104 protein-coding genes and 2 pseudogenes (2 of these 106 running past the window's edge) are annotated in these 112935 nt (G+C 73.2%); 57 read left to right on the forward strand and 49 right to left on the reverse strand.

Going from position 1 to position 112935, the window contains the following annotated elements:
- On the reverse strand, positions 1-131 hold the beginning of the coding sequence (locus ACV7NM_RS27450; RefSeq protein WP_463412771.1) for a helix-turn-helix domain-containing protein. 1153 nt of this gene lie to the left of the window's left edge; the window shows 131 of its 1284 coding nt (coding positions 1-131); its start codon is at positions 129-131; its stop codon lies off the left edge, out of view.
- A gap of 185 nt (positions 132-316) precedes the next feature.
- Here ACV7NM_RS27450 and ACV7NM_RS27455 point away from each other — a divergent pair, with 185 nt between their 5' ends.
- Together ACV7NM_RS27455 and ACV7NM_RS27460 are read left to right on the forward strand one after the other, a co-directional pair.
- A complete protein-coding gene (locus tag ACV7NM_RS27455) occupies positions 317-499 on the forward strand; it encodes a hypothetical protein (RefSeq protein ID WP_463412772.1) in 183 nt (60 codons plus the stop codon).
- Between the two features lie 20 nt (positions 500-519).
- A complete protein-coding gene (locus ACV7NM_RS27460; RefSeq protein ID WP_463412773.1) occupies positions 520-1065 on the forward strand; it encodes an MOSC domain-containing protein in 546 nt (181 codons plus the stop codon).
- 36 nt (positions 1066-1101) lie between these two features.
- Here ACV7NM_RS27460 and ACV7NM_RS27465 read toward each other — a convergent pair whose 3' ends face one another.
- On the reverse strand, positions 1102-1890 hold the full coding sequence (locus ACV7NM_RS27465) for a hypothetical protein (protein WP_463412774.1): 789 nt from the start codon (positions 1888-1890) through the stop codon (positions 1102-1104).
- 367 nt (positions 1891-2257) lie between these two features.
- Entirely contained in the window at positions 2258-2857 is a 600-nt protein-coding gene (locus ACV7NM_RS27470; protein WP_463412775.1) for a class I SAM-dependent methyltransferase, read from the reverse strand.
- A 178-nt stretch (positions 2858-3035) separates the two neighbouring features.
- On the opposite strand from ACV7NM_RS27470, the gene ACV7NM_RS27475 reads away from it, so the two are divergent.
- The 7 genes from ACV7NM_RS27475 (at position 3036) to ACV7NM_RS27505 (ending at position 9749) form a co-directional block, all read left to right on the forward strand.
- Positions 3036-3815: an MHYT domain-containing protein gene (locus ACV7NM_RS27475; RefSeq protein WP_463412776.1), complete on the forward strand. Its 780-nt coding sequence runs from the start codon at positions 3036-3038 to the stop codon at positions 3813-3815.
- An 87-nt stretch (positions 3816-3902) separates the two neighbouring features.
- Positions 3903-6695 (forward strand): sensor histidine kinase, encoded by a 2793-nt coding sequence (locus tag ACV7NM_RS27480; protein ID WP_463412777.1) that lies wholly within the window; start codon positions 3903-3905, stop codon positions 6693-6695.
- Entirely contained in the window at positions 6692-7135 is a 444-nt protein-coding gene (locus tag ACV7NM_RS27485) for a roadblock/LC7 domain-containing protein (RefSeq protein WP_463412778.1), read from the forward strand. The genes ACV7NM_RS27480 and ACV7NM_RS27485 overlap by 4 nt, the downstream gene beginning before the upstream one ends.
- Positions 7136-7152: 17 nt before the next feature.
- Positions 7153-7533 carry a DUF742 domain-containing protein gene (locus tag ACV7NM_RS27490; protein ID WP_463412779.1) on the forward strand — a complete coding sequence of 127 codons (381 nt, stop codon included), beginning with the start codon at positions 7153-7155 and terminating at the stop codon, positions 7531-7533.
- A complete protein-coding gene (locus ACV7NM_RS27495) occupies positions 7533-8171 on the forward strand; it encodes a GTP-binding protein (protein WP_463412780.1) in 639 nt (212 codons plus the stop codon). The genes ACV7NM_RS27490 and ACV7NM_RS27495 overlap by 1 nt, the downstream gene beginning before the upstream one ends.
- A 227-nt stretch (positions 8172-8398) precedes the next feature.
- A complete protein-coding gene (locus ACV7NM_RS27500) occupies positions 8399-8797 on the forward strand; it encodes a roadblock/LC7 domain-containing protein (RefSeq protein WP_136211471.1) in 399 nt (132 codons plus the stop codon).
- 88 nt (positions 8798-8885) lie between these two features.
- Positions 8886-9749 (forward strand): DUF6397 family protein, encoded by an 864-nt coding sequence (locus tag ACV7NM_RS27505; protein WP_463412781.1) that lies wholly within the window; start codon positions 8886-8888, stop codon positions 9747-9749.
- Here the strand turns inward: ACV7NM_RS27505 and ACV7NM_RS27510 are convergent.
- From ACV7NM_RS27510 to ACV7NM_RS27520, 3 genes are all read right to left on the reverse strand, one after another.
- On the reverse strand, positions 9713-10114 hold the full coding sequence (locus tag ACV7NM_RS27510) for a YchJ family protein (protein ID WP_463412782.1): 402 nt from the start codon (positions 10112-10114) through the stop codon (positions 9713-9715). The two genes, ACV7NM_RS27505 and ACV7NM_RS27510, sit on opposite strands and share 37 nt — an antisense overlap.
- An 8-nt stretch (positions 10115-10122) precedes the next feature.
- Positions 10123-11055 (reverse strand): acyl-CoA thioesterase, encoded by a 933-nt coding sequence (locus tag ACV7NM_RS27515; protein WP_463412783.1) that lies wholly within the window; start codon positions 11053-11055, stop codon positions 10123-10125.
- 67 nt (positions 11056-11122) lie between these two features.
- Positions 11123-13645 (reverse strand): DEAD/DEAH box helicase, encoded by a 2523-nt coding sequence (locus ACV7NM_RS27520; protein ID WP_463412784.1) that lies wholly within the window; start codon positions 13643-13645, stop codon positions 11123-11125.
- A gap of 145 nt (positions 13646-13790) precedes the next feature.
- Here ACV7NM_RS27520 and ACV7NM_RS27525 point away from each other — a divergent pair, with 145 nt between their 5' ends.
- From ACV7NM_RS27525 to ACV7NM_RS27550, 6 genes are all read left to right on the forward strand, one after another.
- Complete coding sequence (locus ACV7NM_RS27525) at positions 13791-14582, forward strand: metal-dependent hydrolase (RefSeq protein ID WP_463412785.1); 792 nt, start codon at positions 13791-13793, stop codon at positions 14580-14582.
- Positions 14583-14924: 342 nt separating this feature from the next.
- A complete protein-coding gene (locus tag ACV7NM_RS27530) occupies positions 14925-15788 on the forward strand; it encodes a serine/threonine protein kinase (RefSeq protein ID WP_463412786.1) in 864 nt (287 codons plus the stop codon).
- Complete coding sequence (locus tag ACV7NM_RS27535) at positions 15757-17226, forward strand: serine/threonine-protein kinase (protein WP_463412787.1); 1470 nt, start codon at positions 15757-15759, stop codon at positions 17224-17226. The genes ACV7NM_RS27530 and ACV7NM_RS27535 overlap by 32 nt, the downstream gene beginning before the upstream one ends.
- 202 nt (positions 17227-17428) lie before the next feature.
- Positions 17429-18457: an LGFP repeat-containing protein gene (locus ACV7NM_RS27540; protein ID WP_463412788.1), complete on the forward strand. Its 1029-nt coding sequence runs from the start codon at positions 17429-17431 to the stop codon at positions 18455-18457.
- A gap of 12 nt (positions 18458-18469) precedes the next feature.
- Positions 18470-19477 carry a hypothetical protein gene (locus ACV7NM_RS27545; protein ID WP_463412789.1) on the forward strand — a complete coding sequence of 336 codons (1008 nt, stop codon included), beginning with the start codon at positions 18470-18472 and terminating at the stop codon, positions 19475-19477.
- Between the two features lie 35 nt (positions 19478-19512).
- A complete protein-coding gene (locus ACV7NM_RS27550; RefSeq protein ID WP_463412790.1) occupies positions 19513-20499 on the forward strand; it encodes an alpha/beta hydrolase in 987 nt (328 codons plus the stop codon).
- 130 nt (positions 20500-20629) lie between these two features.
- Here ACV7NM_RS27550 and ACV7NM_RS27555 read toward each other — a convergent pair whose 3' ends face one another.
- From ACV7NM_RS27555 to ACV7NM_RS27565, 3 genes are all read right to left on the reverse strand, one after another.
- Positions 20630-22411 carry an ABC transporter ATP-binding protein gene (locus ACV7NM_RS27555; protein WP_463412791.1) on the reverse strand — a complete coding sequence of 594 codons (1782 nt, stop codon included), beginning with the start codon at positions 22409-22411 and terminating at the stop codon, positions 20630-20632.
- Positions 22408-24312, reverse strand: coding sequence for an ABC transporter transmembrane domain-containing protein (locus ACV7NM_RS27560; RefSeq protein WP_463412792.1), 1905 nt, complete (start codon positions 24310-24312; stop codon positions 22408-22410). The genes ACV7NM_RS27555 and ACV7NM_RS27560 overlap by 4 nt, the downstream gene beginning before the upstream one ends.
- A 160-nt stretch (positions 24313-24472) precedes the next feature.
- Entirely contained in the window at positions 24473-24967 is a 495-nt protein-coding gene (locus ACV7NM_RS27565) for a MarR family winged helix-turn-helix transcriptional regulator (RefSeq protein WP_463412793.1), read from the reverse strand.
- Positions 24968-25065: 98 nt separating this feature from the next.
- Between ACV7NM_RS27565 and ACV7NM_RS27570 the strand changes: the two genes are divergently transcribed.
- Complete coding sequence (locus tag ACV7NM_RS27570) at positions 25066-27006, forward strand: ABC transporter ATP-binding protein (RefSeq protein ID WP_463412794.1); 1941 nt, start codon at positions 25066-25068, stop codon at positions 27004-27006.
- Positions 27007-27103: 97 nt separating this feature from the next.
- On the opposite strand, the gene ACV7NM_RS27575 is transcribed toward ACV7NM_RS27570, so the two are convergent.
- From ACV7NM_RS27575 to ACV7NM_RS27590, 4 genes are all read right to left on the reverse strand, one after another.
- Entirely contained in the window at positions 27104-28207 is a 1104-nt protein-coding gene (locus ACV7NM_RS27575) for an FAD-dependent oxidoreductase (RefSeq protein WP_463412795.1), read from the reverse strand.
- 50 nt (positions 28208-28257) lie between these two features.
- Positions 28258-28935 carry an HAD family hydrolase gene (locus ACV7NM_RS27580; protein ID WP_463412796.1) on the reverse strand — a complete coding sequence of 226 codons (678 nt, stop codon included), beginning with the start codon at positions 28933-28935 and terminating at the stop codon, positions 28258-28260.
- 46 nt (positions 28936-28981) lie between these two features.
- Entirely contained in the window at positions 28982-29461 is a 480-nt protein-coding gene (locus tag ACV7NM_RS27585) for an Lrp/AsnC family transcriptional regulator (RefSeq protein WP_389658157.1), read from the reverse strand.
- Between the two features lie 84 nt (positions 29462-29545).
- Positions 29546-30829, reverse strand: coding sequence for an NAD(P)/FAD-dependent oxidoreductase (locus tag ACV7NM_RS27590; RefSeq protein WP_463412797.1), 1284 nt, complete (start codon positions 30827-30829; stop codon positions 29546-29548).
- 267 nt (positions 30830-31096) lie between these two features.
- On the opposite strand from ACV7NM_RS27590, the gene ACV7NM_RS27595 reads away from it, so the two are divergent.
- From ACV7NM_RS27595 to ACV7NM_RS27605, 3 genes are all read left to right on the forward strand, one after another.
- Positions 31097-32665, forward strand: a complete 1569-nt coding sequence (locus ACV7NM_RS27595) for an SDR family oxidoreductase (protein ID WP_463412798.1) — start codon at positions 31097-31099, stop codon at positions 32663-32665.
- Positions 32666-32681: 16 nt separating this feature from the next.
- Positions 32682-34055, forward strand: a complete 1374-nt coding sequence (locus ACV7NM_RS27600) for a cryptochrome/photolyase family protein (RefSeq protein ID WP_463412799.1) — start codon at positions 32682-32684, stop codon at positions 34053-34055.
- 150 nt (positions 34056-34205) lie between these two features.
- Positions 34206-35192 (forward strand): MerR family transcriptional regulator, encoded by a 987-nt coding sequence (locus ACV7NM_RS27605; protein WP_463414092.1) that lies wholly within the window; start codon positions 34206-34208, stop codon positions 35190-35192.
- Here ACV7NM_RS27605 and ACV7NM_RS27610 read toward each other — a convergent pair.
- The gene (locus tag ACV7NM_RS27610) at positions 35113-35667 is read right to left on the reverse strand and encodes an RNA polymerase sigma factor (protein WP_463414093.1); all 555 of its coding nucleotides are present in this window, start codon (positions 35665-35667) and stop codon (positions 35113-35115) included. The two genes, ACV7NM_RS27605 and ACV7NM_RS27610, sit on opposite strands and share 80 nt — an antisense overlap.
- Positions 35668-35868: 201 nt before the next feature.
- Here ACV7NM_RS27610 and ACV7NM_RS27615 point away from each other — a divergent pair, with 201 nt between their 5' ends.
- From ACV7NM_RS27615 to ACV7NM_RS27625, 3 genes are all read left to right on the forward strand, one after another.
- Positions 35869-36462, forward strand: coding sequence for a histidine phosphatase family protein (locus ACV7NM_RS27615; protein ID WP_463412800.1), 594 nt, complete (start codon positions 35869-35871; stop codon positions 36460-36462).
- Between the two features lie 87 nt (positions 36463-36549).
- Positions 36550-38097: an APC family permease gene (locus ACV7NM_RS27620; RefSeq protein ID WP_463412801.1), complete on the forward strand. Its 1548-nt coding sequence runs from the start codon at positions 36550-36552 to the stop codon at positions 38095-38097.
- A 67-nt stretch (positions 38098-38164) separates the two neighbouring features.
- The gene (locus ACV7NM_RS27625) at positions 38165-38587 is read left to right on the forward strand and encodes a universal stress protein (protein ID WP_463412802.1); all 423 of its coding nucleotides are present in this window, start codon (positions 38165-38167) and stop codon (positions 38585-38587) included.
- A 37-nt stretch (positions 38588-38624) separates the two neighbouring features.
- Here ACV7NM_RS27625 and ACV7NM_RS27630 read toward each other — a convergent pair whose 3' ends face one another.
- Both ACV7NM_RS27630 and ACV7NM_RS27635 read right to left on the reverse strand, forming a co-directional pair.
- A complete protein-coding gene (locus ACV7NM_RS27630; protein ID WP_463412803.1) occupies positions 38625-39254 on the reverse strand; it encodes a pyridoxamine 5'-phosphate oxidase family protein in 630 nt (209 codons plus the stop codon).
- Between the two features lie 137 nt (positions 39255-39391).
- Complete coding sequence (locus ACV7NM_RS27635) at positions 39392-39592, reverse strand: DUF5988 family protein (protein WP_463414094.1); 201 nt, start codon at positions 39590-39592, stop codon at positions 39392-39394.
- A 154-nt stretch (positions 39593-39746) separates the two neighbouring features.
- Between ACV7NM_RS27635 and ACV7NM_RS27640 the strand changes: the two genes are divergently transcribed.
- The 5 genes from ACV7NM_RS27640 (at position 39747) to ACV7NM_RS27660 (ending at position 46883) form a co-directional block, all read left to right on the forward strand.
- Positions 39747-41846, forward strand: coding sequence for a SpoIIE family protein phosphatase (locus ACV7NM_RS27640; protein ID WP_463412804.1), 2100 nt, complete (start codon positions 39747-39749; stop codon positions 41844-41846).
- Positions 41847-41886: 40 nt separating this feature from the next.
- Entirely contained in the window at positions 41887-42630 is a 744-nt protein-coding gene (locus tag ACV7NM_RS27645) for a PP2C family protein-serine/threonine phosphatase (RefSeq protein ID WP_463412805.1), read from the forward strand.
- Between the two features lie 281 nt (positions 42631-42911).
- Positions 42912-44408, forward strand: a complete 1497-nt coding sequence (locus tag ACV7NM_RS27650) for an FUSC family protein (RefSeq protein ID WP_463414095.1) — start codon at positions 42912-42914, stop codon at positions 44406-44408.
- A 211-nt stretch (positions 44409-44619) separates the two neighbouring features.
- Positions 44620-45759 carry a nitric oxide synthase oxygenase gene (locus ACV7NM_RS27655; RefSeq protein WP_463412806.1) on the forward strand — a complete coding sequence of 380 codons (1140 nt, stop codon included), beginning with the start codon at positions 44620-44622 and terminating at the stop codon, positions 45757-45759.
- Between the two features lie 53 nt (positions 45760-45812).
- Entirely contained in the window at positions 45813-46883 is a 1071-nt protein-coding gene (locus ACV7NM_RS27660) for a lactonase family protein (protein WP_463412807.1), read from the forward strand.
- 79 nt (positions 46884-46962) lie between these two features.
- Here the strand turns inward: ACV7NM_RS27660 and ACV7NM_RS27665 are convergent, their stop codons facing one another.
- The 3 genes from ACV7NM_RS27665 to ACV7NM_RS27675 all read right to left on the reverse strand — a co-directional run bounded on the left by ACV7NM_RS27665 (position 46963) and on the right by ACV7NM_RS27675 (position 49823).
- On the reverse strand, positions 46963-47883 hold the full coding sequence (locus tag ACV7NM_RS27665) for a sirohydrochlorin chelatase (RefSeq protein WP_463412808.1): 921 nt from the start codon (positions 47881-47883) through the stop codon (positions 46963-46965).
- 130 nt (positions 47884-48013) lie between these two features.
- The gene (locus ACV7NM_RS27670) at positions 48014-48700 is read right to left on the reverse strand and encodes a uracil-DNA glycosylase (RefSeq protein ID WP_463412809.1); all 687 of its coding nucleotides are present in this window, start codon (positions 48698-48700) and stop codon (positions 48014-48016) included.
- 31 nt (positions 48701-48731) lie between these two features.
- Positions 48732-49823, reverse strand: coding sequence for a WD40/YVTN/BNR-like repeat-containing protein (locus ACV7NM_RS27675; RefSeq protein WP_463412810.1), 1092 nt, complete (start codon positions 49821-49823; stop codon positions 48732-48734).
- Between the two features lie 220 nt (positions 49824-50043).
- On the opposite strand from ACV7NM_RS27675, the gene ACV7NM_RS27680 reads away from it, so the two are divergent.
- Both ACV7NM_RS27680 and ACV7NM_RS27685 read left to right on the forward strand, forming a co-directional pair.
- Positions 50044-51144, forward strand: a complete 1101-nt coding sequence (locus ACV7NM_RS27680) for an NADH:flavin oxidoreductase/NADH oxidase (RefSeq protein ID WP_463412811.1) — start codon at positions 50044-50046, stop codon at positions 51142-51144.
- Positions 51145-51303: 159 nt separating this feature from the next.
- On the forward strand, positions 51304-51669 hold the full coding sequence (locus ACV7NM_RS27685) for an ArsR/SmtB family transcription factor (RefSeq protein WP_463412812.1): 366 nt from the start codon (positions 51304-51306) through the stop codon (positions 51667-51669).
- A gap of 28 nt (positions 51670-51697) precedes the next feature.
- Here the strand turns inward: ACV7NM_RS27685 and ACV7NM_RS27690 are convergent, their stop codons facing one another.
- The 5 genes from ACV7NM_RS27690 to ACV7NM_RS27710 form a co-directional block, all read right to left on the reverse strand.
- Positions 51698-53053, reverse strand: coding sequence for an FAD-dependent oxidoreductase (locus tag ACV7NM_RS27690; RefSeq protein WP_463412813.1), 1356 nt, complete (start codon positions 53051-53053; stop codon positions 51698-51700).
- Positions 53054-53166: 113 nt separating this feature from the next.
- Positions 53167-53790 (reverse strand): TetR/AcrR family transcriptional regulator, encoded by a 624-nt coding sequence (locus ACV7NM_RS27695; RefSeq protein WP_463412814.1) that lies wholly within the window; start codon positions 53788-53790, stop codon positions 53167-53169.
- Positions 53791-53936: 146 nt separating this feature from the next.
- The gene (locus tag ACV7NM_RS27700) at positions 53937-54356 is read right to left on the reverse strand and encodes a hypothetical protein (protein WP_463412815.1); all 420 of its coding nucleotides are present in this window, start codon (positions 54354-54356) and stop codon (positions 53937-53939) included.
- Between the two features lie 139 nt (positions 54357-54495).
- Entirely contained in the window at positions 54496-55434 is a 939-nt protein-coding gene (locus ACV7NM_RS27705; protein WP_463412816.1) for a M56 family metallopeptidase, read from the reverse strand.
- Between the two features lie 79 nt (positions 55435-55513).
- Positions 55514-56104, reverse strand: a complete 591-nt coding sequence (locus tag ACV7NM_RS27710; RefSeq protein ID WP_463412817.1) for a DUF5134 domain-containing protein — start codon at positions 56102-56104, stop codon at positions 55514-55516.
- 131 nt (positions 56105-56235) lie between these two features.
- Between ACV7NM_RS27710 and ACV7NM_RS27715 the strand changes: the two genes are divergently transcribed.
- The gene (locus ACV7NM_RS27715) at positions 56236-56775 is read left to right on the forward strand and encodes a GNAT family N-acetyltransferase (protein ID WP_463412818.1); all 540 of its coding nucleotides are present in this window, start codon (positions 56236-56238) and stop codon (positions 56773-56775) included.
- A 97-nt stretch (positions 56776-56872) separates the two neighbouring features.
- Here the strand turns inward: ACV7NM_RS27715 and ACV7NM_RS27720 are convergent, their stop codons facing one another.
- Positions 56873-57556 (reverse strand): glycerophosphodiester phosphodiesterase, encoded by a 684-nt coding sequence (locus ACV7NM_RS27720; RefSeq protein WP_463412819.1) that lies wholly within the window; start codon positions 57554-57556, stop codon positions 56873-56875.
- A 345-nt stretch (positions 57557-57901) separates the two neighbouring features.
- Here ACV7NM_RS27720 and ACV7NM_RS27725 point away from each other — a divergent pair, with 345 nt between their 5' ends.
- The 5 genes from ACV7NM_RS27725 (at position 57902) to ACV7NM_RS27745 (ending at position 63109) form a co-directional block, all read left to right on the forward strand.
- Positions 57902-59041 carry an LLM class flavin-dependent oxidoreductase gene (locus ACV7NM_RS27725; RefSeq protein ID WP_463412820.1) on the forward strand — a complete coding sequence of 380 codons (1140 nt, stop codon included), beginning with the start codon at positions 57902-57904 and terminating at the stop codon, positions 59039-59041.
- Positions 59042-59195: 154 nt separating this feature from the next.
- The gene (locus ACV7NM_RS27730) at positions 59196-60602 is read left to right on the forward strand and encodes a DUF6421 family protein (protein ID WP_463412821.1); all 1407 of its coding nucleotides are present in this window, start codon (positions 59196-59198) and stop codon (positions 60600-60602) included.
- A gap of 26 nt (positions 60603-60628) precedes the next feature.
- Positions 60629-61390, forward strand: a complete 762-nt coding sequence (locus ACV7NM_RS27735) for an SDR family NAD(P)-dependent oxidoreductase (RefSeq protein ID WP_463412822.1) — start codon at positions 60629-60631, stop codon at positions 61388-61390.
- On the forward strand, positions 61387-62463 hold the full coding sequence (locus tag ACV7NM_RS27740; protein WP_463412823.1) for a threonine aldolase family protein: 1077 nt from the start codon (positions 61387-61389) through the stop codon (positions 62461-62463). Before ACV7NM_RS27735 ends, ACV7NM_RS27740 begins: the two co-directional genes overlap by 4 nt.
- A gap of 43 nt (positions 62464-62506) precedes the next feature.
- The gene (locus tag ACV7NM_RS27745; RefSeq protein ID WP_463412824.1) at positions 62507-63109 is read left to right on the forward strand and encodes a transglutaminase-like domain-containing protein; all 603 of its coding nucleotides are present in this window, start codon (positions 62507-62509) and stop codon (positions 63107-63109) included.
- Positions 63110-63540: 431 nt separating this feature from the next.
- Here the strand turns inward: ACV7NM_RS27745 and ACV7NM_RS27750 are convergent, their stop codons facing one another.
- Positions 63541-64263 carry a lysophospholipid acyltransferase family protein gene (locus tag ACV7NM_RS27750; RefSeq protein ID WP_463412825.1) on the reverse strand — a complete coding sequence of 241 codons (723 nt, stop codon included), beginning with the start codon at positions 64261-64263 and terminating at the stop codon, positions 63541-63543.
- 222 nt (positions 64264-64485) lie between these two features.
- Here ACV7NM_RS27750 and ACV7NM_RS27755 point away from each other — a divergent pair, with 222 nt between their 5' ends.
- The 5 genes from ACV7NM_RS27755 to ACV7NM_RS27775 all read left to right on the forward strand — a co-directional run bounded on the left by ACV7NM_RS27755 (position 64486) and on the right by ACV7NM_RS27775 (position 69145).
- Entirely contained in the window at positions 64486-64812 is a 327-nt protein-coding gene (locus ACV7NM_RS27755) for a TlpA family protein disulfide reductase (protein WP_463412826.1), read from the forward strand.
- 277 nt (positions 64813-65089) lie between these two features.
- Positions 65090-65626 carry a flavin reductase family protein gene (locus tag ACV7NM_RS27760; protein WP_463412827.1) on the forward strand — a complete coding sequence of 179 codons (537 nt, stop codon included), beginning with the start codon at positions 65090-65092 and terminating at the stop codon, positions 65624-65626.
- Between the two features lie 202 nt (positions 65627-65828).
- Positions 65829-66614: an electron transfer flavoprotein subunit beta/FixA family protein gene (locus tag ACV7NM_RS27765; protein WP_136211381.1), complete on the forward strand. Its 786-nt coding sequence runs from the start codon at positions 65829-65831 to the stop codon at positions 66612-66614.
- A 95-nt stretch (positions 66615-66709) separates the two neighbouring features.
- Positions 66710-67672: an electron transfer flavoprotein subunit alpha/FixB family protein gene (locus ACV7NM_RS27770; protein ID WP_463412828.1), complete on the forward strand. Its 963-nt coding sequence runs from the start codon at positions 66710-66712 to the stop codon at positions 67670-67672.
- Positions 67673-67846: 174 nt separating this feature from the next.
- Positions 67847-69145, forward strand: a complete 1299-nt coding sequence (locus tag ACV7NM_RS27775) for a DUF6986 family protein (protein WP_463412829.1) — start codon at positions 67847-67849, stop codon at positions 69143-69145.
- A 32-nt stretch (positions 69146-69177) separates the two neighbouring features.
- On the opposite strand, the gene ACV7NM_RS27780 is transcribed toward ACV7NM_RS27775, so the two are convergent.
- On the reverse strand, positions 69178-70215 hold the full coding sequence (locus tag ACV7NM_RS27780; RefSeq protein ID WP_463412830.1) for a LacI family DNA-binding transcriptional regulator: 1038 nt from the start codon (positions 70213-70215) through the stop codon (positions 69178-69180).
- A gap of 171 nt (positions 70216-70386) precedes the next feature.
- Here ACV7NM_RS27780 and ACV7NM_RS27785 point away from each other — a divergent pair, with 171 nt between their 5' ends.
- Complete coding sequence (locus ACV7NM_RS27785) at positions 70387-71424, forward strand: NUDIX hydrolase (protein WP_463412831.1); 1038 nt, start codon at positions 70387-70389, stop codon at positions 71422-71424.
- Between the two features lie 46 nt (positions 71425-71470).
- Here ACV7NM_RS27785 and ACV7NM_RS27790 read toward each other — a convergent pair whose 3' ends face one another.
- Together ACV7NM_RS27790 and ACV7NM_RS27795 are read right to left on the reverse strand one after the other, a co-directional pair.
- Positions 71471-72169: an MBL fold metallo-hydrolase gene (locus ACV7NM_RS27790; protein WP_463412832.1), complete on the reverse strand. Its 699-nt coding sequence runs from the start codon at positions 72167-72169 to the stop codon at positions 71471-71473.
- Between the two features lie 163 nt (positions 72170-72332).
- Positions 72333-73697 (reverse strand): M20/M25/M40 family metallo-hydrolase, encoded by a 1365-nt coding sequence (locus ACV7NM_RS27795; protein ID WP_463412833.1) that lies wholly within the window; start codon positions 73695-73697, stop codon positions 72333-72335.
- 179 nt (positions 73698-73876) lie between these two features.
- Between ACV7NM_RS27795 and ACV7NM_RS27800 the strand changes: the two genes are divergently transcribed.
- Complete coding sequence (locus ACV7NM_RS27800) at positions 73877-75151, forward strand: geranylgeranyl reductase family protein (protein ID WP_463412834.1); 1275 nt, start codon at positions 73877-73879, stop codon at positions 75149-75151.
- A 342-nt stretch (positions 75152-75493) separates the two neighbouring features.
- Here the strand turns inward: ACV7NM_RS27800 and ACV7NM_RS27805 are convergent, their stop codons facing one another.
- Positions 75494-75733 carry a hypothetical protein gene (locus ACV7NM_RS27805; protein ID WP_463412835.1) on the reverse strand — a complete coding sequence of 80 codons (240 nt, stop codon included), beginning with the start codon at positions 75731-75733 and terminating at the stop codon, positions 75494-75496.
- 428 nt (positions 75734-76161) lie between these two features.
- Complete coding sequence (locus ACV7NM_RS27810; RefSeq protein WP_463412836.1) at positions 76162-76626, reverse strand: nitroreductase/quinone reductase family protein; 465 nt, start codon at positions 76624-76626, stop codon at positions 76162-76164.
- Between the two features lie 166 nt (positions 76627-76792).
- Here ACV7NM_RS27810 and ACV7NM_RS27815 point away from each other — a divergent pair, with 166 nt between their 5' ends.
- Positions 76793-77500 (forward strand): TetR/AcrR family transcriptional regulator, encoded by a 708-nt coding sequence (locus ACV7NM_RS27815; protein WP_463412837.1) that lies wholly within the window; start codon positions 76793-76795, stop codon positions 77498-77500.
- Positions 77501-77671: 171 nt separating this feature from the next.
- Positions 77672-78730, forward strand: a complete 1059-nt coding sequence (locus ACV7NM_RS27820; protein WP_463412838.1) for a spherulation-specific family 4 protein — start codon at positions 77672-77674, stop codon at positions 78728-78730.
- Positions 78731-78795: 65 nt separating this feature from the next.
- On the opposite strand, the gene ACV7NM_RS27825 is transcribed toward ACV7NM_RS27820, so the two are convergent.
- Positions 78796-79539 carry a maleylpyruvate isomerase family mycothiol-dependent enzyme gene (locus ACV7NM_RS27825; RefSeq protein WP_463412839.1) on the reverse strand — a complete coding sequence of 248 codons (744 nt, stop codon included), beginning with the start codon at positions 79537-79539 and terminating at the stop codon, positions 78796-78798.
- A gap of 51 nt (positions 79540-79590) precedes the next feature.
- Here ACV7NM_RS27825 and ACV7NM_RS27830 point away from each other — a divergent pair, with 51 nt between their 5' ends.
- Both ACV7NM_RS27830 and ACV7NM_RS27835 read left to right on the forward strand, forming a co-directional pair.
- The gene (locus ACV7NM_RS27830) at positions 79591-80241 is read left to right on the forward strand and encodes an alpha-ketoglutarate-dependent dioxygenase AlkB family protein (RefSeq protein ID WP_463412840.1); all 651 of its coding nucleotides are present in this window, start codon (positions 79591-79593) and stop codon (positions 80239-80241) included.
- Between the two features lie 40 nt (positions 80242-80281).
- The gene (locus ACV7NM_RS27835) at positions 80282-81583 is read left to right on the forward strand and encodes an ROK family protein (protein WP_463412841.1); all 1302 of its coding nucleotides are present in this window, start codon (positions 80282-80284) and stop codon (positions 81581-81583) included.
- 76 nt (positions 81584-81659) lie between these two features.
- Here the strand turns inward: ACV7NM_RS27835 and ACV7NM_RS27840 are convergent, their stop codons facing one another.
- Positions 81660-82202: an ATP-binding protein gene (locus ACV7NM_RS27840; protein WP_463412842.1), complete on the reverse strand. Its 543-nt coding sequence runs from the start codon at positions 82200-82202 to the stop codon at positions 81660-81662.
- 328 nt (positions 82203-82530) lie between these two features.
- On the opposite strand from ACV7NM_RS27840, the gene cds1 reads away from it, so the two are divergent.
- Positions 82531-83658 carry an L-cysteine desulfhydrase Cds1 gene (gene cds1 / locus ACV7NM_RS27845; RefSeq protein WP_463412843.1) on the forward strand — a complete coding sequence of 376 codons (1128 nt, stop codon included), beginning with the start codon at positions 82531-82533 and terminating at the stop codon, positions 83656-83658.
- Between the two features lie 15 nt (positions 83659-83673).
- Here cds1 and ACV7NM_RS27850 read toward each other — a convergent pair whose 3' ends face one another.
- From ACV7NM_RS27850 to ACV7NM_RS27875, 6 genes are all read right to left on the reverse strand, one after another.
- Positions 83674-84150: an SRPBCC family protein gene (locus ACV7NM_RS27850; RefSeq protein WP_463412844.1), complete on the reverse strand. Its 477-nt coding sequence runs from the start codon at positions 84148-84150 to the stop codon at positions 83674-83676.
- 104 nt (positions 84151-84254) lie between these two features.
- Positions 84255-86708, reverse strand: coding sequence for a right-handed parallel beta-helix repeat-containing protein (locus tag ACV7NM_RS27855; RefSeq protein ID WP_463412845.1), 2454 nt, complete (start codon positions 86706-86708; stop codon positions 84255-84257).
- Positions 86709-86834: 126 nt separating this feature from the next.
- Positions 86835-87449: an Rv1733c family protein gene (locus tag ACV7NM_RS27860; RefSeq protein WP_463412846.1), complete on the reverse strand. Its 615-nt coding sequence runs from the start codon at positions 87447-87449 to the stop codon at positions 86835-86837.
- Positions 87450-87669: 220 nt separating this feature from the next.
- Entirely contained in the window at positions 87670-88494 is an 825-nt protein-coding gene (locus tag ACV7NM_RS27865; RefSeq protein ID WP_463412847.1) for an MOSC domain-containing protein, read from the reverse strand.
- Between the two features lie 58 nt (positions 88495-88552).
- Complete coding sequence (locus ACV7NM_RS27870; RefSeq protein WP_463412848.1) at positions 88553-89083, reverse strand: DUF6643 family protein; 531 nt, start codon at positions 89081-89083, stop codon at positions 88553-88555.
- A 267-nt stretch (positions 89084-89350) separates the two neighbouring features.
- Positions 89351-90523, reverse strand: coding sequence for a glycosyltransferase (locus ACV7NM_RS27875; protein WP_463412849.1), 1173 nt, complete (start codon positions 90521-90523; stop codon positions 89351-89353).
- 156 nt (positions 90524-90679) lie between these two features.
- Between ACV7NM_RS27875 and ACV7NM_RS27880 the strand changes: the two genes are divergently transcribed.
- Both ACV7NM_RS27880 and ACV7NM_RS27885 read left to right on the forward strand, forming a co-directional pair.
- Positions 90680-91471, forward strand: coding sequence for a glutamate racemase (locus ACV7NM_RS27880; RefSeq protein WP_463412850.1), 792 nt, complete (start codon positions 90680-90682; stop codon positions 91469-91471).
- 426 nt (positions 91472-91897) lie between these two features.
- Entirely contained in the window at positions 91898-93673 is a 1776-nt protein-coding gene (locus tag ACV7NM_RS27885; protein ID WP_463412851.1) for an ABC-F family ATP-binding cassette domain-containing protein, read from the forward strand.
- Positions 93674-93705: 32 nt separating this feature from the next.
- On the opposite strand, the pseudogene ACV7NM_RS27890 reads toward ACV7NM_RS27885, so the two are convergent.
- Positions 93706-94464, reverse strand: a pseudogene (locus ACV7NM_RS27890) (ADP-ribosylglycohydrolase family protein); the annotation flags it as partial.
- Entirely contained in the window at positions 94461-95051 is a 591-nt protein-coding gene (locus ACV7NM_RS27895) for a TetR/AcrR family transcriptional regulator (RefSeq protein WP_463412852.1), read from the reverse strand. The gene ACV7NM_RS27895 and the pseudogene ACV7NM_RS27890, both read right to left, overlap by 4 nt.
- Positions 95052-95342: 291 nt before the next feature.
- Between ACV7NM_RS27895 and ACV7NM_RS27900 the strand changes: the two genes are divergently transcribed.
- The 3 genes from ACV7NM_RS27900 to ACV7NM_RS27910 are packed head-to-tail and all read left to right on the forward strand — an operon-like array spanning position 95343 to position 98030.
- Positions 95343-95858 (forward strand): hypothetical protein, encoded by a 516-nt coding sequence (locus ACV7NM_RS27900; RefSeq protein WP_463412853.1) that lies wholly within the window; start codon positions 95343-95345, stop codon positions 95856-95858.
- A gap of 47 nt (positions 95859-95905) precedes the next feature.
- On the forward strand, positions 95906-97507 hold the full coding sequence (lnt, locus tag ACV7NM_RS27905) for an apolipoprotein N-acyltransferase (protein ID WP_463412854.1): 1602 nt from the start codon (positions 95906-95908) through the stop codon (positions 97505-97507).
- A 37-nt stretch (positions 97508-97544) separates the two neighbouring features.
- Entirely contained in the window at positions 97545-98030 is a 486-nt protein-coding gene (locus tag ACV7NM_RS27910; protein WP_463412855.1) for an NUDIX hydrolase, read from the forward strand.
- Positions 98031-98137: 107 nt separating this feature from the next.
- On the opposite strand, the gene ACV7NM_RS27915 is transcribed toward ACV7NM_RS27910, so the two are convergent.
- Positions 98138-98905 carry a trypsin-like serine peptidase gene (locus tag ACV7NM_RS27915; protein ID WP_463412856.1) on the reverse strand — a complete coding sequence of 256 codons (768 nt, stop codon included), beginning with the start codon at positions 98903-98905 and terminating at the stop codon, positions 98138-98140.
- Between the two features lie 263 nt (positions 98906-99168).
- Here ACV7NM_RS27915 and ACV7NM_RS27920 point away from each other — a divergent pair, with 263 nt between their 5' ends.
- A complete protein-coding gene (locus ACV7NM_RS27920; protein WP_463412857.1) occupies positions 99169-100458 on the forward strand; it encodes an ATP-binding protein in 1290 nt (429 codons plus the stop codon).
- Between the two features lie 144 nt (positions 100459-100602).
- On the opposite strand, the gene ACV7NM_RS27925 is transcribed toward ACV7NM_RS27920, so the two are convergent.
- From ACV7NM_RS27925 to ACV7NM_RS27945, 5 genes are all read right to left on the reverse strand, one after another.
- A complete protein-coding gene (locus tag ACV7NM_RS27925) occupies positions 100603-101319 on the reverse strand; it encodes a hypothetical protein (protein ID WP_463412858.1) in 717 nt (238 codons plus the stop codon).
- A complete protein-coding gene (locus ACV7NM_RS27930) occupies positions 101316-102947 on the reverse strand; it encodes a serine/threonine-protein kinase (protein ID WP_463412859.1) in 1632 nt (543 codons plus the stop codon). The genes ACV7NM_RS27925 and ACV7NM_RS27930 overlap by 4 nt, the downstream gene beginning before the upstream one ends.
- A 132-nt stretch (positions 102948-103079) precedes the next feature.
- A complete protein-coding gene (locus ACV7NM_RS27935; protein ID WP_463412860.1) occupies positions 103080-104336 on the reverse strand; it encodes a Tm-1-like ATP-binding domain-containing protein in 1257 nt (418 codons plus the stop codon).
- A gap of 37 nt (positions 104337-104373) precedes the next feature.
- On the reverse strand, positions 104374-104946 hold the full coding sequence (locus tag ACV7NM_RS27940; protein WP_463412861.1) for an NUDIX domain-containing protein: 573 nt from the start codon (positions 104944-104946) through the stop codon (positions 104374-104376).
- Between the two features lie 30 nt (positions 104947-104976).
- Positions 104977-105993 (reverse strand): cation diffusion facilitator family transporter, encoded by a 1017-nt coding sequence (locus ACV7NM_RS27945; protein ID WP_463412862.1) that lies wholly within the window; start codon positions 105991-105993, stop codon positions 104977-104979.
- A gap of 153 nt (positions 105994-106146) precedes the next feature.
- Here ACV7NM_RS27945 and ACV7NM_RS27950 point away from each other — a divergent pair, with 153 nt between their 5' ends.
- From ACV7NM_RS27950 to ACV7NM_RS27960, 3 genes are read left to right on the forward strand one after another with little or no spacing between them, the layout of a single operon-like run.
- Complete coding sequence (locus ACV7NM_RS27950) at positions 106147-108510, forward strand: ABC transporter ATP-binding protein/permease (protein ID WP_463412863.1); 2364 nt, start codon at positions 106147-106149, stop codon at positions 108508-108510.
- A gap of 5 nt (positions 108511-108515) precedes the next feature.
- Positions 108516-109205, forward strand: a complete 690-nt coding sequence (locus ACV7NM_RS27955; RefSeq protein WP_463412864.1) for a hypothetical protein — start codon at positions 108516-108518, stop codon at positions 109203-109205.
- Entirely contained in the window at positions 109205-110230 is a 1026-nt protein-coding gene (locus ACV7NM_RS27960; RefSeq protein ID WP_463412865.1) for a serine/threonine-protein kinase, read from the forward strand. The genes ACV7NM_RS27955 and ACV7NM_RS27960 overlap by 1 nt, the downstream gene beginning before the upstream one ends.
- 60 nt (positions 110231-110290) lie before the next feature.
- Here ACV7NM_RS27960 and ACV7NM_RS27965 read toward each other — a convergent pair whose 3' ends face one another.
- Positions 110291-110659, reverse strand: a complete 369-nt coding sequence (locus ACV7NM_RS27965) for a hypothetical protein (protein WP_463412866.1) — start codon at positions 110657-110659, stop codon at positions 110291-110293.
- 105 nt (positions 110660-110764) lie between these two features.
- Positions 110765-112051, reverse strand: coding sequence for a streptophobe family protein (locus ACV7NM_RS27970; protein WP_463412867.1), 1287 nt, complete (start codon positions 112049-112051; stop codon positions 110765-110767).
- A 52-nt stretch (positions 112052-112103) separates the two neighbouring features.
- On the opposite strand from ACV7NM_RS27970, the pseudogene ACV7NM_RS27975 reads away from it, so the two are divergent.
- Positions 112104-112935: pseudogene (locus ACV7NM_RS27975) on the forward strand (DUF6777 domain-containing protein) (its annotated part continues 512 nt past the right edge of the window); the annotation flags it as partial.

The raw sequence follows: 112935 nt of genomic DNA on the forward strand, positions 1-112935 counted from the left end.
TTCGCGATCACCGCCCGGACGGGAGGCTCGACCCGGCCGTCCCGCGTGAAGGCGTCATGCGCCCGGCTCAGTGCGCGCGTACGCTCCGCGGGGTCGGCCCCGCCCGGCAACGCCACCGACGGATCGCCCATGTCACCCTCCCTGGTGCCGCCACGGCCGGAGCCCGCGTCCACCGTAGTGCGCCCGTCGCCGCGACGGTCCGGCCCCGCCGATCTGTCCGGAAGGCGGCGCGTGGGACGGGCCCCGTGGCCGGGAACGCGTGGCGGGGGTCACGCGTTGAAGGGACAGTGGCCGACGCAGGAGGAGGTGTCCGCAGATGTCCACAGGCGGAAAGGTCGCGGTTGCCGGTGTGGTGGCAGCCATCGTGCTGTTCGCGACGGTCGGATTCTGGGCCGGGCTCCTGGTCCTGATCGGCGTGCCCACCGTGGGGTACTTCATGCTGGACTCCTCGCAGCGGCGTCGGCTTCGGGGCATATCCGGGAAGCAGATCGGCCGCTGACGGCGGCCAGGGGGACGTACATGGACAACGCGCGGGTCACGGCGGTCGCCGGCAGCGGGGTCTACTCGTTCACCAAGCCCCTGCGGGAGAGCATCACGCTCCTCGCCGGGCTCGGCGTCGAGGGGGACGTACACGCCGGGGTCACCGTCAAGCACCGCTCACGAGTGGCACAGGATCCGACCCAGCCGAACCTGCGGCAGGTCCACTTGATCCACCGGGAGCTGTTCGACGAGGTCGCCCGGTCCGGCTTCACCGTCGGACCGGGCCGGCTCGGGGAGAACGTGACCACGGAGGGCATAGACCTCCTCGGCCTGCCCGTCGGGACGCTGCTGCGGCTCGGCGAGGAGGCGGTGGTGGAAGTGACAGGCCTGCGCAACCCGTGCCAACAGATCGACAAGTTTCAAAAAGGGCTGCTCAAGCAGGTCGTCGGACGGGACGAAGAGGGCCGTCCGGTACTCAAGGCCGGCATCATGGGCGTGGTCCGGCACGGCGGTACCGTCCGCCCGGGCGATCCCATCACCGTCACCCTGCCGCCGGTCCCGCGCACCCGCCTCGCACGCGTCTGACGATCGGGCGCGACGGGGCGCGGCCCCGGCTGTCCCTCAGGCCGGTCGCTCCGCGACGCGGTGCAGGGCCGCCAGCAGTTCGGGCAGCTCGGGACGGGCGGGGAAGCCCTCCCGCGGGATGGCCAGCACCTCACCCGGTTCCTCGTCGAGCAGGACGAATGCCGCCTCGCCGGTACGTGCCACCAGCGACCAGCCGGGCCCGTCCGCCCGGAGCGTCCGCGCGCCCTCCTCCGCGAAGGAGGACCGCACCCGGCCCGGCGGCGGCGCGTGCTCCGCGTAGCCCGCGGCCTCCTCCAGCGCCCGGGCGAGACCCGGGTGCGCGGCCGCCGCGGCCCCGCCGTCCGTCGCCACCCGCTCGCGCCAGTCGGCCCACTCCCGCGCGATCTGGTCGGCGCCCAACCGACGCTGCACGGGTCCCCACACCTCCGCCGAGGGCGGGGCCAGCGGGACGCGTCCCGTGCCGTCCGCGCCCTGCTCGGGATCGTGCGGCTCGGGTATGCCGGAGGCGGAGACGGTGAGCTGCAGCGGCCAGCCCGCCAGCGAGACCACGATGGTCCGCTCGTCGGGGGACAGGTCGTACTCCATGCCGCAGTCCCAGGAGGCGATCGCGCTCGCCACCAGCGCGACGTCGTCCACGACGACCGTCCAGCGCGCGCCGTCCTCGTCCTGGCCGAGCACCAGCCCGTACCCGTCCGCGACGGGCGGCACGCCCAGGAGCGCGCACGCCTCGGGAAAGTCGTCGCCCAAGACCGCCGGGAACCGGGTGGGGGTCAGCAACACGGCGGTCAGCACGTACAGCGAACCCCCGTCCTCCGCTTCTGACACGTGGCCTCCTCCCGATCCGCTCGCTCGCTCGTCGGCGCACCTTAACCAGTGGGTAACTCGCCCGTCGAGAGCCTGCGGCCGTCGAATTTCAAGCCGCGCACGCCCGCGACGAGTTGAGGTCCCACCATGGGGAGGACCGGTGTCAGACCGGGCAGGGCGGACTGCCCGGCCCGACCGGACCGAGCCGCGGTACGGATCTCGTCCGTCGCCTCCAGGGGCCCGCCACGCGTGGCTGTGAGAGCGGGAAGGGCCTGCGCGTCCGCCGTCCGTCCGCCGCCCTCTCACGCCGCCCCGTACCACTGCGGCCTCGCGCCCGTCCGCCCGCGCCCCGCCCCCCGCCGATGCCGAGGCCTGGGCCGCGACGGGGTCAGGGGCGGCGCACGGCCACGACCAGGAACCGGTCGTCCTCGTCCACGTACGAGGTCGTCTCCCAGCCCGCCGACGACAGCAGCGGGCGCAGGTTGTGCGCCGCCCGCAGATCGTCCTGGGACAGTTCGCGCCCGTGGCGCGCGGCGAGCGCCGCCCGTCCGATCGGGTGGAACAGCGCCAGGTGCCCGCGCGGGCGTACCACGCGGGCTAGTTCGCGCAGGTTCGACTCCGGGTCGGGCAGGTGCGCGATCAGACCCGCCGCGAACACCGCGTCCAGCACCCCGGCACGCAACGGCAGCCGGGCGACGTCGGCGAGCAGCAGCGCCGCGACCTCGTCCCGGCCGGCCTCCCGCGCGGCGGCCAGCATCTGCGGGGTGAGATCCGCCCCGATCACCGTCCCCGCGGGCCCGACGGCCGAGCGCAGCGCGGGCAGCGCCCGCCCGGTGCCACAGCCCGCGTCGAGCACCCGGTCTCCCGGGCGCAGACCGAAGTCGGCCACGGCGCGTGTGAAGGCCGGGCCGTCCTCGGGGAACTTGCGGTCCCAGTCCGCGGCCCGCGCCCCGAAGAACTCCTGGACATGCGTGTGGTCTTCGCTCATGGGCCCATGATCTCCCACACGTCCTGTCGGCGGTGCGCCGTTCCGCGCGGGGAGCGCGGACAAGGTGACATGCGGCCTGATCGAAGACGAACGTAGCTCTGTCATATTCCAGCAGTTCCAGCGGCTTTCGAAATGCGCCCCTTGTTCGCGCCCTCACCCGCACTAGCGTCCGTTGGCCATGGGACACCTGCACCACGCCGCCTATGGCTGGCTGACACCCGCGCTGTCATACGTGATGGCCTGCATCGGCGCCGCCCTCGGGCTGCGCTGCACCGTCCGCGCCCTCGCCGCGACCGGATCGACCCGCCGCAACTGGCTCCTGACCGCCGCCTCCGCCATCGGCACCGGCATCTGGACCATGCACTTCGTCGCCATGCTCGGGTTCGAGGTCACGGGGACCGACATCCACTACGACGTTCCGCTGACCATCCTCAGCCTCTTCGTCGCCGCACTGGTCGTCGGCGCGGGCGTCTTCGCCGTCGGCTACGGCAGGGGGCGCGGCAGGGCCCTGGTCCTCGGCGGCCTCACCACCGGCCTCGGCGTCGCGAGCATGCACTACCTCGGCATGGCCGCCCTGCGCCTGCACGGCGCGGTCTCCTACCGGCCGCTCACCGTCGGGCTCTCGGTCGCCATCGCCGTCGTCGCCGCGACCGCCGCCCTGTGGGCCGCCCTCCACATCAAGTCGCCGCTGGCCGTCGCCGTCGCCTCGCTCGTCATGGGCGCGGCCGTCAGCAGCATGCACTACACCGGAATGCTGGCCGTCGCGGTCCGCGTCACCCCCTCCGACGCGGCCCTGCCCGGCGCGACCGCCATGCAGTTCATCTTCCCCCTCGCCGTCGGGCTGGGCTCCTACCTCTTCCTCACCTCCGCGTTCGTGGCCCTGTCCCCGACCGCCGACGAACGGGCCGCGTCCACGTCGGCGCGGAACCTCGGGGAGAGCGCCGTTCCGGCCCGCTGAAGGTCCGGCCCTGCGGGCTCCCGCGGCCCGCTCCCTCGAATGCCCGACCGGACCACATCCTCCGCACCACCCCGAACGAGGAGCCCCATGCGCACGACCCGCAGGAGACCGGAAGCCGCGCCGCCGAGGACGCCCGCGCCCCCGGCACGCGGCCGCCGGGCGCACGCAGGGCCTCCCGCCGAGGAGCCGCCGGGCGGCCCGGCCGGGGACGCCTCGCGGGGCGAGGCCCCGGGAGGCACCGTGCCCGGCGTGCGTCTGCGCCCCGGCACCGTGCGCGCCAAGGTCGTCTGCCTGCTGATGGTCCCCGTCGTCTCGCTGCTCGGCCTGTGGGCCTTCGCGACGGTGAGCACCGCCCAGGACATCGCCCGCCTAAGCCGCGCCCGGCGGGTCGACGCGCAGATGCGCACCCCCCTGACGGCCGCCCTCACCGAACTCCAGGCGGAGCGGCGGGCCGCAGTCCGCTTCCTGGCCGATCCCGCGGCCGAACAGGGCTCCGCACTGGATCAGCAGGCGCGGCGGACCGACGCGGCCGTGCGCCGGCTGCGGCTCGGCGACCGGAACACGGTGGCCGACTCCGGTGACCACCCGGCGGAGGTGGTCTCCCGGCTCGGCGCCTTCGTGGCCGCCGCCGAAGCGCTCGGCCCGTTCCGCAGGGAAGTCACCGACCGCCGAGCGAGCCCGGACACCGCCTACGAGACCTACACCCGCGTCGCCGACTCCGCCCTCGCCGCCGCCGGGTCCCTCTCCGGCGGCCGGGACCCCGAACTCGGGGCTGCCGACCGGGTGCTGCTGGAGTTCGACCGGGCCGGGGAACTGCTTGCCCGGGAGGACGCGCTGTTCGCCCTGCCCGGGGCGCGGAACGCGGCGACGCTACGCCGCCTGACCGGCGTCATCGAGACCCGGCGCGCGGTCACCGACGCCGCCGCGCGGGACCTGCCCGGCGCCGGCCGGCGCGCCTGGGAGGCCGTGACGGGGAGCGCCCCCTACACCGCGCTCACCGGTGAAGAAGAACGGACGCTGGGCGCGGCCGCGACGGCGAACGGGACCACGGCGAACGGGACCACGGCGAACGGGACCACGGCGAACGGGACCACGGCGAACGGGACCACGGCGAACGGGACCACGGCGAACGGGACCACGGCGAACGGGACCACGGCGAACGGCGCGACGGCGAACGGGAGCTCCGCGAACGGCGCGACGACGAAGGAGACCCGCGGGGTGCCCGCCGGATGGGACTCCGCGTACACCGGCGTCAGCGCCTCCCTGCGCGATATCGCGGAATCCGCCCACGCCGGGGCCGCCGACCGCGCCGACCCGTTCGCGGAGGGCGCGTCCGGCGCGTCCGGCGCCGCCGTGCTGCTGGGTCTGGCCGCCGTCGCCGCCTCCCTCGTCATCTCCGTACGCATCGGGCGCGGCCTGGTCGTCGAGCTGGTCGCGCTGCGCAACACGGCCCTGGAGATCGCCCACCGCAAGCTCCCGCACGCCATGGAGCGGCTTCGGGCCGGGCAGGAGATCGACATCGACGCCGAAACCGCGCCCGTTCCGGTCGCGGACGACGAGATCACCCAGGTCGGCGATGCGTTGTCCACCGTCCACCGGGCCGCCCTGAGCGCCGCCGTCGAACGAGCCGAACTCGCCGACGGAGTCAGCGGCGTCTTCGTGAACCTCGCCCGCCGCAGCCAGGTCCTGGTGCACAAGCAGCTCACCCTGCTCGACTCGATGGAACGGCGCGCCGACGATCCGAACGAGCTGGGTGACCTCTTCCGGCTCGACCACCTCACCACCCGGATGCGGCGGCACGCCGAGAGCCTGATCATCCTCTCCGGCGCCGCTCCCGGGCGGGCGTGGCGGTTGCCGGTACCGCTGACCGACGTCGTCCGCGCCGCCGTCTCCGAGATCGAGGACTACCAGCGCGTCGAGGTCCGCCGGCTCGCCGAGGCCGCCATCGTGGGCGGCGCCGTCGCAGACCTCACCCACCTGCTCGCCGAACTCATCGAGAACGCGGCCCAGTTCTCGCCGCCGCACACCAAGGTCCGGGTCAGCGGCGAGCCGGTGGGCGCCGGGTACGTCGTCGAGGTCGAGGACCGTGGGCTCGGCATGGGCGGTACGTCGCTCGACGAGGCGAACCGCCGCATCGAGCGGTCCGAGGCCCTCGACCTCTTCGACAGCGACCGCCTCGGACTGTTCGTCGTCAGCCGGCTCGCGGCCCGGCACGGCATCCGCGTGCACCTGCGCACGTCACCGTACGGCGGGACGACGGCGGTGGTCCTGCTGCCCAACGCGTTGATCCAGGGCGTGATCACCCCGGGCGCCCCGCCGCACGGCGCGGAGCAAGCGGCGCCGGTCGGGGTCGCGGCTCCCGGGCGCCGCACCGAGCGGCACCTGCCGGCCGGTGACCTACGGGAACCCGCACGCGCCGTCGCGGAGCCGGAGCCTGGCCCCGACCCGGAGCGGGAGCGGGAGCCGGAGCCGGACCTGGCCGAGGCGCCGGGCCTGGCCGAGGGACCGGGCCTGGCCGAGGGACCGGGCCGGGCCGGGGCGCCGGAGCGCCGACGGAATGCCCCCGTGGCTTCGCTCCGGCCGCGCGCTCCCAGTCGTGTCGACGGCGGCGTCCGGAATCCCGCCACCCCGTCGCCCGTCACCACGCCCGTCACCGCCTCGGTGACCGAACTGCCGCGCAGGGTCCGTCAGGCCAGCCTGGTCCCGCAGCTGCGCCAGCTGCCCGACCCGGTCGCCCCGGTCGCGGCGAGCCGCTTCGAGGACCCACCGGGCCGCAGCCCCGAGCAGGTCCGCGACCGGATGGCGGCGTACCAGGCCGGCTGGGCCCGCGGGGCCCAGGAGAAGTCCCCCCATGACGGCGGCGAAGGAGAATCGCGATGATCGAACAGCGGAGAACCGACCCGGACGGAGTCCACGGGTCCGGCGAGCTGGACTGGCTGCTGGACGACCTGGTGGTGCGGGTCAGGGAGGTTCGCCACGTGGTGGTCCTGTCCGACGACGGTCTGGCGGTGGGTTCGTCCAGCCGCTTGAGCCGTGAGGACGCCGAACACCTGGCCGCCGTGGCTTCGGGGTTCCAGAGCCTCGCCAAGGGCACCGGGCGGCACTTCCGCACCGGTGGCGTGCGCCAGACGATGGTGGAGATGGACGACGGGTTCCTCTTCGTCGCGGCCGCCGGGGAGGGTTCCTGCATGGCCGTGCTCAGCGCCGCGGGCGCCGACATCGGGCTGATCGCCTACGAGATGGCCCGACTGGTGAAGCGGGTCGGCGAACACCTCTACACCCCGCCCCGGTTCACGGCGCGACCGCCGACCGCCGGTTGAGGGCGGCGGCCGCACAGATGGAAGGGCATTGGTACGACGCGGCGGCGGGCCCGCTCGTGCGTCCGTACGCCATGACCGGAGGGCGCACCAAGCCGGGCCCGCACGGGGTCAGGTTCGACCTGATCGCCCTGGTCGTCGTCGACCGGTCGGGCTCCGAGGCGGCGGGCGAGGCGCTGCTCGGCCCCGAACACCGGGCGTTGCTCGGGCTGTGCCGGGCGCAGACACAGTCCGTGGCGGAGCTCGCGGCCGACGCCGACCTGCCGGTGGGCGTCGTGCGGGTCCTGCTGGGGGACCTGCTGGAGGGAGGCCACGTGAAGGTCAGCCGCCCGGTGCCGGCGGCCCAGCTGCCCGACGAGCGGATTCTGCGGGAAGTCATCGAAGGATTGCGAGCACTGTGATGGAACTGCGGGACGACGGGCCGGCCCCGGCCGACGGAGCGGACGACGAGTCGGCGCCGCTCGCCCTGAAGATCCTCGTGGCCGGCGGTTTCGGGGTCGGCAAGACCACCATGGTCGGGTCGGTCAGCGAGATCAGGCCGCTGCGGACCGAGGAACAGCTCAGTCGAGCGGGGGAACTCGTCGACGACACCGAAGGCGTAGGCCGCAAGACGACCACGACGGTGGCCATGGACTTCGGCCGGATCACGATCAGGGCGGGGCTGTCGCTCTACCTCTTCGGCACACCGGGGCAGGACCGGTTCTGGTTCCTCTGGGACGAGTTGTCGCAGGGCGCGCTGGGTGCGGTGGTGCTCGCCGACACCCGCCGTCTGGAGGACTGCTTTCCGGCCGTCGACTACTTCGAGCACCGACGCATCCCGTTCGTGGTGGCGGTCAACTGCTTCACCGAAGCGCGGCGGTACGGGGCGAACGAGGTGGCGCGTGCCTTGGATCTGGAGCAGGGGACACCGGTGGTGCTGTGCGATGCGCGGGACAAGGACTCGGGGAAGGAAGTGCTGGTCAGACTGGTCGAGTACGCGGGGCGGGTGCACACCGCGCGGCTGCTCGACTCCGTGGGTCCCCCTCCGGCGCCCCACTGATCGCAGATCGCGGATCGCAGGGCGTGGCGGATCGCCGACGGGGCGCGCCGGGGCGGGCCGGGTCCGCCCCGGGTCGTCCCGGACGGGCGTCCGCCGCTCCTCTTGAGTCATTTCCGAGCCGGAGGCCCGTCCTCCTTGCCGGGAAGGAGCCGGTGGGGAAGGCTTGCGGACGACCGAGCAGGGTGGGGCGCGCCCGCGCGGGCCGCGCCGACGGGGAGGGGCTCCACATGGCACTGGACAAGCAGCTCGACTGGCTGCTGGACGATCTGACGCGCAGGGTGCCGCAGGTCCGGCACGCGGTGGTGCTGTCCAACGACGGGCTGGTCACCGGGGCGAGCGCGGGGCTGGCGCGGGAGGACGCCGAGCACTTGGCGGCGGTCGCGGCCGGGCTACAGAGCCTCGCGAAGGGGTCGGGGCGGCACTTCCGGGCCGGTGACGTGCGTCAGACGATGGTCGAGTACGACGAGGGGTTCCTGTTCGTCATGGCAGCCGGCGCGGGCAGTTGCCTGTGCGCGCTGAGTGCGGCGGAGGCGGACATCGTGCAGGTCGCCTACGAGATGACCTTGATGGTGAACCGGGTGGGCGAGCACCTGGGCGTCACGGAGCGGCGGATCACGGGCGGCTGAGCGGGTTGTCCACAGCCCCTGCGCGCTGTCGTCGCTCTCGGTTACGGTCTTTACACAGAGTGATCGTCACTCGTGGGGGAGGACCGTGATGATGAAGAGTGATGTGCAGGTCTGCGCCGTGTTGGACGTGCCCGGGAGGGACGTGCCAGAGGCGCGGGCGGAGGCGGAGGCGGTGGCGGACGCACCGCGGGAACCGCTGTTCGGCTCCGTGCGGGCGGCCCGGGAACTGGGGTTGAAGCGGGGCGAGTTCGCCCGCGCCGTCCAACTGGGGCTGGTGCGTGCCGGGCCCCGTGCATCCGGCGGCGCCGCCCGTTTCACCGGGGCGGAAGTCGATAGGGTCCGCGCCGCCGAGGGATTCCCGCAGGCGCTGCGCGCGCGGGTCGAGACCGTGGCCGGCGCGGACGCCGCGTCCGAGGTGCTGGGGATCGGACCGAGCCGGTTGACCCGGCTCGCGCGCTGCGGGCACATCGTCCCGGTCGGTTACCGGATCAACCGGTACCGGGCCGTCGTGTGGCTCTATCTGACGGCGGAATTGCGGGAGTTCGCGGTTCGGGAGGCCGGGATGCTGACGGGGACCGCATCCCCGGCGGATCGGGAGCTGATCGCGGCCAAGACGGACCTGCGGCCGCGGGCGTGGCGCGGGCGGCATGTGGGGCTGCTGCTGAGACGGACCGCCGACCCCTGGGAGCGGGCGGCCGTACTGGCCTCCGTCCTCCCGGAGGAAGAGGTCCGGGCGGTGGTGCCCGACCCGGCGGAGCGGATCGTGCTCGCCGCCCTCGCCCCTGCGCCACCGTACGGGCACCCGCGGCTTCCGGCGGCCGCGGCCGTCGCGTCGAGGCTGTCGCGGGCGCAGGACCGGGATGAGATCCACTGGTACCGCACCAGCCTCGACTTCGCCCTGAGCGGGGCGCGCGGTCAGTCGAAGTCGACGGGGGAGAGGGGGCCGACGTAGACCCAGGCCCCGCCCTCCCGGGAGAAGCCGCTGCGCTCGTGCAGGGACCCGGTGTGCCGGCCCTCGCGGTAGTGCGCCCGGAACTCCACCGACCCTTCCGTCTCGAACATCCCGCCGCGCTCGGTGGCGAGCACCTCCAGCCGCTCCCAGCGCTGCCCGGGGTCGAGTTCGAGCCCGGCCGGGCGGGTCGAGGAGTGCCAGGAGCGCAGCAGGTAGGCGGTGTCGCCGACGGCGAACGCGCTGAACCGGGAGCGCATGAGCAGTTCGGCGGTGGGGGCCTGCTGCTCGCCGGTGTGGAAACGGCCGCAGCACCGCGGGTAGTCGGCGGGCAGCCCGCAAGGACAGGGGAGGGCCGGCGTGGGCATGGTGGGGCTCAGTTCTTCGGGGACGACGGGGCGGGCGACGAGGAGGGCGTCGTGGCGGAGGTCGACGCCGCCGACGGATAGGGGCGGAAGAGGCCTTCCTGGACCACGGATACGAGCAGCCTGCCCTCCAGGTCGTAGATACGACCGCGGGCCAGGCCCCGGCCACCGTGCGAGATGGGCGACTCCTGGTCGTACAGGAACCACTCGTCCGCCCGGAAGGGCCGGTGGAACCACATGGCGTGGTCCAGGGAGGCCATGTCGAAACCGCGCATCCCCCACAGGGGTTCGACGGGGATGCGCACGGCGTCGAGGAGGGTCATGTCACTGGCGTAGGTGAGGGCGCAGGTGTGGACGAGAGGGTCGTCGCCCAGCGGGCCGACGGCGCGCATCCACACCGCGCTGCGCGGGTCGGCGTCCTTGAGCTCCTCCGGAGTCCAGCGGAGCCGGTCCACGTACCGGATGTCGAAAGGCTGTCGGCGGGCCATCCGCTCCAGTGCCTCGGGCAGCGCGCCCAGGTGCTCGCGGATCTCGTCGACCAGCTTCGGGAGCGCGTCCGGGTGCGGGAAGTCGAGGCGAGGAGGCAGTTGGTGCTCGATGCCGCCCTCCTCCGGGTGATGGAAGGAAGCGGTCAGATTGAAGATGGTCTTGCCCTGCTGGACCGCGGTGACGCGGCGCGTGGTGAAGGAACGTCCGTCGCGCACCCGCTCCACCTGGTACACGATCGGCACCCCCGGGATGCCGGGGCGCAGGAAGTACGCGTGCAGCGAGTGGACGGGGCGGTCGCTCTCGGTGGTGCGGCCGGCGGCCACCAGCGCCTGGCCGGCGACCTGCCCGCCGAACACGCGCTGGAGGGACTCCTGGGGGCTGGCGCCCCGGAAGATGTTGACCTCGATCTGCTCCAGGTCGAGCAGATCGACCAGTCTCTCGGCGGGGTTCGTCATCAGGGGATCTCCACTGTCAGGTCCGACGGGTCCGGCGGGTCCGGTGGCGCGGGCTTGCGGGGGCGGGTCAGAGCTCGCCGAGCTCACCGACCGAGGTGACGCGGATGACGGCCCGGCCCTCCTCGTCGGAGGCCGCGAGGTCGACTTCGGCGCTGATGCCCCAGCCATGGTCCCCGTTCGGGTCGGCGAAGGTCTGCCGGACGCGCCACAGGCCGTGCGCCGCGTCCTCCTCGATCTGCAGGAGCTTGGGTCCGCGCGCGTCGGGGCCGGTGCCGAGGTCGTCGTACTCGTCCCAGTAGCGGTCCAGGGCCTCGCCCCAGGCGTCAGCGTCCCAGCCGGAGTCGCCGTCCAGCTCTCCCAGCACGTTGACATGGTCCAGGGCGGCCAGCTCCACCCGGCGGAACATGGCGTTGCGCACGAGGACCCGGAAGGCGCGCGAGTTCGCGGTCACGGGCTTGACCTGGTCGGCCTTCTCCTGGGCCTCCTCCGCCGTCTCCACCTCCGGGTTCGCCAGCTGCTCCCACTCGTCGAGCAGGCTGGAGTCCACCTGGCGCACCAGTTCGCCCAGCCAGGCGATGAGGTCCTGGAGGTCCTCGGACTTCAGGTCGTCGGGGATGGTGTGGTCCAGGGCCTTGTAGGCACCGGCCAGGTAGCGCAGCACGATGCCCTCGGTGCGGGCCAGCTCGTAGTAGGAGGTGAACTCGGTGAAGGTCATCGCCCGCTCGTACATGTCGCGGATGATCGACTTCGGGGAGACCGGGTGGTCACGCACCCAGGGGTGGCTCTTGCTGTACACGTCGTAGGCGTGCAGCAGCAGCTCTTCGAGCGGCTTGGGGTACGTGACGTCCTGGAGCCGCTCCATCCGCTCCTCGTACTCGATCCCGTCGGCCTTCATCGCGCCCACGGCCATGCCGCGTTCCTTGTTCTGCTGCGCGGCCAGGATCTGGCGGGGGTCGTCCAGGGTGGATTCGACGACCGACACCATGTCGAGGGCGTAGGAAGGGGACTCCGGGTCCAGCAGGTCGAAGGCGGCGAGCGCGAAGGTGGACAGCGGCTGGTTCAGCGCGAAGTCCTGCTGGAGGTCGACGGTGAGCCGGATGCTACGGCCCTCCGCGTCCGGTGTGTCGAGCCGCTCGACGACGCCGCCGTCGAGCAGCGAGCGGTAGATGGCGATCGCCCGGCGGATGTGGCGCAGCTGGGCCTTGCGCGGCTCGTGGTTGTCCTCCAGGAGGTGGCGCATCGCCTGGAAGGCGTCGCCCGGACGGGCGATCACCGAGAGCAGCATGATGTTGGTGACCTTGAAACGCGAGGTGAGCGGCTCCGGATCGGCGGCGATCAGCTTCTCGAAGGTGGTGTCCGACCATGCCACGAAGCCCTCGGGAGCCTTCTTCCGGACCACCTTGCGGCGCTTCTTGGGGTCGTCGCCGGCCTTGGCCAAGGCCTTCTCGTTCTCGATGACGTGCTCGGGCGCCTGCGCGACGACATAGCCCGCCGTGTCGAAGCCGGCCCGCCCGGCCCGACCGGCGATCTGGTGGAACTCGCGGGCGCGCAGGGTCCGCACCCGGGTGCCGTCGTACTTGGTGAGCGCGGTGAACAGCACCGTGCGGATCGGGACGTTGACCCCCACGCCGAGGGTGTCGGTACCGCAGATGACCTTCAGCAAACCGGCCTGTGCCAGCTTCTCCACCAGGCGGCGGTACTTGGGCAGCATGCCCGCGTGGTGCACGCCGATGCCGTGGCGGACGTAGCGGGAGAGGTTCTGCCCGAACTTGGTGGTGAAGCGGAAGTTCCCGATCAGCTCCGCGATCTTGTCCTTCTCCTCGCGGGTGCACATGTTGATGCTCATGAGCGACTGCGCCCGCTCGACCGCCTGGGCCTGGGTGAAGTGCACGATGTACACCGGAGCCTGCCGCGTTTCCAGCAGTTCGGTGATGGTGTCGGTGATCGGCGTGGTGACGTACTCGTACGACAGCGGGACGGGCCGGGTCGCGGAGCGGACCACCGTGGTCGGCCGCCCGGTGCGCCGGGTCAGGTCCTCCTCGAACCGCTTCATGTCACCGAGGGTCGCCGACATCAGGACGAACTGGGCCTGCGGCAGCTCCAGCAGCGGGATCTGCCACGCCCAGCCGCGGTCCGGCTCGGCATAGAAGTGGAACTCGTCCATGACGACCTGGCCGATGTCGGCGTACTTGCCGTCGCGCAGGGCGATCGAGGCCAGTACCTCCGCGGTGCAGCAGATCACCGGCGCGTCCGCGTTCACCGAGGCGTCACCCGTCAGCATGCCGACGTTCTCGGTGCCGAAGAGCTTGCAGAGGTCGAAGAACTTCTCCGACACCAGCGCCTTGATCGGAGCGGTGTAGAAGGTGACCTTGTCCTGGGCCAGGGCGGTGAAGTGCGCCCCCGCCGCGACCAGACTCTTACCGGAGCCGGTCGGGGTGGACAGGACCACGTTCGCCCCCGAGACGACCTCGATCAGCGCCTCCTCCTGCGCCGGGTACAGGGTGATGCCCTGCTCCTCCGCCCACGAGGAGAAAGCCTCGAAGAGGGCGTCGGGGTCGGCGTTCGGCGGGAGCTGATCAATGAGGGTCACACCCCCCATCTTGCCTGGCTTCCCACCGGATCAGGCAACCGGCGGCAGGAAGGAAGATCATCGACTGTACGCTGTGCCGTCGACGCGGCCCGAGCGAATCAGTCACCGGGGCCCGATACGACCGAACCGGGGCGGGAAAAGAACCATGATGGGTCCGGCGCACTCTCTGTCCGGCGCGGCGGCCTGGCTGGGGGTGGGGGCGGCCTCCGCGGCCGCCGGACACCCGATGCCGTGGCCCGTCCTCGTCGTCGGCGCGCTCATCTGCGCGGGCGCCGCCCTCGCCCCCGACCTCGACCACAAATCGGCGACGATCTCTCGCGCCTTCGGCCCGCTGTCCCGGGGACTGTGCGAGGTGGTCGACAAGATCTCCTACGCCGTCTACAAGTCGACCCGCGCCCCGCGCGACGCCCGCCGCTCCGGCGGACACCGCACCCTGACCCACACCTGGCTGTGGGCCGTCCTCATCGGCTCCGGGTCCTCCGTCCTCGCGGTCACCACCGACCGCTGGGGCGTCCTCCTCCTGCTCTTCGTCCACCTCGTGCTGGCCGTCGAAGGCCTGCTGTGGCGGGCCGCCAGGATGTCCAGCGACATCCTGGTGTGGCTCCTGGGCGCCACCAGTGCCTGGATCCTGGCCGGAGTCCTCGACCGGCCCGGCAACGGAGCGGGCTGGCTGTTCACCGGGCCCGGCCAGGAGTACCTGTGGCTAGGCCTGCCGATCGTGCTCGGCGCCCTGGTCCACGACATCGGCGACGCGCTCACCGTCTCCGGGTGCCCGATCCTGTGGCCGCTCCCCATCGCCGGCAAGCGCTGGTACCCCATCGGTCCGCCCAAGATGATGCGCTTCCGGGCCGGCAGCTGGGTGGAGCTCAAGGTCCTCATGCCGGTGTTCATGCTGCTGGGCGCGGTCGGCGGCGCGGGAGCCCTGAACTTCATCTAGGCCGTCCCTTCCGGGTCGTGCTCCGGTTTGAGGTGCCCGCGAGGCATCCGGGTGGGTGCCCCGGCCCGCCGGGCGCACGAGCCCGAGAGCCGGCGGGGGGTGCGGTTCGCGCCGTTTCGCCGTGGGTGGGTGAAGGGGCCGGGGCCGCCCACGGGCCCGGGTGAAGACGGCGCGTACGGGTCGGCGGGCGCCCCGTAAGGTGCGCGGCCACCGGGCCGTGCCCGATGACAGCGCGGCGCGTACCGGCTCATTACGGCCACGTGCCCGGCCATGCCCGCTTCCCCGGGATGTATAACGTTCGGCGGGCGTGACAACCGCCCGTACGGGGGCGAGGAGCGGGCTGTGAGCGGGATAGTGATCTATCTGCCGCCGGGGAACGGCGGCGCGGGGGGCGTGGGCGGCGCGGAGTCGGGCACCGACGCGGTGACGTTACGGCTCGGCCCGGGGGAAGTGGCCCGTTTCGGGCGCGGGTCGGCCACGACGCCCGTGGAACTCCGCCTCGTCGACGCCGCCATCTCCCGACTGGCGGGCGAGATCCGGGTCACGGACGACCACTGGCAGCTCAGCAACCTCAGCCCGACACACAGCTATCTGGTGGAGAACCCCGAAGGGGCCGGCGAGTACCTGCGGGTCCCGCCGCGCCGGGCCGGAGCCCCCATCCCCTTCGAGTTCTCCCGGGTCGTGCTGCCCACCCGTCGCGACACCACCGTCTCCTTCCAGGTCTTCGCCCCCGACCACGTCTACCTCGACCCGGACGGCCTGGGCGGCGCGGGCGGCCAGTGGGGCGGACGCACCGTCACCGCCTACTCCCTGGACGAGACGGCCACTTACTTCCTCGTCCTCGTGGCGCTCTGCGAACCGCGGCTGCGCGACGAGTCGCCGGTCGCGGTGCCGACCACACCCCGGATCGTCGACCGGCTCAGGGGCCATCCGGCCTGCGGCAGGCTGACGGCCCGCGCGGTCAGCTCGCACATCGACTACCTCGCCGAGGAGAAGATGCGCGTCGCCCCTCCCGGCGAGCAGGACCCCGACCGCGGCGCCCGCCGCAACGGCAAGCGGGAGTCGATCGTCGGCCTCGCCCTGCGCTTCGGGCTCGTACGGGAGGAGCACCTGGCACTGCTGCCGCCCCGGAGCGGGACGATCCCGCGCGACGAGCCGACCGGAGGAGGGGAAGGTGCACGGCCCGGCCGACACCTCGGGAAGTGACTGTACGGAACTGCTTCCGCGCGGCTATCGCGTCGGGACCTGGGAAGTCACCGAGCCCATCGCGGCCGGCGGTTGGGGAACGGTCTACGCGGGACGCGCGATCGGCGAGGACCGTCCCACGGCGCCCGGGAATCCAACGCCCGGGAATCCGGCACCCGGGCGCTCAACACCCGCCAGCCCGGTGCCCGGAGTCGCGCTCAAATTCCTGCCGACCTCCGGGCTCGCCCCGCGCCAAGCCCGCAACGTCGTGGACACCGCCCGCCGCGAGGTCGAACTCGGCCGACGCGCCGGCCATCCCCGGCTGATCCGCCTCCTCGACTCCGTCGTACTCAGCGAGCCGGACCAGCCCTTCCTGGACGGCGCCCTCGTCCTCGTGATGGAGCGGGCCCGGCGCAGTCTGCGGGACCTCCTGCGAGCCGGCGCCGTGAGCGAGGCGGAAGGCGCCCGCCTGATCACCGAGATCTGTGAGGGACTCGCCCACCTACACCGCACCGGCTGGGTGCACGGCGACCTCAAACCGGACAACGTCCTGCTCATGGCGGACGGTTCCGTCAGGCTCTCCGACTTCGGCCTCGCCGCCGAGCTCACCGGCACGCACGGAACCCACGGCTACGCGCCCCCGATGGGCACCTTCGACTACCTCCCGCCCGAGCGCTGGAAGGCCCCCCTCGGGGAACACGGCGTCGAGGTCCGACCGAGCGCGGACATCTGGGCCCTCGGGATCGTGATCCACGAAGTGTTCGCCTCCGGGGCACCGCCGTTCCCCGGCGCCACGCCCATGGCACGCGGCGCGGCGACGCAGGCGTACGCCGACGGCCGCGCCCCGTTGCGCCTGGACCCCGCGGTACCGCCCTTCTGGCGCGCCCTGGCCGCCGACTGCCTGGCCCCCACCCACGCCGCCCGCGCCTCCCACACGGCGGAGAGCCTCCTGGCGCGCATCGCCGCCCGGCCCCAGGCGAGCGAGGAACCCCGTCCGGCCTCCGCGGACCGCACCCGCCGGGCCGTCCGCGCCGCGCTCGTCTCCGCGTTGCTCTGCGGGACGGCCGCCGCGAGCGGACCGTACACGGCACCCGACGCCACGCGCGCCCCGCAACTCGAAGTGACCGGCCGTATCCGGGTGTTCAACGCCGAACCGAGCTGCACCGCCCGCACCGACCGGGACCCGGACTGCAGCCTCGGCCTGGCCATCGACCCCCGACGGCCCTATACCTCGGACAACGTCGTCCCGACGCGGGTGTGGCAGGGCGACGAACTGGCCGTCGACTGCGTCCTCGCGCACGGCATCCCCATCATCGACGAGCGGGACACCTGGTCCCCCCAGTGGTTCCGCGTCCGCCTGCCCGCCGGCTCCCCCCGGCCCACCGCCTGGCTGCCCGCCGTTCGTACGAAGGACCGCCCGAGGGTCCCTCCCTGCCCCGCGCCGGCCTCCGGCGCCTGATCCGGAGCCCCGCACCGCCCGCCTCCCCGCCCATCCCTATCGGAGCCCCTCCGGCCCTGTCACTCCGGATCGTTCCGGATGCCCTCCCCGCCGCGGCCGCGGCTAGCTTGCGGGCTGTCGGCGGGCCGATCACGCGCACCTCGCCCCGGCACGCCGAACACCCGCGCAGTACAAGGTGATTGCGACGCGAAGGAGCTGGAACGTGCGTGGCACGAAAGTTGGGCGTGCGAGATCCATGACGGCGGTCCTGCTGGTCGCGGCGGCGGTGACCGCCCTCGGCGGCGGCCCCGCGTCCGCGCGGAAGGCGGCCGACGTACCGGGCCCCCTCGGGCACGCCCTGACGGCGGAGTCGTACTGCGACATCCCCCCGGACCGGGACATCGCCGTGACCCGCAAGGTCTACGAGGTCGGACAGCGCCGGGGAGTGTCCGACAAGGTGATGCTCGCAGGCTTCGAGACGGGCTGGGTGGAGTCCCGGATGAACAACCTCGACTGCGGGGACCGGGATTCGCTGGGCGTCTTCCAGCAGCGGCCCTCCCAGGGCTGGGGCTCTCCCGAGCAGGTCATGGACGTCGACTACGCGGCGAACAAGTTCTTCGAGGTCGCCCAGCAGATGGAACCCGGTATGGAGGGCGGCAGCGCCGGGGAACTCGCCCAGGCGGTCCAGCGATCCGGCTATCCGGAGCGCTACCCCCAGGCGGAGGGCGTCGCCCGCCAGATGCGCGACGAGGCCTTCCAGCCCTACGGGGCGATCGGCGCCAAGTACGAGGCCACGGGCGGACACGACGGCCCCCTCGGATGGCCGCTGCGCGCCGAGGAACCCGCCCAGCTGGGAGGGCGGTTCCAGCTCTTCCAGAACGGGATCGTGATCTGGCATCCGGACGCGGCGTTCGCGGTGTACGGGGAGATCCTGGGGAAGTTCTGGGCGACGGACGCGGAGCGTCGTTGGGGTTTTCCGACGATGGACGAGGCGGACGCGGCGCAGGCGCCGAACGGGACGCGGGGCCGGTACCAGTTCTTCGAGCAGGGTCTGTTCATGTGGTCGTCGCAGACGGGGACGCATGTGGTCCACGGTGCGATCTACCAGGCGTTCCACGCGGGTGGTCACGAGGGCGTGTTCGGCTATCCGGTCGGTGACGAGACCGACGAGCCGGGCGGGAAGGTCCAGCGGTTCCAGAACGCGAGCATCCACTGGAGTCCCGACCGGGGCACCTGGACCACCACCAACTGAGTGGGAGACGCCATGAGATCGCTGATCCTTCGGCGCGTGGCCAAGGTCGCGGTGCCCCTCCTCGCGGCCCTCGCGGTCACCTTCCTCCCGGCGCCCGCCGCGAGCGCCTCCGAACCGGACGGCTCGATCGGACGCGGCGAGGTCATGGACCGCGCCTGGTCCTGGGTCGCCGAGCAGGTGCCCTACAGCCAGAGCGGCTGCTACGCCAACCAATTCGGCTGCTACCGCCCCGACTGCTCCGGCTTCGTGTCGATGGCCTGGCACCTGGGCTCGTCCTTGACGACGTGGAGCCTGTGGAACGTCACCTTCGACATCCCGGCCGCCGATCTACAGCCCGGCGACGCGCTGTTGCGCGACTCCGCGGGCACGGACCACGTGGCGCTGTTCGCCCGCTGGGCCGACGCCGCCCACACCCAACCGGTGGTGCGCGAGACGTACGACTTCGGGCACGTGGCCGAGGAACGGGTCTGGGGCGACGGCCTGCGCGGGTTCACCCCCCGCCGCTACAACACGCTGGACGACCTGATGCCGTACGGCGCGATCAGGGCCAAGTACGACAGCATGGGCGGCCTCGACAGCGTGTTGGGGCCGCCGACCTCCGGTGAGCGGGACTCGATGATGGGCGGCCGCTTCCAGGGCTTCCGCAACGGGATCGTGATCTGGCATCCGGACGCGGCGTTCGCGGTGTACGGGGAGATCCTGGGGAAGTTCTGGGCGACGGACGCGGAGCGTCGTTGGGGTTTTCCGACGATGGACGAGGCGGACGCGGCGCAGGCGCCGAACGGGACGCGGGGCCGGTACCAGTTCTTCGAGCAGGGTCTGTTCATGTGGTCGTCGCAGACGGGGACGCATGTGGTCCACGGTGCGATCTACCAGGCGTTCCACGCGGGTGGTCACGAGGGCGTGTTCGGCTATCCGGTCGGTGACGAGACCGACGAGCCGGGCGGGAAGGTCCAGCGGTTCCAGAACGCGAGCATCCACTGGAGTCCCGACCGGGGCACCTGGACCACCACCAACTGATCCATCCCCCTTACCCCCCTGACCAGGAGGTCACCGTGAGCGAACACCGCCCCACCCGCAGGAGTCTCCTGAAGTCCGTCGGAGGGCTCTCCACCGCCATGGCCCTCGGCGGCGCGGGCGTCCTCGGGACGGCATCGGCGGCGAGCGCCGCCGGCGACGGCTTCGGGCTGCGCATCGTCGACCGGAACGAGGGCGACGCCCGCATGTGGTACTACCGTTTCCAGACCGACGCGATCGGCTGGCAGCCCGCCGTCAACGTGCTGCTCCCCGACGACTACCACACCAGCGGCCGCACCTATCCCGTCCTCTACCTCTTCCACGGCGGCGGCACCGACCAGGACTTCATCACCTTCGACCGTCTCGGCATCCGTGCCTGGACCGCCGGCAGGCCGCTCATCGTCGTGATGCCGGACGGCGGCCACGCGGGCTGGTACTCCAACGCGGTCAGTTCCAACACCGGCCCCCGCGACTGGGAGGCCTTCCACATCAACCAGCTCCTGCCCTGGGTCGAGGCGAACTTCCGGACGTTCGCCGAATACGACGGCCGCGCCGTGGCCGGGTTCTCGATGGGCGGCTTCGGCGCCCTCAAGTACGCGGCCAAGTACTGGGGCCACTTCGCCTCGGTGAGTTCCCATTCCGGTCCCGCCAGCGTGCGCCGTGACAACGGGGCGGTCGTCCACTGGGCCAACCTGTCCTCCGCGGCCCTCGACCTGGCCGGCGGCACGGTCTACGGCGTGCCCTGGGACCAGGCCCGGGTCACCGCAGACAACCCGGTCGAACGCGTCGAGAGCTACCGCAACAAGCGGGTCTTCCTCGTCGCGGGCACCAGCCCCGACCCGACCAACGCGTTCGACTCGTTCAACGAGACGCAGGTCCTCGCGGGCCAGCGGGAGTTCCGCGGCCTCCTCGACCGGGCCGGGATTCCGCACGAGTGGCACGAGGAGCCCGGTGGCCACTTCGTCCGCGACTACATGATGTGGCGCGACCTCGACGGCATCATCGACCGCCTCCGCAAGGCGTAGGGGCGCCCCTCGCGGCCTCGCGGACACCACCGACCCACGCGTGGCGTCCGCGAGGCTCCCCTTCACCCCGCGAGACCCCTCACCCGTAGCGCCGCCTCACCCGCCGGGTGGTCTCGCCCGCGGGGTCGCCTCACCCGTGCCAGGACCGCCACAGCGCCGCGTAGGCACCGTCCGCCGCGACGAGCTCCTCGTGCGAGCCGAACTCGCTGATCCGGCCGCCCTCGACCACCGCGATCACATCCGCGTCGTGCGCGGTGTGCAACCGGTGAGCGATCGCGATGACCGTCCGGCCGTCCAGCACCCGGGCCAGCGAGCGCTCCAGGTGCCGGGCCGCGCGCGGGTCCAACAGCGAGGTGGCCTCGTCCAACACCAGGGTGTGCGGGTCGGCCAGCACCAGACGGGCCAACGCGACCTGCTGCGCCTGCGCGGGAGTCAGCGCCGCGGCCCCCGAACCGACCTCCGTGTCCAGCCCCGCCGCCAGGGCCCGCGCCCATCCGTCCGCGTCCACCGCCTCCAGCGCCGCCCACAGCTCGGCGTCCCCCGCTCCCGTCCTGGCGAGGCGCAGGTTGTCCCGGAGCGATCCCACGAAGACGTGGTGTTCCTGGTTGACCAGCGCCACGTGCTCGCGCACCCGCTCCGCCGTCATCCTCGACAGCCGCGCCCCGCCGAGGGTGACCTCCCCGGCCCGTGGCGCGTAGACGCCCGCCAACAGCCGGCCCAGGGTCGACTTGCCCGCGCCCGACGGACCGACCAGCGCCATCCGGGTCCCCGGCGGCACGGACATCGACACCCCGTGCAGGACGTCCACGCCCTCCCGGTAGCCGAAGCGCACCTCATCGGCGTGGACCACCCGCCCCTGCGGCGAGACGGTCGCGTCGCCGCCGTCCGGCTCGATCTCGTGGATGCCGACCAGGCGCCCCAGCGACACCTGGGCCACTTGCAGTTCGTCGTACCAACGCAGGATCAGACCGATGGGGTCGACCATCATCTGGGCCAGCAGGGCGCCCGTCGTCAGCTGCCCCACCGACATCCGGCCGCGCAGCACGCAGTACCCGCCGATCATCAGCACGGAGCCGAGGATCGTCACGTAGGTGACGTTGATGACGGGGAACAGCACGGACCGCAGGAACAACGTGTACCGCTCCCACGCGGTCCATTGGCCGATGCGCTGTTCCGATAGCGCCACCCGGCGCCGCCCGAGGCGGTGCGCCTCGACGGTGCGGCCGGCGTCGACCGTTTCCGTCAGCGCGGCCGAGACCGCCGCGTAACCGGCGGCCTCCGACCGGTAGGCGGAGGGCGCCCGTCGGAAGTACCAGCGACAGCCGACCACCAGCACCGGCAACGCCACCAGGGCAGCCGCCGCCAACTGCGGCGCCGTCACCGCCAGTGCCCCGAACAGCAGCCCCGCCCACACGATGCCGACGGACAGTTGTGGCACCGCCTCCCGCATGGCGTTGGCCAACCGGTCGATGTCGGTGGTGATCCGCGACAGCAGATCACCGGTCCCGGCCCGCTCCAGCACCCCGGGCGGCAGCCCGACCGAGCGCACCAGGAAGTCCTCGCGCAGGTCGGCCAACATCTCCTCCCCGAGCATCGCCCCGCGCAGCCGGACCATGCGGACGAAGCCCGTCTGGACGGCGAGCACCAGGGCGAACAGCAGGCTCACGCGCACCAGGTGCGGTTCGCGCACCCCGGACGAGAGGTCGTCCACGACCCGGCCCAGCAGGTACGGGCCCACCATGGAGGCGATCACCGCGACCGCGTTGACGGTCACCAGCACCGCCAGGGCCCGCCGGTGCCGGCGCAGCAGCCGGCGCACGTAGCCCCGTACGGTCGCCGACGTGCCGACGGGCAGTGTGGCGGCCGACTCGGGGGCCGCCGGGTCGTATCGCGGCGGTGCCACGCCGATCATGCGGATCCCTCGATCTCGGTGAGTTCTTCGTCGAGCCGGTCGGCGATCTCTTCGTCGAGCCGGTGGGCGGGTGCTCCGTCGAGGGCGGCCAGGGGCAGCCCGTCGAGGCGCTGTTCCTCCTCCGTCTCGCGCGTCACGACCGCCCGGTAGCGGGGTTCGTCCCGCAGCAGTTCGCGGTGGGTCCCGGCGGGCAGCGCCACGCCCTCGTGGATGAGGACGACCCGGTCGGCGCGGTCCAGCAGCAGTGGCGAGGAGGCCAGGACCACCGTCGTACGACCGGCGCGCAGCGCCGCGACACCGTCCGCGACGCGCGCCTCGGTGTGCGAGTCGACCGCCGAGGTCGGCTCGTCCAACACCAGTACCTCGGGGTCCGTGACCAGCGAACGGGCCAGCGCGAGCCGTTGGCGCTGCCCGCCGGAGAGTGACCGGCCGCGCTCGGTGATCCGGGCGTCCATCGGGTCCGTCACCCCTTCGGGCGCCGACTGGAGCACGGCCTCCAGTACGTCACCGCACTGCGCGGCCTCCAGCGCGGCGGCCGGGGTCACCGCCCCGGACGCCGGTACGTCGAACAGCTCGCGCAGCGTGCCGGACAGCAGCACCGGGTCCTTGTCCTGTACGAGGACCAGCCGGCGCGCGGTGTCCAAGGCGAGCTCGTCCAGCGCCACGCCGCCCAGCAACACGCGGGCGCGGTCGTCCCCTTCGCCGTCGTCCCCGTCACCGTCGCCGCCGCCCGCGGGATGCCCGCCCAGCCGTTCCGCGAGCCGTCCCGCGAGGTCGGGGTCCCCGCACACGACGGCGGTGAACCGGCCCGAGGGAACCAGCAGCCCGGTCCGCGGGTCGTACAGGTCCCCGCCCGGAGCGGGGGCCGCGACGGCGCCCGCCGCCTTCGCCGGCGCCACGCCCTCGGCGCGCGTCAGCCGCAGCACCCGGGCCGCGCGCGTGGCGGAGGGCCGGGAGAACGAGTAGGCCATGGCGATCTCCTGCACGCTGCGCAGGGGGTAGAGGGACAGCGACACGGCGCTGAACACCGCGACGAGCTCACCGACCGCGAGCCGTTCGTCCAGGACGAGCGAGGAGCCGTACCAGACCACCGCGATCAGCAGCACCCCCGGCAGGACCACCTGGACGGCCGAGATCAGCGCCCACATGCGCGCACTGCGCACCGCCGCCGTGCGCACCTCCTGCGAGGCCTCGCGGTACCGGCCGAGGAACAGTTCCTCGCCACCGATGCCGCGCAGGACGCGCAGGCCCGCCACGGTGTCGGAGGCCAGTTCGGTCGCCTTGCCCGCCTTCTCCCGCTGGACGTCGGCGCGTCGGGTGGCGCGGGGGAGCAGGGGCAGGGAGGAGAACGCCAGCAGCGGCATCCCGACGGCGACGACGACACCGAGCGACGGGGCGTACAGGACCAGGGCCACGCAGACGGCGACGAGGGCGAAGGCCGCCGCGAGGAAGCGGGAGACCGCCTCGACGAACCAGCCGATCTTCTCCACGTCTGCCGTCGATACGGCGACCACCTCGCCGGCCGCCACCTGGCGGGTCAGGGCGGAGCCCAGGTCGGCGGTCTTGCGGGCGAGCAACTGCTGCACCCGGGCGGCGGCGGTGATCCAGTTGGTGACGCTGGTCCGGTGCAGCATGGTGTCGCCGAGGGAGATGGCGACGCCGAGCAGTGCGACCAGCGCGCCGACGAGGAGCAACCGGCGCCCGTCGCCGTTCACGGCCGCCTCGACACCGAGGCCGACCGCGAAGGGAAGCCCGGCGATGGCGCAGTGGTGGACCAGCCCCCAGCACAGGCTCTTGGCCTGTCCGCCCAGTTGGGTGCCGCCCAGCCAGAGCAGGAAACGCGGGCCGGACCGGGCGTCGGGCACTCCGGGATCGGGATGCGGAAGATCGCTGATCTGCATGACGCCCCATGACGGTCGAGTGACTCAAACCACACAAGGTTCGTCTTCCGGACCGTGCCCCGGCAAACGAATTTCTGGCCGTGCCGGTCGTCGGCAACGAGGTTTACGGGGAAGGCGATCGGCGTCCGGCCCGGTGAACCGCAGTGTTCGGCAGCCGTGTTCAGCAGCCGCGCTCGGCCGGGGCGTCGGACAGGGCGTCGAGCAGGCCGCCGAGCACCTCGCGCTGGGCGGCGGTCAGGGGCGCGAGGATCTCCTCCGCCGCGGCGGTCCGCGCGTTGCGCAGTCGGCGCAGGGTGGCGCGGCCGGTGTCGGTCAGCTCGATCCGGATGACCCGCCGGTTCGCGGGGTCGGGCGCGCGGCGCACGCAGTCGGCCGCCTCCAGGCCGTCGACCAGCGTGGTCACGGCTCGGGGGACGACTTCGAGGCGGGTGGCGAGTTCCGCCATCCTGGGCGGTTCGGCGCTGTCGTAGTGCGAGACCAGCCGGAGCAGCCTTGACTGGGCTGGAGTGATCCCGAGGGGTTCGAGATGGCGCTTTTGGATGCGGTGGAGCCGACGGGTCAGGCGCAGCAGCTGCTCGGCGAGGACGCCGTCGTCGCTGTCGGACGCGTCGACGCCGTCCGCGCTGGTCACGGTGTTGTCGGAAGCGGTGCTCATGCTGCGGTCCTCATAATGGAAGGGTATCAGGACCAGATTCATTGTGAGTATAGGTAACAGTGAGCTATGCTCAGGAGAGTCTCGTCAGAAGGAGGCCCATGCGCCCCAAAGAACCCGAATGGACGCCGTCCAAGGAATCCCTCGATCCCAACCGTCCGGATCCCGCGGAACAGCCCCGCCAGATGCGCCGCATCATGGGCCTGTTCCGCCCCTACCGCGGCCGCCTCGCCGTCGTCGGCGGGCTCGTCGCCGCGTCCTCGCTGGTGTCGGTCGCCTCGCCGTTCCTGCTCAAGGAAATCCTCGACGTGGCGATACCCCAGGGGCGGACGGGCCTGCTCAGCCTGCTGGCCCTCGGCATGATCCTCACTGCCGTGGTCACCAGTGTGTTCGGCGTGCTCCAGACCCTGATCTCCACCACCGTCGGTCAGCGGGTCATGCACGACCTGCGGACGGCCGTCTACGCCCAGCTCCAGCGCATGCCGCTGGCCTTCTTCACCCGCACCCGCACCGGGGAGGTGCAGTCCCGCATAGCCAACGACATCGGCGGCATGCAGGCCACCGTCACCTCCACGGCGACGTCCCTCGTCTCCAACCTCACGGCCGTGATCGCCTCCGTCGTCGCGATGCTCGCACTCGATTGGCGGCTGACCCTCGTCTCGCTCCTGCTGCTGCCCGTCTTCGTATGGATCAGCCGGCGGGTCGGGCGCGAACGCAAGAAGATCACCACCCAGCGGCAGAAGCAGATGGCGGCCATGGCCGCCACCGTCACCGAGTCCCTGTCCGTCAGCGGCATCCTGCTCGGTCGCACCATGGGCCGCGCGGACTCCCTGACCCGGTCCTTCGCGGAGGAGTCCGAGAAGCTGGTCGGCCTGGAGGTGCGCTCCAGCATGGCCGGGCGCTGGCGGATGTCCACCATCGGCATCGTCATGGCCGCCATGCCGGCGCTCATCTACTGGGCCGCCGGCATAGCCCTCCAAACCGGCGCGCCCTCGCTTTCCGTGGGTACCCTCGTCGCCTTCGTCACCCTCCAGCAGGGGCTGTTCCGGCCCGCTGTGAGCCTCCTGTCGACCGGCGTGCAGATCCAGACCTCGCTCGCGCTGTTCGCCCGCATCTTCGAGTACCTCGACCTGCCGGTGGACATCACCGAACGCGAGGACCCGGTACGGATCGGCCGGGCCAAGGGCGAGATCCGGCTGGAGGACGTGCACTTCGCCTACGACACCAAGAGCGGACCCACGCTCACCGGCATCGACGTCACCGTCCCCGCCGGCGGCTCCCTCGCCGTGGTCGGTCCCACGGGTTCCGGCAAGAGCACCCTCAGCTACCTGGTGCCCCGGCTCTACGACGTCACCGACGGACGGGTCGCCCTCGACGGGATCGATGTCCGCGACCTCGACTTCGACTCGCTGGCCCGGTCCATAGGCGTCGTCTCCCAGGAGACCTACCTCTTCCACGCCTCCGTCGCCGACAACCTGCGCTTCGCCAAGCCGGACGCCACCGACGAGGAGATGGTCGAGGCCGCCCGCGCGGCCCAGATACACGACCACATCGAGTCCCTGCCCGACGGGTACGACACGCTGGTCGGTGAGCGCGGTTACCGGTTCTCCGGAGGCGAGAAGCAGCGCCTGGCCATCGCCCGCACCATCCTGCGCGACCCGCCGGTCCTGATCCTCGACGAGGCGACCAGCGCGCTGGACACCCGTACGGAGCACGCGGTGCAGCAGGCCATCGACAAGCTGTCCGCGGGCCGCACCACCATCACCATCGCGCACCGACTCTCCACCGTGCGCGACGCGGACCAGATAGTCGTCCTGGACGGCGGGCGAATAGTCGAGAGCGGTACGCACGAGGAACTCCTCGCGGCCGACGGCCGCTACGCCGCCTTGGTCCGCCGGGACCGGGACGCCGAGTCGGCGCTGCTGCCGGCCGACGGCGGGCAGGCGCCCGCCGCGAGCACGCCCCGTACGAAGGCCCTGAACGGGAAAGCCGCCCACGCGGGCCCGGCCGAGGAAGTCGTGGCCGCCCCGGTGAACGTATGACGGTGACACCGGCACACCGGCGCGCCACCGGAGCCGTGGCGACCGGAGCCGTGACGAACCGGGCAGCCGCTCCTGTCCCGACAGGTGATCGGGACGCTCAGCGCGCGCCGGCCAGGGCCGGCGCCACGGCCGTGTCGCGGGCCAGGAGGCGGCGTATCTCGCGGACCGCGGCGCCGCCCGCGCGGTTGGCCCCGATGGTGGAGGCCGAGGGGCCGTAGCCGACCAGGTGGACGCGCTCGTCACGGACCACCCGGGTGCCGTCGAGCCGGATGCCGCCGCCCGGTTCCCGCAGGCGCAGGGGAGCCAGGTGATCGATCGCCGCCCGGAAACCGGTGGCCCAGAGGATCACATCGGCGTCCACGCTCTGCCCGTCGGCCCAGGCGACGCCGGTCGGGGTGACGCGCTCGAACATCGGCCTGCGCTGCAACACCCCCGAATCCAACCCGACCCGTACGGCCTCGTTGAGTGCCAACCCGGTCACGCTGACCACGCTCTGCGGGGGCAGTCCGCGGCGTACCCGCTCCTCGACCAGCGCCACCGCTGCCCGGCCCTCGGCTTCACCGAACCGGGAGTCGCGGAACACCGGTGGCCGGCGAGTCGCCCAAGTGGTCGCCGCCGCCACCTCGGAGATCTCCAGCAGGTGCTGCACCGCCGAAGTGCCACCGCCCACGACCACCACGCGGGCCCCGGCGAACGCCGCCGGTCCGGGGTAGTCCGCGGTGTGCAGCATGCGGCCCCGGAACGTCTCCTGGCCCGGGTAGCGGGGCCAGAACGGTCGGTCCCAGGTGCCCGTGGCGTTGATCAGGGCCCGGGCGGACCACCGGCCGCCGGACGCGGACTCCACCAGCAGCCGCCCGTCCGAGCCGCCTCGTACCGCCGTGACGTCCACCGGGCGACGCACCCGCAGCCCGAAGCGCTCCTCGTACGCGGCGAAGTACTCCCCGACGACCTCGGACGACGGCCGCAGCGGGTCGGCGCCGGTCAGCTCCATGCCGGGGAGCGCGTGCATCCCGTGCACCTTGCCGTAGGTGAGCGACGGCCAACGGAACTGCCAGGCCCCGCCCGGGCGCGGCGCATGATCCAGGACGACGTGGTCGATGCCGGCCCGGGCCAGATGGTAGGCGGCGGACAGGCCCGCCTGCCCCGCGCCGACGACCACCACGTCCACCGCCGCCGGGTCCCGCTCCGCGAAGTCGTTCACGGTTCTACCAACCGCGGACCGGGCCGCCCTCTTCCCCCGGGGGCCGGGAATCAGGCCGCCCGGTGTTCTCCGAGCCACTCGTAGGCGGTCTCCACGTCGAACTCCCCAGGGCCGCCGCGGAACAGCAGGCCGGCCGAGGCGAAGGCGGGGTGGTGAGCGGTGTCCGCCACCGAGGGGATCGCCAGGCACTCCATGCCCGCCGCGAGGGCGGCCTCCGCGCCCGGCGCCGCGTCCTCGACGACCACGCAGTCGGCTGGGTCGGCGCCGAGCCGGCGCGCCGCCTCCAGGAACACGTCGGGGGCGGGCTTGCCGTGCGCGACCTCTTCCGCGGAGACCACGACGCCCAGCAGGGCGTCCAGGCCGGTCCCGGCCAGTACGGCGTCGATCGCCTCGTGCGAGGAGCCGGACGCCACGGCCATCGGAACCCCGTCGGCGTGCAGTCGCTCCACGAACCTGCGCATCTCGGGGAACGCCTCGGTCCCGGCGCGGGCCGGCTCCGGATAGGCGGCGTTCTGCTCCGCGAGCAGCCGAGCCACCGGCGCGCGCAGCCCGTACCGCTCCTTGAGGATCGCCGGCGTCTCCATCGTCCCGATGTCGGTGAAGGGGGAGTGCTGCTCCCAGGTGAAATCGGGTACGCCGTGCCTCTCCAGGGTGCGTCGCCCGGACTCGTAGTGGTTCGGCTCGCTGTCCACGAGGGTGCCGTCGAGATCGAATATGACGGAAAGCATCCGTTGTGCCCGTCCTGCCGGTCGTATACGTGTCACGACCATCTTGTCAGGGTTTGCGCGCTTCTCTTCCCACCGCTTCGACCAGCGGCAGCAGCCGGTGTGGCACCCGCTCGCGCAAGGCGACCTCGGTACGGGTGCGGACGACACCCGGAAGCCGGATGAGCCGCTGGATGACATCCTCCAGATGGGCGTTGTCCCGGGCCGCCACCCGGGTCAGCAGGTCGCCGCCGCCCGTGATGGAGAACGCCTCGATGATCTCGGGGACCGCCGCGAGGGCGTCACCCACCTCGTCCAGGTGCCCCTGGGTGACTTCGATGTGGACGAAGGCCAGCACCGGGTGGCCGAGCGCGGCGGGGGAGAGGACGGGGCCCGTCCCGGTGATCACCCCGGTGCGCTCCAGCCGGTCCAGCCGGGCCTGGAGGGTGCCGCGCGCGACGCCCAGCAGCCGGGCGTACTCGCGCACGCTGGTGCGCGGCTGCTCGATCAGCAGGCGCAGGATGCGGGTGTCGAGCTCGTCCACCGCCATGTCGCGACTGTACCAACGGGCCGGTGCGCCGCGACGGCGTCGCGCGCCCGGCGGCCGGGACGTCGACCCGTACCATCGCCGCGTTCACCAGGAAACCCCCAGCGCGGCGGCCGCCTCCACGCCCGAGCGGCAGCCGTCCTCGTGGAACCCCCACCCGTGGTACGCCCCCGCGAAGGCCGTCACCGGACCCGACAGGGCGGGCAGCAGCCGCCGGGCGGCCACCGACTCCGGCGTGTGCACGGGGTGTTCGTAGGCCGTCTCGGCCAGCACCAGCTCCCGCCGCACCCTGTCGTCCTCGTTGAGGGTCACCACGTACCGCTCCGGGGCGTCCAACCCCTGGAGGCGGTTCATGTCGTAGCTGACGCCTACCTGCGCGTCGTCCGGGTCGCAGCCGGACAGCCGGAAGTTCCAGCAGGCCCGGGCCCCCGCCGGGGGCGGCAGCACGGAAGCGTCGGTGTGCAGCACCGTCCGGTTGCGGGAGTAGAGGAAGGCACCGAGCACCGACCGTTCGGCGTCCGTCGGGTCGGCCAGCAGTCTCAGTGCCTGGTCGGCGTGGACGGCGACGACCACCGAGTCGTAGGTGTCGGCGCCGTCGGCGGTGGTGACGCGGACCCCGTCCCGGGTGCGGGCGAGCGCCCGTACCGGGGTGCCCACCCGGACCGCGCCCGCACCCAGCCGCTCCCGCAGCCGCTCGACGTACCGCGCCGAGCCGCCCTCGACCGTCCGCCGGCGCGGCGAGCCGCCCGGCGGGAGCATCCCGTGACGCGCGAGGAAGCGGAACAGGTACCTGGCGGGATAGCGCAGCGCCGTACCGGGCGGACAGGACCACACCGAAGCGGCCAGGGGCAGCGCGAAGTGGGCGGTGAAGTACGGTCCGAAGCCGCACTCCCGCAGGAACTCCCCCAGGGTGACCTCCCCCGAGACGGCCGGGGTCGCCAACAACAACCGGGCCTGCCGGTGGAAGAGCGGAACCTGGGCCGGCAGGCGAAGGCGGGCGGGGCTCGCCGCCGATCCCGGCCGGGTCGCCGCTCCCCGCGGGGGGCGCGGCCCCGCGTACTCCAGCCCGCAGCCCTCGCACCGCACCGAGAGGGTCATGGTGGTCGCCCGGGTGGCCACGCCCAACTCACTGAAGAGTCGGGGCAGATGCGTATGGCCGCGGTCGTCGTACACGATGAACCCGGAGTCCACTGCGCGCACCCGGCCGTCCTGGCCCGTCAGCTCGTGGGTGTGCGCGTGGCCGCCCAGCCGGTCGTCGGCCTCGTACACGGTCACCTCGTGCGAGCGCGCCAACACATGGGCCGCCGTCAGGCCCGAGACACCCCCGCCCACGACGGCCGTACGCCGCCGTGATCGTCCTCGCTCCGCCATCGTGTTCCTCCTTCCGCACCTTCCTTCGGCGCGGAAGAGGCCCCGGATGGGTTGCGGGCGGCCCCGGCACGGACCGCACCGACGGCGCGCCCCGGCACACCGGCGTCGCAGGCGCATCCGAACGGGCCCGGCACGCGGAATCCCCTACGGACGGAAGCGTTGCGCATCCCCGCGCATCCGTACGCATCCGTACGGAATGCCGAGCGGCAACCCGTGCGGAATCCTGAACGGGGGCACGAGAGCGGAGACAGCGATGACGGGAGCGCCATGACGGACGCGGAGGCCACCCACTGCCTGGTCACCGGGGCCACCGGCTACATCGGCGGCCGACTGGTACCCGAGCTCCTCGACGCGGGACACCGGGTGCGCTGCCTGGCCCGGACACCGGGGAAACTGCGCGACCACCCCTGGGCGGCGCGCGCCGAGGCAGTGCGAGGCGACGTCACCGACCGCGCGTCGGTCGGCGAGGCGATGCGCGGCATCGACGTCGCCTACTACCTCGTGCACGCCCTCGGCTCCGGCTCCGGTTTCGAGGACCGCGACCGCGAAGCCGCGCGCGTCTTCGCGGAGCAGGCCCGGGCGGCCGGGGTGCGGCGCATCGTCTACCTCGGTGGCCTCACCCCCGAGGGCATCCCGCCGCGGGAACTCTCCCCCCACCTGCGTTCCCGCGCCGAGGTCGGGGAGATCTTCCTCGACTCCGCCGTCCCGGCCACCGTCCTGCGCGCCGCCGTGATCATCGGCTCCGGCTCCGCCTCCTTCGAGATGCTGCGCTACCTCACCGAGCGCCTGCCGGTCATGGTCACCCCCAGCTGGGTCGGCACGCGCTGTCAGCCCATCGCCGTCCGCGACGTGCTGCGCTACCTCGTCGGCAGCGCCGGCATGCCGCCCGAGGTCAACAGGGCGTTCGACGTCGGCGGCCCGGACGTGGTCACCTACGAGGAGATGATGCGCCGCTACGCGGAGGTCGCCGAGCTGCCCAAACGGCTCATCATGCGGGTCCCGATGCTCACCCCCGGCCTCTCCAGCCACTGGATCGGCCTGGTCACCCCCGTCCCGAGGGCGCTGGCCCGACCGCTCGCAGAGTCCCTCCGGCACGAGGTGGTCTGCCACGAACACGACATCGCCGCCTACGTTCCCGACCCGCCCGGCGCCCCGCTCCCCTTCGACCGGGCCCTGGACCTGGCCCTCCAGCGGGTGCGCGAGGCCAAGGTGACCACCCGGTGGTCCTCCGCCGGCGTCCCCGGCGCCCCCAGCGACCCGCTGCCCACCGACCCCGACTGGGCGGGCGGCAGCCTCTACACCGACCGGCGGGAGCTGTCCGTCGACGCGTCGCCCGCCGCGCTGTGGCGGGTGGTCGAGGGCATCGGCGGGGACAACGGCTGGTACTCCTTCCCGCTCGCCTGGGCGGTACGGGGCTGGCTCGACCGACTCGTCGGCGGGGTCGGGATCCGACGGGGCCGCCGGGACGCCGCCAGCCTGCGGGTGGGCGACAGCCTCGACTTCTGGAGGGTGGAGGAGATCGAACCGGGGGCCCTGCTGCGGCTGCGCGCCGAGATGCGGCTGCCCGGCCTGGCCTGGCTGGAACTGCACTCCGACCCCGATCCGGCGGACCGCCGGCGCTCCCGCTTCCGCCAGCGCGCCCTGTTCCACCCGCGCGGACTGCTCGGCCACATGTACTGGTGGAGCGTCTCCCCCTTCCACGCGGTGGTGTTCGGCGGAATGGCGCGCAACATCGCCAAGGCCGCCGAACGGCTGGACCGCGAGGGCCCGTCGGGTGCATCCGCCGCGGCAAGCGCCGCCGAAGTACCCGGCGCAAGCAGCACCCCACAGCCCTGACCCGGAGCGAGAGCCCATGAACGTCGCGGTGGTCCTGTACACCTCCGACCTGCGCGTGCACGACCATCCGCCGCTGCGCGCCGCGCTGTCCTCCTGCGACCAGGTGGTTCCGCTCTTCGTCCGGGACCGGGCCATCGAGGAGTCCGGGTTCGGCGCGCCGAACCGGCGTGCCTTCCTCGCCGACTGCCTCGCCGCGCTCGACGACGCCCTGCGCGAACGCGGCGGCCGCCTGGTGATCCGCTCCGGTGACGCCGTCGGCGAAGTGCTGGCGCTGGTGAAGGAGTCGGACGCGGACGAGGTGCACATGGCGGCCGGGGTGAGCGCGTACGCCCACGCCCGCGAGGAACGGTTGCGGGCCGCCCTGGAAGCGGAAGGCAGGCGGCTGTACGTACACGACATGGTGGTGACGGCCGTGGCTCCGGGAGCCCTGCGCCCCGCCGCCTCCGACCACTTCTCCGTCTTCACCCCCTACCTGCGCCGCTGGACGGAGCTGCCCCCGCGCGCCGTCACGTCCGCCCCCCGCGCGCTCCGGGTCCCCGACTCCCTGCGCTCCGACCCGGTGCCCGAGCGCGCCGCCGTCACCGGGACCTCCCCGGGCCTGGCGCGCGGCGGCGAACGCGAGGGCCGCCGGCTGCTGGCGGCCTGGCTGCGTACGGGCGTCGACGGCTACCACGACGCCCACGACGACTTGGCCGGCGACGCCACCTCCCGGCTCTCCCCCCACCTGCACTTCGGCACCGTCTCGGCCGCCGAGGCCGTCCGCCGCGCCCGAGTGGTCACGGGCCCCGGCGCCGAGGCGTTCGTCCGTCAACTGTGCTGGCGCGACTTCCACCACCAGGTGCTCGCCGCCCGCCCAGACGCGGCCCACCTCGACTACCGCGCCCGCCACGACCGCTGGCGCACCGACACCGACGCGCACGAGGAGATCCGTGCCTGGAAGGAGGGCCGCACGGGCTACCCCGTCGTCGACGCCGCCATGCGCCAGCTGCTTCACGAGGGCTGGATGCACAACCGGGGCCGGCTGCTGGCCGCGAGCTTCCTCGCCAAGACGCTCTACGTGGACTGGCGGATCGGTGCCCGCCACTTCCTGGACCTCCTGGTGGACGGGGACCTCGCCAACAACCAGATGAACTGGCAGTGGGTGGCCGGCACGGGCACCGACACCCGGCCGGGCCGCGTCCTGAACCCCATCCGCCAAGGGCTGCGCTACGACCCCGACGGGGCCTACGTACACCGTTGGGTACCCGAACTCGCCGCGCTGCCGGCGCCCCGCGTGCACGAACCGTGGCGACTGCCGACGGCGGAGCGCGCCCGGTACGACTACCCCGAGCCGGTGGTGGAACTCGCCGACGGGCTCGCCCGTTTCCGGCAGGGGCGGGGGATCGGGTGAGCCGCTCCCGGTGCTGTCGCGCCCTATCGTGAGCGGGTGGACCCCGTGCCGCCCGCCCACCCCGATGCCCCGGCTCAGGCCGATGCCACCGTCCAGCCCGACGCCCCCGCCCATCCCGACGCCCCCGGGCGCCCCCAGGATCCGACGCCGCTGCCCGCCGCCGCGCTGAGCACCGGCGCCGTCGCCCGCCGCCTCGGGGTCTCGCCGACCACGCTGCGGTCCTGGGAGCGCCGTTATGCCATCGGCCCGGCCCGCCGCGAGGACGGCCGGCACCGCCGCTGGACCCCCGCCGACATCGCCCGCCTGGAGCTGATGTGCCGGCTCACCGCGCAGGGCGTGCCCCCGTCCGAGGCGGCCAGGGCCGCGCTCGACGCAGCCGCCGGCGGCTCCGGGGAGGGCCGCCCGGCGACCGTGACGCCGGGCGGGTCCACCGCCCTTCCGCTCGGGGAGGTGCGGGCGGAATGCAGGGGGCTCGCACGGGCCGCCGTACGACTGGACGCGCCGGCGGTGGAGCACCTGCTGGACACCGCGCTGGCGCACCTCGGCCCGGTCGTCGCGTGGGAGGAGGTCATCGCGCCGACCCTGCACGCCGTGGGCCGCAAATGGGCCTCCGCGGGCGAACGGTACGTCGAGGTGGAACACCTGCTGTCCTGGCACGTCTCCGGCGCCTTGCGCCGCATGCGGCCCGCGCCCCGACGGTGCGAGGGTCCGCCCGTGCTCCTGGCCTGCGCCCCGCTGGAGCAGCACAGCCTGGCCGTCGAGGCGCTGGCCGCCGTCCTCGGCGAGCGGGGCCTTCCGGTGCTGATGTTCGGTCCGGCCCTGCCCGCCGAGGCGCTGCGCGAGGCGGTGCGCCGTACGGGTCCCCGAGCCGTCGTCCTGTGGGCGCAGTCGGGCACGACCGCGGACCACGCCCTGGCCCGCGCGGTCGCGGGGATCGAGTGGGGGCCGCACGGCGCCCGCGGGCACTCGGTGCTGCTGGCGGCCGGGCCCGGCTGGGGCCCGGGCGTCTCGGGGCCGCGCGTCGAGCGGATCTTCGGCCTGCGCTCGGCTCTCGCCGTCATCGAGCGGATCGCGTCGGCGCCGGCTCCCCGAGCGACCGCCGCAGGACCCGCAACGCCCGACGCATGTGGCTCTTGACGGTGCCCAGCGGCAGCCCGGTGCGGGCGGCGATCTGGGACTGCGTCAGGTCCCCGTAGAACGCCAACCACAGCACGCGTTGCTGGGCCGCGGGCAGCCGGGCCAGTTCGCCGAGGACCAGCACCCGCTCGAGGGCCCGCTCGGGTTCCGGCGGTGCGTGGGCGGCGGGGGACCGGGTGCGTTCGTGGAGGGCGTGCGCGGCGGCCTCGGCGACGCGGGTCCGCCGCGTCCGGGCCTCCAACGCGTCCGCCACCTTGTGTCGGGTGATGCCGGTGAGCCAGGCCCCGAGCCCCCCGGGCCCGGGGCGGTAGTGCCGTCGGCCGCGCCAGGCGGCGAGGAACACCTGCTGGGTCACGTCCTCCGCCTCGCGTTCGTCACCCAGGGCGCGGCGCGCGAGGGAGTGCACCAGCGGCCGCCACTGCCGGTAGGCCGCCTCCATGGAGCGCTCGTCACCCGCCGCGAACCCCGCCGCCATGCGCGCCTCCCGGCCCGGGCCGCCGCTCGGGGGAACCCCCGCCCGAGACTCTTCGTGGATCAGGTCGTCCATGGGACGAGCGTGGAGAGCGGCGGCGGCGCGGCAAACTCGCACCGTTTGCGCATCGAATCCCCCGCCCCGTGGCGTACATGACACGCTCCGGTCACCCCATCGACGCGGCGGACCGTCTAGGGTCCAAGGATGAGCGACTTGTTGCTGGTGAGACACGGTGAAACGGCCTGGAGCGCCACCGGGCGGCACACCGGCCTCACCGACGTGCCGCTGACCGCGCGCGGCGTCGAGGAGGCCATCTCCCTCGCCCCGTTCTTCCGCGACCGAGACCCCGCCCTGGTCCTGACCAGCCCGCTGCGCCGCGCGGTGGCCACCGCGGAACTCGCCGGTCTCTCGGGCGGCGTCACCGACCCCGACCTGCACGAATGGGACTACGGCGGCTACGAGGGCATCACCACGGCCGAGATCCAGCGGACCCGGCCCGACTGGTCGCTGTGGACCGACGGGGTCCCGCCCGGTGACGCGGAGCACCCCGGGGAGGACGCCGAGCAGGTCGGCGCCCGCGCCGACCGCGCGCTGGCCCGCGTCGACAAGGTCCTCCGCGAGGACCGGGGCGACGCCGTCGTGGTCGCCCACGGCCACTTCCTGCGCGTCCTGACGGCGCGCTACCTCGGTCTGCCCCCCCGGGACGGACGGTTGTTCCTGCTGCGCACCGGCACGCTCGGCGTCCTGTCCACGGAACACGGGCTACCGGTGGTGGCCGGCTGGAACACCCGCCCCTGAGGCCCTCGGGCGGCGTACCGCTCCGCCCGGCCGCCCCGGCCGCCGCGCCGCCTCGCGCCCCGCCCCCGCGTGCCCGAGCATGCGTATATGGCGCAGGACGGTACGGGCGGCGACGGTCACCAGGAGCGCGGCGGCGGTCGCGACGAGCGCACCGCGGAGGGCGACGCGGGGCTCAAGGCCGACGCGATCGGATTCCTCGACGCACTCGTCATCGGCCTGAACTCCACCTCGCCCGCCTACTCGCTGGCCGCCGTCATCGGCCCGATCGTCGCGGTGGCGGGCATCTACGCGCCGGGCGTCATGCTGGCTTCGTTCGTTCCGATGCTGCTGATCGCCGCCGCCTTCTACTACCTCAACAAGGTCGACCAGGACTGTGGGACCACCTTCTCCTGGGTGACGCGGGCGATGGGCCCCTGGGCGGGCTGGTTCGGCGGCTGGGCGATCACCATGACCGGCGTCCTGGTCATCGGCTCGCTCGCCGACGTCGCGGTGCGCTTCGGGTTGCTCGCCGCCGGCCTCGACGGACCGGCCGCGAACGAGGCGGTCCGCCAGACGCTCGCCGTCGTCGTCATCCTGGTCATGACCGCCGTCTGCGTCATCGGCACGGAGATGTCCGCCCGGGTCCAGGACGTGCTGATCCTGGCCCAGGTGTTCTTCCTCCTGGTCTTCGCAGTGGTCGCCATCTACCGCGTCTACGCCGGCACCAGCAGCCTCGACGCGATCGAGCCGTCCGTCGAGTGGCTCAACCCCTTCGGAGCGGGTGGCGCGGCGCTCACCGGCGGACTGCTGCTCGGGGTGTTCATCTACTGGGGCTGGGAGTCCGCCGTCAACCTGACCGAGGAGGTCGAGGACTCAGCCACCGCGCCCGGCAAGGCGGGCATCTGGTCGACCGTCGTGCTGCTGGTGACCTACCTGTCCGTCGGGTACGCCGTCGTCGCCTACGCCGGGACCGGGTACCTGACCCGGAACGCGGGCCAGGAGGAAGCGGTCTTCGGCTCGCTCGCCCACGAGGTGATGGGCGGCTGGGACTGGATGGTGCTCCTCGCGGTCTGCACCTCCGCGCTCGCCTCCACCCAGACCACGATCATCCCCGCCTCCCGCACCGCCCTGTCGATGGCCCGCCGGCACGCGCTCCCGCCGTCACTGGCACGGGTCTCCCCCCGCTTCCGGACCCCGGACGTGAGTACGTGGTGGGTGGCCGGCATCGCCATCGGCTGGTACCTCGTGGTCAACCAGATCAGCGAGAACGCGCTGCTCGACTCGCTGACCGCGCTCTCGCTGCTGATCGCCTTCTACTACGCGCTCACCGGACTGGCCTGCGCCGTCTACTACCGGCGCCATCTGCTGGAGAACCTCCACAACTTCCTGCTGATCGGGCTCGGGCCGGTGGTCGGCGCGGGGCTGCTGATCTGGCTGCTCGTCGAATCCGTCGACGACATGTCGGACCCGCGGACCTCGGCGGGGGGCGTCTCCTGGCTGGGCATCAGCCCGCCGCTGCTCATCGGGATCGGCATCGCCGTCGTCGGGGTGCTGGTCATGTGCTTCTGGCGGATCAGGGACGGGCGGTTCTGGCAGGAACGGCGTGGGGTGGCCGACCCGGCGCTCGTACCGGGCCGACACCGGCGGCCGTCCTGAGCGCTCGGTGTGAGGAAGGCGCTCCATGTGAGGAAGGCGCTCGGTGTGAGGAAGGGAGGAGTACACGATGTCCGTGGTCCTGGGGTACGACGAGTCGCCCGGCGCGGAACGGGCCCTGAGGGTCGCCCTGGAGGTCGCCGCCGCCTTCGGCGAGCCCCTCGTCCTCGTCTTCGGCGCGGCCGCGCCGGGCGGCGCCGGAGAGGAGTACCGGGCCCACCGCGAAGCCGTCCGACAGGCCGGCCGCGGCGCACTCGCCCGCGCCGTCGCGGCCGCTGACGAGGCGGGCGTCCCCTCGACGGTCGAGGTGGCCGACGAGAAGCCCGCCCAAGCCCTCCTGGACGCCGCCGGACGTCACGGCGCGCGGGTCATCATCGTCGGCACCTGGGGCGACAGCCCCATCCGCGGAGCCCTCCTCGGCTCGACGCCGCACAAGCTGCTGCACCTGTCGTCGGTACCGGTGCTGTGCGTGCCGACCGAGGAACCGGCCTGACCCGGGGCCCCGACCGAGGTCCGGGCCGACCCGGGGGCTAGTCGTAGATGTGCTCGGCGTACTGCGGGCCGTAGTGACGCTCCAACTCCTCCAGCGACTGGTCCCGGCGTTCCAGGCTCTTGGCGATGCGGGCGCGGGAGGGCACGGCCTGCGGGTCCCAGGACTGCGGCTTCCACAGGTCGGAGCGCAACAGCGCCTTGCCGCAGTGGAAGAACACCGTGTCGATCTCGACGACCAGCGCGACCTTCGGCCGGTTGCCCTTGACGATCATCTCGTCGAAGTACGGGGCGTCGCGGACCAAATGGGCCCTGCCGTTGACGCGCAGCGATTCCGCGCGGCCGGGTATCAGGAAGAGCAGCCCGACCCGCGGATTGGCCAGGACGTTGCGGAAGCTGTCGACGCGGCGGTTCCCGGGGCGGTCCGGGACGACGATCGTGGTGTCGTCCAGTACCTTCGTGAAGCCGGGCGGGTCCCCCTTCGGCGAGACGTCGCACGAGCCGTCCGCCCCCGAGGTGCCGATCAGGCAGAAGGGCGAACGCGCCAGCCACTCCCTGTCGTGCCGATGCAGGGACGGCCGGTCCTTGGCGGCCGCCCTGGGTTCCGGTTCTCCGATCAGGTCCCGCAGTTCCGCTTCGGACGTGACTCTCAACGACGCGCCTGCGCCCATGGTCGATCCCCCGTACGACTGGTGGTCAAGGTCCTTACACCCTACGTCGGGCGGCGGGCGTCGGGCGGCGGGCAGCGGGCAGCGGGCCAGCGGGCGCGGGGACGAGGGACGGGGCGGGGACCGGGAAAGCGGTTCGGTCACTCGGCGATTTCCGTGCGCTCCCACCACTCGTAGACGGGAACCCGCCCCTGCGGAGCGTCCCGGAAGCGGGACGTGGCCTTGAAGTGCTCGTATCCGCCGCGGTGCGCCACCTTCACGTCCTCGCCCGGCGTGGGGGCCGGAACCAGACGCTCGGGAAGGTCGTCCGGGCCGCCCTCGAGGGCCGCCGTGGTCGCCATGGTCGTCATGGGACCAGTCTCGCCACCCACCGGGCCCGGCGCACCTCGGCGGGCCGCTCCCCGGGGCGGCGGGCAGAATTGAAGAGGCCGCCCGGGCCCGCCGCGCGGGCGCCGCACAGCCACCGCCGCGCTCGGCGCGCAGAAGGGGGCAGCGATGCCACCGGACCGACAGGGGGACGGCGACGCGGACCCCGGCCCCGTGCGGGGCGAGGTGGAGGCGGGCCCCATACGGTCGGAGCCGGGCTCGCTGCTGGAGCACGTACCGGTCGCCGTCCTCGGCTTCGACGACGAGGACCGGATCTGCTACTGGGGCCCCGGCGCGCGCAGCCTCTTCGGACACGAGGCCGCCGCCGTACTGGACCGGCCCGGGGAAGTGCTCTTCCCCGGCCGCGATCCCGGCGCGGCCGCGCTGCTCGCCGAGCGCGCCCGCACCCTCGGCTACTGGCGCGTGCGGCTGCCGGCGCTCCACCGGGACGGCACGGTCTTCGACTGCGGCTTCCGCGTCTTCCCGCTCACCGGCAGCGCGGGCCGCTCCGTGGTGATGGGCCTGGTGAGCAGGAGCGTCGAGCTGGACCGGGTCAAGACCAACCTGGCGTTCCTCGACGCCCTCTTCGAGACCTGCCCGATCGGCCTGGTCATGCTGGACGAGGAACTGCGGTACGTCCACCTCAACCAGGCCCTCGCCGACATGGACGGCATCCCGGTGGCCGACCACCTCGGCCGTCGTATGACGGACATCGTGATCACCTCCGACGGCGGGGAGTTCCAACGCCTGCTGCGGGCCGTCGCCCACGAGGGCCGGACCGTGGTGGACACCCTCGTCGGACTGCGCACCCGAGGTCACCCGGACCGCGACCAGGTGCGGTCCGTCAGCCTCTTCCCGCTGAGCGGCGCGGTGGGCAGCCGGCGGGGCGTGGGCGGCCTCCTGGTGGACGTCACCGACCGCGAACGGGCCATCATGGAGGCCACCGCGGCCCGGCAGCGGCTCGCGCTCCTGGACCGCGCGGCCGCCGGCATCGGCACCACCCTCGACCTGAACGTCACCGCGCGCGAGCTGGTCGACGCGGTGGTCCCGGAGTTCTGCGACGCCTCCGTGGTGGAACTGGTGGAGTGGATGTACGAGCCGGAGATCTTCGACCCCCGACTGCCGCTGGTCACCCGCCGGATCGCGCGGGGCACCACCCTCCCCCCGCCCGCCGACGAACTGCTGGCAGGCCTGGAACGGGTCACGTACCCGCCCGGCTCCAGCATCCACGCGATGCTCGACACCGGCCGCCCCCTCTCGGTCCCGGTGAACGACGACTTCGTGACCAGGACCGTCGCCCACCCGGAGCGCGCCCGGCTGCTCCTGGAGAGCGGCCTCGCCTGCATCCTCATCGCCCCGCTGATCGCACGCGGCACCGTCCAGGGCATCACCATGTTCGGCCGCTCCGCGTCCCGCCCCGCCTTCACCGACTCCGACCTCGCCCTCGCGAGCGAGCTGGCCTCGCGGGCCGCCCTGTGCCTGGACAACGCCCGCCTCTACGGCAGGGTCCAGGACATCGCCCTCACCCTCCAGCGCGCCCTGCTGCCCAGCGCGCCCGTCGCCGGCCCCCACGCGGACATCGCCCACCGCTACCTGCCCGGCGGCCGGGGCACCGAGGTCGGCGGCGACTGGTACGACGTCATCCCGCTGCCCGGTGACGAACTGACCCTGCTCGTCGGGGACGTGATGGGACACGGCGTCCCTGCCGCCGCCGCCATGGGCCGGCTCCGCATCACGGCCAAGACGCTCGCCCGGCACACCCGCGCCCCCGAGGCCCTGCTCGCGGAACTCGACGCCTGCGCCCAGGAAGCGGGCATCGAACTGGCGACGTGCCTCTGCATCCGCTACGACCCCCGCACCGGCCACGCCCGCGTCGCCAGCGCCGGCCACCCCCCGCCCCTGCTGCGCCACCCCGACGGAACCGTCGAGCGGATCGCCGGCGTTTTGGGCGTGCCCCTCGGGGTGGGCGGCGTTCCGTTCCGCTCGACCGGGACGCTGATCCCCGACGGCGCCGTCGTGGCCCTCTACACCGACGGGCTCGTCGAAGCACGCGGCCAGGACATCGACGCGGGCATCGACGCCCTGTGCGACCAACTGCGCGGCCCCGTGGATCGCCTGGAGGAGGCGGTGGACCGCATCCTGACCCACCTGCTGCCCGACACCCCGACCGACGACACCGTCCTCGTCCTCGCCAAGCTCCGCCGTGCCCCCGCCTCGGGGCCACAATGAGAGGGGAGAGCTCCCCGTGGGTGCCGGAGAGGCGGAACCGATGCCGTACGCAGCCGTCAGCGCACTGAGCCACGCAGGACTGCTGCGCGAGCACAACGAGGACAGCCTGGTCATCGGGCCGTGGACGCTCTGTGCCACCGAGACCCGCAATCCACAGCTGCTGGTGTTCCCCCTCGGCGCGCCGCTCGTCGTCGCGGTCGCCGACGGAATCGGCGGACAGCCGGCCGGTGAGGTGGCCAGCGCGCTCGTCGTACGGCGGCTCGCGGAACTGGGGCCGTCGCTGGACGGCGAGGACGCCGTCCGCGAGGCTCTGGAACTGTGCAACCGCGCCGTGTACGACGCCGCCGACCGAACGCCGCAGCTGGCGGGCATGGGAACCACCGTCGCCGGTGCGGTCGTCCTGGAGGAGTCCGTGCTGACCTTCAACGTGGGGGACAGCAGGGTGCTCGACGCCTCCGACGGTGCGCTGCGCCAGGTGAGCGTCGACGACAGCCCGCCGCTTCCCCCGGGCCGCCGGACGACCTCCCTCATCACCCAGGCGCTCGGCGGCGCCCGTGGTTTCCACCCCGTCACACCGCACGTCCGCACCTCTCCCCTCGCCGTCGGCGGCCGCTACCTGATCTGTACGGACGGGCTCACCGACCCGGTGCCCGAGGACGTCCTGGACGGGCTGCTGCGCGAGCACGACGACGGCCGCGCCGCCTTCGAGATGTGGCGTGCCGCCATCGACGCCGGCGGCCCGGACAACATCACCCTGGCGTTGGTGCGCATCGGCGAGGTGTGACGCGCCTGGTCCGTTGGCGTCCGTTGGCGTCCGATGGCCGACCGGATGCCTGGTTCCCTGTGCCAATGGCCCAGGCCGGCGAGCCGGGGTTGAGCCACTGTGCCCCCGGATGGTTATCTGTGTCGTATCCATGTACTTACGGCGCCACGCAGCGTCGGACGGCAACGAGGCCGTTCCGGACCGTGGCGCCTTCGCCGTGCCCGTACGCCGCCCACCACCCCGGGCGGACACCGGCCCGGCGCGCACCATCGCAAGGGGGGCGGCACACCGCCGTGAAGAGGATGTTCGTGGCTCCGGACCCGGGGCTGATGAGACTCAGGAACTCACTGCGCGCCGTCGTCGGCGTGGGGCTCGCCGTCGCCGCCACCCAGGCCGTGGGGCTCTCGCTGATCGCCTCCATCACGGGGGGACTGGCCGCCCTGCTGGCGCTGTTCACCGTGCTCGACGCGACCGTGCGCGCCCAGCGGGTGACGACCGCGCTGCTTCCCGTCGCCGGGTTCCCCGTCCTCGCCCTGGCCACCGCCCTGCACGGCCTGCCGCTCGCCCGTGACCTCGCCTTCCTGACGGTCGTCTTCGCCGGCGTCTACGCACGCCGCTGGGGGCCGCGCGGCCACGCCCTCGGCATCTTCGCGTTCATGAACTTCTTCATCACGCAGTTCCTGCACGCGGTGCCCGCGCAACTGCCCGAGCTGTTCGCCGCCGTCGGGTTGGCGCTGGTCGCGGCCGGCGCCGCGCGGTTCGTGCTCTGGCCCATCGAGCGCCGTACCCCGCCCCCGGCCGCCCCGCCCGGGCTGCCGGGCACCGGCCTGGCGCGGCCCACCACCCGGCAGGCCTTCCAGGCCACCGCCGCCTGTGCCTTCGCGCTCGGCATCGGCCAGGTCCTCTCCCAGGACCGCTGGTACTGGGCCGTGGGCACCGCCTGGTGGATCTTCGTCAACACCACGTCGCGCGGCGAGACCCTCGTCCGCGGCTTCCGCCGGGTCGTGGGCACCGTCACCGGGATCGCCGCCGGACTGCTGATCGCCGTACCGCTGCACGGCGCGCCCGCGCCGACGGCCGCGCTGGTCGCCGTATGCGTCTTCGGGATCTTCTACACCGCCGCGCCCTCCTACTCGTGGATGATGTTCTTCGTCACCGTGATGGCCGGCCTGCTCTACGGTCTCCTCGGCGTGCTGCACCCCGGCCTGCTCCTGCTGCGCTTCCAGGAGACCGCCATCGGCGCCCTCGGCGCCGCCCTCGCCGTGGTGCTGGTGCTCCCCGTCACCACGCACGCCGCCAACGACGCCTGGATCCGGCGCGCCCTGCACTGCGTACGGGCCTGCGCGGCGGCCTGCCACGACCGTCTGGCCGGCCACCCCGACGCGGACCCGGCCCCGCACGCCGCCGAACTGGAACTGCTGCTGGGCCGAGTCCGGATGGCCCTCGCGCCCCTGGTGCACCCGCTGAGCCCGCTGCGCGCCCGCAAGACCCGCGCGCGACAGGTCCTGGAACTGCTCGACGCGTGCGCCCGTGAGGTGCGGGGCCTGGCGGCCGTCGCCGCGGACCCGCAGGCCTCGCACGACGCCCGGCTCGCGGCGGCGTGCCGGCGGGTCGAGGCGGCGGTGGAGGCGCTGACCGCCCCGAGGAACGGCACCGGCCCCACAGTTTCGGCCATCGGGTCCCGGCCCGATCCGGCGGAGCCGGTCCTCGCGCACCTGCACGGCCTGGAGCACGCCCTCGTGGCACTGCACGTCCCGCTGCGGACACATCCGCGCGCCCCGCTCGTCGTCAGCGCCTGATCGCCGACCCGCCGCCAGGCCGAACTGGCGCGCATCTTAAGTGACTTGAAGAAGCGTCGCTCGGCCGTTCCGATAAGATCACCCGCAGGAGTGTTCCGGCCGTCGGCCGCCCCCGCCGCTGACCTGCCCCGTGTACAACGGGTGAGGTTCATCGCACATTCATCCGGCATGTTCAGGGTGGATCTGAACGGACAGGGGGTAACGGCCCGAAATGGAAATCCTTCAACAGCGCTCGGGCACCGCTCAGGTGTGGGAGGCGGCCGAGGAGTTCATCCGGCTCTTCCACCGGGAGGACCCGGGCGCCGGCGATCCGCGGGACCGGCTGGCCGCCGTGCGCGCCGAACTCGCCGCAACCGGAACCTACCGGCACACCCAGGACGAGCTCGTCCACGGTGCCCGGGTGGCCTGGCGCAACAGCAACCGTTGCATAGGCAGGCTCTACTGGAACTCGCTGCGGGTCCGCGACCGCCGCGAGCTCACCGACGCCGACGCCATCGCCGAGGAGTGCTTCGAGCACCTGCGGGAAGCCACCAACGGCGGCCGGATACGGCCCACCATCACGATCTTCGCGCCCGACGCCCCGGACCGTCCCGGACCGCTCATCTGGAGCGAGCAGCTCGTCCGCTACGCCGGGTACGGCGACCACCCCTCCATAACCGTCGGCGACGCACGCAACGCCCCGCTCACCAGGGCCCTGCTCGACCTCGGCTGGTCGGGAGGCCCCGGCACCCCCTTCGACCTCCTGCCTCTCGTCGTGCAGGGCGTCGACGACAAGCCCCGTTGGTTCGACACCCCGACCGACGCCGTGCTGGAGGTGCCGATCCGTCACCCGGACGGGCCCGACCACTGGGACGACTGGGGCCTGCGCTGGCACGCCGTCCCGGCCATCTCCAACATGTGCCTGGAGATCGGCGGCATCCACTACCCGGCCGCCCCGTTCAACGGCTGGTACATGGGCACCGAGATCGGCGCCCGCAACCTCGCCGACACCGACCGGTACAACCTCCTCCCCGCCGTCGCCCGCAGAATGGGGCTCGACACCTCCAGCGACCGCTCGCTCTGGAAGGACCGGGCGCTGGTGGAGCTGAACCGGGCGGTCCTGCACTCCTTCGACGGGGCCGGGGTCAGCATCTCCGACCACCACTCCGAGTCCCGGCGGTTCCTCTCGCACCTGGAGCGCGAGGAGCGCAAGGGCCGCGAGGTCGGCGCCGACTGGTCCTGGATCGTCCCGCCGATCTCCGGGGCGGCGACCCCGGTCTTCCACCGCACGTACGAGGACCGGCCGAGCGCCACCACGTACGTCCACCACGCCGGCGCCCACGAACGGGCCAGGGGACGGGACTTGGTCTAGACCTTCTGTTACCGTCGTTGCGACCGGATCCGGGACGGCGGAATGAGGCACCTGTGGATGGCGCGCGCGGCACGGACCAGGGCGGCGGACACCGGGCCTACATCGGCTCGTTCACCTCGGGGGGCGGCCGCGGCATCACCACCGCGGCCGTGGATCCGGCCACCGGGGCGCTGACGCCCCTGGCCGTCACCGAGACGGCCGAGAACCCGTCCTGTCTCATCCTCGACCGGCACACGGGCGTGCTGTACGCGGTGAGCGAGGCCGAGGACGGCGGGGTCGCCGCCTTCCGGGCCGGGGCCGAGGGGTTGACCGCCCAAGGGCCGCTCGCCCCGGTCGGCGCGTCGGGCCCCACCCATCTCAGCCTGGCGGGGCGGCGGCTGCTGACCGCCAACTACACCTCCGGCAGCGTCAGCAGCCTCCCGCTCGACGCCGACGGCACCCCCTCCGGGCCCCCGGCCGTCCTGGCCCACCAGGGCTCGGGGCCCGACCCGGAACGGCAGGAGGGGCCGCACGCCCACCAGGTGCTGCCCGACCCGAGCGGCCGCTGGGTCCTCGGTGTGGACCTCGGGACCGACTCCGTACGCGTCTGCGCCCTCGACCCCGCGGACGGTCGGCTGAACCCGCACCGGGAGACGAAACTGCGGGCCGGGTCCGGACCGCGCCACCTCGCCTTCCACCCGGACGGCGAGACGGTCTACGTCCTGCACGAGCTGGAACCGCTGCTGACCGTCTGCCGCTGGGACGCGCGGGGCGGGCGGCTGGAGGTGGCCGGGGAGGTTGCGGTGCTCGCGGCGGACCCCCCGGCGGGCACCCGGCCCTACCCGTCGGTCGTCGCCGTCTCTCCCGACGGACGGTTCGCGTGGGCCGCCGTACGGGGCGTCGACACGATCGCCGTCTTCTCCCTCGACGACGGCCCCGCCAAGCCCCGGCTCACCGCGAGCGTGGGCTGCGGCGGCGTCTGGCCGCGCGACCTCGTCGTGGACCCCTCGGGGCGCAGGCTCTACGTGGCCAACGAATGGTCCGGGGACGTCACCTGGTTCGAACCGGACCCGCTGACCGGTGAGCCGCGCGCGGCGGGCTCCGTCGAGGTTCCGGCCGCGGCCTGCGTGGTCTTCGGGCCGTAGGGGCGGCCCCGGCAACGCCCGAGGGGCCCGCGCACCGGTGATCTCGGTGCGCGGGCCCCTCGTCGTTCGTGGAGCCGGATCAGTGGGCGGAGGCGCCCAGGGTGATCCCGAGGGCCGCGCTGTACTGGGCGACGGCCAGCTTGCCGAGCGCCGGGTAGGCGCCGAGCACCTCGCCGGTGGCGCAGTCGGCTTCCTTGCAGGCCGTGTCCAGCAGCCCCTCGGCCGCCTCCGGGCCGATCAGGTACGGCGCCAGGGCGAGATGCGTCGAACCCTCGGCGCGCAACTGGTCGGCGATCGAGGCGACCGAGCCCTCCTGGTCCAGCGCGGCGGCCTTCACCGGCACCGCCAGGCGCGCGGCCAGCAGCATGCCGGTGATCCCGGCGGCCTGGACGGCCTCCTCGCCGCCGGTGGTGGCCAGGATGATGCCGTCGGCGGCGGTGGTGACGGTGAACAGCCTGGCCCGGTCGGCGCGCGCCAGGCCGGCCTCGGAGAGCCGCACGTGCAGACCCTCCGCGAGCAGCGGGTGCGGACCGAGCACGTCGGCCAGCTCGGCGGCGGCGGAAGAGTCCATCAGCGCCTGACGGGCCCGGCGCAGCAGGTCGCTGTCGGGGCCGACGAGCAGGGGCACGACCACGGCGTCCGGGCCGGTCGGCGCGGGCACCTCGTGGCCGGCGGCGCGGGCGAACTCGGCGCGCGCGGAGCGCTCCTGCGCGACGGCGGTCAGCACACCGGCCAGCGAGGGGAACTCGGAGCCTTCGGAGTCGTCACCTTCCAGGTAGCCGATCCGACCGTCCAGGCCGGGCAGCTCGGAACGGCCGATGCTCAGGATCTCTTCCGCGAGCCCGCGCGAGGCGGCCGAGGGGGCACCGGGCACGGCGAGCACCAGCGCGGGCGCGCCCTCGGGCGCCACCGCGGGCTCGGGGCGGCGGTGCCGTCCGGCAGGGCGGGGTCGCGGCATTCGTACGGGCAGGCCATTCGCGGGCCCAGTGGGGGAGCTCATGGCGCCGCATGCTACTGGTTTATCGGAACCGATTGTTCAAGCAGGGTCATTTTCGGCGGCTTCTGTCCGTATTTATCCGCTGAATGTGAGACAGGGTCGGCTGTAAAGACCATCTATCGACCGGAGTGGTTCAACCGGCGGTCGGCAGGCGCCAGTCCACCGGGGCCACGCCCTGTCGTACCAGCAGGTCGTTCACCTTGCTGAACGGACGGGAGCCGAAGAACCCGCCCGCGGCCGACATGGGCGAGGGATGCACGGACTCCACCGCCGGCAGTTCGCCCAGCAGTGGCCGCACGTTGCGGGCGTCCCGGCCCCACAGCACCGACACCAGCGGCTTCCCCCGCGCGGCCAACGCACGGATCGCCTGCTCGGTGACCGCCTCCCAGCCCTTGCCTCGGTGGCCGCCGGTCTTGCGCGGGGCGGTGGTGAGCGCACGGTTGAGGAGCAGGACACCCTGGCGGGTCCAGGGGGTCAGGTCGCCGTTCGCCGGCCGGGGCACGCCGAGGTCCGCGTTCAGCTCGCGGAAGATGTTGTCCAGGCTCGGCGGCCATGGGCTGACCTCGGGCGCGACGGAGAAGGACAGGCCCATGGCGTGGCCCGGCGTCGGGTAGGGGTCCTGTCCGACGATCAGCACCTTGACCTCGTCGAAGGGCTGCTGGAAGGCGCGGAGCACGTTCGGTCCGGCCGGCAGGTAGGTTCTACCCGCCGCGATCTCGGCGCGCAGGAAGTCGCCCATCGCGGCGACCTGCGCCGCCACCGGCTCCAGAGCCCGGGCCCAGCCCGGCTCGACGATCTCGTTCAACGGTCGTGCTGCCACGGGCAGTCACTCTACTGGCCCATTCCCCGCCCTATCGACGCACGGCCGCCGCCCGTACGCAGAGCACGTCAGGCAGGTGCTCCGCGAGCAACTGCCAACTGTCCCCGTCGTCATGGCTCGCGTACAGCTCGCCGTTGCGGTTGCCGAAGTAGATCCCGGCCGGATCCGCGTCGTCCGTGCACAGCGCGTCCCGCAGCACGGTGCCGTAGTGATCCTCGACCGGCAGGCCGTTCGACAGGGGCTGCCAGCTCGCCCCGGCGTCCCGGGTGCGGAAGACCCGACAGCGGTGCTCCGCCGGGACCCGGTCGGAGTCGGCGTTGAGCGGGAAGACGTAGGCCGTGTCCGGCCGGTGGGGGTGGGCGGCCACCGCGAAGCCGAAGTCGGACGGCAGCCCCGCGCCGATGTCGGTCCAGGCGGCGCCCGCGTCGTCGCTGCGGTACACCCCCCAGTGGTTCTGGAGGTATAGCCGGTCCGGGTCGGCGGCGTCCCGGGCGATCTTGTGGACGCACTGCCCGAACTCGGGCTGGGGGTCGGGCAGGAACACCGCGGAGACCCCGTGGTTGGACGGGGTCCAGCTCTCGCCGCCGTCCTCGGTCCGGAAGACGCCGGCGGTGGAGACGGCCACCGTGACCGCGTCCGGGTCGGCCGGGTGGGTGATCACCGTGTGCAGCCCCTCGCCGCCGCCGCCCGGAACCCAACGGGAGCGGGTGGGGTGTTCCCACAAGGCGCGGACCAGCGCGAAGGATTCGCCGCGGTCCGTCGAGCGGAACAGCGCCGCCGGTTCCGTCCCGGCGTAGACCACGTCCGGTGCCTCGGGCCCCGCCGGTTGGAGTTGCCAGACCCGCTCCAGTGAGGCGCCGGTGTCCTGCGGGAACCTCACGGCGGCGGTGGTGGGCTCGCGCCAGGTGGCGCCGAGGTCGTCGGAGGTGAAGACGGACGGCCCCCAGTGCGCGCTGTCGCCGCCCACCAGGAGGCGTGGCGCGGGGCCCCGTACGTCGATGGCGACGGCGGACACGGCCTGGGCGTTGAAATGGGGCCCGTCGAACTTCCAGGGGCCGGCGTCCGCGCGCCGGCCGATGAAGAGCCCCTTGCGGGTGCCCGCGAGCAGTAGCACGTCGGACATGGCCGACACCTCCGGACGTTCTCGTCGTGCACGGCAGCCTTCCGGCCAGTGTGCACCCGGCCACCGGCAGCGGCGCGGAGCGGCGGCCCGTGGCGCTGCCGTGGCGGTGCCCGGGATTAGTACGAGAGACCTCGTAGTACGAGGAAATTCGTAGTACGGTGATCCTCGTACTTGCCGCCGGGGCCCCCGGCGCGCGTCCCGGTCATCACTGGAGAGCCTGATGAGTGCCGCCCCGGCCGACTTCGCCGCCCTGTTCCAGCCCTACACAGCGCGATCGGTGACCATCCCGAACCGCGTGTGGATGGCCCCGATGTGCCAGTACAGCGCCGAGCCCGACGGCCCCCGCGCGGGCGCGGCCAACGAGTGGCACGTCGCCCACTACGCGGCCCGCGCCGTCGGCGGCACCGGCCTGATCATCCAGGAGGCCACCGCCGTCTCCCCGGAAGGCCGGATCACCCCCTACGACCTCGGCCTCTGGAACGACACCCAGACCGAGGCCCTGCGCCCGATCACCGCCTTCGTCAAGGCGCAGGGAGCGGTCCCCGGCATCCAGATCGCGCACAGCGGCCGAAAGGGCTCCACCGAGCGCCCCTGGAAGGGCGGCCGGCCGGTCGGTGCCGAGGCGCACGGCTGGCAGCCGCTCGCCCCGAGCCCGGTGCCGTTCGCCGAAGGCGACCCCGTACCGCACGAGCTGACTACCGAGGAGATCCGCACGATCGTCGGCCAGTTCGCCGGCGCCGCCCGGCGCGCCCTGGCGGCCGGCTACGAACTCCTCGAGGTCCACGGCGCCCACGGGTACCTCATCGGCGAATTCCTCTCCCCGCACAGCAACCGGCGCACCGACGAGTACGGCGGCTCCTTCGAGAACCGCACCCGCCTCGCCCTCGACATCGTGGACGCCGTACGGGAGGTGTGGCCCGAGGAACTGCCGCTGTTCTTCCGGATCTCCGCCACGGACTGGCTGGAGGAGGGGGGTTGGACCGCCGACGACACCGTCCGCTTGGCCGGACTGCTCCGGGAGCACGGTGTGGACCTGCTGGACGTCTCCACCGGCGGGCTGGCCCCGCGGGTCAGCATCCCGGTCGGCCCCGGCTACCAGGTGCCCTTCGCCGCGCGGGTCAAGCGCGAAACCGGCCTTCCGGCGGCCGCGGTGGGGCTGATCACCGAGCCCGCCCAGGCGGAGAAGGTCCTGGCCAACGGCGAGGCCGACGCGGTCCTGCTCGGCCGGGAACTGCTCCGGGACCCCTACTGGGCCCGCCGCGCCGCCGTCGAACTGGGCGTGGAGCCCCGCACGCCCGCCCCGTACCACCGCGCCTGGTGAACCCCGGCGCGGCGCCGGCCGCCGCCCCGCCCGGGCCCGTCCGTGTCCTACGATGGTTCTCGTACCTCGGTGCGGGCGTCCCGCGCCGTCGGGCCGGCCGGGCCGACCGGATGGCCGACCGAGCCGACCGGATGAACGAGCGAGCGAGTGGAGGAGCAGATGCCCGAACCGGCCGCCCCCACCCGCCCGCTCGCCCATCCCGAGACCTCCGAGATCCGGCTGGAGGGCGTCCTGCACGCCCTGTCCGACGCCGTCCGGCTGTCCATCGTGCGGGAACTGGCCGCCGCCGACGACGAGCTGGCCTGCTCCCACTTCGTGCTGCCGGTCACCAAGTCCACCACCACCCACCACTTCCGCGTCCTGCGCGAGGCCGGTGTCGTGCGCCAGACCTACCGGGGCACCACCAAGCTGAACGACCTGCGCCGCGCCGACCTGGAGTCCCTCTTCCCAGGACTCCTGGACGCCGTACTCACCGCGGCCACCGCCGAAGCGGCCCGGCTCGCCGGACCGGGCACGCACGCCTGAGGGCCGCGCCGCGTACGCGCGCCCGAGGCTACGAGCCGGCCGCGCCCAGCAGGCCCGCCCAGTCCGGGATCTTGACCGACCGGCGCCCCAGGGAGCGGCCCAGATCGACCTCGGCCGTCTCGATGGCCAACCATCCGGGCCACTGCACCGGCCGCATCCCCGCCGCCCGCATCGCGTCCAGCGGGTCCTGCCCCCGCTCGCGGCGGGCCAGTACCCCCGCGTCCTGGAGCAGGGACGACGCCGTCTCCTTGGCGCACGGTCGGTTGGTGCCGATCACCCCGGTCGGGCCGCGCTTGATCCAACCCGCGACGTACTCGCCGACCGAGGCCCGTCCGTCGCGCACCACCCGGCCCGCCGCGTGGGGGACGGTGCCCGTCGCCGGGTCGAAGGGCAGCCCGGGCAGCGGCACGCCCCGGTACCCCACCGAGCGCAGCACCAGCCGCGCCTCGACGTCCTCGTACGCGCCCGTGCCGCCCACCCCGCCCCGACCGTCGGGCGCGGTCCGCTCGAACCGCACCGCCGCGGCCCTCCCGTCGGGCCCGGCCAGCACCTCCACGGGCCGCAGGTAGAACCGCAGCGTGATGTCCCGCTCCGCCGGGTCCGGGGTCGCCGCGCCCCAGGCGCGCAGCACCTCCAGGTTCCGCCGGGCCACCGCGGGCAACGCGGCGGCCGCCCCCGGGTCCGCGTAGGCGGGGTCCAGCGCCAGTTCGGCCGGCCTCACCCGGACGCCCACCCCCGGGAGCGTGCCCAGCTCCCGGAGCTCCTTGGTGGTGAACTTGCCCTGCGAGGGCCCCCGCCGGGCCACCATCGACACCGCCCGCACCCCACTGGCCGCGAGTGCGCCCAGGGCGGCCTGCGGCATGTCGGTCGGGGTCAGCTCGGGCACACCGCGGGCAAGGATCCGGGTCACGTCGACCGCGACGTTGCCCGCGCCGATCACCACCGCCGACGCGACGCCGGACAGATCGAAGGCCGCGCCCGCCGCGTCGGGATGGCCGCTGTACCAGGAGACGAACGCCGTCGCGGAGTGGACGCCGGGCAACTCCTCGCCGGGTACGCCCAGGTGGCGGTCCTCGGCGGCGCCGACGCAGTACACGACCGCGTGGTAGAGCTCGCGCAGCCGGGCCACCGGCAGGGCCGGACCGCCCACCTCCACATTGCCGAGGAAGCGGATCCGCTCGTCCTCCAGGACGGTGCGCAGACTTCCGGTCAGCGACTTGATCTTCTCGTGGTCGGGGGCCACCCCGTACCGCACGAGCCCGTACGGCGCCGGCAGCCGGTCCAGTACGTCCACCCGGACGCCCGGCACCTCGCGCTGCTGGACCAGGGTCTGCGCGGCGTAGACCCCGCTGGGGCCCGAACCGACGACGGCGACACGAAGCACGGCGGAGCTCCTCCCGCAGGTGCTTCCCAGCATGACACCGGGTGCCGTGCCCGTCAGCCCGCGGCGCGCATCCGGTGGATGTCGGCGCCCCGGGTGGCCGCCGCCCCGGTCACTCAGCGCGGAAAGGCTCCTTCGGGCGGCCCTCCGGCCAGCGGGAAGCCGAGCTCCCAGTCCAGCCCGTACCGCTGGAACAGCTCGGCCCGCAGTCGCGCGGCCGGCATCGGCGCCCCCGGTAGCAACACCGCCACCACGGCACCCATCAGCAGCGCGCGCAGGAGGGGGTAGTCGGTGTCCACGTCCGTCGAGCCGTACCGGACGACGGTGTCCCTCAGCAGCTCCGCCAGGCGCTGCTGCTCCCCGCACCGGACGAAGCCGTCGGCTTGGAGGATGCCCGCCATGTGGGTGCGCATCAGCCGGGGCCGGTCAACCGCCAGCCCGAGGATGGCGTCGATGGCGCGGGCCATGCGCTCGCGACCGTCGTCGGTACGGGGCGACCGCTCAAGGGCCGCCTCCAGGGTCAGGTGCATCAGCCGGTGGACGGCGGACTGGAGCAACTGGCGTTTGCCCGGGAAGTAGTACGAGACCAGGCCCCGGGCGGCACCGGCCCGGTCGGCGATGTCGCCGAGGGTGGTGGCCTCGTAGCCGCGCTCGCCCACGAGTTCCACCGCTGCCTGGAGCAGTCGTTCCCGGGAACGCCTGCGCAATTCTTCATTGACCGATGCGCTGCGCGGGACCATGCTTACTCCTGCGTTGACTGGCTCCGGGCCAATATACTCAGCGCGCGGTCTGTTGTTCTGGGCGACGCGGGGGATCGCCCAGAGCAGCGGGCCCACGGGGCCCCGTGCCGGCCGGCCGTCACGGTCGGCCCGTACCGCGCGGACGCTCAGTCCTGCCCGAGGCCCGGCAGCTCGAAATGGGCGCCGACGCCCGCACCGTCCACGTGGACGACGTGCCGGCCGACGCGGACGGTCTGGCTTCCGTCCGCGCGCCAGGAACCCTCGGGGCCCTCGGCGCCGCCCAGTGGGGTCCACACCTCCAGGAACGTGCTCCCATCGGTGTTCGTACCGGTCTCGACCAGTCCGTCGCCCTCCGCGCGCAGGGCTCCCACGTCCTCGCCGGGGGAGCCGACCTCGTGGTGGAAGGTGACCTGCCGCCCGTCGTAGGAGGTGGTCCCGGCGAAGCCGCGGCTGTCCGCGTAGCAGGGGCCGCTCTGGAGCCAGACGACGTGCTCGTCCTCGCGCAGCGGTCCGCCGTCGCGGCTGATTCCGGCGCGCAGCCAGGCACCGGGGGTGGGTGCGTCCACGGCACCAGCCTGCCAGGCACCGCGGTTTCGGGCGCCTCCAGGCGATAGGCGGGGGAGGAGCCTGACGACGGGACCGACGGGACCGGGCCGCAGGCCCGGTGTGATCCGAATCAGCCGGCGTGATCCGAAAGGGTACGGCCTACGTGAGCGCGCTCAGGCCGGGGACGAAGGCCACCGCCAGCGGCAGCGCGGGCATCAGCGTCGCCAGCGCCGTCAGCCGCAGCCGCCGGGCGGGGGACAGGCGCGGAGCCGCGGACAGCAGGCGCCGCACCCGCTGCGGCACGTGCGCCTCAGGGGCGGCGCCCAGGCCGAACACCCCGCGGTCCTCGTTGAGTCCGACCAGGGCCAGCGCCACGGTGAGTCGCCCGAAGCGCCGCGAGGCCACGTCGTCGGCGGCGAGCTCCACCAGGCGGTGCATCTCCGCCTCGAACGCCGCGAACACCGGCACTTGCGGGAAGCCCCCGGCCAGCGCCCGCGAGCAGTGCAGCAGCCAATCGTGGCGCGCCGCCACGTGCCCCTGCTCGTGTGCCAGAACGGCGTCCAGTTGGCTGCCCTTCAACCGGCCCAGCGCGGCGGTGGTCACCACCAGCTGTGGGACCGTACCCGGCTGCCACCACGCCTCGGGGCGCGGCCCCTCCAGTACCACGAGGCGCGCGGCCTGCGGGTCCTCCCCGGGCAACAGCGGGGCACGCTCGCGCAGTTCGGCCCCGCGGGCGCGCCGCCGGGCCCGTGCCCGCAGCACCTCACGGGTCAGCATGGCGCCGGTCCACAGGCCGCCGCCCGCCAGTACCAGCGCCGTGGCGGCGGCCCACGCACCGCCCGCCGCGCCCAGCGCGTAGGCGTCGACCACCCCGCGCGGGGCGGCGGCGAAGAGCCGTCCGCGCACCGCCTGCCAGGCCGCCGCCGCGCTCAGTAGCATCGACAGCGCCAGGCACAGCAACACCGCGCCCACCACGCACTGCCACACCCACAGCGCCACGACCGGCTCACGGTCGGGCCACTCGGCCCGGGCCAGCAGGCGGGGGGCGAGCACCGCGGTCAGTGCGCCGAGCAGCAGGAGAACGGCGGGGACCATCATGGCCGCCACCCTATGAGGGGGGCGCTACCTGCGGGTACGGTCCGCGCCATTGGTGACGCAGGACACGTTTCGCGGCCGATCACATGTTCAGCACCATCGCCAACATCCCGATGCCCATGGTCAGTCGGCAGGCGCGGGTCAGCTCGCCGGGGGAGTCGACGACCGGCACCGTCCCCGAGACGACGGGCCGGGCGCCGCCGGCCGCCACCAGCCGGGCCCCGCCCAGCAGGACGTATCCCGCGAAGTACACGAGCAGGGCCCCCGTCACCAGGGGCAGCCCCGAGTCCTGCCCGTGCCCGTGTACGTGCCCGGTGCCCGCCGCGCCCACCGAGAGCCCGAGGTACGCCATGTAGGCCATCGCCAGTGATCCCACCGCGTGGTGCGCGTGGTGGGCGTGGCGCGGCCCGCTCCGCAGCAGCCACAGCGCGTGCGCGGCGGTCGCGCAGAAGACGCCCAGCAAGATCCCGGGCCCCCACGGCCCGATGCCGGACGGCGCGGCCATCACGGCCATCCCGAACCCCATCAGGGCCTCGCCCAAGGCCGCGCCGCGCGCCGCCCGGCCCGCTCTGCGCGCCCGCAGCAGGCAGTACGTACCGCTGGTCGCGCACAGGGCGACCAGCAGCCAACCGGAGACGGCGGAGGCGGTGGAGGGCAGCGCGGGTCCGTGCACGGCGGAACCTCCCGGTTCGTCGGCGTCAGGGGAAGAGATGCCCCTGCGGGAGGGCCCGCACGCCGCCCCGGGATAGGCTCTCCGTGCCGTACCCGGCATGTCATATGCCGATGAGATGAACGGAGTCGTCGATGTCGACCGCCCACCCCGCCGCCCTGAGCTTCCGGCCCGCCGTCGACACGGACGTACCGGACCTGGTGGCGCTCGTCGAGTCGGCCTACCGCGGTGACGCCAGCCGGGCCGGCTGGACCACGGAGGCGGATGTCCTCGACGGTCAGCGCACCGACCCGGACGGCGTCCGCCAGATCATCGGGGCCGCCGACGGCGTACTGCTCGTCGTCGAGCGCGCGGGGGAACTCGTCGCCTGCTGCCAGCTCGAACTCCGGGGCGACCACGCCTACTTCGGCATGTTCGCCGTGCGCCCCGGGCTCCAGGGCGGCGGCCTCGGCAAGGAGGTCCTCGCCGAGGCCGAGCGGCGAGCCCGCGAGCAGTGGGGCGCCAAGGAGATGCGGATGACGGTGGTCAACGTACGGGAGGAGCTCATCGCCTACTACGAGCGCCGCGGCTACCGGCGCACCGGCGAGCTGAGCCCCTTCCCGTACGGCGACGAGCGCTTCGGCATCCCGCTCCGCGGCGACCTGGCCTTCGAGCTGTTGATCAAGTCGCTGTAACCCCGCTGACCCGGCACACCGCGTACCGCCTGGGCGGAGGTCCCGGCGGTGGAGGTCCCGGGGGTGGGGGTCCCGGGGGTGGACGCCCGGGGCCGGCTCAGGCGGTGAAGCGGCCCGTGCTGCGGATCTCCGGGAACCCGGTGAGCGCCCCGTCCAGTTCGAGAGCCCGCGCCAGCCGCAACTGGTCCAGGGAGTCCACCGTCCAGCCGGTCACCCGCAGCCCGGCCGCGTGCGCCGCCTCCACCGTCTCCAGCGTGATCCGGCGCAGCCGCAGGGCGATCGTCCGGGCGTGCGCGGCGAGCGCCCGCTCCACGACATCGGTGCCGTGGGGATCGGCGTACAGGATGGTGCGCAGGCCCGGCGCCCGCCGCGCCGCCCCGGCGAGGACCGCCTCCTGGTGTGAGGCCACCTCCACGCGGGCGCTCAGGTCGCGGCGCAGGACCAGTTCCGTGAGCACCGCCGCGGCGGCCTCGTCCCGCACCGATACCTGGAGCGGAACGCGCACCGCCTCCAGCACCTCGTCGAGGACCGGTACGCGTTCGCCGTGGCCGGCGTCCAGCTCGCGCAACTCGGCCAGGGTCAGTTCGGCGACGGCGCCCACGCCGTCGGTCGTGCGGTCGACCTCGTCGTCGTGGAGGACGGCGAGCGCGCCGTCCTTGCTCAGGCGCACGTCCAGCGCGATGGCGTCCATACCGCAGCCTTCCGCGCGGACGAAGGACCGCAGGGTGTTCTCCGGTTCGACACCCATGACCCCGCGGTGACCGATGGTGAGGAAAGTCAAGGTTCTCTCGCTTCCGTCGACGGCGGCTCCCGCGCGGTCGCGGTGTCCCGACCGGCCGCGCGCGGTGAGGTCGCATGCTAGTGCGCCGCGGACGGGATGGGACCGCCCGTGCGGCGCCCCGGAAGGGCCGACCGGCCGCTTCCCGTCAGGGCCGCGCGTCCCGTCGAGCCGGTGCGCCGTCACCCGCGGGTGGGCGCGTCTCCCACGCGTTGACGGCCACGCCCGCCGGCCTCGACGGACGCGGTCGGTCCCGGGTCTTGCTTCCTCTGCTTATGACTACTAGTCATATTCCTATTCGAAGCACTTCCTGACTCGGGACGCGTCGCACGCGGCCCTGGAGGCAACGTGAAATTCTCCGTGATCTTCGAAGCCCAGCTGGCCGACCCGACCGTGGAGCGGGAGCACCAGGTGATCCGGGACTGCGTCGAGCAGGCGGTCCTCGCCGAACGCGTGGGGTTCGACCGGATCTGGGCGGTCGAGCACCACGCGCTCAAGTGGTACGCGCACCTCTCCAGCCCGGAGATCTTTCTCACCTGGGTCGCGGCGCGGACCAGCACCATCCGCATCGGCCACGGCGTCGTCTGCATGCCCTTCCGTTTCAACCACCCGGTGCGGGTGGCCGAACGGGCCGCGATGCTCGACCTGCTCTCCGGCGGGCGACTCGACCTGGGCGCCGGTCGCGGCGGCACCACGCAGGAGACCTCGCTGTTCGGTGTCGACAAGGAACGGACCACCGCCGAGGTCGAGGAGGCGCTGCGGATCATCGGGCGGGCCTGGCAGGAGGAGGAGTTGGAGTACCACGGAGAGTTGATGGACATCGGCCCGCATCCGATCCTCCCCCGGCCGGTCCAGACGCCGCACCCGCCGCTGTTCCTGGCGTGCAGCCGGGCCGAGACGCTGGAGCAGGCCGCGGAGCTGGGCGTGGGCGCCCTGGTCATGGGTTTCGCCGGGCCCGACTCGATCGCGGGGATGCGGGCCGTCTACGACGCCGCGATCGCCCGGCGGGACGGTGGCCGCTTCGTGTCGACCGTGGTGAACGACCACTTCGCCGTGCTCTGCCCGACCATCGTGCTCGACGACCCGCGGGAGGCCCGCCGTGTCGGCATCCGCGGCCAGCGGTTCTTCGCCCAGTCCATCGGCCACTGGTACGGCGGGGCGGGCGTCCCCGACGAGGCGGTGGTGCCCGGCGCCGACGAGGCGGCGGGCATGCGCGAGGCGGCCGAACAGGTGGTGGCCCGACTGCACGAACAGGAGATCCCCGTGCGCCCCACGTCGACGGCCACCTTCAACGCCGACCACGCCTACGGGAGCGCGGACGAGGCCATCGCCTACGTCGAACGGCTCCGCGCGGCCGGGGCCGACGAGGTGATGTGCCTCATACAGATGGGCACGGTGCCCCAGGAGGCCTGTCTGGAGACCTTGCGGCAGTGGGGGGACAAGGTGATCCCCCACTTCGCGAACGCGGAGGCCCGCAAGGCGGGATGAGGGGGCGGGTGCGAGCGTCTCCCCACCGGAGGACGGGAAGAATTCCCGTGGAGTGGGGGGTAACGCAGGATATTTTCCCGAGTCTCCTCTTGAACAGGAGAGCCTCACGCGCTTACGCTGCTCTGACGTGAGGTTCTCCTGTGGAGGAAGTGACATGACGGAAACTCTTGTGCCGGGCACCGGTGGCGCCGTGATAACCGCCGGGACGCGGGTGGTCGACCACCCGGCGTGGCCCGAGCTCAAGGCCGCCGTGGAGGAGATCCGCCCCTGGCAGGCCCCCGACGGTTCGATCGACTTCGACGCGGACGGCGCCCCCGACCGGGCCGACGCCGCCGCCGCCGTCGAGCGGGTGGTCGCGGCCGTGGAGACCCTGTCGCCGCTGCTCCCGCACGCCACCGCCTACCACCGTGCGCTCGCCGCGGACCTGCGCAAGTGGGCCGAGGCCGGATTCCCCGTGCCGGACTTCCTGGACTCCCTGCTGGCCTTCCAGCCGGCCGCCGAGCGCGCCGATGGGCTCCAGCACCTCGTGGTCTTCCCGATGTACACGCAGAACGGGAACCCGGACCGCAATCTCGAGGCCGTCGTCTTGAAGATGGTGTGGCCCGAGTGGCTCTCCGAGCTGGAGCGCACCCGGTACGACAACCCGCTCTTCCTCGGCATCACCTTCGAGGACTTCACCCCCGGTTACGACACCCACTCCGCGGTGCTCTTCCCCGAGACCATCGCGGTCCGCGAGGCCCCCGAGCGGTTCACCTGGGGCGGCATCTTCTGCGACCGCGAGGCCGCCCGCTACCGCAAGGTCACCGCGGCCGCCGTCGACATCCTGGGCGTCGAGTTGCCCGAGGACATCGCCCGGATGGTCGAGGACCAGGAACGCTGCGAGAAGGCCTTCGTGCTGTGGGACATGGTCCACGACCGCACGCACAGCCACGGCGACCTGCCGTTCGACCCCTTCATGATCAAGCAGCGCCAGCCGTTCTGGATGTACGGCCTGGAAGAGCTGCGCTGCGACCTCACCGCCTTCAAGGAGGCCGTGAAGCTGGAGTCCGAGGGCAACGAGCACGGGCGCGACGTGCAGTACGCCGTCCTCTTCGACCGCATGTTCCGCTTCCCTGTCTCCGGCGACCGCAACCGGAACTACGACGGCCTCGGCGGGCAGCTGCTCTTCGCCTACCTGCACAAGCACGACGTCGTGCGGTGGACGGACAACACGCTCAAGATCGACTGGATGCGCGCTCCGCAGGTCACCAACCAGCTCTGCGCCGAGATCGAGGACCTCTATCGGGCCGGCATCGACCGCCCGAAGCTCGTCCACTGGTTCAAGGCGTACGAGCTCGTCTCCACCTACCTCGCACCCCACCCGGGCTCCAAGTGGGCCAAGGGCCCCGACGCCCTCGACCTGACGCAGCCGCCGCGCAAGCTCGTGGACGACGTGCTTCCGGACGAGTTTCCGCTGAGCATGTTCTATGAGGCGCTCGCCAAGAAGCTCAAGGGAGTGATCGCCTCCACGAAGGGCATCACTGCTGTGAACGCTGACGACGCGCAGCGAGTGGCCGCGTGACCACTCGCCCTCAGGAGGCTGCACGGATGAACGGCTCGGGGAACGACAACGCGACGCTCCAGGGAGCGGTGGTCGCGGTGGCCGGCGCGGGCGGGCCCGCAGGGCGCGCCGCCCTGCTCCGCCTCGCCGAGGCGGGCGCGACCGTCGTCGCGTCGGACGCCGACCCGGCGCGTCTGGCCGAGGCCGTGGACGCGGCCCGGTACGCGCACGGCGGCGCCACCGTCATCGGTGACACCGTCGACCTGCTCGACCTGGCCGCCACCAAGGCCTGGGCCGAGCGGATCGAGAAGGACTTCGGTCGCGTCGACGGCCTGGTCCACCTCGTCGGCGGCTGGCGCGGGAGCACCTCGTTCACCGAGACGGACCTCGCGGACTGGGACTTCCTGGAGAAGCTGCTGATCCGCACCGTCGCGCACACTTCGATCGCGTTCCACGACGGCCTGCTCCGCAGCGACCGCGGCCGCTACGTCCTGATCAGCCAGTCGGGTGCCCACAAGCCGGTCGCCAACAACGCCGCCTACAACGCGGGCAAGGCGGCCGCCGAGGCCTGGACGCTGGCCATGGCGGACTCCTACCGCAAGGCGGGGGGCGAGGACGGCCCGCAGGCCGCGGCTGCGATCCTGGTCATCAAGGCATTGGTGCACGACGCCATGCGCGCGGAGCGCCCCAATGCGAAGTTCGCGGGCTTCACGGACGTCAAGGAGTTGGCCGAGGCCATCGCCGGCGTGTGGGACCGGCCCGCCTCCGATGTGAACGGACAGCGTCTGTGGCTCACTCCCAGGCCGTGAGAACCGCGAGCGGGACGACCGACGCGCGCCGCCACCACGACCCGGCGGTGCGCGGGTTCGCCAGCGACAACTACGCGGGGGTGCATCCGGAGATCCTGGAGGCCGTCGCGCTGGCCAACGGAGGTCACCAGGTCTCCTACGGCGACGACGAGTACACCGAGTACCTGCAGAAGATCTTCCGCAGCCACTTCGGCCCGTACGCGCAGGCCTTCCCCGTCTTCAACGGCACCGGCGCCAACGTCACCGCCCTCCAGGCGATGACAGACCGCTGGGGCGCCGTGGTGTGCGCCGAGTCGGCGCACATCAACGTGGACGAGGGCGGGGCGCCCGAGCGGATGGCCGGTCTGAAGCTCCTCACCGTCCCCACGCCCGACGGCAAGCTCACCCCTGAGCTCATCGACCGACAGGCGTGGGGCTGGGAGGACGAGCACCGTGCCATGCCGCAGGTCGTCTCGATCACCCAGAACACCGAACTCGGCACGGTCTACACGGTCGAGGAGATCCGGGCGATCTGCGAGCACGCGCACTCCCTGGGCATGAAGGTCCACCTCGACGGCGCCCGGATAGCCAACGCCGCGGCCTCGCTCGACGTGCCCATGCGCGCCTTCACCAACGCGGTCGGTGTGGACGTGCTCTCGTACGGCGGCACCAAGAACGGCATGATGGCCGGCGAGGCCGTGGTCGTGCTGAACCCCGACGCCGTGCGACAGATGAAGCACATCCGCAAGATGTCGATGCAGTTGGCGTCGAAGATGCGGTTCGTGTCGGTGCAGCTCGAAGCGCTGCTCGCGAAGGACCTGTGGCTGCGCAACGCCCGCCACGCCAACGCGATGGCGCAGCGGCTCGCGGCCGGCGTCCGGGAGACGGACGGCGTCAGAATCCTCTACCCGGTGCAGGCGAACGCGGTGTTCGCGCGGCTGCCGCACGAGGTGTCGCGGCGCCTGCAGGAGCGGTACCGGTTCTACTTCTGGGACGAGATCGCCGGCGACGTCCGTTGGATGTGCAGCTTCGACACGCAGGAAGAGGATGTCGACGGCTTCCTCCAGGCGTTGAAGGAAGAGCTCGCCCGATAACTCGATAGTCATGCATCTTTATGCATAGGTATGCTCCTGGATCATGGAACTGATCCAGGAGCATCCTGACGTTCGCGCGTACTTGGCCGCCGACGAGGCGATCGACCACGGGCATCCCCTCGTCCAAGAGACCGCAGACGCCCTGTGGACCGCCACCGCCGGCGACGCGTACGCCTACGCCGAGGCGGCGTTCGAGTTCGTCCGCGACACCATCCCGCACTCCGGCGACTCCGGGGACACGCGCGTCGCCTGGCGCGCCTCGGACGTACTGGGCACGCGCAATGGCATCTGCCACGCCAAGTCCCACGCCCTCGTCGCCCTGTTGCGCGCCAAGGGCGTTCCCGCCGCACTGTGCTACCAGCGCCTCACGGAGGACGACGGCTCCCAGCCCCTCCTCCACGGGCTCGTCGCCCTCCGGTTGCCCGGCGGCGACCGTTGGTCCCGGCTGGACCCGCGCGGCAACAAGCAGGGCGTGGACGCCCGGTTCGACCTCGACCGGGAACGACTCGCCTTCCCCGTCCGCCCCGAACTCGGCGAGGTGGACTACCCGACCCTGCACGCCGCCCCGCACCCGGGCACGCTCACGGCGCTCCGGGAGTCCGCGGACCGCCCGCAGCTGTGGCGGAGGCTCCCGACGGCCCTGTGACCACCCCGCCCCCGCCGCCAGGTGACCCGGGGTGCCAGGGAACCGGCGGGCGCGCCCACCGCGAAGACCGTCGTCGATTGCGGCGGGACCGGCGATGGGCCTGCCGGCGGCCGGCCCGGCAGCAGCGCCGACGCCGCCAGGGCGGCCGTGAACCCGGCCGACGCGCCCGCGTGGAAGAGTGGGGGCCGGCGAGCGGGGGGGCAGGACGTGCGGCGCCGGCCAGGCGGTCGGCACGAACGTCCCGTCCGCGGGCGCTCCCCGTCCGCTCCAGGGCCGGCGGTACCACGGCCATCCCCGTGCCCTCGGAGGCGAACCGCGCGGTGAGCGCCGCCCCGGGGTACCGCCCGAACCTCCGTACCGTAGAGCCCGCTTGGGGCGCTACGACGTGCGGGTGTACACCGAGGGGATCGCGCTCCGGCCGGCCGGAGCGCTCAGCCCGCTTCCTTGACCTGGGCCGGGGTCGGGGCGGTGCCGCCGAGGTGCGCCGGCAGCCACCAGGAGTCCTCGGGGCCCTTCGGCTTGGCCGGGTACGCGCGCTGGGCGGCGTCCAGCAGTTCCTGCACCCGCTCGCGCAGGCGCCGCGTGATGGCCCCGGCGTACTGGTCGGTCGGCGCCTCCAGCGGCTCGCCCACCCGCATCGTCACCGGGATGTGGCTGCGCTTGAGGTCCTTGGGGCGGCCCTTGGTCCACAGCCGCTGGGTGCCCCACAGGGCGACGGGGATCAGCGGGACCCCGGCCTCCTGCGCCATCCGGGCCGCGCCCGACTTGAAGCTCTTGAGCGTGAAGGACTGGGAGATGGTCGCCTCGGGGAACACCCCGATGATCTCACCGGAGCGCAGGGAGTCCAGCGCGTGCTGGTACGCCGTCTCACCTTGGGCGCGGTCCACCGGGATGTGCTTCATCGCGCGCATCAGCGGGCCGGACACCTTGTGCCGGAACACCGACTCCTTCGCCATGAACCGCACCAGCCGCTTCTGCGGGCGGGCGGCCAGACCGGCGAAGATGAAGTCGAGGTAGCCGATGTGGTTGGACACGAGGACCGCCCCGCCCTTGCGCGGGATGTTCTCCGTCCCCTTCATGTCGATACGGATGTCCAGCGCGCGGAAGAGCGTGTGCGCTGCGCCGATGACGGGAGGGTAGACGAGTTCAGCCATGCTGGGGAGACCCCTCTTTCTGCCTGGGGAGGTGCTCCCGGCTGGAAGTTACGGAAGCGTAGGTACGCGACCATGGGATGGTGCCCCACGTACCGGCCGATGAGCCAGTCCTGACGCGTGTGCCCGGGGAGATTCTCGTCACGCCGGGAATGCGGCGCACCCACGGGGCGCTCGGATCAGCGTACGACCGGAGCGGCAGCAGCGGTACGGAAGGGAGTCGGGGTGCGCGGGCACGGGGACGGAGCACGACTGGGCGCGGCCGAACTGGGCGCGGAACCGGGGGAGCGGGCCACTTTGGTCCAGTTCTCCAGCGCGTTTTGCCGGCCCTGCGCGGCGACCCGGCGGATCCTGGCCGATGTCGCCTCCATGGTGGACGGCGTCGCGCACGTGGAAGTGGACGCCGAGCTGAACCTGGCACTCGTACGCGCCCTCGGCATCGAGAAGACGCCCACCGTGCTGGTGCTGGACGCGAGCGGGCGGATCGTCCGACGGGCTGCCGGGATGCCCCGGAAGGCCGACGTGATCGCCGCCCTGGGAGCCGTCGTATGACGAGCCGCCGCATGAGGGCGGTGCGGGCGGCGGGGTCCGTACGCGCCGGTGCGCGCGCCCGTACACGGCGTGACGCGCCCGACATCTGGCCGGTGCGGCTTGACTGTGTACACGAGAGATCGCCAGGCTGACGGCATGAGGTATGAACTCCTGCTTTACGGACGGGTCGACGTGGACCTCGTCCGCTACGCGAGCGCGCGCTGTTGGGATCACTGAACGCCCCCGACCCCCGATCCCCGACCGTGCCCGCGCCCCGCGCGGCAGAAGGAAGCCCCTCATGACGGCCCCGACGGCTCCGTCCCCCCGTTTCGTCACCGGTACGACCGGATCGCCCGACCTCCTGCGCTCGGTCTTCCGCCAGCACGCCGCGGGAGTCGCGGTCATCACCGCCACCACGAGCGGCGGTGCCCCGGTGGGGTTCACCGCGACGTCCCTGAACTCCGTCTCCGCCGACCCGCCGATGCTCTCCTTCACGATCGGCACCGGCTCCTCCAGCTGGCCCGCGATACGCGACTGCGACCACCTCGGCGTGCACATACTCGCCGAGCAGCAGCGGGAGCTGGCGGACCTGTTCGCACGCAGCGGCGCGGACCGCTTCGGGCCGGACACCGACTGGGCCGAGGGCCCGAACGGGGTGCCGGTCCTGTCCGGGGTGTTGGCGTGGCTGGTGTGCCGGGTGGTGGCCCGGGTGCCCGCCGGCGCCCACCGGGTGATCATCGCCGAGCTGGTGTCCGGCGACCCCTCGGTGCACCCCGGCGGCGGAGGCCGTCCGCTCCTCTACCACCAGGGGCGCTTCAACGCGTTGCGGGACTGAATCGTCCCTGCTGGGGTGGGTTCGGGTGGCGTTGGCCAGATCACAGTTCGACGACCTTGCCACCGGGGAAGACCCACTGTGTACTGACGAGTAACATTCCCGTCGGGGCGCGGGTCGCCCCGATCGGGATCCGCCCGACAAGGCGCCTATGCTGCCTGCACAAGGCGGTATCAGAAAAAGACGATGCGGTAGGAGAGTCGGCGTGAGCCTGAGGATCGTTGTCTGTGTGAAGTACGTACCCGACGCCACCGGCGACCGGCACTTCGCCGATGACCTGACCGTCGACCGCGACGACGTCGACGGTCTGCTGTCGGAACTCGACGAGTACGCGGTCGAGCAGGCGCTCCAGATCGCCGACGAGGCGGACGAGGCGGAGATCACCGTCCTGACCGTCGGTCCCGAGGACGCCAAGGACGCGCTGCGCAAGGCGCTCTCCATGGGCGCCGACAAGGCCATCCACGTCGAGGACGACGACCTCCACGGCTCCGACGTCATGGGCACCTCGCTCGTGCTGGCCAAGGCCATCGAGAAGGCCGGCTACGACCTGGTCATCACCGGCATGGCCTCCACCGACGGCACCATGGGCGTGCTGCCCGCGATCCTCGCCGAGCGTCTGGGCGTCCCGCAGGTCACCCTCCTCTCCGAGGTCAAGGTCGAGGACGGCACCGTGACCGGCCGCCGCGACGGCGACACCGCGAGCGAGCAGCTCCAGGCGTCCCTGCCGGCGCTCGTCTCGGTGACCGACCAGTCGGGCGAGGCCCGCTACCCGTCCTTCAAGGGCATCATGGCGGCCAAGAAGAAGCCGGTGGAGTCCTGGGACCTGGAGGAGCTGGAGATCGAGGCCGACGAGGTCGGCCTGGAGGGCTCCTGGACCGCGGTCGACTCCGCCGCGCAGCGACCGGCCCGCACCGCCGGCACGATCGTCAAGGACGAGGGCGAGGGCGGCAAGCAGCTGGCCGAGTTCCTGGCCGGCCAGAAGTTCATCTAAGGCCGCAGCCTGGCCGGTCGCAAGCTCACCCGAGAGCTTCGGCCGACACCCTCTCGATCGCCCCCTGACTACTTCGCATTCGCAGGAGCACTCCCATGGCTGAAGTCCTCGTCTACGTCGACCACGTGGACGGCGCCGTCCGCAAGCCCACCCTCGAACTGCTGACCCTGGCCCGCCGCATCGGCGAGCCCGTCGCGGTCGCCCTCGGCGCCGGTGCCGAGAACACCGCCGCCGCGCTCGCCGAGCACGGCGCCGTCAAGGTCCTCACCGCCGACGCCCCCGAGTTCGCCGAGTACCTCGTCGTACCGAAGGTGGACGCGCTCCAGGCCGCGTACGAGGCCGTGTCCCCGGCCGCCGTGCTCGTCCCGTCCTCCGCCGAGGGCAAGGAGATCGCGGCGCGCCTCGCGGTCCGCATCGGCTCCGGCATCATCACCGACGCCATCGACCTGGAGGCGGGTGACGAGGGTCCGGTCGCGACGCAGTCCGCGTTCGCCGCGTCCTTCACCACCAAGTCCCGCGTCTCCAAGGGCACCCCGGTCATCACCGTCAAGCCGAACTCGGCTCCGGTCGAGGCCGCCCCGGCCGCCGGTGCCGTCGAGGCGCTCGCCGTCACCTTCGGCGCCCTGGCCACCGGTACCAAGGTCGTCTCCCGCACCCCGCGCGAGTCCACCGGCCGCCCGGAGCTGACCGAGGCCGCGATCGTGGTCTCGGGTGGCCGTGGCGTCAACGGCGCCGAGAACTTCCACCTCATCGAGGACCTCGCGGACTCCCTCGGTGCGGCGGTCGGCGCCTCGCGCGCCGCCGTCGACGCCGGCTGGTACCCGCACACCAACCAGGTCGGCCAGACCGGCAAGTCGGTTTCCCCGCAGCTGTACATCGCCTCCGGCATCTCGGGCGCGATCCAGCACCGGGCCGGCATGCAGACCTCGAAGACCATCGTGGCCATCAACAAGGACGCCGAGGCCCCGATCTTCGACCTGGTCGACTACGGCGTGGTCGGCGACCTCTTCACGGTCGTCCCGCAGCTGACCCAGGAGATCCAGGCGCGCAAGGGCTGACCTGCGCTTCTCCTCTTCGCCGAACGTGTTCGGGGCCGTGTGGTGTTTCTCACCGCACGGCCCCGACTCGTTTGCCCACAGCGGCGGAGGGACCATTGACTGAGCGGAACCCCATGGCTAAATTCTGCTATGCGGATCTAAGCTTCCGTAAAGCGGAAAATAGGAGAGTGCACGATGGGTCAGCAGGAGAAGGTGGCGACGAGCCTCGCAGGCGCGGTCAGCGAGGGCATCAGCGCCTCCCTCGCCCCGGTGGACGCGGAACTCGCGCGGCACTACCCGGGCGACCCCGGGACCCGTCAGCCCATCCACACCGTCTACGTGCCCGGTGACGTCTTCGCCGCTGACACGATCCGCTCCTGGGGCGACCAGGCCCTCGCCGCCCTCGACGAGCACGCCCCGGAGGCCGCCACCTTCGCCAAGGTGCTCGGCATCTCCGACGAACTGGCCGTGCCCGTCTACGAGCGCGTACGCGCCAAGCTCGCCTCCGAACCCATCGAGGACCTCCGCGTCGACTTCGAGGACGGCTTCGGCGTGCGCTCCGACGAGGAGGAGGACCAGGCCGCCGCCCGCGCCGCCCGCCTCGTGTCCGAAGCCTTCGCCAACGGCACCAACGCCCCGTACATGGGCATCCGCATGAAGTGCATGGAGTCCAACGTCCGCGACCGGGGCATCCGCACCACGGACGTGTTCCTGTCCGGGCTCCTGGAGCGCGGCGACCTGCCCGAGGGCCTGGTCCTGACCCTCCCGAAGGTCACCTACGCCGAGCAGGTCTCCGCCTTCGTCGAACTGCTGGAAGCCTTCGAGTGCACCCGCGGACTGCGTCCGGGCCGGATCGGCTTCGAGATCCAGATCGAGACCAGCCAGTCGATCCTCGCCTCCGACGGCACCGCCACGGTGGCCCGGATGATCGAGGCCGCCAGGGGCCGCGCCACCGGCCTGCACTACGGCACCTTCGACTACAGCGCCTGCGTCGGCGTATCCGCCGCCTACCAGTCGAGCGACCACCCCGCCGCCGACCACGCCAAGGCGATCATGCAGGTCGCCGCCGCGGGAACGGGCGTACGGGTCTCCGACGGCTCGACGAACGTCCTGCCGATCGGTACCACCGAGCACGTCCACGAGGCCTGGAAGCTGCACTACGGGCTGACCCGGCGCGCCCTGGCCCGGGCCTACTACCAGGGCTGGGACATGCACCCGGGCCACCTGCCGACCCGCTACGCGGCCGTCTACACCTTCTACCGCGAGGGCCTCGAAGCGGCGGCCGCCCGCCTGAAGGCGTACGTCGCCAAGATCGAGGGCGACGTCATGGACGAGCCCGCCACCGCCAAGGCCCTGGCCGGCTATCTGGTCCGCGGCCTCGACTGCGGAGCCGTCGGCACCGAGGAGGTCACGGCCCTGACCGGGCTCACCCGCGCCGAGCTCGACGCCTTCGCGATCCCGCGCCGCTCCGCGACGCTCAAGTCGACCGGCTGAGCCGAGGCGCCGGCCTGGAAGCCCCGGCGGTTTCAGACCGCCGGGGGCAGTTCGCCCGAGCCGCGCCGGACCAGACGGGTGGGGAGCTCGATGCGCGCCGGCGGGAGGTCCGCGCCCCCCAGACGCTGGAAGAGGCGGTCCGTCGCGACCCGCCCCAGGGCCGCCGCGTCCTGGGCGACCACCGTCACGCCGGGGCGCAGCAGGTCGGCCAGCTCGAAGTCGTCGAAGCCGACGAGGGCGACGGGACGCGGTTCGGCGGTCAGGACCCGTACCACCGTGACCGTCACCCGGTTGTTGCCCGCGAACAGGGCGGTGACCGGCTCCCGGTCCGTCAACATCAGGCGGGCGGCGGCCGTGACCGGGGCGGGGGCGGTGCGGCCCAGGGCCACCCAGGACTCGTCCACCGGCAGACCGGCGGCGGCCATGGCCGCGCGGTAGCCCCGCAGGCGCTCCGTCGCCGTGTGGATGCGGGGGTGGTCGCCGATGAAGCCGATCCGGCGGTGCCCCGCGGCTATCAGGTGCGCCACGCCGTCCCGGGCACCGCCGAAGTTGTCCGACAGGACCACGTCCGCGTCGATCCGGCCCGCCGGGCGGTCCACGAACACGGTGGCCACGCCCGCCCGGATCTCCGGCTCCAGGTAGCGGTGGTCGTCCCCGGCCGGAATCACGATCAGCCCGTCCACCCGGCGGGCGCACAGGGCGAGGGCCAACTCCCGCTCCCGGTCGGGGTCTTCGGCGCTTGAACCGTTGACGAGCAGCGCGCCGTGGGCGCGGGCCACTTCCTCCACGGCCCGGTTCAGCGGCCCGTAGAAGGGGTCGGCGAGGTCCTCCAGGACCAGGCCCACGGTGGCGGTGCGGCCCTTGCGCAGCACGCGCGCGCTGTCGTTGCGGCGGAACCCCAGGGCGTCGATGGCCTCTTGAACCCGCCGCTCGGTGTCGGGCGTGACGCCCGGCTCGCCGTTGACCACCCGCGAGACCGTCTTGAGGCCCACGCCCGCCTGGGCGGCCACGTCCTTCATGGTCGGTCGGTTGCCGTAACGGTGCACGGCGGGGCGGCGGGTGTGGGGCACGGGACCTCCGGCGGAACGGTCGGGCGGGGCACGGGCGGGGCCGCGGACAGGGCCCGCGGGACAAGCTCTGACCTTGAGGATAAGCACTGCGTCGGGGAGCGGGTTTCCGTGGCAGGGTGAGGCGGGCAAGCCACTGGGGGCTTCGAGGCGAGCCATCGGAGAGGGGTAGACGTGATTGTCTGGATCAACGGCACCTTCGGCGCCGGGAAGACCAGCACGGCCCGCGAACTGGCCGGACTCCTGCCGGACAGCACCGTGTTCGACCCGGAGTCCGTCGGGGACGCGCTGCGGGTGCTGCTGCCGCGCAAGCGGCTCGCGGAAGTCGACGACTACCAGGACCTGCCGAGTTGGCGTCGGCTCGTCGTGGAGACGGCGGCGGCGATGCTGGCGGAGCTGGGCGGGGTGCTGGTGGTGCCGATGACGCTGCTGCGCCAGGAGTATCGCGACGAGATCTTCGGCGGTCTCGCGGCCCGGCGGATACCGGTGCGGCATGTGCTGCTGGCTCCTGCGGAAACGATTCTTCGCCAACGGATGGCGACCCGGGAGGAACCGGGGGAGTCGCAGGAGGTCGACGTCCGGGTCAGGCAGTGGGCGTACGACCACATCCCCGCCTACCGGCAGGCGTTGGGCTGGCTTACGGCCGACGCCCACGTCATCGACAACGGGCGGCTGACCCCCCGGGAGACCGCGGAGCGCATCGCGGACGACGTACGGACAGGGGCGGCGCCGGTGTGCGAGATCGTCCAGACGCCGGAGCCGACGCGGGAGACGGTGGCGTCGGGGGTGTTGTTGTTCGACGACCAGGGCCGGGTGCTCCTCGTCGATCCGACGTACAAACCGGGGTGGGAGTTCCCGGGGGGCGTCGTGGAGGCGGGCGAGGCCCCGGCCCGCGCCGGAACGCGGGAGGTCGCGGAGGAACTGGGCCTGGCGCTGGAGCGGTTGCCGGAGCTGCTGGTGGTGGACTGGGAGCCGCCGGTGTCCCCGGCCTACGGGGGGCTGCGGCTGCTGTTCGACGGGGGGCGGCTGGGGGAGCGGGAGATCGCGCGGTTGCGGCTGCCGGGGCCGGAGCTGAGGGCGTGGCGGTTCGCGACCGAGACGGAGGCCGCCGGCATGCTGCCGCCGGTCCGCTTCGAGCGCCTCCGCTGGGCCCTGCGCGCCCGCGAACGCGGCCGCCCGCTCTACTTGGAGTCGGGCCGGCCGGTCCCGTAGCCACGCCGGGCTCCGCCGGTCCCACCCGTCCCCCCGCCGGGCTCGGTCAGGCGGTGGCGGCGGCTGACCGGAGGGTGTCGGCCGCAGCGGTGGTCAGCGGGTCGCCGTGGCCGAAGCAGGCCACCGACGGGGCCAGATCGGCCAGGCGGCGGAAAGAGGCGAGGGCCTGGTCGCGGTCCACGTTGAACACGCCGGGCATGACCCGGCCGACCCCCGCGACGAGGTCTCCGGTGAACAGCACGCCGTGCTCCGGCAGGTGCACGGCGACGCTGCCCGGCGTGTGCCCCGGGGCGTGCACGATCACCGCGCCGTCCCCGAACGGCAGCCGCTCGCCGTCCTCCACCTCCTGGTCCACCCGGGTGGGCGGCGCCTCCGGGACGGTCAGGCCGTGGGCGTACAGCGGGAGTTCCCAGTCCAGGAGCACCGGCTCGGGGACCGGCTTCTCGCCCCGGATCACGGGGGCGTCCAAGCGGTGCGCCACGATCCGCGCACCCCACCGGGCGGCGAGTTCGCCCGCCGCTCCCACGTGGTCGCGGTGGCAGTGGGTCAAGACGATCCGCTCCAGCCGTTCCGGGCGCAGCCCCAACGAACGGATGGCCCCCTCGATCCCGTCGGCGGCCCCCGCGTGCCCGGCGTCGACCAGCGTCAGGGCCTCGCCGTCGCACCACAGGTACGCCTGGCCGATGGGGAAGCGCAGCATGTGGAGGCGGTGGGGGAGGACCTCCACCAGTTCGAGTTCGGTCATGGGCCGAACGTAGCCGGGTAACCGCCGCTCCCGGTGAAAGGTTCACCGGGAGCGGAGTTCACCCGTGGCGCAGACCGGGCCTCGCGCGGGGTAGGGCACGTCGTGGCCCGAACAGCGCGCGGCGGGTCAGGCGCGCTTGGACCGGACGTGGTCGCGCGGTGGGTCAGGCGCGCTTGGACCGGGCGTAGTTCACCAGGAACAGCGCCTCCGCGACGGCGAGGCGCTCCAACTCCTGCGGCGACACGCTCTCGTTCACCGCGTGGATCTGCGCCTCGGGCTCGCTCAGACCGATCAGCAGCATCTCCGCGTCCGGGTACAGCGACGTCAGCGTGTTGCACAGCGGGATCGATCCGCCCATCCCGCTGACCTGCATCTCCTGGCCCGGGTAGGCGACTTCCATGGCCGCCGCCATCGACGCGTACGCGGGGCTGCTCGTGTCGGCCTGGAACGGCTGCCCCTGGCCCACGACCTCCAGCTCCAGCCGGGCCTGCCACGGGGTGTGCGCCACCAGGTGCGCCTGAAGCAGCTTGATGGCCTCCGCCGTGTCGACGCCCGGCGGCACGCGCAGGCTGATCAGCGCGCCCGCGCTCGCGTGCACCGACGGCGTGGCCCCGACCACCGACGGGCAGTCGATGCCGAGGACGGTGACGGCCGGGCGGGCCCACAGCCGGTCCGCGATCGTGCCCTCGCCGATGAGGCCCACGCCCTCCAGGACCTTGGCGTCGGCTCGGAAGTCCGCCTCCGGGTACTGGAGGCCGTCCCAGACGGCGTCCGAGGCCAGGCCGTCCACCGTCGTGGAACCGTCCGCAGCCCGCAGCGAGTCCAGTACGCGGATCAGCGCGGCCAGCGCGTCGGGGGCGACCCCGCCGAACATGCCGGAGTGCAGGTTCCCGGCCAGGGTGTCGATCTTGACCTTGACCAGGGTCATACCGCGCAACGTGGCCGTCACCGTCGGCAGGCCCAGGCGGAAGTTGCCCGCGTCGCCGATGACGATGGTGTCGGCGGCCAACAGCTCCGGGTGCGCCTCGGCGTACTGCTGGAGGCCTCCGGTGCCCTGCTCCTCCGAACCCTCGACGATCACCTTCACGCCGACCGGCACACCGCCGTCGGCCTTGAGGGCCCGCAGCGCCAGCAGGTGCATGATGAAGCCGCCCTTGCAGTCGGCGGCGCCGCGCCCGTACCAGCGGCCGTCGCGCTCGGTCAGCTCGAAGGCGGGGGAGATCCAGGCGGCGTCGTCCAGCGGCGGTTGCACGTCGTAGTGGGCGTAGAGGAGCACGGTCGGAGCGCCCTCGGGGCCGGGCAGGTACCCGTACACCGACTGCGTACCGTCCGGGGTGTCGAGCAGGGCCACGTCCTGGAATCCCTCGGCGCGCAGGGCGTCCGCCACCCAGTTCGCGGCGGCCTCGCTCTCGCTCCTGGGGAACTGCGAGAAGTCGGCCACCGACCGGAAGGCCACCAACTCGGCCAGCTCCTGCCTGGCACGGGGCATAAGCGAGGCGATGGTCTCGGCGACCGGAATCGGCGACATGGGCACGCTCCTCTTGGGTGCGACGTTGGTGTACGTGTACGCCTCCCGCATCCGCGTGGTGCGCGTAGGGGGTACGGCGAAAGACAGCATCGATCCTCGCACAGCGGGGCGAGACGATCTCCCGCCGTAGGATTTCCCCGGCATCCGAGGACCAGCCTGATCAGGAGCAGCAGCACATCGTGAGCAGCGACGACGACGTACAGGGCACGAGCGCGGAGCAGAACGCCGCCGGACGGGCCGAAGAGGAGAGCGCCGGGGCGCCCGGCGAGGTGTGGGACGTGGTCGTGGTCGGGGCCGGACCGGCCGGGGCCTCGGCGGCCCACGCGGCGGCCGTCGCCGGGCGGCGCGTCCTGCTGCTGGAGAAGGCCGAACTGCCCCGGTACAAGACCTGCGGCGGCGGCATCATCGGCCCCTCGCGGGACGCCTTGCCGCCGGGCTTCGTCCTGCCCTTCAAGGACCGGATCAACGCGGTGACCTTCTCGATGAACGGGCGGCTGACCCGGACCCGGCGCTCGCGGGGCATGCTGTTCGGGATGGTCAACCGGGCCGAGTTCGACGCGGCGCTGGTCGCGGAGGCGGAGAAGGCCGGCGCGACCGTCCGTACCGGAACGGCAGTGAGCCGAGTCGAGCAGCACGGGGCCGCGGTGCCCGACCGGCGCACGGTGGCCGTGGTCCTCGCGGACGGCGAGACGGTACTGGGCCGGGCCGTGGTCGGCGCCGACGGCAGCGCAGGCCGGATCGGCGCCCATGTGGGCGTCGAGATGGAGCAGGTCGACCTCGGCCTGGAGGCGGAGATCCCCGTCCCGGAGACCGTCGCCGAGGACTGGAAGGGACGGGTGCTCATCGACTGGGGTCCCCTGCCCGGCAGTTACGGCTGGGTCTTCCCCAAGGGCGACACCCTCACGGTGGGGGTGATCTCGGCGAAGGGCGAGGGGGCGGCCACCAAGCGCTACCTGGAGGACTTCATCGCCCGCCTGGGGCTGGCGGGCTTCGAGCCGTCCATCTCCTCCGGGCACCTCACCCGCTGCCGCACGCCCGAGTCGCCGCTCTCGCGCGGCCGGGTGCTGGTGGCGGGGGACGCGGCCGGGCTGCTGGAGCCGTGGACGCGTGAGGGCATCTCCTTCGCACTGCGCTCGGGGCGGCTCGCGGGCGAGTGGGCCGTGAAGATCTCCGAGGCGCAGGACGCGGTGGACGCCCGTCGCCAGGCCCTGAACTACGCCTTCGCCGTCAAGGCGGGGCTGGGCGTGGAGATGGGCGTCGGCAAGCGCATGCTGGCGCTGTTCGAGGCGAAGCCGGGGCTGCTGCACGCGGCGATCACCGGGCTGCGCCCGGCCTGGATGGCCTTCGCCCGCATCACCCGGGGGTCCACGACGCTGGCCGACTTGGTCCGCGCGTACCCGCTGGCCCGCAAGGCCCTGCACGTACTGGACGCGCGTCAGGCGCGCCGGCGCTAGAGGACCCGGACCGGAGGACCCAGGCGGAGCGTGGCTCCGCCCCGGCCCCCCCATATGGGCCCGGGCGGTGCCCGCGGCGCTGGATGCCGGACCGACTCAGTGCGGACGGCGACTTCCCCGGGCCGCCGCTCTCGTGGTCGTGGCCGTCGCTCCCCGTCGCCGGGCTGGGAGAGGCGGGCGACCAGCAGGTTCGGGTCGCGCTGTGTGGTGTGGGCGGCCTTCGGACGTAGGCCCGCCGGTGGCGGACCGCCACCGAGCTCGGGTTCGACAGTCCGTCCTGTGCGGTCGGCGCGGTGGTGTGCCCGCCGTCGGGGCGGACCGGGGTCGGCTCGCTGATCGGGTTCAGGGCGGCCGAGCGTCGCCCCGTCGTGACCGGGAGAAGGCGAAGTCGTCGAGGCCGGGCAGCCGGCGGCCTCGGGTCTGGAGGGGGGCCATAGCCCCGTCCGGGCGGATCGGGATGCGCGGCAGCGTGCCATGGTCGCAGTTCGCCACCCACACCGCGTCGTCGCCCCGCACCTTGATGCCGTTCGCGCCGAGGAACCCGTCGGGGACGAGTCGGGGGCCGGTGGCCCGGGTCCGCACCGTCCCTTCGTCCAGGCAGACCCGCCAGACCGGTGCGAGGGGCGGTGTCGGTGTCGTGGCCGGTGTAGGGGACTTCGTCGGGCGCCGGCGCGGCGTTATCCGGCGCCTGGCCCTCCGGGGAAGCGGAAGTACGCCACGACGCGGGGATCGCACACGGCCCGGGCCGCCGCTGTGGACGGGGCGAGAACGGATGTCAGGGCGTCGGGGGTGCCGGGGTGGCGCGGCGGTCATGTCGGTGGTGCGCGACGGACGCGACATCGGGGCAGCGGGGTCTCCTCCTCGGTCGGGCGCGGGCAGAGCCGGTTGACGAAGGCACCCGAGAACACGGCGAGCCGTCACGGCCGTGGTCCGGCGTCCGTCATCAGGCCGAGCGGCTGTCCCGGACCGCCGCACGGTGGAAGGTCGTGCTCGCCGCAGCGGACCCGGGCTCAGCGCGAGACGTCGACGCGGAAGACCGGGTGGTCGGCGGCGATGGCTCGCAGCTCGCCGTCGGAGGACTTCGCGGTGACGCCCTGGAAGAACTGCGTCACCTGCCACCCCCACCGCTCCAGGTAGGTGCGCAGCACAGCGGCCTTCCGCGCGGGGTCGGTGATCTCGGTGACGGTGAAGGCGCGCACCTTGCGGCCCACCCGCAACTCGCCGCCGCCGGCCGCTCGGATGTTGGCGACCCACTGGGAATGGCCGCGAACGGAGACCAGGTACTGGGAGTCCTCGTGGGTGTGCGGGTTGACCGGGATTCGCTGCATCCGGCCGGAGCTGCGGCCGCGCACCGACAGTTCGGCGCTGCCGGCCAGGCTGATGCCGAGCCGGGCGAGCTTGCCGAAGAGGGCGTTGACGCGGATGCCGAGCCGGCTGCCCTTGGCGTAGTACGGCTGGGGCGTGGACGCGGTCATGATGCCCTCCGGGCGGATGGGAGAGCGGTGCTCTCGCTTGAGATCAGTGTGCATGGAGCACCGCACCAAATCAAGAGCAGTGCTCTCTAAAACGGGTGGCAGTCTTCTTCGAGAGCGCCGATCTCCTCCTTGAGCACTGCTCCGCGCGCGTGACACACTGATCCGCATGAGCACCGTGCGAGGGGTACGCGAACGGGCCCGCATCGAGGTCACCGCCGCCATCAAGGACGAGGCGCGCCGCCAACTCGCGGCCGAGGGCGCGGCCAAGCTGTCGCTGCGCGCCGTCGCCCGGGAGCTGGGCATGGTCTCCTCGGCCCTCTACCGCTACTTCCCCAGCCGGGACGAACTCCTCACCGCGCTGATCATCGACGCGTACGACAGCGTCGGCGCGGCCGCCGAGACGGCCGACGCCACCGCTCGGACCGCCGGGGTCCCGCCCCGCGCCCGCTGGGTCTCGGTCTGCGAGGCGGTCCGCGCCTGGGGACTGGAGCACCCGCACGAGTTCGCCCTGATCTACGGTTCGCCGGTTCCCGGATACAGCGCGCCCCTCGACACCGTCGGTCCCGCCTCCCGCGTCGCCAACACCTGCATCGGCATCCTGCGGGCCGCCCACGCCGACGGAGGCCTGGCGCTGCCCCCGCTGCCCGAGGCGCTGCGCCCCGAGGCCCTGCGGATGACCGCCGACTTCGCCGAGGGCCTGCCTCCAGAGGGGACGGTGGCCCTCGTCGCAACTTGGGCGCAGCTCGTCGGCCTGGTCTCCTTCGAGTTGTTCGGCCAGTTCAACCGGGTCGTCGAGGATCGCGCCGCCTTCTTCGCGCACGCCGCGGACCGGATGGCGCACGAAGTCGGCCTGCCCGTCGACCCGAGCGGCTGAGAGGCGGCGGCGCCGTGATCCCGCCGGCCCCGGCCGGCGGGGTGATCGGCTGATGGAAACGATTCGTCGCTCGTCTGTTCGCCGTGTGAATGCCTGGGAGTTCGGCCTCGTGCGCACCACCGCGCGTCTACTGTTCCTCGGGTCACCCCTGCCGCCGTCGGAGGAACAGACATGGCCCGCGCCCGTGCCGCGAAGGCGCTGTACGCCGTTGTGACCGTCCTCTTACTGGCCGCCCCGGCGCCGGCCTGTGAGGCGTCGGGGCGCACCATGCCTGCGGGAGACCGTTCCAGGACGCCATCGGCCTCCGCGCGCCTGCCCCAGGCCGAACCCGTGCCCGACTCCGCGGCCGAACCCGTGCCCGGCTCCGCGGCCGACTCCGTGCCCGCGCCCGGCGTGTCGCCCGGGCCCCGGGCCCCGGGGGTCCGGGGCCTGGAGATCGCGGTCCCCGCCTACGTGTGGGCGGACGACCCGATGCTCTCGGGCCTGACCGCCTCCGGCCCGGCCGTCTCGATGGTCGTCCTCAACCCGGACAACGGAGATTCCCCGTTCGGCGCCCTCTGGCAAGCCCGCGCCGACGCCCTGCGCCGCGGCACCACGGCGACGGGCGAGCGGACCAAGGTGCTCGGCTACGTCCACACCGACCACGGCAACCGCGATCCGGCCGCGGTCAAGGCCTCCGTCGACAACTACCTGAAGACACCGGACGGTCGCCCGCACGTCGACGGCATCTTCTTCGACGTCGTCAGCCGGGACTGCGGCCCGGGCAACGCCACCCGCGACCTGTACGAGCGGCTGCGCCGTTACGTCGAGGACACCATGCACGCCCTCGACCCGACGGTGCCCACCACGGTCGTGGACAACCCGGGCACGGCCATCGCGGACTGCTACCTGGAACCCGGCCACCGCACCGCCGACGTCTTCGTCACCTTCGAGGACACCTACGCCGCCTACACCTCCGCCGGCCGGCTCGGCGGCAACGTGTTCGACGAGTCCGGCGGCTACCGGGCCGGCACCGAACTCGACCCCGACGGAACGGCGTTCTGGCACCTCGTCCACGACGTCCCGGACGCCTCCGCCATGCGTTCCACCCTCCGCACCGCCTTCGAGCGGGGCGCGGGCTACGCGTACGCGACCAGCGCCGCCATGCCCAACCCCTGGAACAGGCGACCCGTATGGGCCGCCTCCGGCCAGACCGCCTTCGCCGCCACCCTCGGCCGGGGCGTGTCATGAAAGTGGTGCCGGGCCCCCGAAGGGCGGCCCCGGCGGGGGGTCGGACGGTGGATTCGGATACAGGGTCAGACGATGGGGGAGGTCTCACTCCACAGCCGCGCCAGCGGGTGGTCGTCGTCACCGCCGTCACCGGTCAGGGGAAGGCGATTCCACAGGGCCGTGTAGAGCCAGGCGGCCTCGCCCGTCAGGTCCAGGTCCGCCGGGCCCTGCGTGTCGCCCCGCACCGTGCGCGGCGGTTCCTGCGACAGGTGCACGGTCCACACCGCACCCGTGTCGGTCGCCCGGACCCGTATGACGCGGGGCTCCTCGCTGCGCACCCGGCTGCGCGAGCGCGCGTGGAAGCCGGTCAGCAGCTCGTCCACGCCGTCCTCGGCGAACTCCGGTGTCACCGCCGAGAACGGGACGCCGAGCGCCGCCTGCGCGTCGAACCGGTGGACCGTCGTCTCGTGCGCCTGACGACGGGCCCAGAAGCCCAGCGGCGACGACGCCGTCGGCATGAACGTCCAGCACTCGACGTCCGCCGGAGCCTCGCCCAGCGTCCGCACCAGCGCCGCGTGCCCCTCCCGGAACCACGCCGTCAGCTCCGGCCCGGTCAGCTCGGGCGCCTCCGGTATCGGGCGCGGCTCCGTCACCCGGTCCCGGACGTTCCCGGCCGCCCAGCGGTGTACCGCCCCCGTGTGTCGCAGCAGGTCGGTGACCCGCCAGCCGGGACAGGTGGGCACCAGGGCGTGGGTACCCGCCTCTTCGGCCGCCCGCGTCATCAGTTCGCCCTCGCGGGCCAGCGTGTCCACAAAGTCGATGATCTTCATGGAGGGGAGTGTGCCGGCCACCACCGACAGTGGTCACCCCACAATGGGGACATGGAAGGGGAACTCTTCCCGCGCGAGCGGACCGAGATCGCCCCCGGCGCGGTGCACGTGCCCGACTGGCTGGACCGCGGCCGGCAGCGCGAGCTGCTCGCCGCCTGCCGCGCTTGGGCACGGCCGCCGGCGGGCCTGCGCACCGTGCACACCCCCGGGGGCGGCACGATGACCGCCCGCCAGGTGTGCCTGGGCCTGCACTGGTACCCGTACGGATACGCGCGCGTCGCCGTCGACGGCGACGGCGCTCCGGTCAAGCCGATGCCCGCCTGGCTCGCCGAACTGGGGCGGACCGCCGTCGCCGACGTCTACGGCCGGCCACCGGAGGAGGCGTACGACATCGCCCTCGTCAACTTCTACGAGGGCGACTCCCGCATGGGCATGCACCGGGACTCCGACGAGAGGTCGGCGGCGCCCGTCGTCTCGCTCAGCCTCGGTGACTCCTGCCTGTTCCGCTTCGGAAACACCGCGTCGCGCGGCCGCCCCTACCACGACGTCGAGCTGCGCAACGGTGATCTGTTCGTCTTCGGTGGACCGAGCCGGCTCGCGTACCACGGCGTGCCGAAGGTCATGCCCGGCACCGGGCCTCCTGAATTGGGCCTGACGGGACGGCTGAACATCACACTGCGGGTCGGCGGCCTCCTGCCGTGAGCGGCGCCCGGCACCTCCCGCTCGTGCGAGGATCGCTGTCATGAACGGCAACGGGGCCCCGCGGCGGGTGGGGGACGCGTCCACGGTGTCCACGGTCTCATCGGCGGCCTCCACCGCCGCCGACCGGGCGGCGGCCGCCACGAGGACGAAACTGGAGCGGGGCCGCGGCGCGCTGGGCCCCGCCCTGGAACTCGTACACACCGGCCGGGCGCCGACCCGGGCGGTGCTGACGGCCGAGCTGGGAGTCACCCGCGCCACCGCCGGAGCCGTGGCCGCCGAACTGGAGGCACTCGGCCTGATCCGCGTCGACTCCCGCCCCGGTGGCGCCGGCGGTACCCAGGGCCGTCCCTCGCACCGGCTCGCCGTGGAGGAGAACGGCCCGGTCGCGCTCGCCGCGCAGGTACACCCGGACGGCTTCCGGGCCGCGCTCGTCGGCCTCGGCGGCCGGATCGTGGCCACCGCCCCCGGCAAGGTCACCGTCTCCGCCGATCCGGCGCAGGTCCTCGGCGCGGTCGTCGACGCGGGCGCCGCGCTGCTCGCGGAATCCGGCAGGCGCTGCGTCGGCGCGGGCCTCGCCGTGCCGTCGGCGGTCGCGGAGCCGGAGGGCACCGCACTGAACCCCCTGCACCTGGCCTGGCCGGCCGGCTCCCCGGTACGGGCCATCTTCGCCGAACGGGTGAAAGCGGCCGGGATCGACGGTCCCGCCCTCACCGGCAACGACGTCAACCTCGCCGCTCTCGCGGAGCATCGGCACGGCGCGGGTCGCAGCGCGCAGCACCTGCTGTGCGTGGCCACCGGCCACCGGGGAGTCGGCGGGGCGTTGGTGCTCGACGGCCGGCTGCACAGCGGCAGCTCCGGTCTCGCCCTGGAGGTCGGCCACCTCACGGTGAACCCGGAGGGTCGGGCCTGTCACTGCGGCAGCCGGGGCTGTCTGGACGTGGAAGCGGACCCGCTGGCCTTCCTGACGGCGGCGGGGCGTACGCCCGGGCCCGAGGTGTCGCTGCTCCAGCAGGCGCGCGACCTGTTGCACGCCGAGTCGGCGGACCCGGCCGTACGGACGGCCGTCGAGGAACTCATCGACCGGCTGGGGCTGGGGCTCGCGGGCCTGGTGAACATCCTGAACCCGGACCGGATCATCCTGGGGGGTCTGCACCGGGAGCTGCTCTACGCGGACCCGGAGCGGCTGCGCGCGGTGGTCGCGGACCGGAGCCTGTGGGGGCGCAGCGGCGGGGTGCCGATCCTGCCGTGCACCCTGGACCACAACAGCCTGGTCGGCGCGGCGGAGCTGGCCTGGCAGCCGGTGCTGGACGACCCGCTGGGGGCCTTGGGCGCGGCCGCCTGACCGAGCGGGGCCCCGGGCTCTCCGGGTCTGGGCTATCCGGGTCTGGGCTCTACGGGTCCTGGCTGTCCGGGTCCGGCTATCCGGGTCCGGCGACGGCCCGGGCCGATACCGGCACGGCGGTGACGACGGGCGCGGGTTCCACCGGGTACAACTCCGCCGGGACGTGCTCCCGTACCGCCTTGGGGGAGATCCGTACCGTGCGGGCCGGCGCCGTCGTGGCGGGCGCGGCCCGCATGGAGAACCACACGACCTTGCCCGGCCCGTCCGGCTGGTGCCGGGCGCCCCAGGCCTCGCTGATGGCCGCGACGAGCGCGAGACCGCGTCCACCGGTCTCCAGGGCGGCGGACTCGCGCACCACGGGCAGCCGGGGATCGCTGTCGTGCACCGAGACGGTGAGCCGACCGAGGCGGAATTCGATCTCCACCCGGCACACCTTGTCCGGCTGAGCGTGGCGGTGCACGTTGCTGAGCAGCTCCGTCACGCCGAGCGCGGCCCGATCGATGAGGGGGTCGAGCTGCCAGTGACGCAATTGCGCGGAAACGATTCTGCGGATCTGGCCGATCCGCGCGGGCAGGGCCTGCAGTTCGACGACGCAGTGCCTGCGGGAATGACTTATCACGGCTGCGACTCCCCGACATGAGTGTTACGGGTGCTGCACCCTCTGTGACGCCTCACCAGGGTCACCCACGGTGCGCCGGTGTGCAACCGAACGGGCGTGATGATCTGCGCCGGGCGTCCGGCACCCGTCCGAAAGCCGTCGGGGCCGTCCGAAAGTCGTTTACGGGCCGCCCGCAGACCGCCGGCGTCTCGTACGCGGCGCGTTCGCCGAGCCGTCCGCGCGCCGCCCTAAAGCGATTCGCATGGAGACCCAAAGGAACTGTTTGCGCAGGTGAGGGAGGTACATTGCGAAGGCAGGGGGTCATGGAAGTGATGAAGGAGCAAGGCGCATGAGCACGACCAGCACCACCGCGAGGGCCGACGACGTCGACCGCAGCGACGCGGACTACCGGGCCTGGCTGAACGAGGCCGTGCGCAAGGTCCAAGCCGACGCCAACCGGTCCGCCGACACCCATCTGCTGCGCTTCCCGCTCCCCGAGCGGTGGGGCATCGACCTGTACCTGAAGGACGAGTCGACGCACCCGACCGGCTCCCTCAAGCACCGCCTGGCCCGCTCGCTGTTCCTGTACGCCCTGTGCAACGGCTGGATCCGTCCCGGGCGCCCGGTCATCGAGGCCTCCTCCGGCTCGACCGCCGTCTCCGAGGCGTACTTCGCCAAGCTGATCGGCGTCCCGTTCGTCGCCGTCATGCCGCGCACGACCAGCCCGGAGAAGTGCCGCCTCATCGAATTCCACGGCGGCACCTGCCACTTCGTGGACGACTCGATGAAGATGTACGAGGAGTCCGCGGAGTTGGCGGCCCGTACCGGCGGCCACTACATGGACCAGTTCACCTACGCGGAGCGGGCCACGGACTGGCGCGGCAACAACAACATCGCGGAATCCATCTACCAGCAGCTGCGTTTGGAGCGTTACCCCGAACCCACCTGGATCGTGGCGACGGCCGGAACCGGCGGCACCTCCGCGACGATCGCGCGCTATGTCCACTACATGCAGCACGACACCCGGATCTGCGTGCCCGACCCGGAGAACTCCTGCTTCTTCGACGGCTGGACCCAGGGTGACCCGAACGCGAGCAGCGATTGCGGCTCGCGCATCGAGGGCATCGGCCGTCCCCGCATGGAACCGAGCTTCGTGCCGGGCGCCATCGACCGGATGATGAAGGTGCCGGACGCGGCGAGCGTCGCCGCCTGCCGGGCGCTGGAGCAGGCCATCGGACGCAAGGCGGGCGGCTCGACCGGCACCGGCCTGTGGAGCGCGCTCAAGATCGTCGCCGAGATGGTGGCGCAGGGCCGTACGGGCAGCGTGGTGACCCTGTTGTGCGACCCGGGCGACCGCTACCTCGACAAGTACTACTCGGACGACTGGCTGGCGGCGCAGAAGTTGGACATCGCCCCGTACACGAAGACCATCGAGACGCTGCTGACGACGGGGGCCTGGCAGGAGCCCTCGGCCTGACCCGCCGCCGCACGCTCACCGCCCGGCGCTCAGCCGGGCGTCGAGCGCGCCCACCGCCGAGCGGAACGAGCGCCCCAGCCCGGGGCGTGCGGCGGCGAGGGCGAAGCGGAACGGGGCCGGCCCGTCCGCCGCGAAGGTCCACTGGATGCGCGTACCGCTGCCGGACGGGCTCAGTCGCCACTCCTCCAACAGCGCCCGTACGCCGGGGACGTTGGTCTCGTCCACCCGGTACGCGTAGCACCGCTCCCGCTCCGCCGCCACGACGGTCTCCCGGAACCGGACCCCACCCCTCAGCCCGATCTCGCGGCCCGCGCCGTCGTGCGTGGACCGGGCCAGGGCGACGGCCTTGAACCAGGTCGGCCAGTCCGCCACCTGCTCGGCGAGCGCCCGGTAGACCGGCGCCGGCGCCCGGGTCACGCGCGCCGTGAAGACGAGCCGGACCGGCGCCGTCTCGGCGAAGTCCAGCTCCACTGCCCGGAGTCGGCGAGCCATCGTGATACCCCCTGCGAGACGCGGTGCGAACCGGCGGCGCCGGACGGCGGTGCGCGAACACTACCCGTCGACCCCTCGGATGTCTCCAGAGCGGCCCACTCGCCTCAGGGGGCGGCGGTCGTCACCGCGGGCAGCGCCGGCAGGTCCGCCGGGAACAACAGGGTGAGCTCGTCCGTGTCCGGGTCGCTCAGCTGCGCCACGCGTCCCGCGTGGCGCTCGACCAGCGACTCGAAGGTCTGGCGGGCGGTGCGGCCGTTGCCGAAGGCCGGCCCCTTGGGCAACTCCGTGAAGTACGCCAGCAGCGCCTGCGCGGTCCCCTCGCCCAGCCGGTACTCGTGCTCCTCCGCCTGCTGCTCCACGATGCGCAACAGCTCCCGCGGCCCGTAGTCGCCGAAGGTGATGGTCCGGGAGAAACGGGACGCCACACCCGGGTTGACGGTCAGGAACCGCTCCATCTCCGCCGTGTAACCGGCGACGATCACCACCACCGCGTCCCGGTGGTCCTCCATCAGCTTCACCAGCGTGTCGATGGCCTCGCGCCCGAAGTCGCGGCCCGAGTCCTCCGGCGCCAGCGCGTAGGCCTCGTCGATGAACAGGACACCGCCCCGCGCCCGTTCGAAGGCCTCCTGAGTACGGATCGCGGTGGACCCGATGTGCTCGCCCACGAGGTCCACCCGGGACACCTCGACCAGGTGTCCCCGCTCCAGCACGCCGAGGGAGGCGAGGATCTCCCCGTAGAGCCGGGCGACGGTGGTCTTGCCGGTGCCGGGAGAGCCGGTGAAGACCAGGTGCCGGCGTACCGAAGCCGCCTTGAGGCCCGCCTGCTGCCTCCGGCGCCCCACCTCGATCATGTCGGTCAGGGCGCGCACCTCGCGCTTGACGCTCTCCAGGCCCACCAGCGCGTCGAGCCGGCCCAGCACCTCGCCGGAGTCCGGGGCGGCCGCGGGGGCGGGGTCCGGCTCGTCGGCGGGACGCGGCGCCGGTACCTCGACGGCTCCCGGTACGGGCCCCGTCGCGGGCGTCACCGTACGGATTCCCGCGCGCTCGCGGGCCGGGCCACCGGCGGCGGCGGACTGGGCGGCGAGGCGCGACCCGGACTCGTCACTGGTGCAGTCCTGCGCGACGGGGCCGTCCTCCGCGAACTCGTAACCGCCGCGCGCGCAACGCTCGGTGTGGCACTTGGCCAGCGAGGTACGACTGCCGTCGGTCACATGGAAACCGAAGCCGGAGCTGCCGCTCACCCGACAGGCGGTGAAGGTGCCGCGACCGCCCGCCGAGACGTAGAAACCGGCCTCGGAAGGGGACGTGACGACGCAGCGCTCCAGGACCGGGTCGGCCCCCTTGGTGACGATCACGCCCGTCTGGACGGAATCGACGGCGCAGTTGGCGAGGGTGCCGCCGCTGCCGTGGTCACGGAACCAGGCCCCGGTCGACGCCTCCCGGATGCGGCAGTCGTCGAGCTGTGCGGTGGCCCCGTCGCTCACGGACACGGCCGTGTTGCGCACCTGCGACAGGTCGCTGTCGACCACGTCCACGCGCGAGCCGCGGTCCAGCACGAACAAGGCGTCCGGTACGTCGTGTACCCGGCAGGAGTCCAGCGAGACGGTGGCCCCGTCGCTGATCCACACCGCGGGATAGTCCCCCGTGCTGTCGTGGATCTCGCAGGAGTGGGCGTCGACCCGGGTGCCCGGGTCCCATACCGACAGTCCGTTGCGGCCGAACCGGCGCACGGTGGTCCGGCTCAGCGTGAGCACCGAACGCGAGCGCAGGTCCACCGCGTTCTCGGGGATGTCGTGGATGTCGCAACCGGCGAGGGTGAGGACGGCGTCGGTGTCGAGGGTGACCCCGTCGGCCGAAGTGCGGTGCACCGCGCAGTCGGTGAGCCGGGCCACGGCCCGCGCGGCGACCTGCACGCCGGTGCCCTTGATCTCGTACACCTCGCACCCCAGCGCCTCCAGCCCGGACCCCTCGCCGGTGACGGCGATGCCCGCGCCCGTGGCGTGGTGCACGCGGCAGCGCTCCAGACGCGGGTGTCCGCCCCGCACCGAGATCCCGCTTTGCCCGGCGGCCACGACCTCGCACTCCTCGAACACACCGCCCCCGCCGTCCAGGACGGCGATCCCGATCCCGGCCGGGTTCTCCACGGTGCACCGGCGCACCAGGGGTCTCGCCCCGCCGCCGCGGACCTCGATGCCGGACGAGGAGCGGGTGTGGACCCTGAGGTCGGTGAGTTCGGGCGAACCGTCCTCGACGAGCAGCGCCGGCGCCGTCCGGTCCTGGCCCTCCAGGTGGAGGTCCTGCACCACGGCCGAGGCGCTCACGGTCAGGGCGACGCCGTCGGGCGGGGCGATGCGCACGGAGCCGACCGAGCCCTCGGGTCCCCGGAGGGTGACGGCATGGCGCAGCACCAGGTTCTCCCGGTAGGTGCCGGGAGCGATGGACAGGACGTCGCCGTCGCCGGCGACGGCGAGCGCGGCGGTCAGCGTCGCGTACTCACCGGAGCGGCGCCGCCAGCGCGAAGACCCGCCGTGTGTGACCTGGACCGTGCCCTGAGCCATGGTGCTGTCGTGCCCCCACCCTCGTCCTCGCCTTGACGGCACTCACCGTCGCAGCCGGCGCCGCGGTCGCCCGCAGCCGGTCTGCCCGGTCCACCGTAGCGCGCGCGGGGCCCGTGAGTTGCCAGGTCAGCTGCCCGCGCCCGCCCGGCCCCAATCCGGCCCGACCGCCGCCCACGCCCGGTCCAGCCGCGCGTACCGCCGATGCATGAGCCGCCGTACGATCAGTCGGCGAACGGTCTCCACCAGCGCGGCCACGCCGAGGGCGGCCGCGAGACCGGCCATCACCGCGTGGAACGCGGCGGCCGACGAGGCGAGCGGCTGCCCGACGAGCCGGCCGCTGGTGTCCGTCCATATCCGGAACCTGTCACCGGGCCGGGGTGGTTCCTCGGCGGCCGGCACGGTCCCCTGGTGGCTGCTGCCGTCCGGCGCGGTCCACGAGGCGAGGATCCGCGTCCGCTGCGGTGTCTGCGGGCCCGCCGACTTGTCGGCGGCCGGGCCGCCCACGGGCGTGGCCTGGGACGGTCGCAGCACCACCGCCGGCACGAGGTACCGCTCCTGCCGCTGCTCGCGCACGGCGCGCTGGAGCGTGTCGTCCACCCGCGTGCCCGCGAACCAGCCGATGGCCGGGGCGAGCACGAGGACGCACACAGCGGCGGCCAGCGCCAGCCACGCCTCGAAAAGATCAGTTCTGCGGCGCAGCGGATTGCGCCGCCAACGCCACACACCCACTGCTGTCCACACGGTCCGGCACCCCCTCGCCTCCGCCTGCCTGCGCGTCCAGCTTCCCGCACGCCCGGCGGACGCGCATTCCGGAACGCGAGAGACGCGCGCATCCGGCCGCGTCCGGTCCGGAACACGTTCCCCCGTGTCCCGACCGTCCCGCCGCCCACACGTCTCGAATGACCCAACGGTGCTGCGGTGCCCGCTGGTTCCGGCGGGCGCCCGGAGCCCCTCGAAGGTGTTATTCCAGGACGCGGACCTCGTCGCCGACGCGAACCGTTCCCAGCCGCACCGGCACCAGCTGCCGCCCGAACGCCAGGGACTTCCCGATCCGCCGGTGCTTGGCCAGCGTCTTCAACGGCTCCTTGCCGCGTTCCCCGGTCACCTGGTCGGTGGTCGTGACGATGCACCGCCCGCACTCCCGGACCCCGCGGAAGACGGCGTCGCCCACCGCGATGCGCCGCCAGCCGTCCTCCGCCCACGCCTCGGCGCCGGCCACGACCAGACTGGGCCGGAAACGGTCCATCGGCAGCGGCCCCTCCTCCGGGTGATCGCCCTCCGCGATCAGCGCGTTCAGGGCGTCCAGCGAGGCGAGGGTGGTGACCAGCAGCGGATACGCGTCGGCGAGGCTCACCGTTTCACCGGGCAACGCGTAGTCCGGGTCCACGGGGCGGCGCACGGCGGGGTCGTCCAGGTGCACGAGGCGGGCGGGTAGGCCGAGGTAGGCCGAAAACCAGTCGGCCGCGGCCTTCGCCGCGACCACGGTCTCGATCTTCTTGCCGAACAGGACGACCGGCTCCAGCGGACCCGGCTCCGGTACCTCCACGACCAGATCCGCCATGCCCGGTGCCGAGAGCGCCACCCGGCCGCCCTCCAACGGGCGGGCGCAGGCCAACGTCAGCCGGGCCTGTTGGCGTTGTGTGATGATCGCGCCCTCGATGTCGATCACTGCCCATCGGCGGTCACCCGAGAGCCCCCAGGGCTCCACGGCCACCGCGTCGGGAGCGGTCCCCGTCAGCGACTTGACGGGACGGACGTGGAGCGACTGGACGTACGAATTCGGCATGAGTGCATTTTGCCAGTCGCCGCCCCCGCGGACCCCGGCGCCTCCGGACGACCCGGGCCTAGTAGCCGCGCCCCTGGTACGCGCGGCCGTACGGGTCCTCATAGGAGGGAACCTGCGCGGGCGCCTGCATCGGGCGCGGGGCGGCCGGGCGCATGGCCTCGTACCCGGTACCGGCCGCGACGGGGCGCGGTTGCTGGGGCTGCGGCGCGTACCCCGCGCGGGCGCCGACCGGCTGCTGCTGCGGCACGAACGGCGCGGGGGCGTTCTGCAGCGGCACGGGCATCTGGGGCTGCATCTGCATCTGCATCTGCGGTGTGGGCTGCTGCTGGTACGGGTACCCGTACGCCGGGGCGCTCTGCTGCTGCGGCATCGAGGGCCCGGACGGCAGGGCGGGCAGGGCGGACGGGAGGGCCGGCAGGTACCCACCGCTCGAGTAACCGGAACCGGGGTTGTCGTAGGCGGCCGGTACGCGGATCGGGGCGATCTGCGGAGTGCCGCGTTCGGCGACGAGGGAGTCGTAGATGGGGGTGTCCGGGAAGGAGGGCGCGGAGTAGTAACCGCCGCCATAAGTGGAGCGGGGGGAGGTCATGGGACCTAAGTTAAGCCCACGACTTCACGGGGTCCATAGCGAGGCGTCGTCAACACCGCGCTGACCTGCATATTCGCAGGTCAGGGCCACAGCTTTCACTTCACGTCCACCTGCACGATTCGCGACTTCCACCCCACCTTGTTCCTACTCGTACTCACCGGTTGGGTGTTGCACCCACTTGGCCTTGACGTGGCGTCACCATCCGGAATCCATGGCGTGACCTCGTATGACGCCCATTCAGCCGCCCCGCGGCCCGCCCGCGCCGGGTCAGGCGTCGCTCGGCCGCGCGTACGTCCGGCCCTTCCAGGCGGCTCCCCGGCCGCGGTAGTGCAGGACGGCCGAGTCGACGGTCATCAGGAGGTAGAGCAGGGCCGTGAACGGCAGCAGCGGCGCGAAGGCCGCGGGCCGACGGTAGTAGCGCAGCATCGGCAGGTAGGTTCCGGCCATCAGGAGCCACGCCGCGCCGCCCGCCCAGGTGAGCGCCGGGGCGCCCAGGGTGAGCCCGGCGAACAGGGCGACCGGCGGTACCAGGTAGACGAGCACCAGCCCGGCCACCGTCCCCGCCAGCAGCAGAGGCTGGTGGCGCAGTTGGGCGTACGCGCTCCGCGAGACCATCCGCCACAGGTCGCCCAGCGCCGGATAGGGGCGCACACTGTCCACCCGATCCGCCAGCCCGAGCCAGATCCGGCCGCCGGAGCGCCGCACGGCGCGGGCGAGGGCCACGTCGTCGATCACGGCCTGCCGGATGGAGTCGGGTACTCCCGCGCGGACGGCGGCCTCCGTACGCAGCAGCACGCAACCGCCGGCGGCCGCCGCGGTGCGCCCGGCGGGGCGGTTGATCCACCGGAAGGGGTACAGCTGCGCGAAGAAGTAGACGAAGGCCGGTACGACGAGCCGCTCCCAGAACGTGGCCACCCGCAGCCGCGCCATCTGGGAGACCAGGTCGAGGTCGGCGGAGGTCGCGGCGGCGACGAGCTCGCGGAGGCTGTCCGGCTCGTGCGCGATGTCGGCGTCGGTGAGCAGGAGGTACTCGGGTTCGGTCGGGTGGGCGGTGCGCGCGTGCGCGATGCCGTGGCGCAGGGCCCAGAGCTTGCCGGTCCAACCGGCGTCCGGGGGGCCGGGGGAGACGACGGTGAGGGGCAGCCCCGGCAGTTCCCCGGCCAGGCGTCGGGCGAGGACGGCCGTGCCGTCCGTACTGCCGTCGTCCACCAGGATCACCTCGGCGGCGCCGGGGTAGTCCTGGGCGAGGAGGGACGGCAGGCTGCGCGGCAGGACCTCCGCCTCGTCCCTGGCCGGGACGACGACGGCGACGGACGGCCACCGGGCGGGGGCGGTACGCGGGGGGAGGCGGACGTCGGTGCGCCAGAACATGCCCTGGGCGAAGGTGAGCCAGAGCCAGGCGGCGAGGGATGCGTAGGCGGCGGTGAGGAGGAGGCCCATGGCGGCAGTGTGCCGAACGGGGTGGCGCCTGTCGCGCATCCGGACACCGTGGCGTCCTGTGTGGGGGAGTGCGGCGCGTATGGGGGAGTGCGGCGCGGGCGGCCGGTCGGGGGCGCGGGCGCGGGGGCGGGGTGCCGCGTCGATTAAGGTGACCAGGTGAAGATCGCCCTCATGGACTCCGGAATCGGCCTCCTCGCGGCGGCCGCCGCGATGCGACGGCTGCGGCCCGACGCCGATCTGCTGCTGTCCTCCGACCCCGACGGGATGCCCTGGGGGCCGCGTACTCCCGCCGACCTCACCGGGCGGGCCCTCGGCGTGGCTCGGGCCGCCGCCGCGTACGGCCCGGACGCACTGGTCGTCGCCTGCAACACCGCCTCCGTCCACAGCCTGCCCGCCCTGCGCGCCGAGCTGGAACCCGCCGTCCCGGTCATCGGGACCGTTCCCGCGATCAAGCCCGCCGCGGCCGGGGGCGGCCGGGTCGCGATCTGGGCCACGCCGGCCACCACCGGGAGCCCGTACCAGCGCGGGCTGATCGACCGGTTCGCCGCCGGGGTGCGGGTCACCGAGGTGCCCTGCCCCGGCCTCGCCGACGCCGTCGAGCGCGGGAACGAGGACGCCGTCGTACGGGCCGTCGCCGCGGCGGCCGCGCTGACCCCGACCGACGTCACCGACGTGGTACTCGGTTGCACGCACTACGAACTGGTCGAGGCGCCGATCCGGGCAGCCCTCGCCGAGCGGACCGGCGGGACGGAGTTCGTCTTCCACGGCTCCGCGGAGGCCGTCGCCGTGCAGGCGCTGCGCCGCATCGGCGTCGGCCCCGAGCCCGACCTGCCGCGCACCGGCGGGCTGACCGTCCTGCTCGGCGGTCGGCCGGGTCCCCTCCCGGCCGCCGCACTCGGCTACGCCGAAGGGCGCCTGCTCGCGGAAGGCGCGCCGCTCGCGCACTGACCCGGACGCCGCCGCGGTACGGAGTGCCGTGCCGACGACGAGTTCCCCGCCCGCCGGACGCGGAAGAGGACGGGGAACTTTCACGGCGAAGGGCGGTGCGCCGCGTCCTTCACCCCCCTACCAGACGCTCGCGGGGTCGGCGGGCCGCGGCATCACGGCAGGGGGGATCCGGCCGGGTGCCCGTACGGCGCTGTTGCCGCGGTCCACGACCCCGACGGCAACCGTTTCGCCTCGATCGAGACCTGGCGGCGTAGCGCCGGCCGTTCCGCCCTCCCTCCCCCCACCCGTGCGAATCCGATGGCCGCCGCGGCGGTCCGGAGGTATGGTGAGGACATCGAGCGAGACGATACGTCTCGTTTCGTTTGCCGCCGCTCCCGACCGGGACGCATCGCCGGCTCGTCCCATCCGCCTACGAAGGAGTCGCCCTTGCGCGCACGTGCCCCACACGCCGCCACTCAGATCACCCTGTCCGAGGTCACCAAGGCCTATGGGACCCACGTCGTACTCGACCGCGTCAGCTTCTCGGTCCGGCCCGGTGAACGGGTCGGCATCGTCGGTGACAACGGCTGCGGCAAGTCCACCCTGCTCCGGCTCCTCGCGGGTCGCGAGCGCCCCGACCACGGGCAGGTCACGGTCACCGCGCCCGGCGGGGTCGGCCATCTCGCCCAGACCCTCGGCCTGCCCCAGACCGCCCGCGTCCGGGACGCGATCGACCTCGCGCTCGCCGATCTGCGCTCCCTGGAGCGCCGTATCCGCTCGGCCGAAGCGCGGCTGCCCCAGGCCGGTCCCGATGAGCTCACCGCGTACGCGGACCTCCTCGCCGCCTACGAGGCCCGTGGCGGCCCGGACGCCGAACGGCGCGTGGCGACCACCTTGCGCCGGCTCGGCGAGCGCACCGTCCTCGACCCGGAGCGGCGCCTGGGCACGCTCTCCGGCGGACAGCGCTCACGCCTGGCACTCGCCGCGACCCTGGCCGCCGAACCGGAACTGCTGCTGCTGGACGAACCGACCAACGACCTGGACGACGAGGCCATCGGCCGGCTGGAGGAGTACCTGCGCGCCCATCGCGGCACCGTGGTCGCCGTCACCCACGACCGGCTCTTCCTGGACCGCGTCACCACCGCCGTCCTGGAGGTCGACCAGGACCGGCGCGCCGTACGCCGGTTCGGAAACGGATACGCCGGCTTCCTCGCCGGCCGCGCCGCCGAACGCGCCCGTTGGCAGCAGGGGTACGAGCAGTGGCGCGAGCAGGTGCGGGACGCGGAACGGCTCGCCGACACCAACATCGGCCGGTTCGCCGCCATCCCCCGCAAGCTGCCGCGCGGCTTCAGCGGAGCCGGGGCGTTCCGGGCCCGCTCACGTACCCACGGGGCGGCCGGCCGCATCCGGGCCGCCCGCGAGCGCCTGCACCGGCTGACCGAGAACCCGGTGCCTCCGCCCCCGAACCCGCTCCGTTTCACCGGTCGGTTCACGGCGGACGCGGCGACCCCGACCCCGATGGGTACGGCGAACGAAGCGGGCGCGGCGGGCGCGAACACCCTGGAGGCCGACGCACTCGCCGTGCCGGGACGGCTCGCGCCGACCACCTTCCGGCTCGAACCCGGGGAAAGGCTCTTGGTGACCGGGCCCAACGGGGCGGGGAAGTCGAGCCTGTTGCACGTCCTCGCGGGGGAACTCGCGCCAGGGCGGGGCGCCGTACGCACGCCTGCGCGCGTGGGCCTGCTGCGCCAAGACGACCCCTGGGGGCGGGAGGCCCGCTCCGTGACGGAGCTGTCCGGTCCGGAGCACGCCGAGCGGGTCGCGGCTCTCGGCCTGCTCGCGCCGCACGACCTGACCCGCCCCGTCCGGGACCTCTCGGTGGGTCAGCGCCGCAAGCTGGAGCTGGCCCGGCTGGTGGCAGCCCCGCTGGACGTGCTGCTCCTCGACGAGCCGACGAACCACCTGGCCCCGGCCGTGGTGGAGGAACTGGAGGCGGCGCTCGCCGACTTCACCGGGATCGTCGTCCTCGTCACCCACGATCGGCGGCTGCGCGCCGCCTTCCGTGGCCGCCGTCTTGACCTGACCCCCGCGCCTCAGTCGGCCCCGGCGAGCCGCCGAGCCAACAGCCGCAGGTCGTCCGCGTCCAGCACCCGACCGCCGGACCCGGGCAGCGGCACGTGCAGCGGCCCGGTCCACTCGGCCGGGATCGCCCCCCGGCCGTAGCGGGCCCCGGCCAGGGTCCCGGTGACCGCCGCCACCGTGTCGGTGTCACCGCCCAGGTTCACCGCGGCCCGTACGGCCTCGGCGAAACCGCCGGTGGTCCGCAGCGCCCACACCGCCGAGCCGAGACAGGGCCACACCGCCCCGTTGAACTCGGTGGCCAGGTCCGGATGCCAGGAGGGGTCCAGGACCCGCGCGTAGCGCTCGCGGTGCTCCGGGCGCACCGTGCCCAGCACCTCGGGGAGCGCGGCCACGGGGTCGTCCCCGTCGAGGGCCACCCGTACGAGCTCGTGGAGCACGGCGGTGCCTTCCCAGGCGGCCGGGTCGCCGTGGGTCAGCGCCGCGATCCGGCGGCCGGCGGCCATGGTGCCCTCCCGGCCGACGGCGGCGAAGTACACCGCCGAGGTCGAGGCGCGCATCAGGGAACCGTTGCCGGCGGCCCGGGCGTTGATCCGGAAGTGCAGGGCGGCGGCCCGGTCCCAGGGTTCGCCGCTCATCAGCACGTCCTCGGTCTGGAGGCCGATGTCCTTGGGCTCTCCCGCCGCCCAGCGCCTGAACCGGTCGAAGACGTCGGGCGGTTCGAGGCCACCGCACTCCAGCAGGGACTCGCCGACCAGGACCGCCATCTGGGTGTCGTCGGTCGCCTCGCCCGGGTCCCAACCGCCGCCCGCGGCCATCTCCGCGCCCCGCGCTTCGAGTTCCCCGGCCGGCCCGAACTCGTACGGCGCGCCGAGCGCGTCCCCGACGGCCGAACCGAGTACCGCGCCCACGGCGCGCTCCAGCCGGGCCGTCACGAGGTGGCGCCGGGGTAGAGGGTGGACAGCAGGTCGCGCGTGAAGGCGTGCGGATCGTCGAGCCCCGCCGCGGCGAGGGTCTGTGGCGAGCCGACGAGGAGGTGGGGGATCGCGCCGTGCAGCGCGAGCGTCAGGACGCGGGCCCGTGCGGGATCGGCCGGGAGTCCGGCGCCGGCCAGGAGGTCCGCGTACACCGCGACGTCGGACGCGCCGATCGCGTCCAGCAGTCCGGCCAGCCACGGTCGGCGGCCGGCCTCGGTCCGGAGCTCCAGGTACGCCAGGAGGCGCGGGCGCCCCGGCCCGGCGACATCGCGGAGCAGGGCGGCGAGGAACGCCGCGAGTCCGTCCCGGTCCACGGGGCGCGCCCCGCCTCCCGCGAGGGCGGCGGCCACGCTGCGGTACTGCTCCAGGCAACGCTCGGCCACCGCCCGCAGCAGTGCGTCGCGGGTCGGGAAGTAGTTCTTGGTGGTGCCGAGCGGCACCTGAGCGGCCCGGTCGACGGCCCGGTGCGTGAGCCCGCGCCCACCTGCTTCGGCCAGTACGGCCACGGCCGCGTCGCGTAGCAGCTGCCTTCGATCCTGGTTCACCCGGACAGCATAACCACAGCCGTGGTACCACAGGTGTGGTAATCGCTTCGGGAGGACACCCTTATGAGCAGCGGTTCATCGGCAGGCGCGGGGACAGCCGTCGTCGTCGGCGCGGGCCTTCGCCTCCCGAACCCTGCATCGGATCGTCACCGGCCGCCGCCCGGCGTTGCGCGATGCCGTGGTCGGGCTGCTGCCGGGACAGACACGCGGGGGACTGCCGGGACAGGCACGCGGGGGAAGGGAGGCGCCGTGTCGAGGGGCCGGGGCGGGTGACGTGAGTACGCTGCATCCATGACGGGTCACCCACCGGGTCCGCTCTGGACGGGCCGCGCCTCCAACCGCGTGCAGTGGCTGCTCGCCGCGGCCGGCGCCGCCTGCCTCGCGCTCGCCATCGAACTCGCCGTCGACGCCAGCTGGACCTCCGGGACGGTGCCGCTGGTCATGTCCGTGATCGGCTGCATCGCGGCCGGCCTGCTCATCCTCTTCGGCACCCTCGCCTTCGTCCACGTGGCGGTCACCGTCGATTCCCAGGCCATGGAGATCCGCTGCGGCCACATCGGGCTGCCCCGCCGCACCATCCGGCTCGCCGAGGTGACCTCCGCCGAGTTCGTACCGCTCATCACCCCGCAGCACTGGGGCGGATGGGGCTACCGCTGGCGCCCCGAGAAGGGCACCGCCGTCGTCGTCCGCCGGGGCGAGGGCGTCGAGCTCCGCATGGACGACGGCAAGCTGTTCACCGTCACCGTCGACGACGCCGAGAACGCCGTCCGGGTCATCCGCACCCACCTGCGCGCCCTGGCGCACTGAGTCTCCTCAGGGGCCGTCCCGAGCGGGAGGGACGTACACTCCGCCCAATGAGCACCAGTGTCACCCGAGCGGCAGGGAACGAGCCCGCGCAGTCCACCGCACCGGAGAGCGGCGCCACCGTCCTGCACCGCCTGCGGGGCGCATGGCCCACCCGGGCGGCGCTCGCCGCGCTCGCCGGCGTCCTGCTCTACCTCAGCTTCCCGCCGCGCCCCCTGTGGTGGCTGGCCTCCTTCGCACTCGCCCTGCTGGCCGGCTGCCTGCGCGGCCGTCGGGCCCGGGCCGGTTTCGGCCTCGGTTTCGTGTTCGGGCTGGGCTACCTGCTGCCGCTGCTGGTGTGGACCAGCGAGGGTGTCGGCCCGGTGCCGTGGATCGCCCTCGTCACCCTCGAAGCGCTCGTCTTCGGCCTCACCGGCCTCGGCATCGCCCTCGTCGACACGCTCCCCGGCCGCGCCGTGTGGGCGTCCGCCGTGTGGATCGCCGGTGAGGCCCTGCGCGCCCGGGCGCCGTTCGGCGGCTTCCCCTGGGGCAAGCTGGCCTTCGGCCAGGCCGACGGCTTCTTCCTGCCGCTCGCCGCCCTGGGCGGCACCCCGCTGCTCTCCTTCGGGATCGCCCTGTGCGGATTCGGTCTCTACGAGGTCGCGCGCATCGCCCGCTCGCGGCCGAGCCGCACCACCGCCGCGCTCGCCGCCCTCACCGTCGCCCTGCCGGTCGGCGCGGCCCTCCTCTCGCGCCCGCTGGTCTCCGACGCCGCCGAGGACGGTACCGCGGTGGCCGCCGTCGTCCAGGGCAACGTCCCGCGCGCCGGGTTCGACTTCAACTCCCAGCGCCGCGCCGTCCTGGACAACCACGCCAACCGCACCCTCCGGCTCGCCGACGACGTCAAGGCCGGCCGCGCCCGGCAGCCCGACTTCGTCGTCTGGCCGGAGAACTCCTCGGACATCGACCCCTTCACCCAGCAGGACGCCCACGACGTCATCGACCGCGCCGTCAAGCGCATCGGCGTGCCCGTCGCCATCGGCTCCGTCCTGGAGCCGCCGACCGGCCCACTGCGCAACACGATGATCCTGTGGGACCCGGTCAAGGGCCCGACCGCGACGTACGACAAGCGCAAGATCCAGCCGTTCGGCGAGCGCATGCCGATGCGGTCCTTCGTCCGGATCTTCAGCAAGGACGTGGACCGCGTACGCCGTGACTTCGGCCCCGGGAAGGAGCCGGGCGTCTTCGACATGGCGGGCAGCCGGGTCGGCATGGTCACCTGCTACGAGGCCGCCTTCGACGACGCCGTCCGCTCCACCGTCCAGGCCGGCGCCCAGGTCATCGCCGTACCGAGCAACAACGCCACTTTCGGCCGGAGCGAGATGACCTACCAGCAGTTGGCCATGGACCGGGTCCGGGCGGTCGAGCACAGCCGGACCGTGCTCGTTCCCGTCACCAGCGGGGTGAGCGCCGTCATCCGGCCGGACGGCACCGTCGTCCAGCAGACGAAGATGTTCACCGCCGACGCGCTGGTCGCCGAAATCCCGCTGCGTTCGACGCCGACCCCGGCCACCCGGCTCGGGCCGCTGCCCGAGTACGTGCTGCTCCTGGTGGCCGCCGGGGGGCTGGGCCGGGTCCTGACCCGCCGGATTCGCGCCCGGCGGGCCGCATGACGCGGGTGGCCGAGAGGCGACCTCGTAGGGTCGGGCCATGACCACACCTGACTACATACGCGCGGTCCGCGAAGCCGGCGCGGGGCACCTGCTCCTCCTGCTGCCCGGCGTCACCGCCATCGTCGTGGACGACCGCGACCGGATCCTGCTCGGTCGTCGAGCCGACACCGGCCTCTGGTCCGTGATCGGGGGCATCGCCGAACCCGGCGAACAGCCCGCCGACACGGCGGCGCGCGAGGTGTACGAGGAGACGGCGGTGCGATGCGTCCCCGAGCGGGTCGTGCTCGTCGAGATGCTGCAACCGATCACCTACCCCAACGGGGACGTCTGCCAGTTCCAGGACATCACCTTCCGCTGCCGGGCCACGGGCGGCGAGGCCCGCCCGCACGACGGCGAGCTGCTGGAAGTCGCCTGGTTCGCGGCGGACGCGTTGCCGCCGCTGGAGCCCTTCGCCGTGGATCGCGTCCGGCGCGCGCTGCGCGACGAACCGACCTGGTTCCGGCCCCCCGCCCAGGTCGTCTAGAGCGCGTCGGGTCCTCCGGAGCGCGTCGGGCAAGTGGCGCCGGGCGCCCGAAGGCCCGGGGCGTCCCGGCGGCAGCCGGGGGAGGGACCTCTCCGACACGTCCCGGGTCAGCCCGCGACCGCCGCCTCGCGGTACAGCTCCACGGCCTGGTCGCCCATCACCGCGCTGTACGACACCTCCGGGACCAGACCGCCTTCCTCGTGCCCGCCCAGCACCCCGACCACGGCGCCGTTCACCAGCCAGGGGCTGCCGCTCGTCCCGCTGCTGAGGTCCGGGCAGTCGATGCGGCGCTGGGTGGGTGAGAACAGGCTCGTGGCGTTGGTGCAGCGCAGTGGGGAATCGTCACTGCTCGGGTAGCCGACGATCGTCACCGTCGCGTCCTCGGGCTGCTCCGACGCCACCGGGAAGCCCCCCACCGCGTCCTCCACCTGCTGGGAACCCGTCGTCGGGGCGACCGACGCGAAGGCTATGTCCTCGTCCGGGTCCCGTTCCCGCGTCCAGCGCGGGGAGACGTACACGCCGGTCACCTTCCACAACCCGTACGGGCTCTGCCCGTCCCTGTAGCCCGGCGCGAACACAGTGGTGTCGGGGTTGTCCAGGCAGTGCGCGGCGGTGGCGATCACGCTCCGGTCGTCGCTGTGCACCACGGCGGCGGTACAGAAGTGCCCCGCGTCCGTCCCGCCCGCGAACAGCGCTCCCACCCGGTCGGTGGCGACGCCGGGCTCTGCCCGCGCGGTGATGCCGGGCGGCGAGCTGGCCCCCGCGTCCGGCAGATCGACGCTCAGCAGCGCGGCCATCGCCGCCAGCGCGAGCAGGACCCGTGAAGCCCGCCGGGCGCGGGAGGAGCCTGCGGGAGCGGCTTGTCTGGGGAGCATGCTGCGGATCATGCACTTGAGCCTGCCCAGCGAGCCTGTGGCCAGAGCCCCCAGTTCCATAAGAATCCGCTGTGAATCACCGGTCGGGCATGTGGGAAGTGCCGAAACGACGCGCATTTCCGGCATGTCCCGCGGACGGAAGCCGCCAGTCTATGGACGACGCGGACGATTTCCCGGACCGGTGTTGTGCACCGCGGAGGGTGATCGTCCGGTCGGGGCGCCCCTAGCCTCACCGCAGGAGCACGAACGAGGGGCGGTACCCGGTGAACTGGCTGATCCACGATTACCGCGAGAGCGATCTCGCCGCGGTCGTCCGTCTGATCGACACCACGGCGGAACTCGGTCAGGAGTCCGTCTTCTCGCTCGCCGAGTGCATCAGCGCGCTCACCGACCGGCAGCCGTGTGTGGTCGCCGTCCACCAGGGCGTCCCGATCGGCGCCGCCCTCGCATGCGTCACCGGCGAACGCGCCTGGGTGATGCGCATCGCGATCGCCGCCGGCTGGCGCGGCCGGGGCCTGGCCAGCGCGCTGCTCGTCGAACTCGAACGACGGCTCATCGCCGCCCGCGTCGGGCGCATCGCCTACGTCCTGCCCGAGGAGGACCTGCTCGGCGAGGGCCTGCTCAACGCCGGCTACACCCGCCAGCCGGCCGTCGCCTACTTCGAGAAGACCGAGCCGCTGCACGGACCGGCTGCCGGTCTCCTCGACGACCTCGGCGGCCGCTTCCTCGCCAACGACCTGTGGGCGAAGGTCGCCGGGATGGAGAACGAGAAGGACCTCATCGAGCGCCGAGTGGTCCTCCCGCTCGCCGAGCCCGAACGGGCCGCCGCGCACGGCGTGCGGCCGCCGCGCGCCATCACCCTCTTCGGGCCGCCCGGCACCGGCAAGACCACCTTCGCCCGCGCCATCGCCTCCCGCCTCGGCTGGCCCTTCGTGGAACTGCTGCCCTCCCGGCTCGCCGACGAGGGGAACCTGGCGGCCGCGCTGCGTGACGCCTTCGCCCGGATCGCCGAGCTGGAACGGGTCCTCGTCTTCATCGACGAGGTCGAGGAGATCGCACCCGTACGGACCGAGCCGGCGCAGCCCGGAGGCATCCACGGCGTGACGAACGAACTGCTCAAGCTGATCCCCGGTTTCCGTGAGGGCGACGAGCGGCTGCTGGTCTGCGCCACCAACTCCATCCGCTCGCTGGACCCGGCCTTCCTGCGACCGGGGCGCTTCGACTACCTGATCCCGATCGGTACCCCGGACGCCGGGGCCCGCGCCGCGATCTGGTCCCGCTACACGGCCGGGCGCCCGGACGTCGACGTGGCGGCGCTGGTCGAGGCGACCGAACTGTTCACCCCCGCCGACATCGAGCACGCGGCGCGCATCGCGGCCCAGGTGTCCTTCGAGCGGGACTTGGAGGCGGTGGGTGCGCGCGGCGCCTCCGCCGCGCAGTTGGGGGCGAGCACGCGGGACTACCTGGCGGCGGTCGCTCAGTGCAGGCCGACGGTGACCCCGGCGATGACCGGGGAGTTCGCCGCGGACATCACGGCGCACGCCCGCTTCTGACCCGCAGGGCCGCCCCCCGCCGGCGTGCCCACCACAGACGTGCCTGCCACGGACAGGCCGGCCAGGTCGGCCCGCGGCCGCTTCCCCGAGCGGCCGCGGGCCTTCCCGCGCACAGGGCTCCTCGCAAAGGGGTACCCGGAGGGGCTACGCCCGGCAGTCGTAGGTGAACCCGACGGCTTCGGCGCGCGACTGCGGCGAGTCGAGCCGCAGCTCGGCGCGCGCGGGGTAGGTGCCGACTCCCTGGAAGGTCCACAGCAGGTGCAGCCGGGCCTCCTTGCGTCCGCTCGGCACCCGTTCGGTGAGCTGCTCGGAGCGCGTGCCGTCGCTGCGCTCCCAGTGGTACGTCAGCGTCCCGGGGCGCCCGTTGGTGGTCACGACGGCCACCACGTCGGCGGCGCCGTCGCAGCCGGGCCCCTTGGGGTCGGTGGTCACCGTCACGTCCCGGACCACGAGCGCGGGACCGAACCGCTGCCAGCCCAGGTAGGCGAGGACCGCCGTCAGGACCACGGCGGCCAGGGTGTAACGCCGCCACCGGCCCCGGCCGCGGGGCGGTGACGCCGCCGGGACGGTCACCGGGAACGGCGCGGGCATCGCCGCGGTGACACCGGGGCCGAACCGCAGCACCGGTCCCTCGACCCGGTCGGGCGCGGCGCCCGGGACGGTCCGCGGGGTGTCGAACCGCAAAGTGCCCGACAGCCCGGTGCCGGCGGGAACGGTGCCGGCGGGCCCGGTGTCGTCTCGCCGAGTGGGGACGTCCTGCCTCCGCGTGTCGGCCGACGGCAGCGGGGGGCCGCTGAACCAGTGGCTGCCGAGGACCGTGGCGCTGTAGTCGTCGCCCTCCGGGGCGTGGGGATCGCTCATCGCGGCGGCTCCGTCGTAGTGCACCTCGGGATGTACTTGGAGGCGATGACCGGCTGCCCGGACGAGGGCGTGGTCGTGACGCGGACGCTCAGGTAGCAGCCCGCTCGGCGCGCGAAGGTGTGGCCCCGGGTCACCGGCGCCGTACCCGCCGGGACGGGCACGGAGTCGGTACCGTCCGCGACGCGCAGGTCCGAGAGGTCGTTCCCGAGGAACCACTCCAGCAGCACCGTCGCCGGTCCGCCCTTCACATCGAGGGAGACGGTCACCTGCCCGGTGCTCGGGCTGGTGAGCAAGGTGGCCTCCACCCCGGAGACGGTGACCGACGGACTCGGCTTCACGGTGGGGGCGGGCTTCGTCGGCGTGGGGGTCGGTGTCGGTGTCGGCGTAGGAATGTGGCTCGAACTCGGCGTCACGGACGGCGAAGTCGAGGCCGAGGCCGAGGCCGAGGCGGAGACGGAAGCGGAAGGCGACGGCGACGGTGAGGGCGTCGGCGACGCGGACACGGAGGCGCTCGGACCCGGCCCCGGACCCCCACCGCCCGGCGGTCCCGCGCTCGACGTCGCGAACGCGCTCAGCGTCGACGCCCCGCCGGACTCCCCGGCGACCGCCTGGTACGTGAACGCCAGCAGCGCCCCGATCACCAGTACGGCGGCGGCCGCGAGCGCGCCGCGCCGCCCCGGCGCCAGGCCCGCCGGCGGAGGTGGGAGCACGGTCGTCGCGAGCGCCGTGGTACCGCTCGCCGGGGCCGCCGCCGAGGGGAACAGGAGCGGCAGCAGCGCCGCCAGGGCCGCCAGTTTGCGCTGCCCGCGCTCCTCCCAGTCGGGCCCGTACCCGGCCAGTGCCACTTCCTCCAACTCCGCCACGAACGCCTCGGCGTTCTCCGGCCGCTCCTCCGGGGCCTTGGCCAGACCCCGGCGGATCAGTGGGCGTACCGGCTCCGGCGCCTCGGTCTCCGGCACCGGGGCCTCCACGTGCTGGACGGCCAACTCCGCGAAGTTCGTTCCCGGGAACGGCTTGTGTCCCGTCACGCATTCGAAGAACGTGGCCGTCGCCGCGTACACGTCGGCCGCGGGCGAGGCCGGCCGGCCCCGCCACTGTTCGGGCGCCATGTACGCGGGGGTGCCCGCGACCCCGGGTGTGGTGCCGCGCCCGGCCGCGATCCCGAAGTCCACCAGTTTCGAGGAGCCGTCCGCCGCGATCAGTACGTTCTCCGGCTTGTAGTCGCGGTGAACCACCCCGGCCCGGTGCGCGGCAGCCAGCCCCAGCAGCGAACCCTTGAGCAGCACCAGGGCGGCCTCCGGGTCCGTGCTTCCGGACTGTTTCAACAAGGCGCGCAGGGAGATCCCGTCGACGAGCTCCATCACGATGGCGGCGCCGCCGGGCGCCTCGGTGTACTCGCAGTACTCGTAGAGCGCCACCACGTGCGGGGAGCGCAGCCCGCCCAGGAGCCGGGCCTCCGCCCGGAACTCCCGGACGAAGGCGGGGTCCTCGCGCAGCCGGTCGTCGAGGTACTTGACGGCGACCGGCGTGCCCGTGGCGTCGTGGACGGCGAGCACCACCCGGCCGCTGCCGCCGGCACCCAGCTCCCGGACCGGCGTGTACCCGGGAACCGTCCATGCGTCTTTCATCGTTCCCCCTCCATGGCCCCACCCTGTCCCGGCGCCGGTCCGGTGCGGCCGGCCACCCCCTGGGACACGGTTTCCGCCATGGCCGGTTCCCGGCGGGACGGGGTGTCTCGGGGCAGGGTCGGACGGCAGGGGTCAGGCCACTGCCCGCTCCGCGCCGATCATGGCGTGCAGCCGGTCGGCGGCGGCCCGTCCGAAGGACGGGTCGTTGATGTGCGTGTCGTAGTCGTGCAGCCGGGCGGCGCTGCCCCGCAGTCCGTCGCGCAGCGCCGTGAACAGGGCCCGGTCCGCGCCGGGGTCATGGTAGGGGCCGCCGGGCGCACCCAGCGTCGACAGTCCGCGCAGTGGGACGCAGACCTCCGTGGGGCCGGTCGCCACCCGCAGCTTCGCGGCGACCCGGCGGCCGAGTTCCGCGCATTCGGCCGCGGTCGTACGGATGACGGTGATCGAGGGGTTGTGGACGCGGACCCGCCGGTAGCGGACCCGCTCGGGCAGGCTCTCCAGCGGGCCGAACTTCACCATGTCCAGCGCGCCCAGGCTCACCACCTGCGGGACACCGGCCCGCCCGGCCGCGCTGAGCCGGTCGGGGCCGGCGGTCAGGATGCCCCCGCACAGGTCGTCGGCGAGTTCGCTGAGGGTGAGGTCGAGGACGCCCGCGAAGATGCCCTGCCCGGCCAGCTTCTCCAGGGTCCGGCCGCCGCTGCCGCTGACGTGGAAGACCAGCACCTCGTAGCCGAGTTCGGTCAGCCGCTCCCGGGCCGCGTCCACGCCGATGGTGGTGACGCCGGCCATGCTCGCGGCGATCAGCGGCCGTGAGCCCGCCCCGAGCCGGGCCGGACGGCGCCGCTCCAGCGCGGCACGGGCGTAGCCCGCGGCCATGCCCGCGATCGCCTCCACCGCGTTGGCCAGTACCGGGGCGGAGACGCTGTTGATCCCCGCGATGTCCACGACGCTGTACATCATCGTGATGTCCGCGGAGCCGATGTACGGGCTCACGTCGCCCGAGGCCATGGAGGAGACCATCAGCTTCGGTACGCCCAGCGGCAGCGCGCGCATCGCCCGGGTGGCGATGGAGGTCCCGCCGCTGCCCCCGATCGCGAGGACCCCGTGGAGCCGGCCTTCGGCGTGCAGGCGCAACAGCGTCGCCTCGGCGCCCTGGGCCATAGTGGTGACGGCGGCGCCCCGGTCGGCCGCCGCCCGTAGATCCGTCAGTTCCGTTCCCGCCGCCCGTGCGACCGCTTCGCGCGGCACCTGCGCGGGTATTCGGGGCTCGCCCATGATTCCTGTGTCGACCGTGATCACTTCGACGCCGGCGCGCAGCAACCTCTCGCGCAGCCAGCCGTACTCGACACCCTTGGTGTCCAGGGTTCCCACCAGCACGACGTTCGTCATATGTGCAATGTCCAGGCGCCTGGGGTTTGTTGGCAAGTCAAGGTCGGGTCAACCCCGCCAATAGGTGCAACAACCTTTCCAGGAAGGGCACTTGGCCTGCGATCAGCTTGTTTCGGGCCATCGGGGGAGGGAACCAGGCCACGCGGTCCAGTTCCGGGAACTCCGCTCGCCGACCCGAGTGCGGCGGCCACTCCATGGTGAAGGTGCCGGGCACCATCAGCGCCGGGTCCAGGTCGGCCCGTACCGCCCAGATCGTGACCAGCTTCCCGCCGGCCATCCGGATCTCGCCGAGCGGCAGGTACGGGCCCTCGGGCGGGGGCAGGCCGATCTCCTCGGTGAACTCGCGGCGGGCCGCGTCCAGCGGTTCCTCGTCCGGGCCGTACTCGCCCTTGGGGATGGCCCAGCCCCCGGCGTCGCGTCGCTTCCACAGCGGGCCGCCCATATGGCCCAGCAGCACCTCGACCCCGGCCTCGACCCCGGCCTCGACCCCGGCCTCGACCCCGGCCTCGGTCCCCGGCCCGGCGTCGATCCCGGCCTCGTCGATCCCGGCCCCCGCCCCGGCGGCGACCTCGCGGAACAGCAATAGTCCGGCGCTGCGCTTTTGCGTCATGGGGCCATGTATGCCCCGCCGCGCGGTCCGTCAGTGGTCGTGCGGGCCCTCGCGGTGGACCGGTCCGTGCGCGTCCGCGCAGTGCGGGTCGCGGGGCCACGGGTCCTCGCCGGCGCGGCCGACCGACAGCAGGGCATCCTGGGCGTGGTCCACCTGGAGGGTGGTGTGGGTGATCCCGTACTCCTTCTCCAGCAACCTCTCCAGGTCCCGGCGTACGGCGTGGCAGTCGCCGGCCGCTTCCACGAGCACGTGTGCGGAGAGCGCGGCCTGTCCGGAAGTGATCGTCCAGATGTGCAGGTCGTGCACCTCCGTCACCGGCGGGTGCCCGACGAGCCGGTCGCCGACCGCGTCCGGGTCCATGTTCGCGGGGGCGGCCTCCAGGAAGATCCGTCCCGAGTCACGGACCAGGCCGTAGCCCGCCTTGACCATCAGCACCACCACGACCAGCGAGGCGATCGAGTCGGCCTGGCGGAAACCGGTGGTCCACACGACCAAACCGGCCACCGCGGTCCCGATGAAAGCGAACAGGTCGTTCAGGATGTGCTGGTAGGCCCCCTCGACGGCCAGGGAGGTCCGGTTCGCCTTCGAGATGCACCAGGCCGCCGCCACGTTGACGACGATGCCCGCCAGTGCCGTCACCAGGACCAGACCGCCGGCCACCGGCGGCGGGTCGAACAGCCGCCGCACCGCCTCGTACGCCAACCACACGGCCAGCAGCAGCAGGGTCAGCCCGTTCGCCTGGGCGGAGAGTATCTCCGCCCGCTTGAGGCCGTAGGTGAACCCGCCGCGCGCCGGGCGGGCGGCGAGTCGCATAGCGACCAGCGCGAGCACGATCGAGACCGCGTCTGTGAGCATGTGCGCGGCGTCGGAGATCAGCGCGAGGGAGTGGGCCAGGACGCCGATGACCACCTCGACCGCCATGAACCCGCCGATCAGGCCGAGGGAGATGGCCAGCCAGCGCCGGTCGGCGTCCGCGGCCACCGAGTGGCTGTGCCCGGCGTGCCCGGAGCCCCCGGCGTGATCGTGGTCGTGGTCGTGCCCGGTCATGGCATCCCCCGTTTTGTTCGGTTCCGACGCCTGAAGTGAAGCGCACCTTTCCCACATCGGCAAAGGCTGCAACGGGGACCGTTGTCATTACCCATAACGCGGCCCTGACCTGCGGTTATGCCGCGCCGCTCGGAACGTGGGAAGATTCTGTCCATGGTCCAGCGACCCGGTGCGCCGGCCGCACCCGAACTCGTGCTGGAGACCGCCCGGGGCTCCACCCCGATCAGCCCGGGCCGGACGTACCACGTCGGGCGCGATCCCCACTGCGAGATCTGTCTCGACGACGCCCGCGTCTCCTGGCACCACGCGATCCTGCGTCCCGAAGGCGACCACTGGACCGTCGAGGACGAGGGCAGCACCAACGGCACCTGGGCCGACGGCCACCGCGTCCGCGAATGGAGCGTCGGCCCCGGCAGCGAACTGCGCTTCGGCAGCGCCGAGGACGGCCCCCGCGCCGTCCTCCTCGGCGCGGCCGGCGAGCGCGTCCCGGCCGAGCGCGCCCCCGCCCGGCCGTCCTCCGTCACGAACCCCGCCCTGTCCGCCACCTTCCACCGGCCCGCCTCCGTACGACCGCTGCCCGCACGGACCGTCCGCATCGGCCGCGCCCCCGACAACGACCTCGTCGTCGACGACCTCGTCGTCTCCCGCCGCCACGCCGAACTGCGCGCCCTGCCCGACGGGACGTACGAGATCGCCGACGTCGGCAGCCACAACGGCACCTACCTCAACGGCGCCCGCGTCGAGCGGGGGACCGTCGCCGAGGGCGACATCGTCGGCATCGGACACACCGCCTTCTGCCTCATCGGCGACCAACTCCAGGAGTACGTGGACACCGGCGAGGTCTCCCTCGACGTCCAGGACCTCGCCGTCAGGGTCGACCACGGCCGCAAGGTCCTGCTCGACCACGTCTCCTTCCCCGTGGGCGCCAAGTGCCTGCTCGCGGTCGTCGGCCCCAGCGGCGCCGGCAAATCCACCCTCCTCGGCGCGCTCACCGGGCTGCGCCCCGCCGAGCAGGGCGCCGTCCTCTACGACGGACGCGACCTCTACCGCGACTACGCCGAACTGCGCAGCCGCATCGGACTCGTCCCGCAGGACGACATCCTGCACGCCCAACTCACCGTGCGACGCGCCCTGACCTACGCCGCCGAACTGCGCTTCCCGCAGGACACCGCCAAGGCGGAACGGCAGGCGCGGGTGGACGAGGTCATCCGGGAGCTCGGTCTCGTCCAGCGCGCCGACCAGACCATCCACAGTCTCTCGGGCGGCCAGCGCAAGCGGGTCTCCGTCGCGCTGGAACTGCTGACGAAGCCCTCCCTGCTCTTCCTCGACGAGCCGACCTCCGGGCTCGACCCCGGCATGGACCGCTCGGTGATGCACATGCTGCGCGACCTCGCCGACGACGGCCGGACCGTCATCGTGGTCACCCACAGCGTGCTCAGCCTCGACGTCTGCGACCGACTGCTGGTCCTCGCCCCCGGCGGACGCGTCGCCTACTTCGGACCGCCCGGCGAGACCCTCGGCTTCTTCGGCTTCGACGAGTGGCCGGAGGCCTTCGAAGCCTTCGAGAACCAGCAGGACCGGGACTGGGCGGGTGAGTACCGCGGCTCGACCCTGTACCGGACCTACGTGCGGGTTCCGGGCGAGCCCATGGCGGCCGGCGCCCCCGCCGGAGCGGCCCGCTTCGCCGTCGCCCCGCCGAAGGCGCAGAGCTGGGCGGCGCAGCTTTCGACCCTCGTCCGGCGCTACGCGGCCGCGCTCGGCGCCGACCGCACCTTCCTCGCCATCATGATCGCGCTGCCGTTCGTGATGGGCGCCATGGCCCGCGCCCTGGCCGGCCACTCCCTCACCCAGGAGACGGCGATCAACGCCCTGCTCATCCTGTGTGTGGGCGGCGTGCTCACCGGCGCGGCGAACGCGGTGCGCGAACTGGTCAAGGAGCGCACCATCTACCGGCGCGAGCGCGCCGTGGGACTCTCGCGCTCCGCCTACCTCATGTCGAAAGTGGTCGTCCTGGGCGCGATCACCGTCGCGCAGGCGGTGGTGTTGACGCTGGTGGCGCTCCTCGGGGTGAAACTCAACGCCCCCGGCGGCAGGGGAGTCTTCCTGCCCCCGCTCGTGGAGATCACGATCGCCGTCGCCCTGTTGTCGTTCACCGCGATGATGCTCGGCCTGCTGGTGTCCGCACTGGTCAGGAAGGAGGAGGTCACGATGCCGCTGCTGGTCCTCCTCGCCATCGTGCAGGTGGTCTTCTGCGGCGCCCTGCTCCAGTTGGACGGCGTACCGGTGATCGAGCAACTGGCCTGGCTCGTTCCCTCGCGCTGGGCGCTCGGCGCCATGGCCGGGACCATCGACCTCGCCGCGATCGTGCCGGGCAAGATCACCGACGACCCGCTGTTCGCGCACTCCGCCGGGGTGTGGCTGCTCGACGTGGGGATGCTGGTCGCGCTGTCCGTGCTGTTCGGTGTGCTGGTCTCCCGGCTGCTGCGCCGACACGAGCCCGCCATCATGCGGAAGTAGACCCGATGACCTCGATGACGAGCCCTGCCGACGCCGCGGACTTCCGGCCCACGCACGTCGTACCGCAGGACGGACTGCCCGCCTGGGAGGCACCGGACGTGTCACGGCCGACCGTCGCCCTCGACCCGTTCCTGCCCGTGCAACTGCTGTCCCGACAGGGCGAGTGGGGCGAGGTCCTGTGCGCCAACGGATGGTCCGCGTGGGTGGACGGCCGACTGTTGGTGGCCGTGCCGCAGCCCCCGCCGACGGGCGGGCGGTCGCTGGCGCGCAGCGAGGACCCCGCGCCGCTGCTGGCACGCAACGCCGACGTGTTGGAACGCTATCGCAGGGCCGCGGACCAGCTCGCCGCCGGGCGCGTGGACACCGAGGGCTTCCGCAGGGGCACGCGGGGACTGCGGGCGGGCGTGGTGATCGACGGGGAGTCGGTGTGGCTCTACGACGAGGCTGCCGGGCGGTGGCTGTACGCCGAAGGTGGCAGGGCGGCGACCTACGCCGTCGTCTCCGGGCCGGGCTCCGCCGCCGGAACGCGACCCCCCGACGGGTCGCAGTCCGGTGCGCCGGCCGACGTGGGAGCGCCCGCCCCGGATGAGTCCGCGTCGGGTGAGTCCCCGCCGGATGCGGACTCATCCGGGGCGGGCGACGGCGGGCACGAGTCGACCCTGGTCGTGGAGATCCCGGAGAGCGGCGACCGGTGATGTCCGTCGAACCGCTCGGCGGTCGGGCCTCCGACCTGCGCGGCAGGCGGATCGCCGGGTACCAGGTGCAGAGCGAGATCGGGCGCGGCGGAATGGCGGTCGTCTACCGGGCCCTGGACCTGCGGCTGGACCGGACGGTGGCGTTGAAACTGCTCGCGCCCGAACTCGCCCGCAACGACACCTTCAGGCAGCGGTTCGCCCACGAGTCGAAGGTGGCCGCCGCCATCGACCACCCCCACATCGTGCCCGTCTTCGAGGCGGGCGAGACGGACGGCCTGCTGTACATCGCGATGCGCTACGTCGCCGGGCAGGACCTACGGGCCCTGCTGGACCGGACGGGCCCCCTGCCCGTCCGTACGGCGGCGCGCATCGCGGCGCAGGTGGCCTCCGCGCTGGACGCGGCCCACGCCCACGACCTGGTCCACCGGGACGTCAAGCCGGGCAACATCCTGGTGGCGGAGGGCACCGACAGCGAGCACCCCGAGCACGTGTACCTGACGGATTTCGGGTTGACGAAGAAGTCGCTGTCGCTGACCGGGTTCACGAGCGTCGGACAGTTCGTGGGGACCCTCGACTACGTCGCGCCGGAGCAGATTTCCGGCAAGCCGGTCGACGGGCGCTGCGACGTGTACGCCCTGGGGTGCGTCGTACAGGAGATGCTGACCGGGGCCCCGCCGTTCCGGCGCGACGACGACATGGCCCTGCTCTGGGCCCACCAGTTCGATCAGCCGCCTCCGGTGACCTCGCTCCGGCCCGACCTGCCGGTGGCCGTCGACGAGGTGCTGGGCAAGGCGTTGGCCAAGTCGCCGGAGCGACGGTGGCGCGGCTGCCTGGAGTTCACGGGGGCGCTGCGGCGGGCGGGGGAGACGGCCGGGTCGGCCGGGTCGCCGGGTGGGACGGCGCGTTCCGAAGGGTCGCCGGGGCAACGCGCGGGCGCCCTCGGGTCGGCCGCGGACCGGGGTCCCGCACCACCACCGCCGCGTTGGGCGATGCCGGTGTTCCGGTCGCGCGCCGGTGGCGCCTGAGGAGCGACACCCGGGCGCGGCGGGGAGGCGCGCCGAGCGGGGCGGCGAGGAAGCGCCCGGTCAGGAGTCGGAGACGAGGGCGGAACGGCAGACCACGTACGCCCTGACATCGGCGTGCGAGGCGGAGGCGTACCAGCCCTTGCGGCCGTCCGGCCCGACCACGGGGTGACTGGCCAGCACGGGGCCGGAGTTGCCGTTCTCCAGCGAGTAGCCGCCGGACTGGACGAGCATGCCGTCGGGGCAGTAGACCGCGCTGGCCGAGACCTCCCGGGGTGTCGCGTCCCGCGCGCCGACGGAACCGGCGAGGTACCGGGCGCCGGTGGGTGTCGCTCCCGTGGGGAGGGCGGTGGACAGGATCAGGGCGACTGCGGATACGGCAAGCAGACCGCCGGCATGGAGCGGCCGGAACAGGCCTTTAAACGTGTTCACGGAGGTGAGGTTGGCACGCGGAATCGATTCGCCGCCGAATCGATCCGATCCGGTTCACCCGTACGGACCATCGGTTGGCCGCCGCGGGGCGGACAGCCTCTCAGGTCAGGGCTTCGCGGGACCCTCCGCCCCGTCCACCGGCCCCCGGTGGCGCAGCGGACGGGCCAAGAGGGCGCCGAGGTACCCGGCCACCGCGCCCCACAGCAGGCCCAGGCCGACGGTGCGCCACAGGACCGGGGTGAGTTCGACCCTGCCGCCGAGGCCGCCCACGTCGCCGATCCCCAAGAGCGACAGCCCGAAACCGGCCCGCACGCCCGCCAGTAGACAGACCGTCAGGACGGCCAGGGCCAGCGCCAGGCCGAGGTGCAGCGCGTGCCGCCAGGGCCGGACCTCGGCCGGGGAGCGTACGGCCGCCAGCACGCCCGTGCCCAACAACAGGACGGCGGCGACCACGACCAGCCACCACCAGTGGGAGTCTCGCTCCGCGAGAGAGGACACGTCGACCGTGGAACGCCCCGGGCCCCGCAGCACCTGATCCAGAACGTGCGGCAGCGGCAGCCCGAACGGCCCCTCGACCCCGCCCACCCAGGCCCCGCCCAGCCCCACCGTCAACGCGATCCACGCCAGGTTCGGCAGGCCCAGCAGCATGACGGCCAGGGTGCGTTCGGCGTGTCCCTGGGTGGCCGCCACCACGAGGCCGATGACCGCCCCGAGCGCCACGTACACGAGGAGCAGCGCCCTGGTGGCGAAGGCGGCCGGGCGCACCGCCGTGTGGAAGCGGACCAGCCCGGCCGGCAGGGGGGCGCGCCGCGACACCAGCAAGGCCACGACCAACAGGCCGACGATCCACAGCAGTCCGCCGAGCAGGGTCAGCGGCAGGTCGGCCTCGAAGCCGACCGTCGGGGCGGAGCCGACCAGTTCGCCGATGTCGGAGAGCAGCGGGTCGCCGGGGGAGAGGGCGAAGGTCTGCCGGGCCGCGAGGCCTGTTCCCAGTAGGGCGATCAGCCAGAACGCGATCAACGGAGCGGCCCGGCCCAGGAGTTCCCGGGTGCCTGCCACCGCCCGGCCACGCAGGGGCCGCAGGAAGGCGCAGCCCGCGATCAGCACACCGGCCAGGCTCACCGACAGCGGCAGCACGGAAAGGTCCAGCGTGGTCTCGGCCAACGAGGCGGCCCCGCCCGAGGCGTCGACCGAGCCGCCCGCCGCCAGCACGACCACCGCGGCGACCACGCGCGGGTAGGCGCCGCCCGGCAGGCCGCCGGCGCCCGCGCAGGCCGACCCGGCCGCGGCGACCGCGAACATGACCACGAAAGCCGCCGCCACGGCGACGAAGCCGTCACGCCAGGCCTTCGTGCCCCGGGGGGTCGCCGTCGTCGTCGAAGGACTGCTCACTCCGCAAAGGTGGCACCGCCGGCTTGCGGCCACCACCGGAAGGACGCACACAATGGTCCGCAGGAGAGCGATACACGCGGATATCGATGGACATGTCCGTACGGCAGCTGCGGAACGTCCACCGTCCCGGACCGCCTCCGCAGGGGAAGAAGAGCCCGTGACCACGCAACCCTCAGGTGAGGAACCGCCGCGGCCACCCCAGTCTCGGCAGCCGTGGGACACCTCACGACCGCCGTCCGACCAGCCCCCGTCCGGCCCTCCCTCCGGCCCGCTCTCGGGTGGGGGAGGCGGGAGCGTCCCGCCGCCCGCGCCTCCCTCCGGGCCCCCTTCGGGGCCGGGCGCGCCGCCGCCCAAGGGGCCGTGGTGGCGTTCCGTACCCCGCCTGGCGGCGGCCGTCGTCGCGGTGGCGGCCGTCGCCGCCCTCGTCGTCGTCCTCACCCGGCCGGGCGGCACTCCGTCGGGCAAGGCCGGTGGTGAGGTCTTCCTCCAGCCCGTCTCCGCGACCGGACCCGACCCCTTCACCGAGTCCACCGCGACCGACCAGGGCACGCCGTCCCCGCAGGCCCCGTCCCCCCAAGGGCCGAGCACCGCGCCGAGCGGCACGGCGACGACCGGGACGACCGTCACCCGCAGCGTCAGCGGGGCGGCGCCCGGGCTCTACGGCGGTACCAAGGACGTGGCCAGTTGTGATGTGGAGAAGCAGATCAAGTCGCTGACCGCCGACCCGGCGAAGAACGCGGCCTTCGCCTCGGCGCTCGCCGTCAGGCCCGCCGCCGTTCCCGACTACCTGCGCTCGCTGACCCCGCTCCAACTGCGCGCCGACACCCGGGTCACCAACCACGGCTACCGTGACGGCAAGCCCACCGCCTACCAGGCCGTGCTCC

The organism is Streptomyces sp. Tek67B01 (assembly GCF_055231995.1).

Coding starts and splice junctions, on each gene's coding strand:
- ACV7NM_RS27715 (WP_463412818.1), top strand. CDS start 56,236: ATGTCGACCGCCCACCCCGCCGCCCTGAGCTTCCGGCCCGCCGTCGAC.
- ACV7NM_RS27455 (WP_463412772.1), top strand. CDS start 317: ATGTCCACAGGCGGAAAGGTCGCGGTTGCCGGTGTGGTGGCAGCCATC.
- ACV7NM_RS27695 (WP_463412814.1), bottom strand. CDS start 53,790: ATGGTCCCGCGCAGCGCATCGGTCAATGAAGAATTGCGCAGGCGTTCC.
- ACV7NM_RS27940 (WP_463412861.1), bottom strand. CDS start 104,946: ATGACGCAAAAGCGCAGCGCCGGACTATTGCTGTTCCGCGAGGTCGCC.
- ACV7NM_RS27865 (WP_463412847.1), bottom strand. CDS start 88,494: ATGCCGAATTCGTACGTCCAGTCGCTCCACGTCCGTCCCGTCAAGTCG.
- ACV7NM_RS27545 (WP_463412789.1), top strand. CDS start 18,470: ATGAGATCGCTGATCCTTCGGCGCGTGGCCAAGGTCGCGGTGCCCCTC.
- ACV7NM_RS27600 (WP_463412799.1), top strand. CDS start 32,682: ATGAACGTCGCGGTGGTCCTGTACACCTCCGACCTGCGCGTGCACGAC.
- ACV7NM_RS27795 (WP_463412833.1), bottom strand. CDS start 73,697: ATGTCGCCGATTCCGGTCGCCGAGACCATCGCCTCGCTTATGCCCCGT.
- ACV7NM_RS27925 (WP_463412858.1), bottom strand. CDS start 101,319: ATGAGCGATCCCCACGCCCCGGAGGGCGACGACTACAGCGCCACGGTC.
- ACV7NM_RS27900 (WP_463412853.1), top strand. CDS start 95,343: ATGACGGGTCACCCACCGGGTCCGCTCTGGACGGGCCGCGCCTCCAAC.
- ACV7NM_RS27760 (WP_463412827.1), top strand. CDS start 65,090: ATGACGGCCCCGACGGCTCCGTCCCCCCGTTTCGTCACCGGTACGACC.
- ACV7NM_RS27730 (WP_463412821.1), top strand. CDS start 59,196: ATGACGGAAACTCTTGTGCCGGGCACCGGTGGCGCCGTGATAACCGCC.
- ACV7NM_RS27775 (WP_463412829.1), top strand. CDS start 67,847: ATGGGTCAGCAGGAGAAGGTGGCGACGAGCCTCGCAGGCGCGGTCAGC.
- ACV7NM_RS27735 (WP_463412822.1), top strand. CDS start 60,629: ATGAACGGCTCGGGGAACGACAACGCGACGCTCCAGGGAGCGGTGGTC.
- ACV7NM_RS27500 (WP_136211471.1), top strand. CDS start 8,399: ATGGCACTGGACAAGCAGCTCGACTGGCTGCTGGACGATCTGACGCGC.
- ACV7NM_RS27625 (WP_463412802.1), top strand. CDS start 38,165: ATGTCCGTGGTCCTGGGGTACGACGAGTCGCCCGGCGCGGAACGGGCC.
- ACV7NM_RS27630 (WP_463412803.1), bottom strand. CDS start 39,254: ATGGGCGCAGGCGCGTCGTTGAGAGTCACGTCCGAAGCGGAACTGCGG.
- ACV7NM_RS27910 (WP_463412855.1), top strand. CDS start 97,545: ATGACCACACCTGACTACATACGCGCGGTCCGCGAAGCCGGCGCGGGG.
- ACV7NM_RS27650 (WP_463414095.1), top strand. CDS start 42,912: ATGTTCGTGGCTCCGGACCCGGGGCTGATGAGACTCAGGAACTCACTG.
- ACV7NM_RS27655 (WP_463412806.1), top strand. CDS start 44,620: ATGGAAATCCTTCAACAGCGCTCGGGCACCGCTCAGGTGTGGGAGGCG.
- ACV7NM_RS27685 (WP_463412812.1), top strand. CDS start 51,304: ATGCCCGAACCGGCCGCCCCCACCCGCCCGCTCGCCCATCCCGAGACC.
- ACV7NM_RS27560 (WP_463412792.1), bottom strand. CDS start 24,312: ATGCAGATCAGCGATCTTCCGCATCCCGATCCCGGAGTGCCCGACGCC.
- ACV7NM_RS27835 (WP_463412841.1), top strand. CDS start 80,282: ATGAACGGCAACGGGGCCCCGCGGCGGGTGGGGGACGCGTCCACGGTG.
- ACV7NM_RS27950 (WP_463412863.1), top strand. CDS start 106,147: ATGGTCCAGCGACCCGGTGCGCCGGCCGCACCCGAACTCGTGCTGGAG.
- ACV7NM_RS27610 (WP_463414093.1), bottom strand. CDS start 35,667: ATGGCGGCGGGGTTCGCGGCGGGTGACGAGCGCTCCATGGAGGCGGCC.
- ACV7NM_RS27745 (WP_463412824.1), top strand. CDS start 62,507: ATGGAACTGATCCAGGAGCATCCTGACGTTCGCGCGTACTTGGCCGCC.
- ACV7NM_RS27570 (WP_463412794.1), top strand. CDS start 25,066: ATGCGCCCCAAAGAACCCGAATGGACGCCGTCCAAGGAATCCCTCGAT.
- cds1 (WP_463412843.1), top strand. CDS start 82,531: ATGAGCACGACCAGCACCACCGCGAGGGCCGACGACGTCGACCGCAGC.
- ACV7NM_RS27645 (WP_463412805.1), top strand. CDS start 41,887: ATGCCGTACGCAGCCGTCAGCGCACTGAGCCACGCAGGACTGCTGCGC.
- ACV7NM_RS27875 (WP_463412849.1), bottom strand. CDS start 90,523: ATGGGCCTCCTCCTCACCGCCGCCTACGCATCCCTCGCCGCCTGGCTC.
- ACV7NM_RS27680 (WP_463412811.1), top strand. CDS start 50,044: ATGAGTGCCGCCCCGGCCGACTTCGCCGCCCTGTTCCAGCCCTACACA.
- ACV7NM_RS27790 (WP_463412832.1), bottom strand. CDS start 72,169: ATGACCGAACTCGAACTGGTGGAGGTCCTCCCCCACCGCCTCCACATG.
- ACV7NM_RS27595 (WP_463412798.1), top strand. CDS start 31,097: ATGACGGACGCGGAGGCCACCCACTGCCTGGTCACCGGGGCCACCGGC.
- ACV7NM_RS27810 (WP_463412836.1), bottom strand. CDS start 76,626: ATGACCGCGTCCACGCCCCAGCCGTACTACGCCAAGGGCAGCCGGCTC.
- ACV7NM_RS27820 (WP_463412838.1), top strand. CDS start 77,672: ATGGCCCGCGCCCGTGCCGCGAAGGCGCTGTACGCCGTTGTGACCGTC.
- ACV7NM_RS27585 (WP_389658157.1), bottom strand. CDS start 29,461: ATGGCGGTGGACGAGCTCGACACCCGCATCCTGCGCCTGCTGATCGAG.
- ACV7NM_RS27555 (WP_463412791.1), bottom strand. CDS start 22,411: ATGATCGGCGTGGCACCGCCGCGATACGACCCGGCGGCCCCCGAGTCG.
- ACV7NM_RS27750 (WP_463412825.1), bottom strand. CDS start 64,263: ATGGCTGAACTCGTCTACCCTCCCGTCATCGGCGCAGCGCACACGCTC.
- ACV7NM_RS27635 (WP_463414094.1), bottom strand. CDS start 39,592: ATGGCGACCACGGCGGCCCTCGAGGGCGGCCCGGACGACCTTCCCGAG.
- ACV7NM_RS27480 (WP_463412777.1), top strand. CDS start 3,903: ATGCGCACGACCCGCAGGAGACCGGAAGCCGCGCCGCCGAGGACGCCC.
- ACV7NM_RS27850 (WP_463412844.1), bottom strand. CDS start 84,150: ATGGCTCGCCGACTCCGGGCAGTGGAGCTGGACTTCGCCGAGACGGCG.
- ACV7NM_RS27955 (WP_463412864.1), top strand. CDS start 108,516: ATGACCTCGATGACGAGCCCTGCCGACGCCGCGGACTTCCGGCCCACG.
- ACV7NM_RS27870 (WP_463412848.1), bottom strand. CDS start 89,083: ATGACCTCCCCCCGCTCCACTTATGGCGGCGGTTACTACTCCGCGCCC.
- lnt (WP_463412854.1), top strand. CDS start 95,906: ATGAGCACCAGTGTCACCCGAGCGGCAGGGAACGAGCCCGCGCAGTCC.
- ACV7NM_RS27620 (WP_463412801.1), top strand. CDS start 36,550: ATGGCGCAGGACGGTACGGGCGGCGACGGTCACCAGGAGCGCGGCGGC.
- ACV7NM_RS27525 (WP_463412785.1), top strand. CDS start 13,791: ATGATGGGTCCGGCGCACTCTCTGTCCGGCGCGGCGGCCTGGCTGGGG.
- ACV7NM_RS27515 (WP_463412783.1), bottom strand. CDS start 11,055: ATGACGAACCCCGCCGAGAGACTGGTCGATCTGCTCGACCTGGAGCAG.
- ACV7NM_RS27705 (WP_463412816.1), bottom strand. CDS start 55,434: ATGATGGTCCCCGCCGTTCTCCTGCTGCTCGGCGCACTGACCGCGGTG.
- ACV7NM_RS27675 (WP_463412810.1), bottom strand. CDS start 49,823: ATGTCCGACGTGCTACTGCTCGCGGGCACCCGCAAGGGGCTCTTCATC.
- ACV7NM_RS27505 (WP_463412781.1), top strand. CDS start 8,886: ATGATGAAGAGTGATGTGCAGGTCTGCGCCGTGTTGGACGTGCCCGGG.
- ACV7NM_RS27830 (WP_463412840.1), top strand. CDS start 79,591: ATGGAAGGGGAACTCTTCCCGCGCGAGCGGACCGAGATCGCCCCCGGC.
- ACV7NM_RS27590 (WP_463412797.1), bottom strand. CDS start 30,829: ATGGCGGAGCGAGGACGATCACGGCGGCGTACGGCCGTCGTGGGCGGG.
- ACV7NM_RS27915 (WP_463412856.1), bottom strand. CDS start 98,905: ATGCTCCCCAGACAAGCCGCTCCCGCAGGCTCCTCCCGCGCCCGGCGG.
- ACV7NM_RS27640 (WP_463412804.1), top strand. CDS start 39,747: ATGCCACCGGACCGACAGGGGGACGGCGACGCGGACCCCGGCCCCGTG.
- ACV7NM_RS27960 (WP_463412865.1), top strand. CDS start 109,205: ATGTCCGTCGAACCGCTCGGCGGTCGGGCCTCCGACCTGCGCGGCAGG.
- ACV7NM_RS27945 (WP_463412862.1), bottom strand. CDS start 105,993: ATGACCGGGCACGACCACGACCACGATCACGCCGGGGGCTCCGGGCAC.
- ACV7NM_RS27565 (WP_463412793.1), bottom strand. CDS start 24,967: ATGAGCACCGCTTCCGACAACACCGTGACCAGCGCGGACGGCGTCGAC.
- ACV7NM_RS27930 (WP_463412859.1), bottom strand. CDS start 102,947: ATGAAAGACGCATGGACGGTTCCCGGGTACACGCCGGTCCGGGAGCTG.
- ACV7NM_RS27825 (WP_463412839.1), bottom strand. CDS start 79,539: ATGAAGATCATCGACTTTGTGGACACGCTGGCCCGCGAGGGCGAACTG.
- ACV7NM_RS27485 (WP_463412778.1), top strand. CDS start 6,692: ATGATCGAACAGCGGAGAACCGACCCGGACGGAGTCCACGGGTCCGGC.
- ACV7NM_RS27490 (WP_463412779.1), top strand. CDS start 7,153: ATGGAAGGGCATTGGTACGACGCGGCGGCGGGCCCGCTCGTGCGTCCG.
- ACV7NM_RS27475 (WP_463412776.1), top strand. CDS start 3,036: ATGGGACACCTGCACCACGCCGCCTATGGCTGGCTGACACCCGCGCTG.
- ACV7NM_RS27510 (WP_463412782.1), bottom strand. CDS start 10,114: ATGCCCACGCCGGCCCTCCCCTGTCCTTGCGGGCTGCCCGCCGACTAC.
- ACV7NM_RS27615 (WP_463412800.1), top strand. CDS start 35,869: ATGAGCGACTTGTTGCTGGTGAGACACGGTGAAACGGCCTGGAGCGCC.
- ACV7NM_RS27665 (WP_463412808.1), bottom strand. CDS start 47,883: ATGAGCTCCCCCACTGGGCCCGCGAATGGCCTGCCCGTACGAATGCCG.
- ACV7NM_RS27495 (WP_463412780.1), top strand. CDS start 7,533: ATGGAACTGCGGGACGACGGGCCGGCCCCGGCCGACGGAGCGGACGAC.
- ACV7NM_RS27935 (WP_463412860.1), bottom strand. CDS start 104,336: ATGACGAACGTCGTGCTGGTGGGAACCCTGGACACCAAGGGTGTCGAG.
- ACV7NM_RS27855 (WP_463412845.1), bottom strand. CDS start 86,708: ATGGCTCAGGGCACGGTCCAGGTCACACACGGCGGGTCTTCGCGCTGG.
- ACV7NM_RS27770 (WP_463412828.1), top strand. CDS start 66,710: ATGGCTGAAGTCCTCGTCTACGTCGACCACGTGGACGGCGCCGTCCGC.
- ACV7NM_RS27470 (WP_463412775.1), bottom strand. CDS start 2,857: ATGAGCGAAGACCACACGCATGTCCAGGAGTTCTTCGGGGCGCGGGCC.
- ACV7NM_RS27815 (WP_463412837.1), top strand. CDS start 76,793: ATGAGCACCGTGCGAGGGGTACGCGAACGGGCCCGCATCGAGGTCACC.
- ACV7NM_RS27460 (WP_463412773.1), top strand. CDS start 520: ATGGACAACGCGCGGGTCACGGCGGTCGCCGGCAGCGGGGTCTACTCG.
- ACV7NM_RS27580 (WP_463412796.1), bottom strand. CDS start 28,935: ATGCTTTCCGTCATATTCGATCTCGACGGCACCCTCGTGGACAGCGAG.